Below are 113451 nucleotides of genomic sequence, written 5' to 3'. Positions count from 1 at the left end.
GGCGCCTTCGTCTGCGGTCCGGCGCGACCCGAGCGGGCGTGCGGGGCGAGCGGCTCAGGCCCGAGCGGCGTAGTCGTCGATCTCCGCGCGCAGCTGCGCCTTGAGCACGGCCGGCGCCCACGAGATGTCGACGGCGTTCCGCGACAGCTGGGCGAGGAACGCCTCGTCGACGCCGCCCTCGTCGGCCACCCGCTGGAAGTTCTCGGCGATGTAGCCGCCGAAGTAGGCGGGGTCGTCCGAGTTCAGTGTGATCTTCACGCCCGCCTCCGCGAGCCGCTTGACCAGCTCGACCTTGGAGCCGTCGGACACCCAGGTGTTCGAGATCGGGCACGAGGTGAGGCCGATACCGCGCTCGACGATGACGCTCAGCAGCTCGGGGTTCTCGACGATGTTGGTGCCGTGATCGATCCTCGCGACGCCGATCTCCTCGATCACCTGGCGGATGTGCTCGATGGAGCCGGGGATGTCGACGTCGCAGTGCATCGTCAGCAGGTAGCCCTCGGCCTTCGCGCGGGCGAACACCTCGGCGAACTTCGCCGGCGGGTTGCCGTTCTCGTCGGAGTCGAGGCCGACGCCGAGGATCCACTCGCGGTAGCGGAGCGACTCCAGCAGCGTCGCCATCGCGTACTCCGCCTGGAAGTCCCGGAGGAAGCACATGATGAGCGCGGAGGTGATGCCGAACTGACGCTCCGCCTCGATCTGCGCGCGGCGCAGGCCGGTGATCACGGCGTCGAAGGAGACGCCGCGCGAGGTGTGCGCCTGCGGGTCGAAGAACATCTCGACGTGGCGCACGTTCTGCTCGGCGACCCTGCGGAAGTAGGCCATCGCGAGGTCGGTGAAGTCCTCGGAGGTCTGCAGCACGTTCATGCCGTCGTAGTAGGCCGTGAGGAAGGAGGGCAGGTCGTCGAAGGCGTACGAGGCCTGCACCTCCTCCGCCGTCGAGTGGGCGAGCTCGATCCCGTTCCGTCTGGCGAGCTCGAACTTGAGCTCGGGCTCGAGCGTGCCCTCGATGTGCAGGTGCAGCTCGACCTTGGGGAGGCCCGCGACGAACGGGGAGATCTGGATATCGGTCATGGTTCGGATCCTTCCTGCGTGCGGGGGCTACCGCGTGGAGAGCACGGGGTCGACGACCGTGAAATCGATGCAGTCGATCAGGCCGAGGTCGGTCATCGCCCAGTCGGGGATCGCCGTGATCGAGAGGAACAGGAGCTGGCCGAAGGGGGAGGGGAGCTCGGAGCCCAGCTGCTCGCGGGCGGCGCCGTCGAGTTCCTCCTCCTTCGCGGCCATCTGCTCGGCCGTGAGATCGGCGACCACGCCGCCGATGGGGAGCGGCAGCGCGGCGAGCACCTCGCCGTCGGCCACGGCGACCTGGCCGCCGCCCATGCGCACGACCTCGTTGATCGCGAAGGCCATGTCCTCGCTCGTCACCCCCGCGACGACGATGTTGTTGTCGTCGGGGGAGGCGGAGGTCGCGATGGCGCCCTTGCGCAGGCCGAAGCCCTGCACGAAGGCGACCGGCAGGTTGTCGGTCTTGCCGAAGCGCTCCGCGACGGCCAGCAGGATCGTGTCCTGCTCGGGATCCGGTTCCACCACGCCGTCGGCGACGGCGAGCTCGACCCGATTGCCGGCGCGCTTGAACGCCACGTCCTTGGACAGCACGATGGTCTGCACCTCGGCGGCGCTCGCGCCCTCGGGCACGCGGACCTTCAGGCGATCCGCGGCGACCTCGCCCAGCTTGAAGGTGCTCAGCAGCGCCTCCGAGCGCTCCGGGGCGACCGGATCCGCCACCGGCCTGCCGTCGCGGGCGACGACGCGGCCGTCGGTGATGACCGTCTGCGGGCGGAAGTCGTCGAGCGAGTCGACGAACAGGATGTCGGCGAAGCGCCCCGGGGCGATCGCTCCGATCTTGTCGTCGAGACGGTACATGCGAGCCGTGTTCACGGTCGCCATCTGGATCGCCTGCATCGGCGTGACGCCGCACTCGACGGCGAGGCGCACCACGTAGTCGAGGTGGCCGCGGCCCAGGATGTCGGTGGCGGTCACGTCGTCGGTGCAGAAGCCGACGCGATCCGACGGCACGCCCATCTCGGTGATCAGCTTGATGTTCTCGCGCAGCATCGGAGCCGCCACCGACTCGCGGATCACGATGTCGATGCCGTTGCGGATCTTCTCGAGCTCCTCCTCGGGCGAGTAGGACTCGTGGCAGAGGGCGACGCCGGAGGCGGCGTAGCCCGCGACGCGGCGGGCGTCGACGAGCGGGGCGCAACCGAAGGCGCGCAGGCGGTTGCGCTCCGCCATGTCCATCGCGGTGAGCACCTCCTCGTCGCCGTACTCGACCATCTCCTGCACGGTCTCCCAGAGCCCCACGCACTCGGGCATGTGCTGCACCTGCTCGTGGTCCTCGACCGCGAACCGGTAGCCGACGTTCGACTCCGGCACCGTGTACGGCGCCTTGGCGGGGGCGCCCCACCAGACGCGCATCGAGCCGCCCTCGGTCTCCGCGAGGAACTCCTTGACGCCCTCGATCCCGTTGGTGACGAGGATCTGGTCGAGGCCGGAGATGGCGGAGGTCGTGCCGTATCGCGAGACGAGGTCGGAGAACATCGTCACCGAGAGCTTCGAGCACTCGATGTGCAGGTGCGCGTCGATCAGCCCGGGGGTGAGGTAGCGGCCCTCCGCGTCGATGATCTCGGTGTCGGGCCCGCGCTGCGCGGAGACGTCGCCGACCGCCGCGATCCTGCCGTCGGCGATCGCCACGGAGGCGGGGTAGATCTCGCCGGTGATGACGTTGACCAGCTGGCCGTTGTCGATGATCGTGTCCGCGTGCGCGCGGCCGTAGGCCACATCCAGAAGGCGGCGGTTAGGCATGGGTGAACTCCTCGTCGTGTGCGGTGCCGGGGTGGGCGTGCTCGGGAGAGGCCTGCAGGGTGGGATCCGTACGGTTCAGGATCGCGTAGAGCAGGCCCGAGACGACCATCCCGACGATGATACTCAGGTCGGGCGCGTAGGCCGGGGCGTCGGGGGAGAAGAGCTGCGTCACGGGGCCGACGAAGGTGCCGGTGTTGGCGCAGAGCGCCGCGGCGACCATGCCGACGACGAGCGAGATGAAGCCGGGCCAGCGCACGCCGCCGGTGCCCCAGTAGACGCCGCCGCGCTCGTTCGCGAGACCCGAGAGGCGGTAACGGCCCCGGCGCATGATCCAGTCGATCAGGTAGATGGTCACCCACGGCGCGAGCCAGATGCTCAGCGACGCGACGAAGGCGTTGAGCAGTTCGTAGAAGGATGACTGCGAGACGGCGATGACGGCGATGACCACGCACGCGACGGTGTCGGTGATGACGATGAGCCAGCGCGGGGCGTGGATCCCCGCGGTCTGCAGATTCAGGCCGGAGGAGTAGATGTTCGTGCTGTTCTGCACCATCAGGCCGACGACGACGAGCAGCAGGAACGGCACGGCGAAGGCCGTCGGCAGCATCGCGGGGATCGCGAGCGGGTTGGTGAGGTCGATCGTGTCGTCGACCGCGACGGTCGCCATGCCGGCGCCCAGCGTCTGCAGCAGCACGTAGGGGAGGAAGCCGCCGAGGCCCGCCCACAGGGCGATGCTCCTCGGGTTCGACTCCGCGGGGAGGTAGCGCGAGAAGTTCGCTCCGGAGGGCGCCCAGGAGAGTCCGCCGGAGACGACGACGAGCGCGATCGCCGAGATCATGCCCATCATGCTGAACGGCACGTCGGCGCTGTCCGGGCGGATCTGCGGGACGATGAGCACCGCGAGCACGACGAAGGCGACGGCGAACACCACGGTCGCGTACTTCTGCGCGGCCATGAGCAGTCGGTGCCCGAAGAGCGGGAGCAGCATCTGGATGACGCCCAGCAGGGCGATCAGCGCGATCTGCAGTGCGCCGTCGACCGCGAGACCCGCGAAGCCGAGCAGGGCGTCGACGGCGTAGTAGACGAGGATGAGGCCGCCGGCCTGGAAGCCGATGAGCATGAGCCAGGAGAAGACGCCGTTGACGCGCGCCGCGTTCGGCCCGAGCGAGGCGCGGGAGATCGTCATCGTGGTGGTGCCCGTCGTGGGGCCCTGCAGCGAGGTGAGGCCGAGCAGCGGGTAGGCGAGGATGTTGCCCGCGACGATCGCGATGACCGCCTGGGGGAATGACAGCCCGAAGACCAGTACGAGCAGCGCGCCGTAGGTGACGGTGTAGATGTTGGTCGTGGTTCCGGCCCAGAGGAAGAAGAGGTCGCGCGGCTTGCCGTAGCGATTCTGGAGTGGGACGAGATCGATTCCGCGTTGCTCGACGGGACCTGACATGGATGTCTCCTGCGTTGTGAGAGGTGCCCAGCCGAACTGGGTTGGGGTCCGCGCACGGCGCACGGTCGCGAAGGACTCGTCGGGCGCCTGGCCAACTCAGTTTAGGGAACGACGGGGGAAAGTCCAAAGACGGCGGGCCCGCCGTCAGCCGCCCACCTCGATGACCGCCGACACGGTGGCCTGTCCCTCCGGACGGACCCCCGCCAGTTGATCATCCAACCCGATGCGGACCAGCACGATCTCGCCCGCGAGTTCGGGGCCGCGGGCAGCGGCGAGCCCGTGCTTCACGGCGCCGAACGTGACCGTGAGCGCCGCGGGGAGGACGACATCGTCCGCCGCGCCGGTATCGGGGTGCAGACCGCTGGGGAGATCCACCGCGATCACCCGCGTCCCCTCGTCGCGCAGGCGGGGGAGCAGCGCCTCGACGGCCGCTCTGGCCCGCCCTCTGAGCGCCGGGTCCGCGGAAGCGCCGAGTCCGATGATCCCGTCGATGACGATCCCGGGAGCGGAGGCTCGCGCCTCCGCGAGGTCGACGACGCGGGCGCCCGCGGACTCGGCCGCGCTGAACGCTTCGGGATGCACGCGGTCGGAGACGCGCAGCACGCTCACCTCCGCCCGCTCCGCGAGGAGCGCCGCCGCGAAGAGGGCGTCGCCCCCGTTGTCGCCGCTGCCCGCGATCACGAGGATGCGCTCGCCATCGCCGAGCCGCTCTCCGACGATCCGCGCCAGCGCGCTCGCGGCGCGGCGCATGAGGGGCGCGCCCGCGTTCAGCAGCGGGGCCTCCGCCGCGCGCACCTGCTCGGCGCGGTAGGTCGGCACGGTCCTGCTCCGGTCCGGGTTCGCGCTCACGGGGCCTCCTGCACGTCGTCGCGGTCCTGAGTCCAGTCTCGCATCGGCCGGGTTGCGCTACAGGTCGGCGTACCTCGCGCGGAACCCGCAGAACACCCCGTAGGCGAGGAAACCCGCCCCGACGGCGGTGACGAGGACGGGCCCGAACGGAAGCTCGCGAATGGACTCGATGGCCGCGTCGAGGCCGCCGGCCGAATTCGGATCGGCGCGGAGCGCCGCGATCACGAAGAGCGCCCCCACGACGAGGAGCGCCGCCCCCTTGGCCACGAAGCCGACGGCGCCGAGCGCCGAGATCGCGTGCCCGCTCGTGCCCGCAGGCAAGGTGACCCTCGCGTGGAAGCTGCGGCGAAATCCCATGACGACCCAGACGACGCCGCCGATGCCGATCGCGATGCCGATCGCCGCCAGCAGCAGAGGTCCGGCCGGAACCGTCAGCAGGCTCCGACTCGCCTCCTGGGCGCTCTGGTCGGGGTCCGGGCGCGCGCCGAGCGCGACCGCGGCCGCGATGACTCCCATCGCGAGGAAGAGGACGGCCTGCCCCCACTCGGCGACCCTGCGTCCCCAGCGCCGCATCCGCCCGTCTATGCGCAGGGCGACTCCGTGGATCCCGTGGTAGACGCCGAGCGCCCAGAGCAGGAGCGCGAGCGCCCAGAGCGCGGCGAAGCCGAGCGGCGCCGAGGCGATCGCGGTGAGCGCGCCGGCCTGGTCGCTCTCGCCGTGCCCGCTCCACGCCACGGCGATCGCGAGCACCCCGACGATGATGTGGATGAGGCCGCTCGCGACGTAGCCCCCGCGGGCGAGGACGCGCAGCGCGGAGGAGCCTTCCGCCGAGCGGGCGGCGGACTTGACGGAGCGGTGCACGGTACGAGCGTACCGGGCTCGCTCCTCATCGGCTCCGAAGACCGGCCGCCCGCAGCGGAAAGGCCTCCTGCCGCTCGGCAGGAGGCCTTTCCGTGTGGTGGGCGATACCAGACTCGAACTGATGACCTCTTCCGTGTGAAGGAAGCGCGCTACCAACTGCGCCAATCGCCCGTGGATCCGCGATCCCTCGCGCACCAACCTGATCGATCATACACGGATCCCGACCCCCGAGTGACACCGCCGGGGTTCTCCGCGTGATCCTGCGGGCCGGCGCCGCTCTACCCCGGGCGTGTCGAGGGTGGGGCCAGGTCGCTGTTCAGGTGCTGATCCAGCTCGTTGCTGGTCTGGTTCAGCTGCTGGAGCTCGGTTCGCAGCGTCTCGTAGCGCGCGATGTCGGCCTGCAGCCCCGCGAGCGTCGCCTCCAGCTGGGCCCGGCGCTGATCGAGGTCGGCGTAGATCCGGTCGAACTCCTCCGGCTCGTCGGAGAACTCGAGCGCCTCATTGCGCCGCTGGAACTCCGCCGCGTCCGCGTTGAACCGCTCGACGGCCGCGTCGTACTCGGCGCTGCGCCGCTCGACATCCTCCCTCAGGGCCGTGAGCTCGGCCTGCAGGGATTCGGCTCGGGTCTGCAGCTCCGAGAACACGCCGTGGTACGCGTCGAAGAAGTCGACGATCAGCTCGCGCGAGCCGAACCACTGCCGGTAGTGCTCCTCGAGTCGAGGCGGCAGCTTCCGCACCTCCGTGCCGAGCACGGAGTGCAGCTCGTTCGCGAACGCCGCGTCGGACAGGTGCTCGTAGACCTCCATCCTCCGGGCCAGCTCCGGGTCCTCCTCCGCCAGCGACTCGTAGGCGTCCAGCAGCTGCCGGGAGAGCGCGTCGCGCTCGCCCGCCCCCAGGCGCTCGTACGCGGCGTGGAGCAGCTCGTGCGCGGCCGTCACCTCCACGATCCCGTCCAGCCGCTCGTCGGTCACCGCGAAGAGGTGGATGGCGGAACCCGAATAGCAGCCCAGCACGTGGCCCTGCTCCGAGTGGTCGACCTTGGCGCACTGCTCGTTGAACCCCTGGCTCGCGTCGAGCGTGGGGTGCGAGGCGAGGAATATCCGTCGACCGGCGTCGGTCAGATCCAGCCGATCGACGAGCGAGGACACCTCCTCCGAGGCTTCGAAGCCCTGCGCCTTGAAGTGGTCGGAGATCGCCTGCCGGTGGGTGAAGGCGAGCCCGCCCACGACGAGGAGCGCGAGGAGCACGGCGCACCCGAGAATTCGATTCGCGACCCTGCGCGCCTTGCCCCCCATGCAGACAAGTATGGTCGGACGGGCTCCCCGAACGCCATCCATACGGCGGAAAAACGGCGCGGATATGCCGAAGGAACGGTCGCCACGCCCGGGGATCCGACCCCAATTTGCGCCGGGGGCCGAACCTCGCCTAAAGTAATACAGGTCGCCAGGGCGCAGCGGAAACGCGGAGCCGGGGTGATCGTGCGGATGTAGCGCAGTTGGTAGCGCATCACCTTGCCAAGGTGAGGGTCGCGAGTTCGAGTCTCGTCATCCGCTCCAGTGGCCGAGTTCTTCTCGGCCGCTTGTGGTGTCAACCACTCCGGTGGCGTGGCCGAGAGGCGAGGCAGCGGCCTGCAAAGCCGTATACACGGGTTCGAATCCCGTCGCCACCTCGTCGCACAACTGAATAGCCTGAACAGGCGCGATTGGCGCAGCGGTAGCGCGCTTCCCTGACACGGAAGAGGTCACTGGTTCGATCCCAGTATCGCGCACAGAGAGAAACCCCCGGTCATGCCGGGGGTTTTTGTTTTCCGCCCGTCTCCACGCGGCGCGGTGCCGCTGAAGATACCCCGAAATCTCCTGCGCGGGCCATGGCGCAGGCCGCCGGGCGTCCGCTCACCCGTCCAGCAGGTGTCTGAGGTACCGCTCCGGCGCCTCGAGGTAGCGACGGTGGTGCTGCACCAGTTCGAGATCCTCCCACGAGGCCTCCCGGATGCCCCACTCGCCGAGTTCGAGGATCGTGGCGCCCGGCAGCGAGGTGAGCACGGGGGAGTGCGTCGCGCAGACGACCTGCGTGCCCCGCTCGCGCATGCGGTCCAGCGCCGTCAGCCGGTTCAGCAGGGACGAGAAGGACAGCCCGGCCTCCGGCTCGTCGAGCAGCGCGAGGCCGGTCACGAACTGCTCGGGGTCGAGCTTCTCCGCGAGGATCTCGTTGAAGGATTCGCCGTGGCTCATCCGGTGGAGCGCCGGCCCAGGACCTCCGAGGTCCTCGAGGTACGAGTAGTACCCGTGCATCGTCTCGGCCCGGAGGAAGAACCCCCACTTCGTGCCCTGCAGCCCCCGCTCGATCCGCAACCACTCGCCGAGCGGCGACTCCGTCCGCCAGGTCGACCGGCCCCCGTTCGTGCTGCCGCCCTCGGGCGGCAGGCCGGCCGCCTCGGCGATGCCCTCGAGGAGGGTGCTCTTGCCGGAGCCGTTCTCTCCGACGAGGAAGGTCACCCCGGGCGAGAACTCCCAGCCATCGCGCTCCGCGATGCCGTCCAGGAACGCGCGCACGGCGGGCACGGTCGCGGGCCAGGCCCGCTCGTCGATGCGGGCGTCCGCGAAGACGTGCACGCGCCTGATCGAGCGGGAATCCGTCTGCCACTCGGCGGCGTCGCGATCCTCGGCGGCGCCCCGATTCGCTCTCCGATCCATGGCCTCAGGCTAGCCCGAGCCGCCGACAGCGGAACGGGAGCGGCATGCCGACTAGACTCGTGGAGTCAGTCATTCCATCCCGAAGGAGTCCACCTGTGGCCGATGGCTTCTCCCTGTTCACCGATCGCTCGATCGTCGCGATGCGCGTCAACGGCGAGCTCACGGATCTCGCGGCGACGGTGACCGACGCCGACACGGTGGAGCCCGTCGCGATCGACTCGGAGGACGGGCTGAACATCCTCCGCCACTCCGCGGCGCACGTGCTCGCGCAGGCGGTGCAGCGCATCAATCCCGAGACCAAGCTCGGGATCGGCCCGCCCATCACCGACGGGTTCTACTACGATTTCGACCCCGCCGAGGCGTTCACCCCCGACGATCTCAAGGCGATCTCCTCCGAGATGCAGAAGATCGTGAAGCAGGGCCAGCGCTTCGTGCGCCGCGTGGTCACCGAGGACGAGGCCCGCGCGGAGCTCTCGGGCGAGCCCTACAAGCTCGAGCTCATCGGGCTCAAGGGCGGCAGTACGGGCGACGACAACGAGAACGTGGAGGTCGGCGGCGCCGAGCTGACGATCTACGACAACGTGGATCCGAAGACCGGCGAGGTCTGCTGGAAGGATCTCTGCCGCGGCCCGCATCTGCCGAGCACGCGCATGATCGGCAACGGGTGGGCGCTCATGCGGAGCGCCGGCGCCTACTGGCGCGGCAGCGAGGCGAACCCCATGCTGCAGCGCATCTACGGCACCGCGTGGCCCGCCAAGGACGAGCTGCGGGCCTACCAGACCCGCATCGAGGAGGCGCTGAAGCGCGACCACCGCAAGCTCGGCGTCGAGCTCGACCTGTTCAGCTTCCCCGACGAGATCGGCTCGGGCCTCGCGGTCTTCCACCCGCGGGGCGGCATCATCCGGCACGAGATCGAGTCGTTCATGCGCGATCAGCTGCTGCAGAACGGCTACGAGCTCGTCAACAGCCCGCACATCACCAAAGGCACGCTCTTCGAGACGAGCCAGCACCTCAACTGGTACCGGGAGGGGATGTTCCCGGCCATGCACCTCGACGAGGTGCGGGATCCCGAGACCGGGCACGTGACGAAGCAGGGCCAGGACTACTACCTGAAGCCCATGAACTGCCCCTTCCACAACCTGATCTTCCGCGCCCGCGCCCGCAGCTACCGCGAGCTGCCGCTGCGCCTCGCCGAGTTCGGCACCGTCTACCGCTACGAGAAGAGCGGCACGCTCTCGGGCCTCACCCGCGTGCGCGGCCTCACCCAGGACGACGCGCACATCTACGTGACCGACGAACAGGTCAAGGATGAGATCAAGCGCCAGCTCGAGTTCGTCTTCGAGACGCTGCGCGGCTACGGTCTCGACGACTTCTACCTCGAGCTCTCCACGCGGGATCCCGAGAAGTCGGTCGGCACGGACGAGCAGTGGGAGGAGGCGACCGAGACGCTCCGCCAGGTGGGCGAGGAGTCCGGGCTCGAGCTGGTCGCGGATCCCGGCGGAGCCGCCTTCTACGGCCCCAAGATCTCGGTGCAGGCCCGCGACGCGATCGGCCGCACCTGGCAGCTCAGCACGGTGCAGCTCGACTTCAACCAGCCCGAGCTGTTCGAGCTCGAGTACGCCGCCGCCGACGGCACGCGCAAGCAGCCGGTGATGATCCACCGCGCCCTGCTCGGCTCGGTCGAGCGCTTCTTCGCGATCCTGCTCGAGCACTACGCCGGCGCGTTCCCCGTCTGGCTGTCGCCCACGCAGGTGGTCGGCATCCCGGTCGCCGAGGAGTACGCTCCGTACCTCGACGACGTCGTCGCGAAGCTTCGCTCCCGCGGCGTGCGCGCCGAGGTCGACCACTCCGACGACCGCATGCCGAAGAAGATCCGCACCCACACGAAGGCCAAGGTGCCGTTCCAGCTCATCGCGGGCGAGGAGGATCGCTCCGCCGGAGCCGTCAGCTTCCGCTTCCGCGACGGGTCGCAGCTCAACGGCGTGCCGGTCGACGAGGCGATCGAGCGGATCGTCCGGTCGATCGAGAACCACGAGCAGGTGTCGACGGCGTGGGCGGAGTAGTCGACGGGGAGGGTGCCGAGGCGGAGCGCATCCCGGAGAGCGGGGCGGTGGGCACCCCGGACGACATGCAGCGGCTGTGGGTTCCGCACCGCATGGTCTACGTCGCCGACGCGCACCAGCCCGACGAGCACGACTGCCCGTTCTGCGCCGCGCCGGGCCGCAGCGACGAGGACGCGCTGATCGTCGCACGCGGCCGGCACGCGTACGTGCTGCTGAACCTGTTCCCGTACAACAACGGGCACATGCTCGTGTGCCCGTACCGGCACTTCTCGAGCTACGACGACGCCACGCCGGAGGAGACCGTCGAGATCGGCGAGCTCACGCAGACCGCCATGCGCGTCGCGCGGCAGGTGATGAACTGCCACGGATTCAACATCGGCATGAACCAGGGGCAGATCGCGGGCGCCGGCGTGGCGGCCCACCTCCACCAGCACGTCGTCCCGCGCTGGGCCTCGGACGCGAACTTCTTCCCGATCATCGCGAAGACGAAGGCGCTGCCGCAGCTGCTGGGCGACGTGCGAGAGGCGATCGCGGCGGCCTGGCCCGTCGACCCCGGACCCGCCTGAGCGGCCGCGATCTACACTTACTCACCGATGCAACGTTAGGAAAAGAGGAGCAACCGTGTCCGGACACTCCAAGTGGGCGACGACCAAGCACAAGAAGGCCGTCATCGACGCGAAGCGCGCCAAGGCCTTCGCCAAGTACATCAAGAACATCGAGGTCGCGGCCCGCATCGGCGGAGCCGACCTGGCCGGCAACCCGACCCTGGCCGACGCCGTGCACAAGGCGAAGAAGAACTCGGTCCCCGGCGACAACATCGATCGCGCGATCAAGCGCGGCGCCGGACTCGACGGCGACGCCGTCGAGTACATGACCATCGTGTACGAGGGCTACGGCCCGAACGGCGTCGCGCTCATGATCGAGTGCCTCACCGACAACAAGAACCGCGCGGCGGCCGAGGTGCGCACCGCGCTCAGCCGCAACGGCGGCACCCTCGCCGACCCCGGCAGCGTCGCCTACAACTTCGCGCGCAAGGGCGTCATCACCGTGCCAGCCGAGGGCACGACCGAGGACGACGTGCTGCTGGCCGTGCTCGAGGCCGGCGCCGAGGAGGTCACCCCGACCCCCAACGGCGAGGCGTTCGAGGTGCTGACCGAGGCCTCCGAGCTGGTCGCCGCCCGCACCGCCCTGGTGGACGCGGGGATCGACTACGACTCGGCCGACGCCGAGTTCGTGCCGAACCTCAAGGTCGAGATCGATGCCGACACCGCCCGCAAGGTGTTCCGCCTGATCGACGCCCTCGAGGACAGCGACGACGTGCAGAACGTCTTCTCGAACTTCGACCTGACGCCCGAGGTGCAGGCCGAGCTCGAGAACGACGAGTAGGCCCGGCCGACGGGAGGCCCGCGTGCGCATCATCGGCATCGACCCCGGCCTGACGAGGTGCGGGATCGGCGTCGTGACCGCGGGCGCGGGCCGCCGCGTCACCTTCGAGCACGTCGAGGTGATGACGAGCGCGGCCGGCGCGAGCCTGCCCGAGCGGCTGCACCGGATCGGCTCCGGGATCGAGCGGCTGCTCGACGGCGAGAAGCCCGATGCGATCGCGCTGGAGCGGGTGTTCGCGCAGGACAACCTGCCGAGCGTCATGGGCGTGGCCCAGATCAGCGGCGTCGTGATGTACCTGGCCGAGCACCGGGGGATCCCGGTCGCCCTCTACACCCCGAACGAGGTGAAAGCGCAGGTCACCGGCTACGGCAGCGCCGACAAGGCGCAGGTGACGACGATGGTGACGCGGCTGCTGCGTCTCGCCGCGCCGCCGAAGCCCGCCGACGCGGCCGACGCGCTCGCCCTCGCGATCACCCACGCCTGGCACCTCGGCCGAGGCGGCACGGCGGACCGCCTCGGCCCGGGTGCCGCGCCGTCCGCGGAGACGCCGGCCCAGCGGGCGTGGCGCGAGGCCGAGCGGAGATCCGGGCTGCGCCGCGGGGCCCGCGGTTAGCTCCGCCCGCGTCCGGGCCTCCCGCCGTCGGGGCCGTCGGGGTCTTCGGGTCCGTCGCGGCCCTCGGGATCATCCGGGAGATCGACCGGCAGCGTGATGGCGCCCGTGTGGAGCGCCTCCTCGATCGCCTCCTCGACCTGGCGCTGCCTGCGCAGGCGGATCCTGCTCAGCGCCCGCTGCTCGGGGAGGCTCCACCCGAAGCGGACCGCGAGCAGCCGCACCACGGCCGTGACGACGACGCAGACGAGACCGGCGACCACGACGGGCGCCCCGAACGCGACCAGCACCGAGAGCACGGCCACGCCCGCGAGGCTCGCGAAGGCGTAGAGCGATCCGACGTGCATGACGGCGATCGGGATGTTCAGCATGACGTCGCGCAGCACGCCGCCGCCGACCGCCGACACCATGCCGATGAACAGCGCGGGGACGACGGGGAGTCCGAAGGCGAGCGCCTTGGTCGTGCCGATCGCGCCGAACATGCCGATGCTGATCGCGTCGAGGAGGGTGACGACGGGGTCGACCCGCTGCAGCAGGCGGGGGAGCAGCATGCCGATGAACGCGGCCCCGGTCGCGACGAGCAGGTACAGGTCGTTCGAGAACGCGGCCGGCGTGACCCCGAGCAGGATGTCGCGGAGGAATCCGCCCCCGACGCCCGACGCGATGCCGATGAAGGCGACGCCCAGCAGATCGAGGCGCTTGAAGCCCGCCGCGAACAGCGCGCCCTGGAGGCTGCCGACGGCTACCGCGGTGAGATCCGCGGCGAGCGGGATGGTGAAGGTCTCGTCGAGCAGCACCCGTCCATTCTCGCGCACGCGAGCTCCCGGTGCGCGATACTTGAGGGGTGCCCCTGTACCGCGAAGAGGGTGTCGTGCTGCGCACCCACAAGCTCGGCGAAGCCGACCGGATCGTCACGATGCTGACCCAGGGGAGGGGGCTGCTGCGCGCCGTCGCCAAGGGCGTGCGGCGCACCTCCTCGAAGTTCGGCGCCCGCCTCGAGCCCTTCATGGTCGCGGACATCCAGTGCTACGAGGGGCGCACCCTCGACTCCATCACCCAGGCCGAGACCCTCGGCGCCTACGGACCCCGCATCAGCGCCGACTACGACCGCTACCGCGCGGGCAGCGTCATGGTCGAGACCGCCGAGCGGCTGAGCGAGGGCGGGCCGACTCCGCATCAGTACCACCTGCTGGTGGGGGCGCTGCGCACGCTCGCCGCGGCGCAGATCCCGGCCGGCCTCGTGCGCGACGGCTACCTGCTGCGCGCGATGGGGCTCGCGGGCTGGACCCCGGGGTTCGAGGAGTGCGTGCGCTGCGGTGCACCCGGGCCGCACACGCTGGTCGTGGTGCAGCTCGGCGGCGTCGTGTGCGAGACCTGCCGAGTTCCCGGCGCCCCTCGGCTCGACACGGGCGCCGTCGCCCTGCTCTCGGCGCTGCTGGCCGGCGACTGGGACGCCGCGCTGGGCGCCGGCGCGCGCGAGCAGGGCCAGGCCGCCGGCATCGTGTCGGCCTACACGCAGTGGCACCTCGAACGCGGCCTGCGCTCCCTGGGGCCGTCGCGACGATAGGCTGATCGCTATGCACCGCGCGCCCGACGAACTGGTGCCCGTCGACTGGACGGGCGAGACGCCCCCCGAATTCGCAGGCCCCGCGCCGAAGCACGTCGCCATCGTGATGGACGGCAACGGCCGGTGGGCGAACCGGCGCGGCCTGCCGCGCGTCGAGGGGCACCGCATGGGCGAGCAGGCGCTGCTCGACGTGGTCGCCGGCGCCATCCAGGCCGGAGTGCAGCACCTCAGCGTCTACGCCTTCTCGACCGAGAACTGGCGCAGGTCCCCCGACGAGGTGCGCTTCCTGATGGGCTTCAACCGCGACGTGCTGCGCCGGCGCCGCGAGCAGCTCCACGCCTGGAACGTGCGGATGCGCTGGGCCGGCAGGCGCCCGAAGCTCTGGGGCTCGGTGATCTCGGAGCTGAAGACCGCCGAGCGCGTCACCGCGCACAACACGGGCCTCACGCTCACGATGTGCGTGAACTACGGCGGCCGCACGGAGATCAGGGACGCGATGCGCAGGATCGCCGAGGAGGTCGAGGTCGGGCGGCTCTCGCCCGGCGGCATCACGGAGCGCACGATCCAGAAGCACCTGTACGTGCCGGAGCTGCCCGACGTCGACCTGTTCCTGCGCAGCTCGGGCGAACAGCGCATCAGCAACTTCATGCTGTGGCAGTCGGCCTACGCCGAGATGGTGTTCCTCGACACGCTGTGGCCCGATTTCGGGCGCCGGGAGCTGTGGCGCGCCATCCGGGTCTACCAGTCGAGGGATCGCCGCTACGGCGGCGCCGTCGACACGCCCTCGGAGGGCTGATCCCGCCGTGAGAGAATGGGAAGGATGACTTCCCAGACCCTCACACGCCCCGACCGGCCGTCCGCCGCGGCCTCGGCGCCGTCCCGCCTGCGGATCGGGCCGATCGAGCTCGACGTGCCCGTCGTCCTCGCGCCCATGGCGGGCATCACGAACACCGCGTTCCGCCGGCTCTGCCGCGAGTACGGCGCGGGCCTGTACGTCAGCGAGATGATCACGAGCCGGGCGCTCGTGGAGCGCACGCCGGCATCGATGCGCCTCATCAAGCACCACGAGAGCGAGACCCCGCGGTCGATCCAGCTCTACGGCGTGGACCCGAGGACCGTCGCGGACGCCGTGCGCTTCATCGTCGACGAGGATCGCGCCGACCACATCGACCTCAACTTCGGGTGCCCCGTGCCGAAGGTGACGCGCCGGGGAGGGGGATCGGCGCTGCCCTGGAAGCGCGACCTCTTCCGCTCGATCGTGGAGCAGGCCGTGCGGGCCGCCGGCGACATCCCGCTGACGGTGAAGATGCGCAAGGGCATCGACGCCGATCACCTCACCTACCTCGACGCGGCGAAGGCCGCCGAGGACGCGGGCGTCGCGGCGATCGCGCTGCACGGCCGCACGGCGAACGAGTTCTACTCCGGGCATGCCGACTGGTCGGCGATCGCCACGCTCAAGGAGGCGATCACGAGCGTGCCGATCCTCGGCAACGGCGACATCTGGTCGGCAGACGACGCGCTCCGCATGGTGCGGGAGACGGGCTGCGACGGCGTCGTGGTCGGACGCGGCTGCCTCGGCCGCCCCTGGCTCTTCGGCGACCTCGCGGCCGCGTTCCGCGCAGAGGCGGGGGAGATCGGCTGGGACGAGGCGCGCGCCGCCACCGCGAGGCCTGCGCTGGGCGCGGTGATGACGGCCCTCCGTCGGCACGCCGAGCTGCTCGTCGACTTCTTCGACGGCGAGGAGGACCGCGCCTGCCGCGACATCCGCAAGCACGTCGCCTGGTACTTCAAGGGCTACGGGGTCGGCGGCGACACCCGTCGCGCCCTGGCGATGGTCGAGTCCCTCGAGCAGATGGACGAGATCTTCGAGACGATGGATCCGGCGATGCCGTATCCGGGCGAGGGCGCCGAGGGCCCGAGGGGTCGCGCGGGCAGCCCGAAGCGGCCGATCCTGCCCATGGGCTGGCTCGACAGCCGCGAGAGCGACAGCGCCGATCGCGCGGCCGTCGCGGAGGGCGAGCGCGTCGACGGGGGCTCCGACGGTGGCTGAGGCTCCGGCGGCGGCGCTGCCCCCCGGGTACTCCGACCGCGACGCCGAGCGCTTCGTGCCCGAGCATCACCGCAGCCGGCGCAGCGACTTCGCCCGGGATCGCGCCCGCGTGCTGCACTCGAGCGGCTGGCGGCGGCTCGCCGCGAAGACGCAGGTGCTCAGCCCGACCGCCGGCATCGACTTCGCCCGCAACCGGCTGACGCACTCGCTCGAGGTCGCCCAGATCGGCCGCGAGCTCGCCGTGGCCCTGGGCCTCGCGCAGGACGTCGTCGACACCGCCTGCCTCGCGCACGATCTCGGCCACCCGCCGTTCGGCCACAACGGCGAGCGCGCGCTGAACGACTGGGCGGCCGACGCCGGCGGGTTCGAGGGCAACGCGCAGACGCTGCGGGTGCTCACCCGGCTGGAGCCGAAGCGCTTCGCGCCCGACGGCGGGAGCGTCGGCCTCAACCTGACCCGGGCCACGCTCGACGCGAGCTGCAAGTACCCCTGGGCGCTCGACGCGGCCGAGCGCGACCCCGGGGAGGGGCGCGCCAAGTTCGGCTACTTCGCCGACGACGCGCCCGTGTTCGAGTGGCTCCGCGCCGGCGCGCCCGATCGCCGGAAGTGCGCCGAGGCGCAGGTGATGGATCTCTCCGACGACGTCGCCTACTCGGTGCACGACTTCGAGGACGCCGTGGTGAGCGAGCACATCGACCCCGAGATCCTCACCTCGCGCTCAGGCCACGACTCGCTGATCCGCGCCGTGTCGGAGTGGGCGGGGGGCTCCTTCTCGGGCGACGAGCTCGGGGCGGCGTTCGACCGCATCGCCGGCGCCTCGACCTGGCTGACGCGGTGGGAGGGCTCGCGGCGCGACCAGGCGCAGCTGAAGAACTTCACGAGCGAGATGATCGGGCGCTTCGCCGGCGCCGCGATCGACGCGACGCTCGCCGAGGCGGACGGGCGCCCGCTCGCGCGCTACGGGGCCGACGTCATCGTGCCGCGGGACGTGCGCGCCGAGATCGCCGTGCTGAAGGGCATCGTCGCCGCCTTCGTGATGGCGAGCGGACGCCGGCAGCCGACCTACCAGCGTCAGCGCGACCTGCTGACGGAGCTGCTCGACACGCTGTGGGAGGCGGGGGAGAGCGAGCTCGAGCCGCCCTTCGCCGCGGACCTGCGGGCGGCCTCGTCGGATGCCGACGCCAAGCGGGCCGTGGTCGATCAGGTCGCCTCGCTGACGGACCAGTCGGCGATCGCCTGGTACCGGCGGCTCTGCGACGTGCCGCTGGTCTAAACTTCCTAGCTATGGCAGGGCGGATCCGGCAGGGCGACATCGAAGAGGTGAAGCGCCGTGTCAATCTCGCCGATCTGGTCGGCGACTACGTCGCGCTGAAGAACGCGGGCATCGACTCGATGAAGGGGCTCTGCCCGTTCCACGACGAGCGCAGCCCCAGCTTCCACGTGCGCCCGGCCCTCGGCTACTACCACTGCTTCGGCTGCGGCGAGTCGGGCGACGCCTTCACCTTCCTGCAGCGCATGGACCACCTCAGCTTCACCGAGTCGGTCGAGCGCCTGGCGGCCCGCATCAACTACGTGCTCACCTACGAGGAGGGCGGCGTCCGCCGCGACGACGGCCCGAACCGGGCCCGGCTGCTCGCCGCGAACCAGGAGGCCGCGGCCTTCTACCGGGAGCAGCTGGCGGGGGACGAGGGATCCTTCGCCCGCGACTTCCTCGCCCGCCGGGGCTTCGACGGCGAGGCGTGCGACCGATTCGGGGTGGGGTACGCCCCGCGCGGCTGGGACTCCCTCACGAAGCACCTGCGGGGTCGGGGCTTCACACCGGTCGAGCTCACCCAGGCGGGGCTCGTGTCCGAGGGGCAGCGGGGGGTGTACGACCGCTTCCGGGGGCGCGTCGTCTGGCCGATCCGGGACACGAGCGGCCAGACGCTCGGCTTCGGCGCCCGCAAGCTCTACGACGACGACCAGGGGCCGAAGTACCTCAACACGCCGGAGACGCCGGTCTACCACAAATCGCAGGTGCTCTACGGCCTCGACCTCGCCAAGCGCGCGGTCTCCCGCGGGCACCGCGCGATCGTCGTCGAGGGGTACACCGACGTGATGGCGTGCCACCTGGCCGGAGTGGAGACCGCGGTCGCGACCTGCGGCACGGCGTTCGGCAAGGACCACATCTCGGTGCTGCGCAGGATCATGGGCGACGACGCCGCCGCCGAGGTGGTGTTCACGTTCGACCCCGACGAGGCCGGCCAGAAGGCCGCGCTGCGCGCGTTCAGCGAGGAGCGCCGCTTCACCGCGCAGACCTACGTCGCGGTGGCCCCCGACGGGCTCGATCCGAGCGACCTGCGGCTGCACCGGGGCGACGAGGCGGTCCGGGAGCTCTTCGACCGCAAGGTGCCGCTCTTCGAGTTCGCGCTGCGCCAGGCGATCTCCCGGTTCGACCTGAACACCGTCGAGGGCCGGGTCGCGGCGCTGCGGCGGGCGGCGCCCATCATCGCCGAGATCAAGGATCCCGCTCTGCGCCCCGGGTACTCGCGGGAGCTGGCCCGGATGCTCGGCAGCGACCTCGGCGAGGTGCAGCGCGCCGTGCGCGCTGCGGAGGCCGGCGCCGTACGGGGGCGGCAGCCGGATCCGCGGTCGCCGCAGGGCGCCGGCGGCGACCGCGGGGCCGGGGTCGACGGGGGCGGCCGGGAACCGGCGCCGGCGCCGCGGATCGGCCTCGCGACGCTCGCCCACGCGCCGAGCACGTGGCTCGAGCGGGACGCGCTGATGGCGATGCTGCAGCAGGGGGAGTCGGTGGGCGCCGACCTGCTCGCCCAGGCCGTGACCGCGCAGGTCTCGGAGCCGAGCCTGCGCGCCGTGCGCGACGCCGTCGGCGCCGCGCTGCCCGCCCTGGGCACGCCCGGATGGCTCGACCGCGTGCTCGCCGAGGCGCCGGAGGCGATCCGCGGGCTCGTCCGAGAGCTCGCGATGGCCCCGATGCCGCAGCGCAACGCGAGCCAGCTCGCCGCGTACTCGCGCGACGTGGTGATCTCGCTGCTCGACCGCGATCTGCTCTCGCTGAAGGGGGAGCTGGTGGCGAGGATGCAGCGCATCGGCGATCCCGCGGACCCGGGATCGAGGCGGATCCAGGAGCAGCTCGTCGCGCTCGAAGCGGCTCGCCGGGGACTGCGCGAAGAGTAGGCGGAGCCGCATGCCCTAGGCTTTTCCCGAGTCCGACGCCGCTCGCGCACCTGTCCCGATGCGAGCGGCACACCGTTCGAAAGGGGACGACGAGTTGGCCGATCCGATACTGACGAGCGACCCCGCGATCCGCGTCTCCGATCTCTCGCTGGCCTACCCCGCCCACGCGGGCGGGCGCGCCTTCCACGCGGTCGAGGGCGTGGGCTTCGAGATCGCACGCGGCGAGGTGCTCGCGCTGCTCGGCGAGAGCGGATCCGGCAAGTCCACCCTCACCCGCTTCCTCGCGGGGCGCGCGAGGGACGCCGGCGAGAAGTCGGCGAGGATCAAGGCGACGGGCGGCGACGCCTCGGTGCTCGGGGTCTCCCTGCGGCGCCTCGGCCGGCGCTCCTACACGAAGCTCACGGCGTACGTGGGGTTCCTCGCGCAGGATTCGGGGGCGACGCTGCCCCCCGAGAAGAACGTCGGGGACATCCTGCTCGAGCCGATCGTCGAGCGCAGCAGGAACTTCGACCGGGAGCAGCTGGGCGAGCGGATCGCCGAGATGATGGACATCGTGGCGCTGCCGCTGAGCAAGCTGCAGAGCTATCCGTACGAGCTCTCCAAGGGGCAGCGCCAGCGGGTGGCCGTCATGCGCTCCCTCATCCTCGATCCGCCCGTGCTGCTCGCCGACGAGCCGACCCTGGGCGTCGACGCCAACAACCGACCCCGCATCGTCGAGCTGCTCCGCTGGTACCGCGAACGCAGCGCCGCGACGATGGTGCTCATCAGTCACGACATCGGCATGCTCGAGGCCCTGGTCCAGGAGGTGCTGGTGCTCCAGGAGGGGCGCCTGATCGGTCAGGGCGACATCAACGAGATCTTCCGCCAGGCCGATCACGGCTACGTGCAGCGCCTCGCCCAGGCGCTGCGGGCGACCGCCTACGACGAGATCGCCGACGAGTGAGCCGGAGACGCGACGGTCGGGCCGGGTCGGCGTGTCTCGATTTGCATCGGCTTTTCGCGGCTTGCTACTATGAATGAGTTGCGCAAGCGATGATCCTCGATAGCTCAATTGGCAGAGCAGCCGGCTGTTAACCGGCAGGTTCTTGGTTCGAGTCCAAGTCGGGGAGCGATCCCGAAGCCCTCGTCGTCTCGACGGGGGCTTCGCCGTATCCCGAGCGATGCCGCTCGCGGACGGGCAGGCGAAGGTGCCGCGGCAGGGCGAAGGAGTCTCGAACATGGGTGGAACGGTCATCGCACTCGACCGGGAGCGCAGTCCCCGCGTCCCGGAGTCCGCCTGGGTGGCGCCGGGAGCCGTGGTCGTCGGGGCGGTGGCGCTGGGGGACGGATGCAGCGTCTGGTACCACGCCGTGCTGCGCGGCGACTCCGACTCGATCAGCGTCGGCGCGCGCAGCAACCTGCAGGACGGCGTCGTGCTGCACGCGGATCGTGGCGCCCCCGCCGTGGTCGGCGACGACGTCTCCGTCGGGCACGGCGCCGTGGTGCACGGGGCGACGGTCGGGAACGGGTGCCTGATCGGGATGAACGCCACCGTCCTGAGCGGCGCGGTGATCGGCGAGGGCACGCTCGTCGCCGCGGGCGCCGTCGTGCCGCAGGGGGCGTCGATCCCGCCGGGATCGCTCGTCGCGGGCGTGCCCGGTCGCGTGGTGCGCGCCCTGAGCGACGAGGAGCGCGCGGGGCTGCTCCGCAACGCGGAGCGCTACCTGGGCTACACCGGCTCCCACCGCGCCGCGACGGAGGAGCGGAGACGCGAAGAGGCCCCGCTCCTCGAAGCGGGGCCTCTCGACACGGAGGGGATGACGGGAATCGAACCCGCGTAATCAGTTTGGAAGACTGAGGCTCTACCATTGAGCTACATCCCCGTGCGAACGCACCTCCCCAAGCATAGTGCATCGAGAGTGCCCTCGGCGCCCGCACGCTGCGCAGGCGTGTCGCCGGCGCACCGCCGCCCTGCGCGACATGGATCGCCGCGCGAACCCGGTGGCGGGGCCGATTCGGCTAGACTTGCTAAGGTTGTCCACGTCTTGGGTGGTTTCGCGTACGCGGAACGCGCACGAGGTGACCGAACCGACAGTGGTTTCGGGGCGTAGCTCAGCTTGGCTAGAGCGCCCGCTTTGGGAGCGGGAGGTCGCAGGTTCGAATCCTGTCGCCCCGACTCGGATCAGTCGTCTGGTCCGTCTCACGCTGCACACCCCGCACGAATCCGAAATCTGAGAGGCCAAATTGCCGAAGACGAACGCTGAGAAGCTCACTCCGACCCGCGTCAAGCTGAACGTGGCTATCACTCTTGACGAGCTGGAGCCGCACCTCAAGCAGGCGTACCAGACGATCTCGGAGCAGGTCTCCGTCCCCGGGTTCCGCAAGGGCAAGGTTCCCGCCCCCATCATCGACCAGCGCATCGGCCGCGAGGCCGTGATCCAGGAGGCCGTGAACTCCTCGCTCGACGAGTTCTACCAGGCCGCCCTCGCCGAGTCCGGGGAGCGCCCGATGGGCCGCCCGACCGCCGACGTCGCCAAGTGGATCGATCCCAAGGACGAGCAGAGCGAGCTCGAGCTGGTCTTCGAGGTCGAGGTCCGCCCCGAGTTCACCCTGCCCGACTACGCGGGCCTCGAGCTGAAGGTCGACAACGCCGTGCTCGGCGACGACGCCGTCGACGCCGAGCTCGACAAGCTCCGCGAGCGCTTCGGCACCCTCGTGACCGTCGACCGCCCCGCCGCGAAGGGCGACTTCGTCGAGCTCGATCTGGTCGCCCGGATCGACGGCAACGAGGTCGACCAGGCCTCGGGCGTCTCCTACGAGGTCGGCGCGGGCAACCTGCTCGAGGGCACCGACGAGGCCGTCGAGACGCTCACCGCCGGCGAGACGACGACCTTCACCTCGCAGCTGCTCGGCGGCGAGTACGAGGGTCAGGACGCCGAGGTCGAGCTCACCGTCACGGCCGTGAAGGAGCGCGAGCTGCCCGAGGCCGACGACGAGTTCGCGCAGCTCGCGAGCGAGTTCGACACGATCGAGGAGCTGCGCGACAGCCTGAAGGATCAGGCCGTCCGCGCCGCGGTCTTCGCGCAGGGCCAGCAGGCGCGCGACCTCTTCACCGAGACCCTGATCGAGCAGGCCGGCATCCCCGTCTCCGAGGAGCTCGTCGAGGAGGAGGTGCACCGCCACCTGGAGGGCGAGGGCCGCCTCGAGGACGACGAGCACCGCGCGGAGGTCCGCGTCTCCTCCGAGAAGCAGCTGCAGCTGCAGCTCCTGCTCGACGCGATCGTCGAGGCCGAGGGCGTCACCCCGACCCAGGCCGAGCTGTCCCAGTACATCTTCCAGTCGGCTCAGCAGTACGGCATGGAGCCCGCGCAGTTCCTGCAGGCGATCAGCCAGGGCGGGCAGATGAACCTGATCCTCGGCGAGGTCACCCGCAACAAGGCCCTCGCCGTGGCGCTCGCGAAGGCCAAGGTCGTGGATCAGGACGGCAACGCCGTCGATCTGAGCGAGTTCACCGCCGTCGACGACAGCGAGGAGGAGGGCGACGAGGAGGGCTCCGAGGCGCCCGCCGAGAGCGCGGAGCCGGCTCCCGCCGAGGAGGCCGCCGCGGAGACCCCCGCGGCGCCGGCGAAGAAGGCCAAGAAGGCCGCGAAGACGGAGGAGGCCGACGAGGACGCGGAGGCTGCGAAGAAGGCCGCCCGCTCCGCGGCTGCGAAGAAGGCCGCCGCCACCCGCGCCGCCAAGAAGGCGGCCGCCGAGGCCGAGAAGACCGCGGAGTAACCCGCCGATTCTCCCGACGATCCCCCGCCCCGCTTCTCCGGGGCGGGGGATCGTCCCGTTTCGGGCCGGCCGGGCGGCCGCCTCGCGCGGATCCCGACGACGGCGCACGGCCCGGGGCACCGGATCGCTCTCCGCATGCGCCCACGGCGAACACGGGCGTACGCAGGGCCGCGAGTGGGTAGCCTCGTAGTAACCGAATCGAATGGAGCGCCGAATGGCAGAACAGGCAGGACAGTCGCCGCAGAACAGCGTGTTCGAGCGGCTGCTGAAAGATCGCATCATCTGGCTGGGGTCCGAGGTTCGCGACGACAACGCGAATGAGATCTGCGCCAAGATCCTCTTGCTGGCGGCCGAGGATCCCGAGGCCGACATCTATCTCTACATCAACTCGCCCGGCGGCTCCATCACCGCGGGCATGGCCATCTACGACACGATGTCGTTCGTTCCCAACGACATCGTCACCGTCGGCATCGGCATGGCGGCCTCGATGGGGCAGTTCCTGCTGACGGCGGGCACCAGGGGCAAGCGCTACATCACCCCGAACGCGCGCGTGCTGCTGCACCAGCCGCACGGCGGCTTCGGCGGCACCGCGAGCGATATCCAGACCCAGGCCGAGCTGATCATCTCGATGAAGAACCGTCTCGCGGAGATCACCGCCGCCCAGACCGGCAAGTCGGTCGAGCAGATCAACGAGGACGGAGACCGCGACCGCTGGTTCACCGCCGATGAAGCGCTCGAGTACGGGTTCGTCGACTTCATCCGCGATTCCGCGAGCGACGTCGTCGGCGGCGGCGGCACGGGCAAGTAGGTCGAGAGAAAGTGAATCATCCACACATGAATGCAGAGATGCCGCAGTCGGGCGGATCCGGCGTGGCGATGCCGCAGTCCCGCTACGTCCTGCCGTCCTTCGAGGAGCGCACCGCGTACGGGTTCAAGCGTCAGGACCCCTACGCGAAGCTCTTCGAGGATCGCATCATCTTCCTCGGGGTGCAGGTGGACGACGCCTCCGCCGACGACGTCATGGCGCAGCTGCTCGTCCTGGAGAGCCAGGATCCCGAGCGCGACATCACCATGTACATCAACTCGCCCGGCGGCTCCTTCACCGCGATGACGGCGATCTACGACACGATGCAGTACATCCGACCGCACGTGCAGACGGTGTGCCTCGGGCAGGCGGCCTCGGCCGCGGCCGTGCTCCTCGCCGGCGGCACGCCGGGCAAGCGCCTGGCGCTCCCGAACGCCCGCGTGCTGATCCATCAGCCCTCGACCGGGCAGGCCGGCCACGGGCAGGCGTCCGACATCGAGATCCAGGCGCGCGAGATCCTGCGCATGCGCGAGTGGCTCGAGGAGACGCTGTCGAAGCACTCGAAGCGCACGCCCGAGCAGGTGAACCGCGACATCGATCGCGACAAGATCCTCGGAGCCCAGGAGGCGCTCGAGTACGGACTCGTCGATCAGGTGCTGACGAGCCGCAAGAACCCGCAGCCGGTGCTGCCTCAGGAGTAGCCGAGGCGGGCCCCGGGGAGCGCCTCGGGGCCCGCGGCGTGCCGTCGTCGAATGTCGGTGGCTGCGGATAGGCTCGTGTGCAGCGAACACGTGATGATGCTGGGAGGAATCGCGGATGGCGAAGATCGAGAGCAGTGATCTGCTGAAGTGCTCCTTCTGCGGGAAGTCGCAGAAGCAGGTGCAGCAGCTGATCGCCGGCCCGCAGATCTACATCTGCGACGAGTGCGTCGCCCTCTGCAACGAGATCATCGAAGAGCGCATGGCCGAGCACGCCGAGCCCGAGTCGACGGAGTTCTCGCTGCACAAGCCGCGCGAGATCGCCGAGTTCCTCGATCAGTACGTGATCGGCCAGGATCGCGCGAAGCGCTCCCTCGCGGTCGCGGTCTACAACCACTACAAGCGCGTGCGCGCCATGCAGAAGCTCACCAGCGCGGAGGCGGCGGCAGAGCAGGTCGAGATCGCGAAGTCGAACATCCTCATGCTCGGGCCGACGGGCTGCGGCAAGACCTATCTGGCGCAGTCGCTCGCCCGCCAGCTCAACGTGCCCTTCGCGGTCGCCGACGCGACGGCCCTCACCGAGGCCGGCTACGTCGGCGAGGACGTCGAGAACATCCTGCTGAAGCTGCTGCAGGCGGCCGACTTCGACGTGCAGCGCGCCGAGACGGGCATCATCTACATCGACGAGATCGACAAGATCACCCGCAAGGCCGAGAATCCGTCGATCACCCGCGACGTCTCGGGGGAGGGCGTGCAGCAGGCGCTGCTCAAGATCCTCGAGGGGACGGTGGCCTCCATCCCGCCGCAGGGCGGGCGCAAGCACCCCAACCAGGAGTTCATCCAGCTCGACACGACGAACGTGCTCTTCATCGTCGCGGGCGCCTTCGCCGGGCTCGAGGAGATCATCGCCGGGCGGCTCGGCAAGGGCGGCATCGGCTTCGGGGCCCCCATGGCGAGCAAGCGCGACGACGCCGACCTCTTCGCCGAGGTGCAGCCCGAAGACCTGCACAAGTTCGGGCTGATCCCCGAGTTCATCGGCCGGCTCCCCGTGGTGGCGACCGTCGACCCCCTCGACGTCGACGCGCTCACCCGCATCCTCGTGGAGCCGCGGAACGCGCTCGTCAAGCAGTATCAGCGCATGTTCGAGCTCGACGGCGTCGGGCTGGAGTTCGAGGACGGCGCGCTCGAGGCGATCGCCGAGATGGCCGTCGCGCGCAAGACCGGCGCCCGCGGCCTGAGGGCGATCCTCGAGAACATCCTCGCGCCGGTCATGTTCGACGTCCCCTCCAACGACGAGGTCGCCAGGGTGATCGTGACCCGCGAGTCGGTGCTCGGCGAGGCGCACCCCCGGGTGCTCCGCGCCCGCGCGGAACGCTCCGCCTGACGGCGGAGGATCCGCCCGCTCCGGCGGAGCCTCGGCCGCTGCGAGCCCGGCTCAGCCGGTTCGAGTCATCCGATGCGGCTCAGGTCGAAGCTCAGCAGCATCGAGTCGTCGCTCTGCGGGATCGTGATGGCCTGCACCGAGAGCGTCGCGCTCTCGAGCGTCGCGATTCGGCCGCCCTCGACGGTCTCCTGCTCGTCGCCCACGGAGAAGCCGCCTGCGGCGACGATCTCGGACCAGAGCGCGTCGGCATCGGCGGGATCCGCCGCTCTGAGCACGACGAACCACTGATCCGCGCTCCGCTCGCCGGTGTCGTCGACGACCGCCCCTTCGGGGATCGGGAAGGCGTCCCGCGGGAAGCTCTGCGGGATCTCCGTCTGCTTCGGCGCGAGGTCCTCCGATCCGGTCTCGCCCCAGCTGCTCTCGCCGTTCGGGGTCTCGCTGCCCTTGTCGGGGGCGCCGGCGACATCGCCCGGCTCGGGTGCGCAGGCGGCGAGGCAGAGTGCCAGGGCGACGCCCGTCGCGGCGGCCGCCAGGCGCGCTCCGCGCCTGCCCGGGGCGGCTGCTCCGCCCCCGCTCGTGCGGTGCATCAGGTCAGCCAATCGTCGTCGGAATCGTCGTCTTCCCACTCCGCGGCGCCCGGTCCGCCGGCGGTCGGTCCCGTCGCGCCCGGTTCGCCCGCGCGCGGCGGGGCGCTCACGACGACCCGGCCGGCCGGGTCGAGCGACACGAGCACCTCGCCGTCGAGCTCGCAGCGCGGCCGACCCTCGAGCCAGGTGAGCGTCCAGGACGCGGCCTCGGGGAACCGGGCCTCCTGCGTCGCGATGGCCTCGTGCAGGGCGGAGGGCACGCTGGGGTGCGGGGGAGTCCCCGCACCCCAGCGCGTACCGAGTCGCACGGCTACGCCTCCTGCGCCTCGAGCCGGATGTCGGCGACGGTCACCTCGGCGACCTCCGCCGGCTCGATGCGCAGCTCGGCGATCCGCCCGACCGCGGCGAGGTCGGTCGAGGCGAGCGCCAGTCGATCCCGATCCGCGGCCGGCGCCTGCACGACCGCGAGGGTCACGGGCGTCTTCTGCGAGGCCTTCGCCGCGGTCTTGGCGCCGCGGATGCCGATGAGCGCGCCGCCGACGAGCGAGAGCAGCGCGGGGTCGGCGTCGTCGCCGGCGAGCCCCGTCAGCTCGGCCGCCTCCGGCCACCGCGCGCGGTGCACGGAGCCCTCGTTGAACCACGACCAGGTCTCCTCGGTCGCGTAGGGGATGAAGGGCGCGAGCAGCCGGATGAACACCGAGAGCGCGGCGCGCAGCGCGGTGACGGCCGAGGCCTGGGTCTGTCCGCTGCCCGCGTGCGCGCGCTCCTTGACGAGCTCCAGATAGTCGTCGCAGAACGTCCAGAAGAACGACTCGGTGAGCTCGAGCGCGCGGGCGTGGTCGTAGGCCTCGAACGCCCGCGTGGCGTCCTCGACCACCTGCGCGAGGCCGGAGAGCATCGAGCGGTCGAGCGCCTCGGTGACGGCGCCGGCCGCGCTCGCGTCGAACGAGAGCGTGAACTTCGCCGCGTTGAGCAGCTTGATCGCGAGACGGCGCCCGATCTTGATCTGCGTCGGGTTCTGCGGGTCGAACGCCGCGTCGGTGCCGAGCCTCGCCGACGCCGCCCAGTAGCGGACCGCATCCGAGCCGTGCTGCTGCAGCAGACCCGCCGGAGTCACGACGTTGCCCTTCGACTTCGACATCTTCTTCCGGTCGGGGTCGAGGATCCAGCCCGAGATGCCCGCGTGCTCCCACGGCAGCCGCCCGGACTCGAGCTCGGCGCGCAGCACGGTGGAGAAGAGCCAGGTGCGGATGATGTCCTGACCCTGGGGGCGGAGGCTGTAGGGGAAGACGAGGTCGAAGAGCTCGGGATCGCGCTCCCAGCCGCCTGCGAGCTGCGGGGTGAGGGAGGAGGTCGCCCAGGTGTCCATGACGTCGACCTCGCCCTGGAAACCGCCGGGCTCGCCGCGCTGATCGGCGGTGTAGCCCGCGGGAACGTCGCTGGAGGGATCGACGGGCAGCTCGTCCTCGGCGGGCAGGATGGGCTCGTCGAAGACCGGGTTGCCCTCGGCGTCGAGCGGGTACCAGACGGGGATCGGCACGCCGAAGAAGCGCTGGCGCGAGATGAGCCAGTCGCCCGAGAGGCCCTCGACCCAGTTCTCGTAGCGGACCCGCATGAACTCGGGGTGCCACTCGAGCTCGCGACCGTGCGCGAGCAGGCGCTCGCGCAGCTCCTCGTCGCGGGCGCCGTTCTTGATGTACCACTGGCGCGTCGAGACGATCTCGAGCGGCTTGTCGCCCTTCTCGAAGAACTTCACGGGGTGGGTGATGGCGCGGATCTCGCCGACCAGCTCCCCGGATGCCTGCAGCAGCTCGACGACGGCCTTCTTCGCGCTGAACACGGTCTTGCCGGCGATCTGCGCGTAGGCGTCGCGGCCGGCCTCGCTCGTGATCGCCTCGGGCGCCTCCGCGAGGACGCGGCCGTCGAAGCCGAGGATCGCGCGGTTGGGCAGATCGAGCTCGCGCCACCACACGACGTCCGTGACGTCGCCGAAGGTGCAGATCATGGCGATGCCGGTGCCCTTGTCCTGCTGCGCGAGGTGGTGGGCCACGATCGGCACCTCCACGTCGAAGAGCGGGGTGCGCACGGTCTGCCCGAAGAGCGGCCGATAGCGCTCGTCGTCGGGATGGGCCACGAGCGCCACGCATGCCGCGAGCAGTTCGGGGCGCGTGGTGTCGACGAGGAGGTCGCCGGAGCCGTCGGTCTTGTGGAAGGCGAGCGTGTGGTAGGCGCTCGGCTGATCCCGATCTTCGAGCTCGGCCTGCGCGACCGCCGTGCGGAACGTCACGTCCCACAGCGTGGGCGCCTGCGACTGGTACGCCTCGCCGCGCTCGACGTTGCGCACGAACGCGAGCTGCGACGCCCGGATCGAGTCGTCGCCGATCGTGCGGTAGCTCTGCGTCCAGTCGACCGAGAGGCCGAGCGTGCGCCAGAGATCCTCGAACTGCTTCTCGTCCTCGACCGTCAGCCGCTCGCAGAGCTCGATGAAGTTGCGACGCGAGACGGGCTGCTGGTCTGCGGCTTTCACGCTCTTGCCCTCGCCGCCGTCGTGCGGCGGCACGAAGCCCTCGACGTAGGGCAGCGAGGGGTCGCACCGCACGCCGTAGTAGTTCTGCACGCGGCGCTCGGTCGGCAGCCCGTTGTCGTCCCAGCCCATCGGGTAGAAGACCCGCTTGCCGCGCATGCGCCGGTAGCGGGCGACGGAGTCGGTGTGCGTGTACGAGAACACGTGGCCGACGTGCAGCGATCCCGACGCCGTCGGCGGGGGAGTGTCGATGCTGAAGACGTCGTCGCGGTCCGCGCCCTCGCGCGGGAAGGCGTAGGTGCCCTCGCGCTCCCAGGTCTCACCCCACTTCGCCTCGAGGCCTTCGAGTTTGGGCTTGTCAGGGATCGCGCTCATGCCGTGGCTCCGGGGGTCGATGTGGGCGGCACCGCGTCGTCGGGCGCGGTGCGGTACCGGGCGCCCTGGTGCCTGATGGTTGACCGCAACAGTCTATCGGGTGCGGGGGTGTCGCGCGGGGAGGGGCGCCATCTGCCGCACGCTCGGCTGCCAGCCCGGCGACATCCTCAGCCGGGGTCCCCGACGAGTCTCCATGACCGGCGAGCAGCCGCCGATCCGGCGCACGCGAGGATCGAGGCCGGCCGCGCCTCCGCCTAGTCCGCGATGGGCACGCCGAGCAGCGTCTCGTTCAGCGCCGGATCGCCGCCGGGCTCCGGTTCCGTGAGGTACTGCTCCCACGAGATGCCCGCCGGGACGAGGCCCTGCTCGGAGATCCATCCGAACAGGCGCTCGTAACCGGCCGAGATCAGCGAGTAGTCTCCCCGCACGAGCATGGTGGCGACGCGGCCGCCGGGGAGGGTCTCCGCCGTCACCTCTCCACCGTCCTCCGCGGCCGTGAACGGCTCGGCGACGGGCACCGCGACCGAGAGGTCGAGCGTCTCGCCCGGCTCGCCGTGCACGACCCCCATGGGGGCGGCGGCGGGTTCGACGCCCGCGCGGCGGAGCGCGTCGAAGACGAGCGGATAGGCCCGATCGTAGAGGCCCGCGATGCCGGAGAACGGGACCTTCTCGCGCACGACGGCGAGATGCCGCTCCTCGTGCTGCTCGATCCGGGGGACTGGGAACTGGTGCTCGGTCATCGTCGACTCCTCCGTACGGGATGCCGCCGAGTCTACCCGCCAGGGCCCGGCCGCGAACGCCCGCTCGACATGCGCGCTCAGGCGGCCGCGGGCCGGCCCGGCCTCCGCCCACGTCCGAGCGGCGGCGACGAGCGTCCCCAGCGCCGCGTAGGACAGCGCGCGCGACGGGAGATCCCGCGCTGCGGCTCCCGAGCGCTCGGCGAGGAACTGCGTGAGCTCCTCCGCCGCCCGGCCCAGTCGAGCGAGCGCCGAGACGCCGACCTCGGCCGGGCTCCCCATCGCCTCGTACTGGGTGAGGATCCAGGGCACCCGGTCCGGCCCGAAGACCGCGGCGAGCCTCACGAGCCCGCTGCTGAGCGCCTCCGCCGGGGGCACCCCCCGCTCGCACTCCCGCAGCGCGCCGGGCAGCTGGGCGAGCGCCTCGTCGATGTCGGCCCAGAACACGTCGGCCTTCGAGGCGAAGTAGTTGAAGAAGGTGCCGCGGCTCACGCCGGCTCGGCGCGCGATCTCGGCCACGGTCGTGCCCTCGAAGCCCTGCTCGAGGAACAGCTCGTAGGCGGCCTCCTCCAGCACCTCGCGGCTCGAGGCGCGGGGTCGCCCCCGGCCGCCCGGAGCAGCGGATCCCGCGGAGGCTCGTGTCGTCACAGCCCCATGCTAGTGAACGTCCCGGCCGCGGTCCGCGCCTCGACGCTCCGTCCGAGGTCGGACGTGTAGAATTTCCGGCAGCGACGTCGATCCACTATCACTGGGGAGTCCCCGGAAGAACGGCGCCGAACGTCTCGCGACGGGCGGCGCTCAGTAGAACCGGGCGGGTACGGCCCGTCACAGCCGAACGGAGAGGCCCGGATCCGGAGCCGCGGAAGCGGCGAGGGGAACGGGCAAGCGGGGTGGTACCGCGGGAGCCGCGTGCAGATGCACGCCGGCGCTCGTCCCGGCGTGACGAAGCCGTTCGCACCAGCGGATCCCGAACCGGGAGGCCTGCGGCGGAGCGGCCGAGAGATTCGGAAGCCGGAGCAGAAGAGGAACCCATGCCGTACCCCCAGCAGTCGACGGGCGCAGACGCAGCCGAGGCGAACGGCGGCGACACCGCGAGCCAGCCCGCGGGCGCCGCCTTCGGCGTCACCCCCTCGCCGAAGTTCCCCGAGATCGAGCGGCGGGTGCTCGACTTCTGGCGCCGGGACGACACGTTCCGGGAGTCGATCCGCCGTCGCGAGGGACACGACGAGTGGGTGTTCAACGACGGACCGCCCTTCGCGAACGGCCTGCCGCACTACGGCCACCTGCTCACGGGCTACGCGAAAGACGTGTTCCCCCGCTTCCAGACGATGCGCGGCAAGAAGGTCGAGCGCCGCTTCGGCTGGGACACCCACGGCCTGCCCGCGGAGCTCGAGGCGATGAAGCAGCTCGGCATCACCGAGAAGAGCGAGATCGAGGAGATGGGCGTCGCGGCCTTCAACGAGAAGGCGCGGGAGTCGGTGCTGCAGTACACGCGCGAGTGGGAGGAGTACGTCACCCGCCAGGCGCGCTGGGTCGACTTCGAGAACGACTACAAGACGCTGAACCTCGACTACATGGAGAGCGTCATTTGGGCGTTCAAGCAGCTGCACGAGAAGGGGCTCGCCTACGAGGGCCACCGCGTGCTGCCGTACTGCTGGCGCGACGAGACGCCGCTCTCGAACCACGAGCTGCGCATGGACGACGACGTCTACCAGATGCGCCAGGATCCCTCGGTCACCGTGACCTTCCCGCTCCTCGGCGAGCGCGCGGCCGAGCTCGGCCTCGAGGGGGTGCGGGCGCTCGCCTGGACGACGACGCCCTGGACCCTGCCGACCAATGCCGCACTCGCGGTCGGGCCCGAGATCGCCTACGCGGTCGTGCCCGAGGGGCCGCTCGGAGCCTCGGCGGGCCCGCGCGACGGCGCGACGGGACCGGACGGCGGCGACCGGTACCTCCTGGCGCTCGACCTCGCCGGCGGCTACGCGAAGGATCTCGGCTACGAGTCCGCCGAGGCGCTGCGCGAGGCCGTGGTCGCCACCCTGCCGGGCGCGGAGCTCGCCGACGTGCGCTACGAGCCGGTCTTCGACTACTTCGCCGACGCGGGCGTGTGGGGCACCGAGAACTGCTGGCGCGTGCTGGTCGACGACTACGTCACCACGACCGACGGCACCGGCATCGTGCACCAGTCGCCCGCGTACGGCGAGGACGACATGCGCATCACGAGCGCCGCGGGCATGCCCACGATCCTGAGCCTCGACGACAGCGGACGCTTCATCGACGCCGTCTCCGACGTCGCCGGAGAGCTCTGGATGGACGCGAACCGCCCGCTCATCCGCCTGCTCAGGCAGCGCGGGCGCCTGCTGCGCGAGCAGAGCTACGAGCACTCGTACCCGCACTGCTGGCGCTGCCGGAACCCGCTCATCTACCGGGCGGTGTCGAGCTGGTTCGTGCGCATCGCGCCGATCAAGGAGCGCATGCTCGAGACGAACGAGCAGATCACCTGGGTGCCCGAGAACGTCAAGCACGGCCAGTTCGGCAGGTGGCTCGAGGGGGCCCGCGACTGGTCGGTGAGCCGCAACCGGTACTGGGGCAGCCCGATCCCGGTCTGGAAGAGCGACGACCCGGAGCACCCCCGCATCGACGTCTACGGGTCGCTCGCCGAGCTCGAGCGCGACTTCGGGGATCTGCCGAGGAACGAGGCCGGCGAGGTCGACCTGCACCGCCCCTACATCGACACGCTCACCCGCCCGAACCCCGACGACCCCTCGGGGCGGTCGACGATGCGCCGCATCGAGGACGTCTTCGACGTCTGGTTCGACTCGGGGTCGATGCCCTTCGCGCAGGTGCACTACCCGTTCGAGAACCAGGAGTGGTTCGACACGCACCAGCCCGCCGACTTCATCGTCGAGTACATCGGGCAGACGCGCGGCTGGTTCTACGTGCAGCACGTGCTCGCGACGGCGCTCTTCGACCGCCCGGCGTTCAAGAACGTGATCAGCCACGGCATCGTGCTCGGCTCCGACGGCAACAAGATGTCGAAGTCGCTGCGCAACTACCCCGACGTCAACGAGGTCTTCGACCGCGACGGGTCGGACGCGATGCGCTGGTTCCTCATGGCCTCTCCCGTGGTGCGCGGGGGCAACCTCATCGTCACCGAGGAGGGCATCCGCGAGGGCGTCCGGCAGTTCATCCTGCCGCTCTGGAGCACCTGGTACTTCTTCAGCCTCTACGCCAACGCCGACGGCGTCGAGGCGCGGTGGCGCACCGACTCCGCCGATCCGCTCGACCGCTACATCCTCGCCAAGACGGGCCGGCTCGTGCAGGACGTCGGGGCGCACCTCGAGGGTCTGGACACCACGTCCGCGGCCGAGGCGCTCCGCTCCTACGCTGAGGTGCTCACCAACTGGTACGTGCGGCGCTCGCGCGATCGGTTCTGGGAGGGCGTGCACGGGGAGAACGGCCGCGAGTCCAACCGGCAGGCCTTCGACACGCTCTACACCGTGCTCGAGACCGTCGCCCGCGTCGCCGCCCCCCTGACGCCGCTCGTCTCCGAGGAGCTGTGGCGCGGCCTGACCGGAGGGCGCTCGGTGCATCTCGAGGACTGGCCCGACGCATCGGCATTCCCCGACGCGTCGGCCTCGCCCGAGACGGCGGAGCTCGTCGCCGCGATGGACGAGGTGCGGCAGATCACCTCCCAGGCCCTGGCGCTGCGCAAGGCCCGCCGGCTCCGCGTGCGACTGCCCCTCGCCGCGCTGACCGTGGTGACCGCCAACCCCGAGGCGCTGCGGCCCTTCGCCGGCATCCTGCGCGAGGAGCTCAACGTCAAGGACGTGCGCCTCGTGCAGCAGACCGAGACGAGCGCCGCCGACCACGGCATCGTGCAGACGCTCACGGTGAACGCGCGGGCGGCCGGCCCGCGCCTCGGCAAGCAGGTGCAGCAGGCGATCGCGGCCGCGAAGTCGGGTGACTGGCGCGAGCAGGACGGCGTGATCGTGGCCGGCGGCATCGCGCTGGAGCCGCAGGAGTACGAGCTGACGCTCCGGGCGGGTTCGACGGACGAGCGAGCCTCGGGCGGCGCGGGGGACGAGGGCCCGGCGCTGACGCTCATCCCCGACGGCGGATTCGTGCTGCTCGAGACCCGCACGACTCCCGAGCTGGAGGCCGAGGGGGTCGCGCGCGACGCGATCCGGGCCGTGCAGGAGGCGCGCAAGAACGCGGGCCTCGACGTGAGCGACCGCATCGGCCTGGCGCTGAACGCCGAGCCAGCGCACGCGGCCGCGCTGGAGGCGCACGCCGGCCTGATCGCCGCGGAGACCCTGGCGGTCGCCATCGCCGTGCAGCCGACGGCCGACATCTCGACGCTCGCCGACACGGAGCCGAAGAGCATCGAGGGCGTCGTCTTCACCAGCGCGGCCGAGGCGCTCGGAACCGACAAGGCGCTGCTCGCCATCACCATCGACGTCTCCGAGACGGTGCGGAGCGCGGGAGGAGAGTCGTGAGCCCCGTCGCGCCCGAGGATCGGGGCGGGGCCGCGGCGGCCCGGCGCGTCTACGAGCAGCTGCTCGAGCGCGTGGGAGAGGCGAGTCCGCGGCCCCGCATCGAGCCGGTGCGGCGCCTGGCCGAGCTGGCCGGATCTCCGCAGCTCTCGTTCCCCGTGATCCAGGTCGCGGGCACCAACGGCAAGACCTCCACCAGCCGGGCGATCGAGTCGCTGATGCGCGCGCACGGCCTGCGCACCGGCCTGTTCACGAGCCCGCACCTCATCGACTTCACCGAGCGCTTCCAGGTCGACGGCGCCCCGATCGACGGCGCCGCCCTGGCCGAGGCCTGGGACGAGCTGCAGCTGCCGCTGCAGGTCGTCGACGGCGAGCTGGCGGCCGCCGGTCACGGCGCCATCACCTTCTTCGAGGCGCTGGCGGTGCTCGCCTTCACCGCCTTCGCCGACGCGCCCGTCGAGGTGGCCGTGATCGAGGTCGGCATGGGGGGCGAGTGGGACGCGACGAACATCGTGGACGCCCGCGTGGCCGTGTTCACGCCGATCGACCTCGACCACACCGCGGTGCTCGGCCGCGACGTCGCCACGATCGCGAGGACGAAGGCGGGGATCATCAAGGACGGCTCCACCGTCGTCACGGCCGCTCAGGTTCCGGAGGCGCTCGACGAGATCGTCGCGACCGCCGAGGAGCACGGGTCGCCGCTGTTCGTCGCCGGCCGCGACTTCAGGCTCGTGGAGGATCGGCTCGCCGTGGGCGGCAGGCAGATCGACGTGATCGGCGCCTCGGGGCAGCCCTACGACCCGGCGTTCGTGCCGCTCTTCGGGCGGCACCAGGCCGAGAACGTCGCGCTCGCGATCGCCGCCGCCGAGGCGTTCTTCGGAGCGGATCGTCCGCTGCCCGAGGAGATCCTGGACGAGGGTCTCGGGCAGCTCACCTCGCCGGGGCGACTGCAGCTCATCGGCACCGACCCGGTCGTCTACGTCGACTCGGCGCACAACCCGCACGGCGCCGCCGCCCTCGCGGAGGCGGTGACCGAGTCGTTCGGGTTCGAGGAGCTCGCGCTCGTGGTCGGCGTGCTGGAGGAGAAGGACGCCGCCGGGCTGCTGACCGCGCTCGCGCCGCTGGCCCACGCCGTCTACGTCACCCCGGTCGCCTCGCCGCGGAGCCTCGACCCCGACGACCTCCGGGCGCTCGCCGAGGAGGCGATCCCCGCGACGCCGATCGAGGTGGCGCAGAGCCTTCCCGAGGCGCTCGAGGTGGCCAGGGGATGGGCCGCGCGCTCCGACGATCGGGCGGTGCTGGTCGTCGGCTCGGTGCTGCTCGCCGGCGAGGCGATCGCCCACTCGCGCGAAGAGGGATGGGGGATCGCATGACCGATCGCGACCGGAACGGCGCCGAGGCGCCGGATCCCGACGAGCTGCAGCTCTCGCCCTCCGAGACGATGGCGCACAACTCGGCGATGCGCGTCTCGGGCGCGGGCCGGGGGGAGCGGTCGACGCAGAAGGCGCTCGCCTCGATCGTGCTCGGCTTCGAGCTCGTCATCGTCGTGCTCATCGGCCTCACCCTGTTCGGGCTCGGCGCGCTCGAACCGCGCGAACTCGGCCTCTACCTCGGGGGCGGCCTCGCACTGGTCATCGTCGTCGGTCTCGGGGTCATGCGCTTCGGAAGGGCCGGCATCGTCATCGGCTGGGCGGTGCACGTCCTCATGCTGCTGACCGGCTTCCTGCTGCCGATGGCGTGGATCGTCGGCCTGCTCTTCACCGCCCTCTGGATCTACTGCATGGTCAAGGGCGCGCAGATCGATCGCGACCGCCGCGCCTGGATGGCCGCGCAGGGCGGCTAAGCTGGTGGACCGGGGGCCCGGCGCCCCCACCCGACTTTCCGTGTGACGAAGGAGCGTGCATGTCTGCAGAAGAGACCCTCATCCTGGTGAAGCCCGACGGTGTTGCCCGTGGACTGACCGGCGAGATCCTGCGCCGCATCGAGGCGAAGGGCTACACGCTGGTCGACCTGCGCCTGGTCGACGCGGATCGCGAGCTGCTCGCGGCGCACTACGCCGAGCACGAGGGCAAGCCCTTCTACGAGCCGCTCATCGAGTTCATGTCGTCGGGCCCGACCGTCGCCATCCGAGCCGCCGGGGAGCGGGTCATCGAGGGCTTCCGCTCGCTCGCGGGCACGACCGATCCGACGACGGCGGCGCCGGGCACCATCCGCGGCGACCTCGGGCGCGACTGGGGGCTCAAGGTGCAGCAGAACCTCGTGCACGGGTCCGACTCGCCCGAGTCGGCGGAGCGCGAGCTCGCCCTCTGGTTCGCCTGACAGCGCTCTCGCGGTCCTCGCCTGGGGCGATGCGTCTCTGCGGGAGGCTCCCGACGCGCTCCTCACCGAACGCTCTACCCTCCACGGTTGCCCTTCCCGTGCCTGAGTGAGATCGCCCGTTGGCGAGATCACCGCAGCTGAGGCAGCACCCGATCGCCGAACGCCTCGATGAATCGCACCTGTTCCTTCCCCACGTGGTGGAGAAACACCGAATCTACGCCAAGCTCGAGAAATTCGCTGATCCAATCCGCGTGACGGTTCAGATCAGCGGAGATATTGACGGCCTCGGCGAGGCGCGCGTGAGCATCGTGCCGGTCGGCTCTCGCTTCGAAGTCGGCGACCGAGGGCAGATCTGCCATCACGGGAGGATCGAAGACGTTGGTGCGCCACTGATCGAACGCGATTGCCTCGGCTTCCCCCTGCGTTTCCGCCCAACTCAGATGCACCTGAAGCATGATGGGTCCCCGGCCGCCGTGCTCCCGGTAGGCAGTGCATATCTCTCGCAGCCCGTCGAGTGGCTGATTCACCGTGATCAATCCATCGGCCGTTCTTGCACATCGTCGGGCGGTCTCCGGCGTGAGTGCGGGGAGAATCAGGGGCGGCTTCACTTCCGGCACCTCCCACACGCGCGCCTCATCCACCACGACAGGACCGAAGCTATCGCTGACGGTTTCGCCGGCATGGAGCCGGCGAAGCAGGTGGAAGCCGCGCTCGAGATGCTGCTGCCGCACTTCCTTCGCCGGCCAGCCGTGCCCCACCACGTGCTCGTTCAGATTCTCTCCGCTTCCCAGGGCCACCCAGAAGCGAGCCGGAAACATCGAGGCAAGCGTAGCCGAGGCCTGAGCCAGCACAGCCGGATGGTAACGGTGCCCCATCGAGGTGACGACGCCGAAGGACAGGTCAGTGGTCGCCAACGCAGCACCGAGCCACGACCAGGCAAACCCCGAATGGCCCTGCCGCACTGACCATGGCGCGATGTGGTCCGAACACATCGCCGCCGCGAACCCGGCCTGTTCGGCGTACTGCACATCGCGCAAGAGCCGGGCCGGAGCAACTTGCTCGTGAGATGCGTGGAATCCAATCGTCGCCATACGGTGTCCTCAGTATTCCTCGACAAGAGTGAGGGCGGCGGCCATGAGCGCCAGATGACTGAGGCCCTGGGGAAGGTTTCCGAGGAACGAGTGGTCTCGACTCGCGATCATCTCCGAGTACAAGCCCACATCGTTTGCGAGTGGCACGAGCCGACCCATCAGCTCTTCAGCTTCTCGCCTGCGCCCGACTTCCACGAGTGCCGCAACCGCCCAGAACGCGCAGGCGACGAACGTGCCCTCCTCCTCGTCCGCACCGCTGTAGCGGTAGATCAGGGGACCGTCGCCGAGCTCTCGGGTCACCGCGTCGATCGTGGAGGACATTCGCGGCCCGCGATCGAATCCGCTCGCCGCATGCAGCAGCACGGACGCGTCGAGCTGGTCGGTTCCCGAATACCAGGTGTAGCTCTGGAGCGTTTCCGACCAGCAGTGCTCGTCGATCCAATCTCGAATGCGATCGCGCTCGTAACGCCATCTCTCGACCGATCCCTCGATATGGCCCTCCTCCGCCAGGGCGACCGCGCACTCCAGAGCATGCCAGCATCCCATTTTGGAACTCGTGTAGTGACGATCGGTTTGCAGTTCCCAGATTCCCGCGTCGGCTCGCTGCCATACATCGCAGGTGCGATCCGCCATCTCCGAGAGCAGTCGCGTGGTGTCCGTGTCGAGCAGGTGCCCGCCCTCGACGTAGAGCCGAACCATCTCGAACAGGTCCCCGTAGATGCCGAGCTGAAGCTGGCCTTTCGCCCGATTGCCGGTGACGACGGGGCCGATCCGCCGCCAGCCCGGAACATCGACTGCGCGTTCCGCATCGGGCTCGCCCCCGTCGAGACGGGTGAAGACGGCGAGATCCGCCCCGCGGTCTCGTGCGACGCGGAGCAGCCAGGAGAGAGCCGCGTGCACTTCCTCTCGCTCGCCAAATCGAATCAGCGTGTGCAGAGTGTAGGCGGCATCACGAACCCAGGCGAAACGGTAGTCCCAGTTCTTGCCGCCGTCGAGGCTCTCAGGCAGAGAGGTGGTCGCCGCGGCAGCGATCGCACCTGACGGACTGTGCAACAGTTTCAAGGCGAGGGCGCTTCGCAGGACCTCGTCCGACCAGGGGCCCTCGTACCGCAGCTCGGCAGACCAGCTCTCCCAGTAGCGTACGGTTCGGTCGATCCCTCGATCGATATCTTCAGGATCGGGCAACTGGAGCGGTTCAGCACTCGTCGTGAGAATCCCCAGCAGGTGGTGGGAAGAACGGCGCGCGGTGAACGTTCCTGAAATGTCTCGCCCCGTGACGACGGAGTCTCCGATTGCGGTGCCTCGCACTCCGACCGTGGTGTCTCCGATCCGCAGCACAGGACCCAGAGGGGAAGAATGGGCCCAGGGGGAAGCCGAGGCCAAGGCCGTACCGGGCGCGACTCGCCACCGCATCGCAACCTCGCCCTCAAGGCCTTCGATACGCCGCGCGAGCTCTCCCCACGGCAACCGTCCCGATAGACCGGTGTTCAGAGAATCGGTGACGCGTGCTGATCCCGTCGCCGTAGTGTAGGTGGTCTGCAGCACGTTGGTTCGGGGGATGTACGCCCGTTCGACGGTGAAGTCTCCGTCCGGCGCGAGCTCGATGCATCCGCCGTTCTCGGCGTCGAGCAGTCTCGCGAACGCGGGAGGGGAGTCGAGGAGAGGCGTTGGATACCAGTCGATCGAGCCGTCGTGAGCGATGAGGGCCACTGTCAAGCCGTCTCCGATAGCGGAGTACGAGCGCAAGTCGACGTACCCGCTGGAACGGGCCGGGATGGCGTCGAGAGGGATCGCTGATTTCTCGCCGTTGTCCACGTGCATCTCCTCGCGGTACCGGTACCCCGTACTCGTCTCGGGTGATTCCTCCGATGGTACAAGGAGCCCCGGGCGTCGCCGGAACACCGTTGCAATCATGACCGGCCGCCGTTAGCCTGAATGACCCGACCTCCTGGCCGCAGCGGCCGTATGCAGAGGAGAGGCGTCGATGGCTGATCGCTTCACGAACTGGTCCGGCAGCCTGAGATTCACCCCGTCGGAGCGGCGTGAGCCCGAAGGCGAGGAAGAGGTGGTGCGGATCGTCCGTGAAGCGCGCGACCGGGGTCGGACCGTCCGTCCCGTCGGGTCGGGGCATTCCTCGACGCCGTTGATGACGACCGAAGACGTGCTGGTGTCTCTGAAGAGAATGGTCGACGTGCGGTCCGCCGATCCTCGCCGGATGCGAGCGGCCGTCTCGCCGGGAATCGAGCTCGCCCGCCTGGGCGCGGAACTCGCAGACGCGGGACTGGGAATGGAGAACCTCGGTGATGTCGATTATCAGTCCCTTGCGGGAGCCATCGCCACAGGCACCCACGGGTCCGGGGTGCGGTTGGGAAACCTGTCGTCGACACTGATCGGCGGTACGCTCGTCACCGGCACCGGCGACACCCTGCCCTTCGGAGTCGATGCGGGCGAGGACGAACATCACGATCTCCTTCGGGCGGCGCAGGTGTCGCTCGGCGCACTCGGAGTTCTCACCTCTCTCACACTGCGGCTCGAGCCCGCGTACGAGCTTCGCCGCACGAACTGGATAACGCACATCGATTGGGTCTTGGAGAACTTCGACGAGTTGGTCGAGACCAATCGCAGCATGGATTTCTACTGGTATCCGAGAAGCGATCTGGCGCAGATCCGCCTGCTGAACGTGCCCGGTGAGGAGCCCGAACTGACACCCCCGGGACGCCTCAAGACCGATGAAACCGGACCCTCCTACGAGATCATCCCCAGCGCACGGGATCTCCGTTTCGATGAGATGGAGTACATGCTCCCGTTCGACAACGGATTAGAGGCATTCGGCGAAGCGCGAACGCGGATCAAGGAGAAACACCGAGCACGGGTGGCGTGGCGTGTTCTGGTTCGCACCATAGCGCCCGATCGGGGCATGATCAGCACCGCCCAGGGCCGATCCACCGTGACCGTCGCGCTGCTCCAGAACGCTTCGCTTCCGCACGAGGAGTATTTCGCCGATATGGAGCCGCTGCTTCGAAGTTTCGGAGGCCGCCCGCACTGGGGCAAGAAGCACAGTCTGTCCGCCGGCGAGCTGCGGGAGCTGTACCCGGAGTGGGACGAGTTTCAGCGGATCAGACGCGCCCTCGACCCGGACGGGGTCTTCCAGAATGACTACCTGCGACAACTCCTGGACGAGGCGTAAGAGGAGGGGGAACGATGGAGCACTCCGTGCTGGGGCACACCCGATGGACGTTTTCGGCGGGCTGGATTCCCGCCCAGAGCACCGGTCGCGAACCGGAATACACGAGTCGCAACGTCTTGTGCGTGCTGAACACGTCGTCAGGAGACGCATGCGTCCGCGTGACGGTGTATCACGAGGATCGGGATCCGATCTCGCCGTATGAGATTCTCGTTCCCGCTTCCCGGGTTCGTCACGTCAGGATCAACGACTTGATCGATCCCGAGGCCGTACCACTCGGCCGGCCCTACGGCCTCGTCCTGATCAGCGATGCACCGATCGTCGCACAGCTCGTGTACGTGGACACTCGCAAGAACAATCTGGCCGTCGCGATGATCTCCGGGGTCCCGGATGTCGGGCGCAGGAGCTCCTGACAGGATCATGACGCTCCTGCATCGGGTACGCCGCCTGGGCGCCCAGATGGGCGGGGGAGTGCGACAGCACGCGTCCGTCCTCCTGCTCGCTGCGCTCGCGGCCGGGATCTCCTATCTGCTGGCGGGTGCGCTCTTCGGCACTCAGCAGGCGGTATTCGCGCCGATCGCCGCCGTGGTCGCTACCGGGCTTTCAGCGGGACAGCGCCGCGGACGCGCCGTCGAGATCTCGGCCGGCGTGGTTCTCGGCATCGCCTCGGCGGACCTCCTTTCGCGCTGGCTCGGCATCGGCGCTTGGCAGCTGGCCCTTGCGGTTCTGGTGGCGATGACGACGGCGGTCGCGTTCCGGCCCAGCAGCCTCATGGCCAATCAAGCCGCGGTGGCCGCCGTGGTCGTGATGACCCTGGCGCAGCATCTCGGTTCAGACCCCTGGGTTCGCTTAGGCGATGCAGTGGTCGGAGCGGCTGTCGCGCTCCTGCTGACCTCCCTGGTCGGCGCCGATCCGTTTCGGGCGGCGGTGGCGGAGGCGGAGGCGATCCTGTCCCGGTACTCCCATATCTTGGAGCGACTCGGCCAGGAGATCGCCGGCCGGTCCCTTCCCGGCGCCGAGGAAGCCCTGGAGGATATGGCGTCCCTGGTGAGCGCTCGTCAAGATATCGCCGATGCGGTCGCGGCCGCTCGAGAACGCATCTCTCTCGCGCGATCGCGGACACGCGCGGTGCAGAGGCGTCGACTTCACGCCGTGGAGCAGCTCGGCGCGCGTATGGACCTCCTGCTGTCGTCGGGGCGCGCGATGTGTCGGGCGGGCGCGAACCTGGTGCGGCATCCGCGCCAGGTCGCCCCCGCCTTGCCACACGCGGTCGACCAGCTCGCCCGAGCCGTGGACGAACTCAGGTCTTGGATCGGCTCCCGGACGAACGCCTCCCAGGTTCGGCAGAAGGCCTTGACCGCAGCTGTGACTGCCTCGGCGGTGTATTCCGATCCGTACTCGCCTACGACGAGTGTGCTGGTCGGACAGATCCGTTCCACGGTGGTCGACCTTCTGCGGATCACCGGACTCAGCCAAGACGAAGCCGTGGCAGCACTTGAAGACGCTGCGGGCCGAGCAGACCGGTCTGGCCCTGGAGGCTCGCAATGAGCACCGGCTAGCGAGGGTCGCGCGCGGCCTCGAGTTCGTCGCGCACGGCTCGGAGCAGCGCCTCGGGGTCGTCGCCCCAGAACCGCAGCCGATCAACCACCTGCGATCCGCCCTTCGGCGCGAGCCCGGGCAGCACCACCTCGGTGGGCCCCTCGAACTCGATCTCGAGGTTCGTCTCGCTGCCGACCCAGATCGCGCAGATCCGCTCGCCCTCGTGGTCGAACACGCGGCCGGGCTTCTCGGTGCTCGTCGGATCGATGCTCTCCGCGCTGACGGTGCGCACCCGCACCGACGCGACGTCGCCCCACTCGGCGAGCACGTCGATCTCGAGCCCCTCGCGCACCCGGATCCCCTCGGGCCCGACGGTGTGCGGGCGGGTGAAGTACGCGCAGAGCAGGCCGATCATCCAGGTGAGCCCCCAGATGCCGAGGATCAGGAAGCCGATCCGCACCGGCGTCCAGCGGTGCACGATGAGGTCGATGATCGGGATCTCCACGGCCGAGAGCACGATGAAGATGATGAGGACCGTCAGCACGGGGCCGTGGTAGCGGAATCCGTGCGCACCGGCGTCGATCTTGGGGCGACGCGACACCGCGCGCCAGAGGCTCTCGTAGACGAGCAGCTCCATGCGGACCGCGCGAGCCGCGAGATCCTTCGTCCGGGCGGCGGGGCCCGGCCGGGCGGGCACCCCGCGGTCCGCCGTCTGCTCCGGCGGCGTCATGGCCGCTCCTCCTCGAGACCGTAGGAGACCGACTCGCTCGCGACGAGCTCGCGCAGCCGACCGAGCACCGCGTCCAGGCCGCGCTCGAACGCATCGCGGTCCTCCGCCGCAACGGCCTCCAGGAGGCGCGTCGCGAGGCTCGTGTGATCCCGCTGCATCCGCGCCATCATGCTCGCCGCTCCCGGCGTGAGCGCGACGAGCACCGCGCGTCGATCCTCGGGGTGCGGGGACCGCGTCACGTACCCGGCGGCCTCGAGCGCGTCCACGAGCGCCGACACGCTGCGGGGCGTGACCCGGAGCGCCTGCGACATGGCCTGCTGCGTGGACGGGCCGAGGTGGTGCAGCACCCACAGGGCGTGCACGCGGCTCTCGGTGAGGTCGGCGGCGAAGGAGTCGCCCATGTCGCGCTGCAGCAGGTCGCTGAGGGCGAGCAGGCGGTCGAGTACGGTCGCTTCCATATTCATTACCTTAACACTTAATTACATTGAGTAACTAAATCCCCTCACCACGGACGCGATACCGGCGCGGAGGCCGCGCCGGGCCGCCCGCGATCCGACTTTCCCGGCTATGGTGGCCGCAAGGGCATCGGTCGCTGGCGAGGAAGCGGGGAATCGGGTGTGGCTGGCACGCGGATACTGGAGCGGGCGAGAGTCGTCGCGATCGCGGTGGGCGCCACCGCCGTCGCCGCCGTCATCCTGTGGTTGGACGTCACCTCGCAGGTCTGGCAGGAGCTCGTCGTGCTCTCGGGGCTCGCCGCGGGGTTCGTGACGTTCCTGCTCACCGTCTTCGTGCTCGACCGGGTGCTGGCGCGCTCGGCCGCGCGCCGGTGGGCGCCGGTGAATCGGCTGGCCTACACCGAGTTCCTCCACGCCCTCGCCGACGAGGAGCGCAGCGAGCTCTCCCGCGGGCACGTGGTGCTGAGGGCGCTGCCGCGGCCGGCCCACACCGGATCCGACGCCGAGTACGAGGGCGAGCTGCAGCGGCTCCGGGAGCTCGTCGTCGCCGAGCACCGCGTGCTGGCCGATCTGCTCAGCCGCTGGGCGCAGTTCCTCGCGTCGAGCGGGGAGAACGAAAGGATCCTCCTGCACGTCGCCGATATCGCGCTGGGGCTCGATCGGATCCGGGACGCCGCCCTGGACGCCGAGGCGGCGCGCGAGGAGACGGCGCGCCGCGCGCTCGACGACGAGATCGGCGCGTGCAACGGCCGGGTGCGCGCCCTCGCCGACGAACTGCGGGCGGGCCTGGGCGCGGAGCGGGTCCCCGCCGGCCGGAGCGGATAGGGTCGAGGCATGCAGAGCGAGAACGAGGGGCGCGCCGCCTACTCCCATCTCTGGGATCGGCTGCGGGCGGAGGACCCCGAGCACTCGGCGCGGTACGCGCAGCGCTGGCGGGATCTCGCGGCCGAGGGGCGCGACCTCGACGGGGAGGCCCGCCTCGTCGCCGCCCTGGCGGCCCCCGGCTCCGCGGTGCTCGATGCCGGGTGCGGGCAGGGGAGGCTCGGCGGCTACCTCTCCGAGCGCGGCTACCGCGTCGCCGGCGTGGACCTCGACGAGCACCTCATCGCCGAGGCCCGACGGGCCTTCCCCCGCGCCGAATGGCGGGTCGGGGACCTCGCGGAGTTCACCTACCCGAGCCTCGACGCCGCGGGCGCCGGATCCCGGGAAGCCCGGGGCTTCGACGCGATCGTCTCGGCGGGCAACGTGCTGACCTTCCTGGACCCCGCTGCCCGGCGCCCCGCTCTGCAGGGGCTCCGCGGCGCGCTCGCCCCGCGCGGTCGCCTCGTGACCGGCTTCGGAGCGGGACGCGGCTACGGCTTCGACGAGTACGCGGAGGATCTCGCCGCCGCCGGGCTCGCGGTGCAGCACCGCTTCTCGACGTGGGACCTGCGCCCCTTCGAGGCGGACTCGGACTTCCTCGTCTGCATCTCGGCCGTTGTGCCGCCCGCGGACGATGCGCGACCATGAGTGCATGGTCAACGCATCGAACACCTCGGCGATCTCCACCGGAACCGGTCGGGCCTGGGAGGAGTGGGTGGAGCTCCTGGAGCGGTCCGGAGCGCGCGATCTGACCCACACCGACATCGCGCGCCTCGCCCTCGAGCTCATGCCGGAGTCGGTCGAGCGACGCGAGTGGTGGGCTCAGGGCACCGCCGTCGCATTCGAGCAGCACGCGGGCCTGCGCGTCCCGGGTCAGACCTGCGACGGCGACTTCCAGCTCTCGACGACGCGTACGGTGCGGCGCGACAAGGACGAGGCCCTGCGCGCGTGGCTGGAGCTCGTGGAGGGTCGCGACGAGTTCGGGGGAGTGCCGCTCGACGGCGGCGCCTCGACCTCGGGCACGGAGAAGTGGCGGTACTGGCGCGCCCCGCTCTCGGACGGCACCCGCGTCTCCGTGAACATCACCGACAAGACCGAGGGCAAGGCGTCCGTCGGCCTCGTCCACTCGAGGCTCGACTCCGCGAGCGCCATCGAGTACTGGCGCCCCGTGTGGAAGGGCCTGCTCGCGCAGATCTGAGCCGCCGCGGGACGGCCCGAGAAGGTCGCGGGCCGCGGCGTCGACCGGGGTCTTGCCAGCCTCGATGTCAGAGGTCCGGAGTACCCTCGAACACATGGAAACCACGCGCAGCGTTCGCCCCTTCGAGGTGGTCAGCGAGTACGAGCCGAGCGGCGACCAGCCGGTCGCCATCGAGGAGCTCGCCCAGCGGATCAACGCCGGCGAGACCGACATCGTGCTGCTCGGCGCGACGGGCACGGGCAAGTCGGCCACGACGGCCTGGCTGATCGAGCAGGTGCAGCGGCCGACGCTCATCCTCGCCCACAACAAGACCCTCGCCGCTCAGCTCGCGAGCGAGTTCCGGCAGCTGCTGCCGAACAACGCGGTCGAGTACTTCGTCAGCTACTACGACTACTACCAGCCCGAGGCCTACGTGCCCCAGACGGACACCTTCATCGAGAAGGACTCGTCGGTCAACGCCGAGGTCGAGCGCCTGCGGCACTCGACGACGAACGCGCTCCTGAGCCGCCGTGACGTGGTCGTCGTCTCGACGGTCTCCTGCATCTACGGTCTCGGCAAGCCCGAGGAGTACTACGAGGCGATGGTGCCCCTCGCCGTGGGCGATCGGCTGGATCGCGACGTGCTGCTGCGCCGCTTCGTCGACATGCAGTACCAGCGCAACGACATCGAGTTCGTGCGCGGCAACTTCCGCGTGCGCGGCGACACAGTCGAGATCATCCCGATGTACGAGGAGCTGGCGATCCGCATCGAGTTCTTCGGGGACGAGATCGAGGCGCTCTACTACCTGCATCCCCTCACGGGCGACGTGATCAAGCGCGTCGAGACGGTCTCGGTGTTCCCCGGCTCGCACTACGTGGCGAGCCGAAACGTCATGAACCGCGCGATGGGCACCATCGCGGAGGAGCTCGACTGGCGCACGAAGGAGCTGAAGCAGCAGAACAAGCTGGTCGAGGAGCAGCGCCTGCGCATGCGCACCACCTTCGACCTCGAGATGATGGAGCAGATCGGGTTCTGCTCGGGCATCGAGAACTACTCCCGCCACATCGACGGCCGCCGACCGGGGGAGGCGCCGCACTGCCTGCTCGACTACTTCCCCGACGACTTCCTCGTGGTCATCGACGAGTCGCACGTGACCGTGCCGCAGATCGGGGCGATGTACGAGGGCGATGCCTCCCGCAAGCGGACGCTGGTCGATCACGGCTTCCGCCTGCCGAGCGCTCTCGACAACCGGCCGCTCAAGTTCCAGGAGTTCACGGAACGGGTGGGGCAGACCGTCTACCTCTCGGCGACGCCCGGCAAGTACGAGATGGATCTCGCGGACGGGGTGGTCGAGCAGATCATCCGCCCCACGGGCCTCATCGACCCCGAGATCGTGGTGAAGCCGTCGGAGGGGCAGATCGACGACCTCCTCGAGGAGGTGCGCGTGCGCGCGGAGCGCGACGAGCGCGTCCTCGTCACCACCCTCACGAAGAAGATGGCGGAGCAGCTCACCACGTTCATGGAGGAGGCCGGCATCCGGGTCCGCTACCTCCACTCCGACGTCGACACGCTCAAGCGGGTCGAGCTGCTCACCGAGCTGCGCTCGGGCGTGTTCGACGTGCTCGTGGGCATCAACCTGCTCCGAGAGGGCCTCGACCTTCCCGAGGTCTCGCTGGTGTCGATCCTCGACGCCGACAAGGAGGGCTTCCTGCGCTCCTCGACCTCGCTGATCCAGACCATCGGCCGCGCCGCGCGCAACGTCTCCGGCCAGGTGCACATGTACGCCGACACCGTCACACGATCGATGCGGGAGGCGATCGACGAGACCAATCGGCGACGCGAGATCCAGATCGCCTACAACACCGAGCACGGCATCGACCCGCAGCCGCTCCGCAAGAAGATCGGCGACATCACCGAGATGCTGGCGCGCGAAGCCGCCGACACCCAGGATGTCCTCGGTTCGCGCGGCGGCAAGCAGGGGTCGCCGCAGCGCGCCAGGGGAAAGGCCGCGGCGCGGGCGGGCGCGATCGCCGGCGAGGGCGCGGCGAAGCTCGAGGAGCTCATCACGGACCTCAACGACCAGATGCTGGCCGCCGCGGAGGAGCTGAAGTTCGAGCTCGCGGCGCGGCTGCGCGACGAGGTCGCCGAGTTGAAACGGGAGCTTCGCAGCATGGACTCGGCGGGGCATCTCTAGAGGGCGACGGGCGGAGACCGCCGTGTACCGCGAGAGTGGGATCCCAGGGCTCGGCACCGTCTGGGCAGTGGCACCCGAACCCGAGAGCCGCGCGAGCGTGATCCGGGCGGACGGCTGCGCCGACATCGTCCTGCGCGACGACGAGCTCCTCATCGCCGGTCCCTCCACCCGCTGGCTGCTGGCCCGGGGCGGTGACGGCACCGACACGGTCGGGCTGCGCTTCCCTCCCGGGCGCGCCGGGGCGGCGCTCGGGGTCGATCCGCAGCAGCTCCGGGATCGACTCGTGCCGGCCCGCGAGTTTCTTCCGCGACCGCTGCGGAACCGCGGCGAAGCCGCTCTGCGAGGGCTCCTGACAGCCTCCGCCGACAGCACGGTCGAGCGGGCGGCCCGCCTCTCGGGAGACGCCGATCCGGCGAGGCGGCGAGAGCGGTTCCGCGCCGCGGCGCTCGAGGTGCCGCGCACGCTCGACCTGGCTCTCGACCTCGCCGACCTGGACTGGACGCGGGAGGCCAGGGCGGCCGCCGCGCGCGGGGAGCCGGCTGACCGGCTCGCCAGGCGACTGGGCTACTCCGAACGGCAGCTGCGCCGGCGCATGCTGCAGGCGTTCGGCTACGGCTACGCAGCCCTGCGGCGGGTGCTGCGGGCCGAGCGCGCCCGCAGACTGATCCTGGCGGGCTCGTCTCCCGCCACCGCGGCCCAGCTCGCCGGGTACGCCGACCAGCCGCACCTCACGCGGGAGTTCCGACGGATGATCGGCGCCAGCCCCGCTCAGCTCGCTGCCGGCGGCTCACCGCTCGAAGGCGCCGGCAGCGGCGCATAGAGGTCGATCGAGTTCCCGTCGGGGTCGAGCACCGTCGCGTAGCGCTGGCCCCAGGGGGCGTCCCAGGGCTTCGTCTGCCCGGCCCGCTCATCCGCGGCGACGATCCGGGCGTAGACGCGGTCCACCTCTTCCGGGCTCTCCGCTCGGAACGCGAAGCCGATGCGATTCTCACCCGCCGGCAGCTCGTACCCGGGGATGAACCCCCGGACGGTCTCGACGGGATCCCAGGCCAGCGTCATGCCGCCGGGGAGTCGCGCCTCCACGTGCGGCGCCCCCTCCTGGCCGTCGGGGACGTCCACTCCGAGGGAGCGGTAGAAGGCCAGCGAGGCGGGAAGGTCGCCGGTGACGATGCCGATGAAGTCGAATGCGAGAGTCATGGACGTCAGCGTACGCCGCGATCGGCGCTCCCGATTGAACGAAACGGACATCGTCGACGAACGCGGTGCGGCTCGCGGCCCCGCGTCACAGCAGCGTGTACCGGTACCGCTCGGCCACGGCGTCGATGACCGGGGTGAGCTCCTCCCGGTCGAGTCGGAGCAGGGAGAGCGGGTGCTCGGGCAGCGCGTCGACGGCCCCGTTCCAGAGCGCGGCGACCCGGGCGGTCGGCACCAGTGAGGACGCGGCGAGCACCCCGTCCAGCTCGGGGTGGGCGCGGGCGATCGCCCGGGCCCACTCCCGGGAACGGGAGCGCTCGCCCGACGCGATGGCGGCGTTGCCGCCCGCGACGGCGATCCAGTCGCTGTCGCTCAGATCGAGCAGCCGGATCGGTCGGGCGAGTTCTAAGGTCACCAGCGTCGGCGCCCCCGCGCTGCGGCGCACGATCCGGAACTGCTGGAACACCTCGAGCACGCACGCGGCGAAGGCGGAATCGTGCGGCACCTCGGCGCCCCCGGAGGGATCGGCCTCGCCCTCCAGCACCGCGTACATGACCCCGCAGCCGGGGTGCTCGCCGATCGGTTCGGGGTGCGGATCGAATCGCGCGTCGAGCGGGCCGAACTCGCGGAACTCGAACCACTCCGCGGGGTGCTCGCCTCCCGCGCGGAAGATGCGGGCGAGCGCGGTGCCCGCGGGCACCTCCCGCACCCAGCTGGGATCGCGGTCGAGTGGCGGGAACCTCCCCGGATCGGGGGCCGGGAGGAACTCGCTCACGGCAGGCGGTTCAGGGCGTCGTCGACGGCGGCCGCCGCGAGCGAGGGGTCGCCGCCCTGGGCGAGCCACTCGAGCGGCGCCAGTTCCTCCTCATCCGTCGCCAGTCGCGGCGACGGGGAGGTGAGGACGCGCTCGACGAGCAGCAGGGGAGTGCCCTGGGGGATCGAGCGCGCGACGCTCGCCCAGCCCCGCACCTCGCGCCCCTCGGGGAACTGGAACAGCGGCAGGTGCCAGCCGTCGGAGCGCCGCTGCGCGAGGAGCGTGCCCTCGGCGCAGCGCTGGCGCACGCGCGCCGGCGTGACTCCGAGCCGCTCGGAGGCCTCGGAGACCGTGATGCTGTCCTCGGCGAACTGCCGCTCCCAGAGACGGCTGCGCACCGTGGCGGGAAGCGCCGTCGACTCGCTCAGATCGGCCTCGTGGACCCCGAGGCGTCGGAGCGCCGAGAGATCGGAGGTCGTGAGGCTCCGGGTGCCCCTGCGCTGCTGCGCCACGATCTCCGCGAGCAGGTCGGCGGCGACGTCCAGCCGGTCGTCCTCGATCTGGGTGACCAGCGCGACCAACCGATCCCGCTCGGAGCGACGTGCACCGACCCGTCGATCCCGACCCGCGGGCCGGGGGAGCTGCGCTATGGACATTCGCCCTATCCTTTCGTTCCCTTGCATCGATAATACCCGCAAATCGGGTCGACGGCCACCCGCGGCGCTTCCGCACGGTCTCGCACATATGTTCGAATTCTCAGACGCGAAGCCGTAGGATGGGGGAGTGACTTCGCAGAGCACCCCTTCCCCCATCCGCTCCTCGGCCGCTCACGCCCGGATCAGCGTGCAGGGAGCCCGAGTACACAATCTGCAGGACGTCGACCTGGCGATCCCGCGGGACTCCATGGTGGTGTTCACCGGGCTCTCCGGAAGCGGCAAGTCGAGCCTGGCGTTCGACACGATCTTCGCCGAGGGCCAGCGTCGATACGTCGAGAGCCTCAGCGCCTACGCGCGCCAGTTCCTCGGCCAGGTGGACCGCCCCGACGTCGACTTCATCGAGGGCCTGAGTCCGGCGGTGAGCATCGATCAGAAGTCGACGAACCGCAATCCGCGCTCCACGGTCGGCACCATCACCGAGATCTACGACTACATGCGTCTGCTCTGGGCGCGCGTCGGCGTGCCCCACTGCCCGGTCTGCGGCGAGCGGATCGCGTCCCAGACCGTGCAGCAGATCGCGGATCAGCTGATGGAACTGCCCGAGCGCACCCGGTACCAGGTGCTCGCCCCCGTCGTCAGCAAGAAGAAGGGGGAGTTCGTCGATCTCCTCCAGGATCTCGCGGCGAGCGGCTACTCCCGCGCCGTGGTCGACGGCGAGATGATCCAGCTCTCGGATCCGCCGAAGCTGAAGAAGCAGGTCAAGCACGACATCTCCGTCGTCGTCGACCGGCTGGTCGCCGACCCCGAGGGCCTCGGCCGACTCACCGATTCGCTCGAGACGGCGCTCAAGCTCGCCGGCGGGCTCGTGGTCATCGATTTCGTCGATCGCGATGCGAAGGCGGGGGATCGCACGCAGGTGTTCTCCGAGCACCTCTCGTGCCCCAACCAGCACCCCGTGCAGCTGACGGAGATCGAGCCGCGCACCTTCTCCTTCAACGCCCCCTTCGGCGCCTGCCCGACCTGCTCGGGCCTCGGCACCAGCATGTCGGTCGACGAGGACCTGGTGCTCGGAGATCCCGAGCTGTCCATCGCCGAGGGCGTCATCATCCCGTGGACCAGCCAGGGCAAGAGCCTCTACCAGTACTACGAGAAGCTGCTCTTCGGCCTGGCCCGGGATCTCGACTTCTCGCTCGACACGCCGTGGGCCGATCTCGACGACGCGGTCAAGGAGGCCGTGCTCTACGGCAACGACTTCAAGGTCAACGTGCGCTGGAAGAACCGATTCGGCCGTGAGGTCAAGTACACCTCCGGGTTCGAGGGGGTCATCCCGTTCATCGAGCGCCAGTACGCCGAGGCCGAGTCCGACAACAAGCGGGATCGCTGGGCCGAGTTCCTGCGCGAGGTGCCCTGCCACGCCTGCCACGGCCAGCGGCTCAAGCCCGAGGTGCTCGCGGTCACCGTGAACGGCGAGTCCATCGCCGGCGTCACCGAGTTCAGCCTCACCGACGCCCAGCGATTCTTCGCGGAGGTCACCCTGACCGAGCGCGAGGCGAGGATCGCCGCCCAGGTGCTGCGCGAGATCCGCCTCCGGTTCGACTTCCTCATCGAGGTCGGCCTCGGCTACCTCACGCTCGCGCGAGCGGCAGGCACGCTCTCCGGCGGGGAGGCGCAGCGCATCAGGCTCGCGACGCAGATCGGCTCGGGGCTGACGGGCGTGCTCTACGTGCTCGACGAGCCCAGCATCGGCCTGCATCAGCGCGACAACCGCCGCCTCATCGAGACGCTGCTCAAGCTGCGGGATCTCGGCAACACCCTCATCGTCGTCGAGCACGACGAGGAGACGATCGAGGCCGCCGACTGGATCGTCGACATCGGCCCCGGCGCGGGCGTAGAGGGCGGCACGGTCGTGCACTCGGGCGACTACGCCGACCTGCTCGGCAACCGCGCGTCGATCACCGGCGAATACCTCGCCGGGCGGCGCAGCATCGAGACCCCCAAGCGCCGCCGCAAGCGCGACAAGAACCGTCAGCTGAAGGTGATCGGGGCGCGCTCGAACAACCTCAAGAACGTCGACGCCGTGTTCCCGCTCGGCGTCATGACGGCGGTCACCGGGGTCTCCGGATCCGGCAAGTCCACGCTGGTCAACGACATCCTGTACAAGGTGCTCGCCAACCAGCTGAACGGCGCGCGTCAGGTACCGGGCAAGCACACCCGCGTCACGGGGCTCGAGCATCTCGACAAGGTCGTGCACGTCGATCAGGCGCCCATCGGCCGGACGCCGCGCTCGAACCCGGCCACCTACACGGGCGTGTTCGACAAGATCCGCACCCTCTTCGCGGACACTCCCGAGGCGAAGACCCGCGGCTACCTCGCCGGCCGTTTCAGCTTCAACGTGAAGGGCGGCCGCTGCGAGGCCTGCTCGGGCGACGGCACCCTGAAGATCGAGATGAACTTCCTCCCCGACGTCTACGTCGCGTGCGAGGCCTGCCACGGCAAGCGCTACAACCGCGAGACGCTGCAGGTGCGGTACAAGGGCAAGAACATCTCCGAGGTGCTCGAGATGCCCATCGCGGAGGCCGAGGAGTTCTTCCGGCCGATCACGAGCATCCACCGCTACATGAAGACGCTCGTCGACGTGGGCCTCGGCTACGTGCGCCTGGGCCAGAGCGCCACGACGCTCTCGGGCGGCGAGGCCCAGCGCGTGAAGCTCGCCACCGAGCTGCAGAAGCGCTCCAACGGGCGCAGCATCTACGTGCTCGACGAGCCCACCACGGGCCTGCACTTCGAGGATGTGCGCAAGCTCCTCCTCGTGCTGAACGGCCTCGTCGACAAGGGCAACACCGTCATCACGATCGAGCACAATCTCGACGTGATCCGCAGCGCCGACTGGGTGATCGATCTCGGCCCCGAGGGCGGATCCGGCGGAGGCACCATCGTCGCGGAGGGCACCCCCGAGCAGGTGGCGAAGCACCCCGAGAGCCACACGGGCCGCTTCCTCGCCGAGGTGCTGAGCGGGTGGGCCGCCAAGTCGGCGCGCGCGGCCGCCGAGAAGTCCGGCCGGGCCGACCGGAAGGGATCCAGCCGGGCCGACGGGAAGGAATCCGGCGGGGCCGACGGGGCCGGTCGTGGCGGGCGCGAACTCCGGAACGAGCAGGGCGACGAGCGGACCGAGCGGGCGGTGAAGGTCTCGGCGTGACCGACCACCGATCCTCGTTCCGCCCGGCCGCGGGGGAGATCCCGACCAGCCCGGGCGTCTACCGGTTCTCGGACAAGTACGGCCGGGTGCTGTACATCGGCAAGGCGAAGAACCTGCGCGCGCGCCTCGCCAACTACTTCCAGCCGATGCACTCGCTCATGCCGCGCACCCGGCACATGCTCTCGCTCGCGGCGAAGCTCGACTGGACCGTGGTCGCGACCGACACCGAATCGCTGATCCTCGAGCACACCTGGATCACGGAGTACAAGCCGCCCTTCAACGTCCAGTTCAAGGACGACAAGACCTATCCCTACCTGGCGGTGACGCTGAGGGAGGAGGCCCCGCGCCTCATCATCACCCGCAACGAGCGGATCCGCGGCGCCAAGTACTTCGGCCCGTACCCGAAGGTGTGGGCGCTGCGCGAGACGGCGGGCCTGCTCCAGCAGGCGTTCCCGATCCGCACCTGCAACGACGGCGACTACCGGCGCGCGATGGAGTCGGGTCGCCCCTGCCTCGCGGGGCAGATCGGGCGCTGCCACGGCCCCTGCTCGCAGCTGATCACGATCGATGAGCACCGCGAGCGGGTGAACCAGCTCGTGTCCTTCCTCGGCGGCAACGACACCTCGCACCTGCGGGCCCTGCAGCGGAGCATGCGCGAGGCGGCCGAGCAGCAGCGCTACGAGGACGCCGCGCGGCTGCGCGACCAGATACAGGCCGTCGAGCACGTGATGGAGAAGAACGCGATCGTGCTCGGCCTCGACGTCAACCTCGACGTGTTCGGCCTGCGGGCCGACGAGCTCTCGGCCGCGGCGCACCAGTTCATCGTGCGCGGCGGCAGGATCCGGGGCGAGCGCAGCTGGGTCGTCGACGTCGAGCTCGACGATTCCCCGGAGACGCTGCTCGAGCAGGTCATCCAGTCGGCCTACGAGCAGAGCGAGCCGCCGCCCCAGGTGCTCGTTCCCGAGCTGCCGGGCGACGCGGAGGCGCTCGAGGAGGCGCTCGGGCGCAAGCGGCCGCGCCGGGGGCGCGTACGCGTGCGCGTGCCGGAGCGCGGGGACAAGGCGCGGCTCATGGAGCGGGCGGTGCTCAACGCGGGGGAGCACCTGATCCGGCACAAGCTCAAGCGCGCGGCGGATCTCACGGCTCGGACCGACGCGCTCGCGGAGCTGCAGAACGCGCTCGGCATGGACGAGCCGCCGCTGCGGATCGAGTGCATCGACGTCTCGCACCTGCAGGGCACGGGCGTCGTCGCCTCCCTCGTCGTGTTCGAGGACGGGCTGCCCGCGAAGGGGGCGTACCGCAAGTACCGGATCGAGCAGACGCGCGACGACACCGACTCCATCCACCAGGTCGTCTCCCGCCGCGCCGCGCAGCTCGACCACGCCCGGAGGGCGGGCGAGCAGCCGAGCGGCGTGTACCGGGACCGGCCGCAGCTGATCATCGTGGACGGCGGCGAGCCGCAGGTGAAGGCCGCGGCCCGCGCGCTGGCGGAGGCCGGCATCGACGACATCGCGCTCTGCGGCGTGGCCAAGCGCCTCGAGGAGATCTGGCTGCCGGCCGATCCGTTCCCCGTGATCCTGCCCCGCACGAGCGACGCGCTCTTCCTCGTCCAGCGCATCCGCGACGAGGCGCACCGCTTCGCCATCACCTTCCAGAGGCAGCGCCGCAGCACGGCGATCGCGAGCCAGCTCGCCGACGTCCCGGGCCTCGGGCCGAAGCGCGTGCAGGGCCTGCTCAAGCACTTCGGCTCGGTGACCCGCCTGCGCGCGGCCACGGCCGAGGAGATCGCCTCGGCCCCCGGCGTGGGCCCCCGCCTCGCGGAGCAGATCCTGCAGCACCTGGCCCGGTCCGGTGCGGCTCGGGAGCCCGCCGGAAGCGCTAAGATTGAAGTTCGGAACGAAGACGCGGCAGTGGACGACGCAGGAGGAGGCGGGGAGTGAACGAGAACGCATCCGAGCAAGAGATCCTCATCGTCACCGGCATGTCGGGAGCGGGCCGCAGCACCGTGGCGAACGTGCTCGAGGATCTGGGCTGGTACGTGGTCGACAACCTGCCGCTGCCCATGCTGAAGACGCTCGCGGACATGGCCGACCGATCCGGCGGCGCGCTGCCCCGCATCGCGGCGGTGGTCGACGTCCGCGGCCGCGACCTCTTCGCCGACATCCAGGAGACGGTCCGGGATCTGCGCGGCTCGGCCACGGTGCGCGTCATCTTCCTCGACGCCACCGATGAGATCCTCGTGCGCCGCTACGAGTCGGTGCGCCGCCCGCATCCACTGCAGGGCGAGGGCAGCCTGCTCGAGGGGATCCGGCTGGAGCGGGAGCGCCTCCAGGAGCTGCGCGCCTCCAGCGACGTCGTCATCGACACCTCGCGATACAACGTGCACGACCTCTCGACGGCCACCCGGGAGCTCTTCTCGGACGACGACACCCCCGGGCTGCAGCTCTCGGTGCAGAGCTTCGGCTTCAAGTACGGCTCCCCGACCGATGTCGATCTGATGGCCGACATGCGGTTCCTCCCGAACCCCTTCTGGGAGCCCGAACTCCGACCCCTCACCGGCGTCGACGCCGAAGTGAAGGACTATGTGATGAGCCGCGAGGGCGCGGCGGAGTTCCTCGACAGCTACGTCGCCGCGCTGGCCCCCGTGCTGGCGGGGTTCCAGCGCGAGAACAAGCGGCACGCCTCCCTTGCGGTAGGCTGCACCGGCGGCAAGCACCGCTCGGTGGCCATGGCCCGCGAGCTGGCCGATCGGCTCGCCGGTCTCCCGGGCGTGAGCGTCAGCCTGCGCCACCGCGACCTCGGTCGCGAGTAGCGCCGCGCGGGGCCGCCCGCGCCACCCCAGTCTTCATCTAGTGAGAGGATCACCCGTGCCTTCGACCCCCGACGTCAAGAGCGAACTCGTTCGAGTACCGGCGCAGCGGACCGGCGAGCGAGTCGCGGAAGTCGCGACGATTCTCAGGCTGTCGGGCGGTCTGCACACCATCTCGGGCCGCATCGCCCTCGAGGCCGAGCTGCACACCCCCCAGATCGTGCAGCGGGTGCGGAAGGACCTCGCGGAGCTCTACGGCGTGCGCTCCGAGGCGAAGCAGCTTCCCCCCACCAGCACCCGGCCGGGAGCGCCGCAGTTCCTCGTGCGCGTGCTCGACGGCGAGACCCTCGCCCGTCAGCTCGGCCTGCTCGACCCGCGCCGCAGGCAGATCCGCGGGCTTCCGAACCGGCTCACGACCGGCGCCCCCGGCGAGCTCACCGCCATCTGGCGCGGCGCCTTCCTGGCGCGCGGTTCGATCACCCCGCCCGGCCGCTCGGCGAGCCTCGAGATCGTGTGCCCCACCAGCGAGGTCGCCATGGCGCTCGTCGGCGCCGCCAGCAGGTTCGGGGTGCAGACGAAGAGCCGCGAGATCAGGGGCCAGCACAAGGTGATCATCCGCGACAGCGAGGCGATCGGCGAGATGCTGGGGGCCATGGGCGCCGAACAGGCGCGCAACGCCTGGGACGAGCTGCGTCGCGCGCGCGAGACGCGAGCGACGGCGAACCGGCTCGTCAACTTCGACGACGCGAACCTCCGCCGCTCGGCGCAGGCCTCCGTCGCGGCGTGCGCGCGCGTCGAGCGGGCGCTCGAGATCCTCGGCGAGGAGGTCCCGGAGCACCTCCGCTATGCGGGGCAGCTGCGGCTCACCCACCGCGAGGCGAGCCTCGACGACCTCGGCGCACGCGCGGAGCCGCCGCTCACGAAGGACGCGATCGCCGGCCGCATCCGCCGGCTGCTCGCGATGGCCGACAAGGAGGCCGAGTCGCGCGGCATCCCGGGCACCGAGGCGAGCCTGCCCGAGGAGCTCGACGCGCTGTGACGCCTGCGCGAATCCCGCGAAGAACGGCCGCCGCCCTCTCCCTCCCGATCCGCGAGGCATAGACTGGGTGTGAACCCGAAGAAGATACAGAAGAAGGAGCACCACATGGCTGCGTACACACTTCCCGAGCTTCCTTACGACTACGCCGCACTCGAGCCGCACATCAGCGGCAAGATCATGCAGCTGCACCACGACAAGCACCACCAGGCCTACGTCACCGGCGCGAACACCGCGCTGGAGCAGCTGGCCGAGGCGCGCGACTCCGAGAACCTCGCCGCCGTGAACAAGCTTGAGAAGGATCTCGCCTTCAACCTGGGCGGTCACGTCAACCACACGATCTTCTGGAACAACCTGTCGCCCGAGGGCGGCGAGCGTCCCGAGGGCGAGCTGGCGTCGGCGATCGACGAGTTCTTCGGCTCCTTCGAGAAGTTCCAGGCGCACTTCACCGCGACGGCGCTCGGCGTGCAGGGCTCCGGTTGGGCCGTGCTCGCGTGGGACGCGCTGGGACAGCGCCCGAACATCGTGCAGCTCTTCGACCAGCAGGGCAACCTCCCCGCCGGCACGATCCCGCTGCTGATGCTCGACGTCTGGGAGCACGCGTACTACCTCGACTACCTCAACGTCCGCGCCGACTACGTCAAGGCGTTCTGGAACATCGCCAACTGGCAGGACGTCGCGAAGCGCTTCGAGGCGGCTCGCACGCAGTCGGCCGGCCTGATCCAGCTCGGCGCGTAATCGTGCGGGCGGGTCGGCCTCACGGCCGGCCCGCCCGTCGTCGTCCGGCTCATCCGCCGGATCGCACGGCGACGCCGTGCAGCGGTGCGGGAACATCCGCACCGGTCATCTCAACAGTTGGAAGGCACGTGAATGGGCACACGTATCGCAATCAACGGTTTCGGTCGCATCGGCCGTAACTACCTCCGCGCAGCGCTGAGCAAGGGCGCGGATCTCGATCTCGTAGCGGTCAACGATCTGACCGACACCGCGACTCTCGCGCACCTCATCAAGTACGACTCGGTCGGAGGCGTCCTCGACGCCGAGGTGTCGCACGACGAGAACTCGATCACCGTGAACGGCGACACCTTCCAGGTGCTCTCCGAGCGCGACCCCGCTGCGCTGCCGTGGGGCGACCTCGGGGTGGACATCGTCATCGAGTCGACCGGCCGCTTCACCTCGGTCCCGGCCGCCGAGGCCCACATCAAGGCCGGCGCCAAGAAGGTCATCGTCTCGGCGCCCGCGGGCAAGGCCCCGACCTTCGTCATGGGTGTGAACCACGAGAGCTACGATCCCGCGAACGATCACGTGATCTCCAACGCGTCGTGCACCACCAACTGCCTCGCCCCGGTCGCGGGCACCTTCAACGAGGCCTTCGGCATCGAGCGCGGCTTCATGATGACCGCCCACGCCTACACCGCCGACCAGGTGCTGCAGGACAGCCCCCACAGCGATCTGCGCCGCGCGCGCGCCGCGGCGATCAACATCGTCCCGAGCTCGACCGGCGCCGCGAAGGCGATCGGCCTCGTGCTGCCCGAGCTCGAGGGCAAGCTCGACGGCTCCTCGTACCGCGTCCCGGTTCCCACCGGCTCGATCGTCGACCTCACCGTCGTCACCCGCGAGGGCCTGACCGTCGACGAGGTCAACGCCGCCTTCCGCGCCGCGGCCGAGGGGCCGCTCGCGGGCTACCTCCAGTACTCGGAGGATCCGCTGGTCTCCACCGACATCGTGCAGAACCCGCACTCGGCCGTCTTCGACTCCGGCCTCACGAACGTGTCGGGCAACCTCGTGAAGGTGTCGGCCTGGTACGACAACGAGTGGGGCTACTCGAACCGCCTCGTCGACCTCACCGCCTACGTCGCGTCGAAGCTCTGAGCTGCGACGTCACCTCCGCCCCCGCGGCCCATCCGAGTAAAGGAGCTCTCACGGCAATGCGCACCATCGACACCCTGGGTCCGTTGCGTTCGAAGACGGTGATCGTCCGCTGCGACCTCAACGTCCCGATCGCCGACGGCGCGATCACCGACGACGGGCGCATTCGCGCTTCGCTGACGACGATCCGCGAGCTCCGCGATGCCGATGCGCGCGTCGTGCTGATCAGCCACCTGGGTCGGCCGAAGGGCGCCCCAGAGGAGCGCTACTCGCTGCGTCCGGTCGCCCGGCGCATGGAGGAGCTGCTCGGGGCGCCGGTCGGCTTCGTCGCCGAGACCGTGGGGGCGGAGGCCTCGGCCGCCGTCGCCGCGCTCGGCGACGGCGACGTCGTGCTGCTCGAGAACCTCCGCTTCAACCCGGGGGAGACGAGCAAGGACGACGCCGAGCGCCGCGCCTTCGCGGAGGAGCTCGCGACGCTCGGCGACGCCTTCGTCTCCGACGGATTCGGGGTCGTGCACCGGCGCCAGGCGAGCGTCACCGACCTCGCCGAGCTGCTGCCGAGCGCGGCCGGGCGCCTCGTCGCCGCAGAGCTCGAGGTGCTGCGCCGGCTGACCGAGGATCCCGAGCGTCCCTACACCGTGGTGCTCGGGGGTTCGAAGGTCTCGGACAAGCTCGGGGTGATCTCGCACCTGCTCGAGCGCGTCGACACCCTGCTGATCGGCGGAGGCATGCTGTTCACGTTCCTCGCCGCGCAGGGGCACGGCGTGGCCTCGAGCCTGCTCGAGGAGGACCAGCTCGACACCGTTCGCGGCTACCTCGCGGAGGCCGAGCAGCGGGGCGTCCGCATCGTGCTGCCGAGCGACGTCGTGGTGGCCGAGGCGTTCGCCGCCGACGCCGCCCACGAGGTCGTCGCGGCCGACGCGATCGAGGAGTCCTCGTTCGGCGGTTCCGCCATCGGCCTCGACATCGGCCCCGAGTCCGCCGCCGCCTTCGCCCGCGTGATCGCGGAGTCCGCGACCGTCTTCTGGAACGGCCCCATGGGCGTGTTCGAGATGGAGGCGTTCGCCGAGGGCACCCGCACCGTGGCGCGGGCGCTCACCCAGACCGAGGGATTCACCGTGGTCGGCGGCGGGGACTCCGCCGCCGCCGTGCGCGCCCTCGGCTTCGCCGACGACGAGTTCGGGCACATCTCGACCGGCGGCGGTGCGAGTCTTGAGTTCTTGGAGGGGAAGACGCTCCCCGGTTTGGAGGTACTGGCATGACCGAGGCAACCGAGGGCCGCAGGCCGCTCATCGCCGGCAACTGGAAGATGAACCTGGATCACCTCCAGGCCATCGCCTTCGTGCAGAAGCTCTCGTGGGGGCTGAAGGACGTCGGCCACGACTACGACGACGTCGAGATCGCGGTCTTCCCGCCGTTCACCGATCTCCGCTCGGTGCAGACCCTGCTCTCCGCCGACAAGCTCTCGCTGAAACTCGGGGCGCAGGACGTGTCTCCGCACGAATCGGGCGCCTACACGGGCGACATCTCGGCGCAGTTCCTCGCGAAGCTCGACGTCGAGTACGTCATCGTCGGCCACTCCGAGCGGCGCGGCGGCCACGGGGAGAGCGACGAGACGGTCGGTGCCAAGGCCCGGGCCGCGCAGGCGGCGGGGCTCGTCCCCGTCATCTGCGTCGGGGAGACCGCCGAGGATCTCGAGGAGCACGGCGCGGCGGCGATCCCGGTCGCCCAGCTCGAGCGCGCGGTGGCCGAGCTGCCGGCGGACGCCGAGTACGTCGTCGCGTACGAGCCGGTCTGGGCGATCGGCAGCGGCCAGGCCGCGACCGCCGAGCAGGCCGAGGAGGTCTGCCGTGCGCTGCGCGAGCAGCTGCGCGAGCAGCGCGGGGAGACCGAGGCGGCCGCGACGCGCATCCTCTACGGCGGCTCCGTCACCAGCCAGAACATCGCATCCTTCCTCCGCCAGCCCGATGTGGACGGCGCCCTGGTCGGCGGAGCGAGCCTGAAGGTGGACGAGTTCACCCGCATCGTGCAGTTCAAGAAGCACGTCACGGGCGCATAGCCCCTCGCCGCCGGTGCGGCGCAGGCGGCTCCCATGAGGGGCACGGTATACTGAAAGCTGGTGTACCGCGTCCCAACCCCGAAAGGTGACCTGCGTGCTTGTTCTTCGGATCGCCCTGATCTCGCTCCTCGTCCTGACGAGCCTGCTGCTCACGCTGTTCATCCTGCTCCACAAGGGTCGCGGCGGCGGCCTCTCCGACATGTTCGGCGGCGGCGTGACCTCGAGCCTCGGCTCGTCGGGCGTCGCTGAGCGCAACCTGAACCGGCTGACCGTGATCGTGTCGCTGATCTGGTTCGCCTCGATCGTCGGGCTGGGCCTCGTGGCGCGGTTCTCGGTCGTCTGAGCTTCACCTCTACAGAAAGGTAAACCTTGGCTGGCAGCAACGCCATTCGCGGTGCCCGCGTCGGATCCGGCCCCATGGGGGAGATGGATCACGGTGCACGCGCCGAGCGCACCCGGGTGTCCTACTGGGACGAACTGGGCAACGAGACCGTCCGCTACTTCGCGGCCGATGTTCCGGAGGAGGAGATCCCCGAGCAGATCGACTCGCCGACGAGCGGGCTCCCCGCCGGACGCGACCGCAGCAACCCTCCCGTGCTCGCGAAGAACGAGCCCTACAAGACGCACCTCGCCTATGTGAAGGAGCGCCGCACCCCCGAGGAGGCCGAAGAGCTGCTCGAGCAGGCCCTGCAGAAGCTGCGCCAGCGCCGCGGTACGGCGCGCAAGGCCTCGTAGCCTCCGCCGGCGGAAACGCAGAACGCCCCCGACATCGCGTCGGGGGCGTTCTGCGTTTCGGCAGCCGCGGGATCAGGCCGGGGCGAGCCCGGCGGCGGCGTCGACCCAGAGCACCGTCTCGTCGCGCCCGTGAACGCGCGCGGCGGGCAGCGGATCGTCGGCGTCCGGACGCACGATGCGCGCGACGGCCTCGGCCTTCTCGGCTCCGGCCGCGAGCAGCCACACCCGATCGGCCCGGCGCACGGCCGGGAGCGTCAGCGTCACGCGCTCGGGCGGGGGCTTGGGCGAGTCCCGCACGACCATCGCCGCGGGAGCGTCGGGACCGTCGACGAGCAGGTCCGCTCGGCCGGGGAACAGCGAGCACAGGTGGCCGTCGGGGCCCACGCCGTTGAGGGCGACGTCGATCCGACCGGCCCGGTCGACGGCGACGGCGTACTGCGCCGCCGCCTCGTCGAGGGTCAGGCCGGAATCCGAGCCCGGCACGCGGTGGATGAACGCGGGATCGACCTCGACGTGGGGGAAGAGCAGCTCGTCGGCGAGCCGGTCGTTGCGCTCCTCATGGCCCGCGGGCACCCAGCGCTCGTCGCCCCACAGCACGCGCACCCGACTCCAGTCCACCGAGTCGCGCTCGGCGTGGGCGGCGATCCCGAGCAGCGAGGCCCGGCCCATGCTGCCCCCCGTGAGCACCACGCAGGGGACCGCTCCGGCCTCCTGGCGGGCGCGGCAGACCGCGATGACGCGCGCCGCGACCCGCTCGGCGAGGGCGTCGACCGTGGCCGCGCGCTCCAGGCGGAGGGCGGCGCCCCCCGGCGCGTCGGACGCGGCGCTCATCGCTGCGCCTCCCGCTCCGCGAGCAGCAGCGGCACGCCCTCGGTGATCACCCTGCCGTAGAGCTCGTCCGGGTTCAGCAGCCGCAGATCCTCGACCAGGCAGTCGGGAAGCGACCGACGGGGGAGCGGCACCTCGAGGCGCGGATGCCCGGGCTGCGTGATCGCCGCGAACGCCCCGTGGGAGCGCTCGATCGCCGTGTCCCCCTCGGCCGAGTGCAGGGCCACCGAGTGGATCCCCCACGCCACGCTGGTGTCGCGCGGGAGGTCGATCTGCGTCACGGGCACGCCGAGCTGCAGGCGCAGCCAGGCGGCCAGCAGCATCGTCGACGAGGAGTCCGGTGTGCCGTTCACGGTGACGCCGGTGATCTCGCGGCCGCTCGCATTGTCGAGCGCGGCCGCCAGCTGGGCACGCCAGAGTGTGAGCCTCGACCAGGCGAGGTCGGTGTCGCCGGGCGTGTACGCGGCCGAGAGGTCGCCGAGGTGACCCGCCGGATCGTCGAAGCCGCCGCTGTCGGTGATGCGCCGCTGCGCGAGCCGCCCGATGGGGGAGCCGTCCGCCCGGCGGGGCCAGAGCCCCGACCACCAGGCCACGACGGGGGCGTCCGCGAGCAGCAGGCCGCTGACGAGGCGGTCCGGCTCGGCGGCGACTCCTCCGCGGGGGCGCAGCACGATGACCTCTCCGGCTCCGGCGTCGCGGCCCACGCGGATCTCGGCGTCGAGGCCGTCCGCCACGGAGGTCTCCTCGGCAGCGTAGACCCGCTGCACCGCTTCGTCGGGCATCGCGAGCACGATGATGCGCATCGGGTGCTCGCGCGAGGCGAAGTTGGCGGCCGAGATGGCCTCCTCCGCGCCGGCGGTCGTGGTGACGACGATCAGCGTGAGCACCCGGCCGAGCGTGGTCGCTCCGCCCTCGGCGCGCAGGCTCACCATGCGCTTGCTGATGCCCTGCACCGTCGTGTCGGGGAGCTGTTCGATCACGGCTGCCTCCAGGTGCGTCCGCTGCGGCTGAGCATGGTCTCGGAACTGGGCGGGCCCCAGCGCCCCGGTGGATACGACTCGGGGGCGCCCTCGGCGCGCCAGGCCTCCTCGATCGGATCGAGGATGCGCCAGGACAGCTCGACCTCGCGCTGGCCGGGGAAGAGGGGCGGCTCTCCGAGCAGCACGTCGAGGATCAGCCGCTCGTAGGCCTCGGGGCTCGCCTCGGTGAAGGCGTGGCTGTAGCCGAAGTCCATGGTGACCTCGCGCAGCTGCTCGCCCGGGCCGGGCACCTTCGAGTTGAAGCGCGTCGTGACGCCCTCGTCGGGCTGCACGCGGATCACGAGCGCGTTCTGGCCGACCTCCTGGCCGGGGGTGATCGTCTGCGGCGGCCGCTTGAAGACCACCGCGATCTCCGTGACGCGGCGCGCGAGGCGCTTGCCCGTGCGCAGATAGAAGGGGACGCCGCGCCAGCGGTCGCTGTCGATCCCGAGCGTGATCGCCGCGAACGTCTCGGTCGTCGAATCCTCGGCCATGCCGTCCTCGTCGAGGAAGCCGCGCACGTGCTCGCCGCCCTGCCAGCCGCCGAGGTATTGGCCGCGGGCCGTAGTGCCGAGGAGGTCGTCGGGCAGGGTGACGGCCTCGAGCACGCGCTCCTTGGCCGATCGGAGATCGTCGGCGGAGAGCGAGTCCGGGCGGTCCATCGCCGTGAGCGCGAGCAGCTGCAGCAGGTGGTTCTGGATCACGTCGCGCGCCGCGCCGATGCCGTCGTAGTACCCGGCCCGGCCCTCGACGCCGATGTCCTCCGCCATCGTGATCTGCACGTGGTCCACGTACTCGGCGTTCCAGATCGGTTCGTAGAGCACGTTGGAGAAGCGCAGCGCGAGCAGGTTCTGCACCGTCTCCTTGCCGAGGTAGTGGTCGATGCGGAAGACGTGCTCGGGCGGGAAGACCGCGTCGATCGCGCGACCCAGCTCCTGCGAGCTCTCGAGGTCGTGCCCGAACGGCTTCTCGATCACGACCCGACGCCAGGACTCGCCGTCGGTGCTCGCCAGACCGGCGTCGCGCAGCTGCGTGCTCACCGTCTGGAACGCGCGCGGCGGGATCGAGAGATAGAACGCCGCGTTGCCGCCCGTTCCGCGATCCTGCTCGAGCTCGCCCAGCACATCGCGGAGCCGCGTGTACGCCTCGGTGTCGTCGAAGGCGCCCGAGACGAAGCGGATCCCCGTGCTGAACTGCTCCCAGACGTCGGCGTCGAACGGCGTGCGGGCGTGCTGCTCGACCGAGCCGCGCACGACCTCGACGAACTCTTCGTCGCTCCACTCGCGACGGCCGAAGCCCACGAGCGCGAAGCCGGGGGGCAGGAGGCCGCGGTTCGCGAGGTCGTACATGGCGGGCAGCAGCTTCTTCCTGGCCAGATCGCCCGTGACGCCGAAGAGCACGACCGCGCAGGGCCCCGCGACTCTGTTCAGCCTGACATCGCCCGCCGAGCGGAGCGGGTTCGGGCGGTGGGACTGCGATTCGGTCATGCCTCGGAGGCTCCCGTCTGGTTCTCGGCCGACACGGCGCCGGCCAGCGCGTCCGCGAGCGCGGCGGCATCGGCGCTGCGCAGCGCGAGCACCGGTCGTCCGTGCTCCGCGAGCACTCCGCGGTCGCCCTCGGCCTGCGCCGAGATGAGCGTGCCGAAGCCGCTGTCGGAATCGGGGATGCCGACATCGGGCTCGGCATCGTCGATCAGCTGGACGAACACCCCCGTCGCGGGGCCCCCCTTGTGCAGCTGGCCCGTCGAATGGAGGAAGCGGGGCCCCCAGCCGAGCGTGACGGGCACGCCGAGCAGTGCGGCGAGCCCGTCGCGCAGTGCGCGGAGCGGGCGCACCGCGGCCCCCTCGCGGTCCAGATAGGCCTGGATCGCGACGTAGCCGTCGGGAGACACCGAGTCGCGCAGCCGCGATACCAGGTCGGCGGCGGACTCCGCCGGCCGGCCCTCCGGCGCGGCGAGCACCTCGGCTCCCGCCGGGTCCTCGAGCACGCCGAGCGCCTCGGGGCGGGTCGCGCCCGAGCTCAGCACCTCGCGGGCCGCGACCTTCGCCGACTCGACGTCGGGCTGGTCGAAGGGATCGATGCCCATGAGCCGTCCGAGGACGGCCGTCGCGGCCTCCCACAGCAGCAGCTGCGCGCCGAGGGGGCCCACGACGCCGATGCCGCCCGCGCCCTCGGAGTCGAACGTCGCGGCCTCCGAGACCGGCTCGTGCGGATCGGCGTCCGCCGCCACGGTCATCAGCAGCGCGGAGTCGGGGAGCGCGCCGCTCAGCTCCGGCGCGCTCGAGGGCAGCACCACCGGCAGCACCCCGCGGCCATCCTTGCCGGTCGACTCGGCGACGAGCTGCTCGATCCAGTCGCCGAGACCCCATCGGGCGTCGGGGGAGGACGCGATGGCGAGTGCGTAGCGGCGGGGCAGGCCGGCGGCGAGGGTCGCCGCCAGCTGCAGTGCCGGGTTGCCCTCGTCGTCGGCGGAGAGCAGCTCCCGCACCGATTCGGCCTCCGAGACCAGGGTGCGCAGGTCGGCTCCCGCGAGGCCCGCCGGCACCAGTCCGAACGCGGTGAGCGCCGAGTACCGGCCCCCCACGTTCGGGTCGGCGCGGAAGACCCGCTGACCGGCCGCCGTCGCCGACTCTTCGAGCGGCGATCCCGGATCGGTGACGATCACGACGCGGGACGCCGGGTCGATGCCGGCGCTCCGGAAGGCCGCCTCGAAGGCGGCGCGGTGACTGCGCGTCTCGATCGTCGACCCCGACTTCGAGCTCACGACCACGACGGTGCGCGAGAGATCGCCCTCGAGGGCGCGGCGCACCTGCTCGGGATGGGTCGAGTCGAGTACGACGAGCGGCACGCTCGCCCACGAGGCGATCACCTCGGGGGCGAGACTCGAACCGCCCATGCCGCACAGCACCACGCGGTCGACGCCGTCGCCGCGGAGCTTCGCCCGCAGATCGTCGATCGCGGGGATCAGCTCGGCTGCGCGGCCCCAGACCTCGGTCCAGCCGAGGCGGATCGACGCCTCGGCCTCGGCATCGGGGCCCCAGAGCGTCGCGTCCTGCGCGAAGAGTCGGCTCGCCACCCGGTCGGCGACGAGAGCGGAGACGATGGAGCTGACCTCGGTGGGGCTCTGGCCCAGCCTCACCTCGACGCTCATCGAGCCGCCTGCAGCGCCTGCTCGACCGACTCGACGAGTTCGCCCCAGGAGGCGTCGAACTTCTGCAGGCCCTCGGCCTCCAGCAGCTCCGTCACCTCGACGTAGTCGATGCCCAGCGCGTCGATCGCGTTCAGCACCTGGTCGGCCTCGCGGTAGGTGCCGGAGACCTCGTCGCCCGTGACCACCCCGTGGTCGGCGAGCGCCTCGAGAGTGGCCTCGGGCATCGTGTTCACCGTGCCCGGCGCCGCGAGCTCCGTCACGTAGAGCGTGTCGGGGAGCGCCGGATCCTTCACGCCGGTCGACGCCCAGAGCGGGCGCTGCGCGTTCGCCCCGGCCTCGAGCAGCAGCTTCGCGCGCTCGGAGGCGAAGGACTGCTCGAACACCTCGTAGGCGAGGCGGGCGTTCGCGATGCCCGCCTTGCCCTTGAGCTCGCGGGCCTCGTCCGTGCCGAGGGCGTCGAGGCGCTTGTCGATCTCGCTGTCCACGCGGGAGACGAAGAACGAGGCGACCGAGTGGATCGTCGACAGGTCGATGCCGGCCTCGCGGGCCCGCTCCAGACCGTCGAGGTAGGCGTTGATGACCTCGCGGTAGCGCTGCAGGCTGAAGATCAGCGTGACGTTCACGCTGATGCCCTCGGCGATCGTGTCGGAGATGGCGACCAGCCCCTCCCGGGTGGCGGGGATCTTGATCATCGCGTTCTTCTTGCCGACGCGCTCCCAGAGCTGCTTCGCCTCGGCGAGGGTGCGGTCGGCGTCGCGGGCCGCGCTGGGCTCGACCTCGATCGACACGCGGCCGTCGCGGCCGCCGGTCGCCTCGAAGACGCCCGAGAGGATGTCGCAGGCGTCGGCGACGTCGCTCGTCGTGAGCTCGAAGATCGCCTCGGTCGCGTTCAGACCGCGACCGGCGCACGCGGAGATGCGATCGGCGTAGCCCTCGCCCTTGGAGAGCGCGTTCGCGAAGATCGTGGGATTGGTGGTGACGCCCACGACGTTGCGGGTCTCGATGAGCTCCGCGAGGTTGCCGCTCTCGATGCGGCCGCGCGAGAGATCGTCGAGCCAGATGCTGACGCCGACCTCGCTGAGGTCGGAGGTGGGGGAGTGTGACATGGCGTTCCTTCCTTTCAGGAAGCGGTGGTCGGTGAGGAGTCTAGGCGGCCAGGGTGGCCTTCGCCGCGGAGACCACGGCGTCGGTCGTGATCCCGAACTCGCGGAACAGGGTCTCGTAGTCCGCGGAGGCGCCGAAGTGCTCGATCGAGACCGAGCGGCCGCGGTCGCCGACGTAGCGCTCCCAGCCGAGCGCCAGACCGGCCTCGACGCTGACGCGCGCCGTGACCGCCGCGGGCAGCACGCTCTCGCGGTACTCGGGCGTCTGCTCGGCGAACCACTCGAGGCAGGGAGCGGAGACGACCCGTGCGCCGACGCCCTCCTCGGCGAGGCGCTCGCGGGCCTCGACGGCGAGCTGCACCTCGGAGCCCGTGGCGATGAGGATCACGTCGGTCGACTCGGTGGGCGACTCGGCCAGCACGTAGGCGCCGCGGCGCAGGCCCTCGGCGCTCGCGAAGGCGTCGCCCGTGGCCTCGCCCTCGCCGCGGGCGAAGACGGGCACGTTCTGGCGGGTCAGCGCCAGGCCCGTGGGGCCCGCGTGGCGCGTCAGGATCTCGTGCCAGGCGACCGACACCTCGTTCGCGTCGGCGGGCCGCACGACCGCGAGATTCGGGATCGCGCGCAGCGAGGCGAGCTGCTCGATCGGCTGGTGCGTGGGGCCGTCCTCGCCGAGGGCGATCGAGTCGTGGGTCCACACGAAGATGCTCGGCACGTTCATCAGCGCCGCCAGGCGCACCGCCGGGCGCATGTAGTCGCTGAAGATGAGGAAGGTGCCGCCGTAGCTGCGGGTCTTCCCGTGCAGCTGGATCCCGTTGAGGATCGCGCCCATCGCGTGCTCGCGGATGCCGAAGTGCAGCACGCGGCCGTAGGGATCGCCCTGCCAGCTCTTCGTCGAACGGCGCGCGGGCACGAAGGACGGCACGCCGGGGATCGTCGTGTTGTTGGAGCCCGCGAGGTCGGCGGAGCCGCCCCACAGTTCGGGCATGACGGGCCCGAGCGCGGCGAGCACCTTGCCGCTCGCCGCGCGGGTCGCGACGCTCGTGCCGGCCTCGAACTCGGGCAGCGCGGCGCGCGCCTCGTCGGGCAGCGCCTGCGCCTCGAGACGGTCGAGCAGCGCCTTGCGCTCGGGGTTCGCGGCGGCCCAGGCGTCGAAGCCCCGCTGCCACTCCGCGCGCTTCGCCTTGCCGCGCTCCACGGCCTCGCGGGTGCGGGCGAGCACGTCGTCGGCGACGACGAAGTGCTGCTCGGGGTCGAAGCCGAGCGCCCGCTTGAGGCCCGCCAGCTCTTCGGCGCCGAGCTTGGAGCCGTGGATCCCGCCCGTGTTCTGCTTGCCGGGGGAGGGCCAGCCGATGATCGTCTTCAGGATGATCATCGAGGGCTTGCTCGTCTCGGCCTGCGCCGCCTCGATCGCCCGGTTCAGCTCGGCGACGTCCTCGACGTACTCGCCGGTCTTCTTCCAGTCGACCTCGATGACCTGCCAGCCGTACGACTCGTACCGCTTCGCTACGTCCTCCGAGAAGGAGATGTCGGTGTCGTCCTCGATCGAGATCTGGTTGGAGTCGTAGATCGCGATGAGGTTGCCGAGCTCCTGGTGCCCCGCGAGCGAGGAGGCCTCGCTCGTCACGCCCTCCTGCAGGTCGCCGTCGCCCGCGACGACGTAGATGAAGTGGTCGAAGGGGCTCGTGCCCGGCGCCGCCTCGGGGTCGAAGAGGCCGCGCTCGTAGCGCGCGGCGAAGGCGAAGCCGACGGCGGACGCGAGGCCCTGCCCCAGCGGGCCGGTGGTGATCTCGACGCCGGGGGTGTGCCCGTACTCGGGGTGCCCGGGGGTCTTCGAACCCCAGGTGCGGAGCGACTCGATGTCCTCGAGCTCGAGGCCGTAGCCCCCCAGGTAGAGCTGCACGTACTGCGTCAGCGAGGAGTGGCCGACGGAGAGGATGAAGCGGTCGCGGCCGATCCACTCGTGATCCGAGGGATCGTGCCGCATCACCTTCTGGTGGAGCAGGTAGGACACTGGGGCCAGGCTGATCGCCGTTCCGGGGTGCCCGTTCCCGACCTTCTCGACGGCGTCGGCCGCGAGCACCCTCGCGGTGTCGACGGCACGATCGTCGAGTTCATCCCACTGCAGTTCGTTTCCCAATTGCCCAGCCTCTCTGAATGGGAGCGCCTCTACTCTGCGCACACTGCTGTCAAGCCTACAGGCGCTCGGGGTACGATAGGTGGTGATGTCCTCCGAGATCCAGACCCCAGCAGCGCCCTCCTCGCTCCCGGCCGCACCGAAGGCGAAGAGCCTCGGGCGCACGGTGAAGGCGTACGTCGCCCTCACGAAGCCTCGTGTCATGGAGCTGCTGCTCGTCGTCACGGTCCCCGCCATGATCCTCGCGCAGCAGGGTTTGCCGAACCTCTGGCTCGTGCTCGCCACGCTGCTCGGCGGAGCGATGAGCGCCGGCTCGGCCGGGGCGTTCAACTGCTACATCGACCGCGACATGGATCGCAAGATGAAGCGCACGAAGAACCGCCCGCTCGTCACGGGAGAGCTCTCCGACCGCAGCGCGCTCGTCTTCTCGTGGGTGCTCGGCGTGCTCTCCGTCGTCTGGCTGTGGGCCACGACCAACTGGCTGGCCGCCGCGCTCTCCGCCGCGGCGATCTTCTTCTACGTCGTGGTCTACACGCTCGTGCTGAAGCGCCACAGCGAGCAGAACATCATCTGGGGCGGCATCGCGGGCTGCTTCCCCGTGCTCATCGGCTGGGCGGCGGTCACGGGCGACCTCGGCTGGCCCGCCTGGGTGTTCTTCCTCGTCATCTTCCTCTGGACCCCGGCCCACTACTGGCCGCTCTCGATGCGGTACCGCGACGATTACGCCGCCGCCGGCGTGCCGATGCTCGGCGTGGTGCGCGGGCGCGCGACGGTCGGCCTGCAGATCATCCTCTACGCGTGGGCGACGGTCGCGTCGAGCCTGCTGCTCCTGCCCGCCCCCGGCATCGGGTGGCTGTACACCTCGGTGGCGCTGCTCTCGGGCGGCTACTTCATCGTGCAGGCGCACCGGCTCTACGGCAGCGCGATCCGCGGTCGCGAGGGCAAGCCGATGCAGGTCTTCCACGGCTCCATCAGCTACCTCTCGATCCTGTCGCTCGCGATCGCCGTCGACCCGCTGCTGCCCTTCTAGCCGGCTCCGGATCGGCGCCTCCGGCGCGGCCGCGGCGCGCGTCCGCGCTCTCGGCGGCGCGCTAGGCTGCACCCATGGCAGACGCGTACACCCACGGACACCACGCGAGCGTGCTGCGCTCGCACACCTGGCGAACGGCCGAGAACTCCGCGGCCTACCTCATCCCGCGGCTCCGCCCCGGGATGCGCGTGCTCGACGTGGGGTCCGGCCCCGGCACCATCACGGCCGATCTCGCCGAGCTCGTCGCCCCGGGCCGGGTCGTGGGGGTCGACGCGTCCGAGGAGGTCGTCGGCACCGCACGTCGGGACGGGGTGGAGCGGGACCTCGCGAACCTCGAGTTCACGACCGGCGACGCCTACGCGCTCGAGTTCGCCGACGCCTCCTTCGACGTCGTGCACGCCCACCAGGTGCTGCAGCACGTCGGCGACCCGGTCGCGATGCTGCGCGAGATGCGCCGGGTGACGGCCGCGGGCGGCGTGGTCGCCGCCCGCGACGTCGACTACGAGGGCGTCATCTGGTCGCCCGGTTCCCCGGAGCTCTCCGAGTGGCTCGACCTCTACCTCCGGGTGCACCGCGGCGTCAGCGGGGAGCCGGCGGCGGGGCGGCATCTCAAGGCGTGGGCGCGGCGGGCGGGCTTCGGCGAGGTGGCCTGCTCGGCCTCGCTCTGGCTGTTCGAGGCCGACGAGGACCGCGCCTGGTGGGGCGGCATGTGGGCCGAGCGCGCCGTCGCCTCGGCGTTCGCCGACAACGCGATCCGGCTCGGCCTCGCCGACCGGGCGAAGCTGGAGCGCATCTCGGCCGGCTGGCAGCGCTGGGCCGAGGATCCGGACGGCTGGCTGCTCATGCCGCACGCGGAGGTCCTCGCGACCGCGGAGTAGGACGGCGGCCGTCGACGGAGGAGTGCGATGATCGATCCGCGCTGGGTCTTCCTGAGCATGGTGTTCAGCCTGATCGGCGCACTGAGGTACGCGTACCTGACGCTGCGCGGCCGCGTGCGCCCCAACCTCGTCTCCTGGTCGCTGTGGGCCGCGGCCCCGCTGATCGGCTTCCTCGCCCAGCTCGACGCCGGGGTCGGGATGCCGGCACTGCAGACGCTCGCGTCGGGCCTCGCACCCCTGCTCGTGCTCGTGTCCGGTCTCGTGTCGCGGCACGGCAGGGTGCGCCTGTCGGCGTTCGACCTCTCCTGCGGCGGCGTCGCCCTGGTCGCGATCGTCGTCTGGCTCGCCCTCGGGAACGCGCCGCTCGCGGTGCTCTTCGCGATCGCCGCCGACGCGATCGCCGCGATCCCGACGCTCATCAAGGCGTGGCGCGATCCGCGCTCGGAGAACGCCTCGTTCTACGCGCTGATCGGGGCCGGATCCATCGTCACGCTGTGCACGGTCGCCTCCTGGCGCCCCGAGGTCTGGGGCTTCTCGGCGTACATCCTCGTGCTCTGCACCACGCTCATCTGCGTGATCCTGGGACGCCGGGCCGCGGCGGTACGCTGAGGGCATGACCGGCCACGCAGACGAGTTCCATCCCAGCACCGCGGTCGTCGCCCTCGGGCGGCCCGATCCCGAGCCCGACGGCGCCCTCAATCCGCCCATCGTGCTGAGCTCGACGTTCCGCGGTTCCGGCGCGCCGGAACCGGGGGAGCGGGTCTACGCGCGCTACGCGAACCCGACGTGGGAGCCGCTCGAGAGCGCGATCGCGGCGCTCGAGGGCACCGAGGTGCCGGGGCTCGCCTTCGCCTCGGGGATGGCGGCCGTCTCGGCGGCGCTGTCGCTGACGCCGATCGGCGGCGTCGCGGTCGTTCCGAGCGCGTCCTACAACGGCACGATCGGACTGGCCCGCGAGCTGGCCGCCGAGGGGGCGCTCGAGCTGCGCGAGGTCGATCCGCTCGACGTCGACGCCACGGCGCGGGCACTCGACGGCGCCGACCTGATCTGGCTCGAGTCGCCGACCAATCCGATGCTCGACGTGGTCGACCTGCCCGCGCTGACCGCCCTCGCACGCGAGCGCGGCGCGACGGTCGTCGTCGACAACACCTTCAGCACGCCGCTCAGGCAGCGGCCCCTCGGGGCGGGCGCCGACGTGGTGGTGCACTCCGCCACCAAGTTCATCGCGGGCCACTCGGACGTGCTGCTGGGGCTGGCGGTGACGAGGGATCAGGATCTCCGCGCACGGCTCGCGAAGCGCCGCACCCTGCAGGGCGGGATCCCGGGCCCCTTCGAGGCCTGGCTCGCGCTGCGCGGCCTGCGCACCATGGCGCTGCGGCTCGACCGCGCGGAGGAGACGACGGGCGAGCTCGCGAGGCGACTCGCCGAGCACCCGGCGATCTCGCGGGTGCGCTATCCCGGGCTCCCGTCGGATCCCGGCCACGATCGAGCGCGCGCTCAGCTCGACGGCTTCGGCGCCGTCGTCTCGGTGGAGCTCGGGGGCGGGGCCGAAGCCGCCGACGCCTTCGTGGGAGCACTGCGCCTGTTCACGCCCGCGACGAGCCTGGGCGGCGTGGAGTCGCTCGTGGAACGCCGTCGCCGACACTCGGCCGAGCCCGTCGAGGTGCCCGAGTCGCTCGTGCGGCTGAGCATCGGCATCGAGCACGTCGAGGATCTCTGGGCCGACCTCGAACGCGCCCTCGCGGCCGTCTCGGAGATCCGCCCCGGGACGGGACACGCCGTCGAGTGAGGACCGCCCCGGTGACCGCTCCGGCGAGAGGCGGAATCTCGCTCTGAGATCCCGAGTTCCCCGGCGTTTTCCGCCTCTCGCCGGACTCCTGAGCATGATTCGCGAGCATGCGCCAGGGAGCGGGCCGGTCGAGCTGCTGCTCGCGACCGAATGTCCTTCGCTCACAGCGCGCGATCCTGCCGGTTTCGCCCACATCCCTGTGGATGCCCCGGGCCGGTGCCCCTCATGAGGCACCCTTGCAGGATGAGCACGCGGTCCCGAACGACGGACGACGACTTCGCCGACCGGCCGTTCCTGGTCCGGGAGGCGGTGGGATTCGGCTACGGTCCGGGAACCTTCGTCCACCCGCGCTGGCACCGACCCTTCCACGGCGTCCGTTCGAAGTCCCCCGTAGCCGAAACCCTGTACGGGCGGGCCCTGCAGTACCTCCCGCGTCTCCGCCCCGGCGAGCGTTTCAGCCACCTGACCGCGCTCGCCCTGCTCGGCTGTCCGATCCGCGTGCCGAAGCAGGCACCGGTCGACATCTCCTCGCCCGAGCGCATGGGACGCGTCACGTGCAGGGGTGCGACGGGGCACCGGCACCGGTCCGACGCCCCGGAGTTCTCATGCGCGATCCCTGAGCACGACTACTGGATCCCGGTCTCGCCACCGCTCATCGCGGTGCTGCAGTCCGCCGCGGCTCTCCCGTTCCGTGAGCTCGTGGTCGCGCTCGACCACCTGCTGCGCCGGGACCCCGCTCGCTACGATCAGCAGGTCCATGTGCTCCCGGAAGAACTCGGACGGTTCGCAGGCTCGGCGATGGGGCGTGGTGTCGTCCGCTTCCGGGAGGCGGCCGCCCTCGCCCGCGTCGGCGCAGAGTCGCGCATGGAGACGCTGATGCGGCTCGCCGGGGTGCGCGTCGGGATGCCCGAACTGCAGGTGCAGTTCGAGGTCTTCGACGAGAACGGCACTTGGATCGGCCGCTTCGACGCGGCCGACGTCGCGACCCGAAGCCTCTTCGAGTACGACGGCGAGCAGCACTTCTCCTCACCACGGCAGAGAAGACGGGATGCGTGCAAGCACCAGGCTGCCCGTGACGCGGGATGGCGGCTGCTGGTCTTCTTCCCCGAGGAGCTGGTGGGTCGGCTGCCGCCCTCGGGACGCAGAATGCTCGAGTTCAGCGGACGCACGCAGGGGCGGATCCGACCCGCGCTCGCCCGCCTGCTCGACGAGGTCTCAGGCGACGACACCGAGTCCGCTCTGCCGCTTCCGTCTCGCGCAGCCCCGTTCTCACCGCCTCGGTGAGTCCGTTCATACCCGCGGCGAAAGCGACAGCGCCGAGAGGCGGATCTTCGATGCGAACGAGAGGATCTGCGGCGATAATCCGCCTCTCGACGGCGTTCAGCCCGGGTTCGGAGCTGCGAGGATTCAGCCCGGGGCTCGGCTCCGGCGACTACGACGGCGCGCCGGGCGCCCGCCGCCGGGCCCTGAGGAGCGCGCGCCCCGCCGTTGCGGCCAGGATCCCGAGCAGCAGGATCCCCGCGATCGCGCTCGAGAGATGGAAAAGCCGCTCGATGGCCCGGGCCGAGTCGGGACGCCAGTCGACGAAGGTGTCGCCGACCGACATCATGTTCGAGAAGCCGGCCGCGAAGAACGCCGGCGAGCCGAGCATCAGGAGCGCGCACCACCCCGCGGAACAGCCCCACCCCGGGATCGCACGGACTGCCCCGGTGACCGCCGCCCACGCGGCGCCCAGGAGAACCCCCGCGACCGCGAACGCGACGCCCGGCGCCGCGCTGTAGGGCTGGCCCTCCGCGGTCATCGCCGCGCGAGCTCTTTCGAGGGGGACGCCGCTCGCGGCGACCACAGCCCAGTCGTTGATCGTGAACGCTCCGAGCACCGCGTAGACGCATACCAGTGCCAGTCCGAGCGAGGCTCCGAGGAACCGCACGGCGGCGACCCCTACTCGGCGCCGCTCCCGGCCACCGGCCGCTTCAGCCGCAGCACCGTGACCGTCATGCTCGCCGCGGTGAGCGAGGCGAGCACCATGTGCACGCCGACAGCGAGCGGCGGCAGACCGCTGCGCGCCTGGTAGATACCGACCCCGATCTGCACGAGCAGCAGCGCGAGCAGGGCGATGGTCCAGCGCAGCGGGCGGAGGCGACGCGCGGCCGCCCAGCCGAGCAGCGCGATCACGAGCACGAGCGTCGCGTAGCCGGGCCAGGCGTGGAGATGGCTGAGCAACGTCGCGTCGAAACCGTCGCGGACGACATCCTCATCGCCCGAGTGCGGCCCCGAGGCGGTGGTCAGCACGCCCATGAGGACGATGATCGCTATGCCGAGGGTCGTGACGTGGGTCAGGATCGCGAAGCCGCGGGGCACCGCCAGCCCGCGCGGCCCCTCCGGTTCGTACATACGCACGAGGAACGCCGCGGTCACGCAGACGAGCACCAGCGATGCGACGTAGTGGAATCCCACGATGAAGGCGTTGAGCTCGGTGAGCACCGTGATGCCCCCGACGAACGCCTGGGCGACGACCCCGACGAGCACGAGCCACGCGAGGGTGACGAGGTCGCGCCGATGGGACGTGATGTTCAGCGATCGCGCGGCGGCGAGGACGACGACGAGCAGCAGCACGGCCGAGAAGCACACGAACGTCGGCAGTCCGACGGCATAGGCGATCACCCCCGCGACGACGCCGGCGACGATTCCGCCTGCCGCGAACCGCAGTGCGCTGCCGAGCGAGCGCCGTCCGCCGGCGCCGTGCAGCAGGATGAGCAGCACGGCGAGGGCGACCGCCAGCAGCACGCCGGTGATCGTACGGTTGCCGAACTCGATGATGCCGTGGATGCCCATCTCGGGAGTGGGGGTGAGGGACTCGGGCGTGCAGAGCGGCCACTCGCTGCAGCCGAGGCCCGATCCCGTCAGGCGCACCGCACCGCCCGTGGCGATGATGACGACGTTGAGCACGAACGAGGCCCAGGCAGCGAGGGGGAGGAGCCGGGGGAGGGACCGTCCGCCGAGCTCTGCGCCGCCGGCGGGGGAGGGAGGAGCTGGTGCGGCTGATGACGTGCTCGCGGGTGACAACGAGGCTCCTCTCGACGGCCAGCTCCGCATCGTCAGATGATTTGCGTGGGCTCTCCCGTTTTGAGCGGGACACCTGTAGAATGGGAAGCTGTGGTTGCGTACGACGACCCGGGCGCGCGGTGCATCAGCATCGAATCGCCCGGATGGTCCGAAGGCCAGAATACTGCACCGCTGCAGGGAGCCAGTTGGGTGCCTCGGAGGCGCCCCGGATCCGGATCCCTCCGGCTTCGCTCTGGTTCCGGCGGCGGAGACGAACGAGGGATGTGAACGATGCCAGAGGTGCTGATTGATCGGCCCGAGCTCGAGGGTTTGGGCCAGTACGAGTTCGGCTGGCACGACGCCGACGAGGCGGGCGCGACAGCCAAGCGCGGCCTCAACGAGCAGGTCGTGCGCGAGATCTCCGAGCTCAAGAACGAACCCGAGTGGATGCTGCAGCGCCGCCTGAAGGCCCTGCAGATCTTCGGCCGCAAGCCGATGCCGTCGTGGGGCGCGGATCTCTCCGAGATCGACTTCGACAACATCAAGTACTTCGTGCGCTCGACGGAGAAGCAGGCGACCTCCTGGGACGACCTTCCCGAGGAGATCAAGGAGACCTACGAGCGGCTCGGCATCCCCGAGGCCGAGCGCCAGCGCCTCGTCGCGGGCGTCGCCGCGCAGTACGAGTCCGAGGTCGTCTACCACCAGATCCGCGAGGACCTCGAGGCCCAGGGCGTGCTCTTCCTCGACACCGACACGGCGCTGCGCGAGCACCCCGAGATCTTCGAGCAGTACTTCGGCACGGTCATCCCCTCGGGCGACAACAAGTTCGCGGCGCTCAACACGGCCGTGTGGTCGGGCGGCTCCTTCGTGTACGTCCCGAAGGGCGTGCACGTCGAGATCCCGCTGCAGGCCTACTTCCGCATCAACACGGAGAACATGGGCCAGTTCGAGCGCACGCTCATCATCGCCGACGAGGACAGCTACGTCCACTACATCGAGGGCTGCACGGCGCCGATCTACAAGTCTGACTCCCTGCACTCGGCCGTCGTCGAGATCATCGTGAAGAAGAACGCCCGCGTGCGCTACACGACGATCCAGAACTGGTCGAACAACGTCTACAACCTGGTGACCAAGCGCGCGGTCGCCGAGGAGGGCGCGACCATGGAGTGGGTCGACGGCAACATCGGCTCCAAGGTGACCATGAAGTACCCGTCGATCTACCTGACCGGCGAGCACGCCAAGGGCGAGACCCTCTCCGTCGCGTTCGCGGGCCCCGGTCAGCACCAGGACGCGGGCGCGAAGATGATCCACCTCGCGCCGCACACCAAGTCGTCGATCCTCTCGAAGTCGATCGCGCGCGGCGGCGGCCGCACCGGCTACCGGGGCGAGGTGCGCGTGGAGGCGAACGCCCACCACGCCGCCAACTCGGTGGTCTGCGACGCGCTGCTGGTCGACACGATCTCGCGCAGCGACACGTACCCGGCGATCGACATCCGCACCGACGACGCCGAGCTCGGCCACGAGGCCACGGTCTCGCGCGTCAGCGAGGACCAGCTCTTCTACCTCATGAGCCGCGGGCTCGCCGAGGAGGAGGCGATGGCCATGATCGTGCGCGGCTTCATCGAGCCCATCGCCCGCGAGCTGCCCATGGAGTACGCCCTCGAACTGAACAAGCTCATCGAGATGGGCATGGAAGGATCCGTCGGATAATGACCGAAGCTGTTGCAACTCAGACGGCACCCGCACCGCAGAACGGCGCTCAGCACGGCCTGCAGGCGCACTCCGACGGGGGTTGGGACTCGAAGATCCCGGTGCAGACCCGGTCGGAGCGGCCCAAGTCGGCCGACGTCGCCGACTTCCCAGAGGTCACGGGACGCGAGGCCGTGTGGAAGTTCACGCCCGTCGCGAAGCTCGACGACCTGCTGAACGGCGAGCTCGACGGCTCGCGTCTCCCGGTCGCCGTGACCGAGGCGACGGGCATCGGCTCCGAGTGGATCGCCCGCGACGACGCCCGCATCGGCCGCGCAGGCCTCCCCGAGGATCGCGCGGCTGCGGCGGCCTGGACCGCCTTCGGCGAGGCCCACCTCGTCACCGTGTCGGGCGACGAGCGGGTCACCGCCGTCGTCACCCGCGACGCCCTCGGCTCGAACCCCCGCGCGGCGCACACCGTCATCGAGGCGGCGCCCCACGCCCACGGCCTCGTGATCCTCGAGAACTCGGGCGACGCCCGGATCACCGAGAACGTCGAGATCGTCGTCGGCGACGGCGCGAAGCTGACCGTGGTCTCGGTGCAGCAGTGGGACGACGCGGCCGTCCACCTCGCGAGCCACTACGCCACCGTGGGGCGCGACGCGTCGCTCACCCACATCGTCGTCTCGCTCGGCGGCGGCATCGTGCGCCTGAACCCCGCCATCCACCTCGACCACGAGGGCGCGAACGGCGAGGCGCTCGGAGCGTACTTCGCCGACGCCGGCCAGCACCTCGAGCACCAGGTCTACATGGATCACGACGCCCCCCACACCCGTAGCCGCGTCACCTACAAGGGCGCGCTGCAGGGCGAGGGCGCGCACACCGTGTGGATCGGCGACGTGCTGATCCGGAACAGCGCCACCGGCACCGACAGCTACGAGCAGAACCGCAACCTCGTGCTCACCGAGGGCACTCGCGCAGACTCGATCCCGAACCTCGAGATCGAGACCGGCGACATCGAGGGCGCGGGCCACGCCTCGGCCACCGGCCGCTTCGACGACGAGCACCTGTTCTACCTGCAGTCCCGCGGCATCTCCGAAGAGGAGGCGCGCAAGCTCGTCGTGCGCGGCTTCCTGCTCGAGGTCATCCAGCAGATCGGCGACGCCGAGACCGAGGAGCGCCTGCAGGCCGCCGTCGAGGCCGAGCTGTCTGAGAGCGTCGTGGCCAAGTGACCCGCCACAAAGCCCTCGCACTCAGCGATCTGGTGCAGGATCAGGCGACGCGGGTCGTCCTCGACGACGTGCCGATCGCCGTGGTGCTCGACAGCTCGGGCCAGGTGCACGCCATCGGCGACACCTGCAGCCACGGGCAGATCAGCCTCTCGGAGGGATTCGTCGAGGGCGACACGCTCGAGTGCTGGGCCCACGGCTCGGCCTTCTCGCTGTGCACCGGCATCCCGCAGAATCTTCCGGCCTACGAGCCGGTCCCCGTCTACGTCGTCGAGATCGAAGACGGCGACGTGTACATCGACCCCAACGTTACGAAAGAGATATGAACCATGAGCTCCGTTCTTGAAATCAAGGACCTGCACGTCAGTGTCGAGACCGAGCAGGGCACCAAGCAGATCCTCAAGGGGGTCGACCTGACGATCCGCCAGGGCGAGACCCACGCGATCATGGGCCCCAACGGCTCGGGCAAGTCGACCCTCGCCTACGCGATCGCCGGCCACCCCCGCTACACCGTCGACAGCGGATCCATCCTGCTCGACGGCGAAGAGGTGCTCGACATGGAGATCGACGAGCGCGCCAAGGCGGGCCTGTTCCTCGCCATGCAGTACCCGGTCGAGATCCCCGGTGTGACCAACGCCAACTTCCTCCGCACCGCGAAGACCGCGATCGACGGCGAGGCGCCCGCGATCCGCACCTGGATGAAGGACGTCAAGGGTGCGATGGCCAACCTCCGCATGGACTCCTCCTTCGCCGAGCGCAACGTCAACGAGGGCTTCTCCGGCGGCGAGAAGAAGCGCAACGAGATCCTGCAGCTCGAGCTGCTGAAGCCGCGCTTCGCGGTGCTCGACGAGACCGACTCCGGCCTCGACGTCGACGCGCTCAAGGTCGTCTCCGAGGGGGTCAACCGCGCCAAGGCCGAGTCCGGCCTCGGCGTGCTGCTCATCACCCACTACACGCGGATCCTGCGCTACATCAAGCCCGATTTCGTGCACGTGTTCGTGAACGGCCGCGTGGCCGAAGAGGGCGGCCCGGAGCTCGCCGACCGTCTCGAGGAGGAGGGCTACGACCGTTTCCTCGAGGCCGCGAAGGCGTAGGCTGATCGCATGAGCGATTCCGCCGGCACCCCGACGCCCCCCGCGTCGATCGACCCCGATTTCCGAGAGCAGGCCCTCGAGGCCCTGAAGGACGTCTCGGACCCCGAGCTCGGCGTCAACATCGTCGACCTCGGGCTGATCTACGACCTCGCCTTCGACGAGGAGCACGACGCCCTCGTCGTGAGCATGACGCTCACGAGCGCGGGCTGCCCGCTCACCGACGTCATCGAGAACGACATCGCCGAGGCGCTGGACGGGCTCGTCACGGCCTTCCGCATCAACTGGGTGTGGATGCCGCCGTGGACGCCCGAGCGGATCACCGACGATGGACGGGACATGATGCGGGCTCTGGGCTTCGCCATTTAGTGCTTCCCACGGCTCGGAGGATGATTCTCCGCCGGCGCGCTCTTCCAGCGCGCTGAGCGCGCTCGCCAAACCCAACCAAGCGCGCCTTCTCCGGAGAATCATCCTCCGAGCATTTCGAGTGCCGGTGGTGAAGCCCTCGGTGCATACATGTATGAGGTGCTGGGCTTTCGCCCGGCGCTGAGAGTTGTGAGGACACCGCCATGATCATCGTCGAGGACCTCGCGATCGACGTCGGCGCCCGCCGGCTGATGTCGGAGGTCGCCTTCCGGGTCAACCCGGGCGACAAGATCGGTCTCGTCGGCCGCAACGGCGCCGGCAAGACGACGCTGACGCGCACCCTCTCGGGGGAGCTGCAGCCGGCCGAGGGCAAGGTCACCGTGTCGGGGGAGCTCGGCTTCCTCCCGCAGGATCCCCGCTCCGGCGATCCCGAGCAGCTGGCGAGGCACCGCATCCTCGACGCCCGCGGCCTCGGAACGCTGACGAAGAACTTGGCGAGGGCCTCGGAGGACATGGCCTCCGACGATCCCGCCGTCGCGGAGAAGGCGATGAAGCGCTTCGGCAACCTCACCGACCGGTTCCAGGCGCTCGGCGGATACGCCGCCGAGGCCGAGGCGGCCTCGATCTCGCACAATCTCGGGCTGCCCGACCGCATCCTGGATCAGCCGCTGAAGACCCTTTCGGGCGGTCAGCGCCGCCGCATCGAGCTCGCCCGCATCCTCTTCAGCGATGCCGACACGATGATCCTCGACGAGCCGACCAACCACCTCGACGCCGACTCCATCGTGTGGCTGCGCGAGTTCCTGAAGGGGTACAAGGGCGGCGTCATCGTCATCTCCCACGACATCGACCTCGTCGGCGAGACCGTGAACCGGGTCTTCTACCTCGACGCCAACCGCCAGGTCATCGACGTCTACAACATGGGGTGGAAGCTGTACCAGCGCCAGCGGGCCGCCGACGAGGAGCGCCGCCGCAAGGAGCGCGCCAACGTCGAGAAGAAGGCCTCGGTGCTCAAGGATCAGGCCGCCCGCTTCGGCGCGAAGGCGTCGAAGGCCGCGGCCGCGCACCAGATGGTCGCGCGCGCGGAGAAGATGCTCTCGGGCCTCGAGGAGGTGCGCCAGGTCGACCGCGTGGCGAAGCTCCGCTTCCCCGACCCGGCCCCCTGCGGCAAGACCCCGCTCATGGCGCAGGGGCTCTCGAAGTCCTACGGCTCGCTCGAGATCTTCGCCGGGGTGGACCTCGCGATCGACAAGGGATCGCGCGTCGTGGTGCTGGGGCTGAACGGCGCGGGCAAGACCACGCTGCTGCGCCTGCTCGCCGAGGTCGACGAGCCCGACACGGGCGAGATCATCGAGGGCCACGGGCTCAAGGTCGGGTACTACGCGCAGGAGCACGAGACGCTCGACGTCGCCGCGAGCGTGCTGCAGAACATGGTCTCCGTGTCGCAGCATCTCACGGAGACCGAGGCGCGCAAGGTGCTCGGCTCGTTCCTGTTCACGGGAGACGACGTGCACAAGCCCGCCGGCGTGCTCTCGGGCGGGGAGAAGACGCGCCTCGCCCTGGCGATGCTCGTCGTATCGAGCGCGAACGTGCTGCTGCTCGACGAGCCGACGAACAACCTCGACCCCGCGAGCCGCGAGGAGATCCTCGACGCCCTCGCCCACTTCACGGGCGCCGTCGTGCTCGTCTCGCACGATCAGGGGGCGGTCGAGGCGCTGAACCCCGAGCGCGTGCTGATCATGCCCGAGGCGACCGAGGATCACTGGTCGAAGGAGTACCTGGAGCTCATCGAGCTGGCGTAGCTGGAGCTCATCGAGCCGGCGTAGGTAGACTGCTTGACTTGTGGCGGCCTTCGAACAGCGATTCCTTCCCCCGCGCGACGGCATCTCCGCCGCGCGGCTGCGGGCGCCCGGAGGACGCCGCACGCACGCCGGCGCGCACCTGCCCGTGCCCGCCACCGTCGGCGCCTGGCTCGCCGAGACGGTGATTCCGAGCACCCTCGGCCGCGAGCAGGCCTTCGGCGCGATGAGGCTGACCCCCGAGTACTTCGTCACCGACGGAGCGCTCACGACCGAGGGCGGGGAGCGGGCGGCCCTCGCCGATCCCGTCGAGCCCGGCGGCATCTACTCGTTCCACAAGCCCGTCCCGCACGAGCCCCGCATCCCCTTCGAGGTCGCGATCGTGTACGAGGACGAGGACCTGCTCGTCGTCGACAAGCCCGCCTTCCTCGCGAGCACCCCGAACGGGAAGTTCGTGCGCGAGTGCGTCGTCACCCGACTGCGCGCTGCCAGGGGCGAGGACTCGCTCGTGGCGATCCACCGCCTCGACCGGGTGACGAGCGGCCTGCTGATCCTCTCCCGCCGCGGGGCGACGCGCGGCGCCTACCAGTCGATGTTCCAGCGGCGCGAGGTGCGCAAGACCTACCGCGCGCTCGCCTGGCTGCCGCCCGCGTGGCGACCGGGGGATCCCCTGCCGCTGGGACTGGCGCCCGGAGCCGGTGCGCGGTACAGGATCAGCCGTCTCGAGAAGGAGGGCGGCACCCGCGCCGTGCTCGAGACCCTCGGCGAGCCGAACGCCCGCACCTCGATCGAGCTGCTGCGCGTGCTGCGTCACGCCGGGCGCTGGGCCGGCGAGTTCCTGCTGCGCCCGCACACCGGCAAGACCCACCAGCTGCGCGTGCACATGAACGCGCTCGGCATGCCGCTGCTCGGCGACCCCGTGTACCCGGTCGACCTCGCCCCCGACCCCTACGACTTCTCGAGCACCCTGCAGCTGCTCGCGGAGCGTCTCGCCTTCGCGGACCCGCTGACGGGGGAGGAGCGGGCGTTCGAGAGCGGCCTCCGGCTCGACCCGCGCAGCGCATAACTGGTTCGGGATCCGGGCCGCAGCCGGACACCGCCGAACCCCCTGTCTCAGCCGTCGAGGAGCGCGTCCTCCTCGTCGGCGTCCGACGGCCCGCGTCGCCGCCTGCGCTCGGCGCTGCGACGATCCTGCCGGCGCACGGTGTCGTTGCCGGCGTTCAGGCTGCGGTACTCCTGCCGCGCGGCGTAGGCGACCCCGATGCCCGCGATCAGGATGAAGACGTACCACTGCAGCGCGTACGAGAGGTGCGGCCCCTCGTCCCGCTCCGGCTTCGACGGGAGCTGCCCGTGCTCGAAGGCCTGCTCGGCCGCGGGGGTCTCCGAGATGAGCATCCCGTACGCCCCGGTGTAGGTGGACGAGGGGTCGCCGGCGAGTCTCGCGAGCTCCGGCAGGTCGATGCTCGCCACCGTGCTGCCCGAGGTCGAGCGCCCGCTGATCTCGGGTTCGCCCGCGCGCAGCCGGGCCTCCACCGTCACCTCGCCCATGGGGGCGGGCGGCAGCCCGGCGAACACCTCGTCCGGGTGCTCCAGCGCCGAGCTCTCGACCGGCACCCAGCCCCGATCCACGAAGAAGATGCTGCCCTCGGCGGTGCGCAGCGCCTGGATCATGTCGGCGCCCACGCCTCCGGGGCCCGGGCGGTTCCGCGCGAGGAAGGGATCGCCGACGTACTCGCCGGTCGCCACCACCGGGCGCCACTTCTGCGCGTCCTCGTCGAAGCCGCCGAGGTCGGGGAGCTCCTCGGGGAGGGGCGCGGGCGCGGCCTCGTAGTTCGCGTCGATCCGCTCGATCTCGGCGCGCGCCTCGGCCCGCCGGTCGAACTGCCAGTTGCCGAGGAACACGCAGGCGATGGAGAAGATCACGAACAGCGTGAAGTAGCCGAACCATCGCTTGCTCCGCAGGAAGCTCCAGCCCGGCTGCTCGACCGGCTGCGGCAGATCGCCCGCATCGGCTCGGGCGGGAGCCATCGTCTCCGTCATGCCTCGTCGGCCTTCGTCTCGAGATCCGACACCGGCCGCACCTCGAGCGGGAAGTCCCGCGCCGCGAGGAACTCCCGCAGCGTCTCGAGGTGCTCACCGCACGCCAGCCAGGTCTTCCGCCGCTCGGGGTCGTGGATCTTCGGGTTGCGCCACAGGATGGCCGAGTCCGCGGCCTCTCTGCACCCGGCGCGGGAGCACTCGAACCGCTGAGCGGGAGAGCCTCCGAGCGAGGCCGAGAGCACGCCGCTCATGCCGGCTCCTCCCCGGGATCGGCCGACGCAGGCTCGGCTCGGGCTTCGCCGGGGGAGGCGCCGTCCCGGGATTCGGCTGCGGGCTCCGGCTCCGCCGCGTCCGGGGGCGAGGCCCGGCGGTCGGCGGGAGCATCGACGACGATGAGGGAGCCCTCGCGTCCGGTCTCCTCCGGCTCGGCGCCGGCGCCGGTGAGCTGCAGCGGTTCGGGAGCCTCGGGGTGCTCACCCCCCGTGTGCGCGACGGCGTTCGCGATCATCACCGCGAAGTAGGGGAGCAGCACGGCCCCGGCGCCCGCGAGGAGCACCCACCACCCGCGCACGAAGAACAGGGAGGCGACGCACACGACGCGCAGGCTCATCGTGATGAAGTACACGCGCATACGGTGCGCCCGATCCTCGGCCGGATTCACCCCGGCCGAGGTCACGCTGTAACTCTTCGCCATGCGCTCCTTCTTCGATCCCTCCCAGCCTACGCTCCGCCGCTGGATACACGCCGCAAGATGGAGCGGTCGCCACGTCCGATTCCCCTAGTCTTGAGGCAGCCCCAACGGAAGGATCCTCCATGAGCACCCCCCGCACCGTACTCGTGACCGGCGGCAACCGCGGCATCGGATACGCCATCGCACAGCGCATGATGGCCGACGGGCACCGCGTCGCCGTGACCGCCCGATCCGGGGAGGGCCCCGAGGGATCGCTCACGGTGCGCGCCGAGATGACCGACGCCGCGTCGATCAACGCGGCCTTCACCGAGATCGAGGCGCAGCTCGGCCCCGTCGAGGTGGTCGTCGCGAACGCCGGGATCACCCGCGACACCCTGCTGCTGCGCATGAGCGAGCAGGAGTTCAGCGAGGTCGTCGACACCAACCTCACCGGCACCTTCCGGGTCGTCAAGCGCGCCGCGAAGGGCCTGCTCAAGGGGCGCTTCGGCCGAGTGATCCTGCTCTCGAGCGTCGTCGCCCTCTACGGCTCGCCGGGGCAGATCAACTACTCCTCGTCGAAGGCGGCGCTCGTCGGCTTCGCCCGCTCCCTGACCCGCGAGCTGGGCGGGCGCGGGATCACCGCGAACGTCATCGCCCCCGGGTTCATCGAGACCGACATGACGGCCGCGCTGCCCGAGGAGCAGCAGAAGAAGTACCTCGACTCGATCCCCGCCGGCCGCTTCGGCCAGGTCGAGGAGATCGCCGGCGTCGCCTCCTGGCTCGCGGGGGACGACGCGGGATACGTCTCGGGCGCGGTCATCCCGGTCGACGGCGGCCTGGGGATGGGGCACTAGGCCGGAGCGTCAGCGCGCCCGGGTCGAGCCCGGCCCGGCGAGCCGGAGCGCGAGCGCGGTGCGGTCGTGCACTCCGAACTTGCGCAGCAGCGCCGACACGGTGTTCTTCACCGTGCCGTGGGCGAGGTGCAGGCGCTCGGCGATCATCCGGTTGCTGCACCCCTGCGCGACGAGCGCCGCCACCGCCCGCTCCGTATCGTTCAGCGCGGGCCGCGCTCCGCCGTCGGGATCCGGCTCCGCGCCCCGCACCACCTGTTTCGTCCGTTCTGCCCGTTCCGTCCGTTCCACCTGTTCTGCCCGTTCCGTTCTGCCCGTCCCGTCCGTCGATCCGCCAATGTCAGTGGTCCGTGGTTGCATGGATTCATGACCAGCAGCCGCAACACCGATACCCGCTCCGCGGCTCCCGGAGCGGGCGGCGACGGCGCCGGCTCGGATGCGCATCCGCTCGAAGAGGTGATCGGGTGGCTCGAACGAGCGGAGGCGCAGCGGCGGGCCTCCGATGCCGCGCGGGTCGCCCTCATCGCGGCGGCGATGGATCAGACGGTCGGCGATCCCTCGGGCGCCGCTGCTCGAGCCTCGGGGCCGGGCCCCGCCACGGAACTCGCGTACCGCTCGCTGCGCGCCGAGCTCGCCACCGCGTTCCGCATCAGCGAGTACGAGGCGGAGCGGCAGATGGATCTCGCCCACCGCCTCTCGCATCAGTACGTCGAGACGCTGAGCGCCCTCGACCGCGCGGAGATCTCGTACGCGCACGCCCGCATAGTAGCGTCTGCCGGCATGGTGATCGGTGCGGCGGACACGCCGGAGTTGCGCCGCAGGCGCGCCGGCTACGAACAGGAGGTGCTGGAGATCGCAGTCCGGGAGACCCCCGGTCGGCTGCGCCCGATCGCACGACGGCTCGCCGAGCGATGGGCCGAGCGCACGCTCGATGAACGACACCGCGAGGCGGTCGCCGAACGCCGGGTGTGCATCATCGACGGCGAAGACGGGATGGCCGAGCTGTTCGCGCGGCTGCCGGCGCTCGAGGCACACGCCATCTACGACCGCCTCACTCGGATCGCGCGTGCCGCCGAGCACGGCGAACGGAGGGTTCCCGCGCGGGGCGAGACCCCCGAGGACGAGGTCCGCGCTGCACTGAAGCAGGAGACCTCGGCCGAAGCCCCTGCCGCTCGCACGCGTGATCAGCTGCGCGCTGACGCCCTCGCCGATCTCCTGCTCTCGTCCGACGAGTTCTCACTGTTCGCGGGCAGCACGGGGGAGTCCGTGCGCGCGAGCGTGCAGGTGATCGTGTCAGGGGGGCCGGGGCAGGCAGGGCGGCCGGGGCAGGCGGGGCAGAGGCCTGAGGGCGAGGCTCCCCGTGCCGACGGCGAAGGCACCGATAGCGCTGAAGGTACCGGAAACGCTGAACATGCCGACAGCACTGACTTCGGCGGCGACATCGACCTCGCACGCGATGCCGAGCTCGTGGGGTTCGGCCCGATCGACGGGGCGACCGCCGGCCGCATCGCGTCCGAGACCGGACGGTGGAGCACCGTCGTTCTCGAATCGGCGACCGGACGGGTGCTGTCAGTGGATCGGTACCGCCCGAGCGAGCAGATGCGCCGCATGCTCGGTGCCCGCGATCGGCACTGCCGCTTCCCGGGGTGCCGGGTTCCTGTATCGCGCTGCGATCTCGATCATACGGTCGACGCCGCACTCGGCGGGCCGACTGCCACCGATAATCTTGCCCACCTCTGCCGTGGGCATCACGTGCTGAAGCACCACACCCAGTGGCGAGTGTCACAGGATTCGGGCGGGGCGCTCCGATGGCGCAGTCCGACCGGACGCGAGTACGTCGATCGTCCACCGGGCGCAGTACTCGCCGGTGCACGGAGAACGGTGAGGTTCGTCGGCTCCTCGGAACCGGGGTTCTAGGGTAGCGTCACCCCAGCCGGTCGAGCAGCGGGATCGCGAGGGCGAGGTCGTCCTCGATGGAGACGTCGGCGCGCTCGCGCACGATCGGCTTCGCGTTGAAACCGACGCCGATCGCCGCGATCCCCATCATCTCCAGGTCGTTCGCCCCGTCCCCGATGGCGACCGCGGCGGAGAGCGGGATGCCGGCCTCCTCGGCCCACTCGCGCAGCGCGGCGGCCTTGGCCGCCCCGTCCACGATCGGGCCGAGCACGCGTCCCGTGAGTTCCCCGCCCTCGACCTCGAGCCGGTTGGCCCGCCACCGGTCGAGCCGCAGATCCTCGGCGAGCGGGTCGAGCACCTCGTGGAAGCCGCCCGAGACCACGCCCACCACACCGCCGCGCGCGTGCACCTCGGCCACCAGCTCGTGGATGCCGCGCGTCGGCCGGACCCGCTCGTAGACGCGTCGGAACACCGATGCGGGCGTGCCCGCGAGCGTCGCCACCCGCTCGCGCAGGCTCTCCGCGAAGTCGAGTTCGCCCCGCATGGCCCGCTCGGTCACCTCGGCGACGAGCGCCCTGGTGCCGGCCTCGTCGGCGATGAGCTCGATCACCTCGTCCCGGATGGTGGTGGAGTCGCAGTCGAGCACGACGAGGGGACGCGCGGGGGAGGTCTCGGTCATAGCGACCAGCCTACTGTCCGGCGCGTCCGCGGTCGTCCGCGTGGCGCGGGCGAGCGGGTCGGCCCGCTGCGGTTAGGCTTGAGCGCATGGTCAATGTGCTGCGCTTCACCGATGTGTCCTACGTTCGAGACCGCCGCCCGATCCTCGACGGCGTGAACTGGGCGGTGGACAGCTCGGAGCGCTGGGTGATCCTCGGCCCCAACGGTGCCGGGAAGACCACGCTGTTGAAGCTCGCCACCGCCAACGACTACCCGACCACGGGCGAGGTGCAGATCCTCGACGCGACCCTCGGCCGCGTGGACGTCTTCGAGCTGCGCAATCGGCTCGGCTTCGCCTCCTCGGCGAGTGCGCGACGCATTCCGGCGGGGGAGCGGGTGCGCGACGTCGTGCTCACCGCCGCGTACTCGGTCGAGGGGCGGTGGAACGAGCAGTACGACGACATCGACCTGCGGCAGGCCGACCGCATCCTCGCCGAGTGGGATCTGACGGAGTTCGCCGACCACCGCTTCGGCACGCTCAGCGACGGGGAGCGGAAGCGGGCGATGATCGCCAGGGCCGTGATGACGGATCCCGAGCTGCTGCTGCTCGACGAGCCGAGCGCGAGCCTCGACCTCGGCGCGCGTGAGCGACTGCTGCAGATGCTCTCGGGCTTCGCGCAGTCGCCGGGCTCGCCCGCCATGGTGATGGTCACCCACCACGTCGAGGAGATCCCTCCCGGCTTCACGCACGTGCTCATGATCCGCGACGGCCGCGTGCAGGCATCCGGCGAGATCGCGCAGACGCTGAGCGCCGAGAACCTCGAGGCGACCTTCGGCATGCCCTTCGATCTCAGCGTCTCCGAGGGCCGCTACTCGGCGGTCGCGCGGCCGTAGGCGACGCTCCACGACCCAGGGCCCCGACACGCCCCGGCTCCGCCGCGGGCGATGTCCGGACGAGCGAGGCTGTTTCTGCTAAAATAGAACGCTGTGCGGTCATCCGCCGATCCCAAGACCTCGGAGCGTGCTGTTACACGCTCCATGCAAGGCGACAATCCTAAGGACTACTCATGAAGACCGAAATCCACCCCGAGTACAACGCGATCGTGTTCCGCGACCTGGCGTCGGGCGAGACCTTCCTCACCCGTTCCACGCTGACGAGCGACAAGACCATCGAGCTCGACGGTGCGACCTACCCGGTCATCGACGTCGAGATCTCGAGCGCCTCGCACCCGTTCTACACGGGCAAGCAGCGCATCATGGACTCGGCAGGCCGCGTCGAGAAGTTCAACCAGCGCTTCAAGGGCTTCGGCGCCTGATCGCAGCCCTGGAATACGGAAGAACCCCCGGAGAGATCCGGGGGTTCTTCCGTATTCCGGAACCTACCGCAGCGGCCAGGAGCCGTCTGCGATGAAGGAGGCGTCGCGCACGCGCCGCATGTACTCCTGGAAGCTCGCGGCCTGCGCCGCCGCCCACTCGATCTGCGCCCGGTGCAGGTCGTCGAGCTCGCCGGGGATCACCTCGGCGTACTTGCGCGCCAGCGCCTGCAGCACCCGGCCCGCGGCGATCGCGTCGTCGCCCGCGTCGTGAGCGTTGCCGATCTCGACCCCGTAGTGCTGCGCGACGAGCTCGAGCGTGCGCTTCCCCTTGCGGAACCGGTCGAACTGCTTATCGAGGATCAGCGGATCGATCACGGGGGAGAGGGGCTCCGGCCAGCCCACCGAGTGGCGCGCGGCCTCGGCGCGCAGCAGCGTCAGATCGAAGGGCGCGTTGTAGGCGACGATGGGGAAGCCCCGGTCGATCATCGACGCGAGCATGGAGACGATCTGCTCGATGCCGACCTCTGCGCGCATACCGCTCGACCGCGCGACCTCCGTGCTGATGCCGTGCACGCGCACCGCCGCGGCGGGGATCTCGACCCCGGGATCGAGCAACCAGTCGTAGCGCTCGACCACCTCGCCGCCTCCGCCGAGCAGCGCCACCGCGGCGCTCACGATACGCGCGCCCGAGGTGTCGATGCCGGTCGTCTCGGTGTCGAACACGGCGAGGTTCTCAGCCCAGAGGGGGAGTCGGTCGGTCACATCTGTCCCTTCGTCACCCTCGATGCTATCGACGACCTCGGACATCGGGCGCACCGGTCCTATCAGGGCACGCGGATGGTCCGCGGATACACTCGCTACGTGAGTGACGCATCGCCCGACCTGCTCGTCCCGACGCTCGGGATCCGCACCCGCGCCTGGCAGTACGGGGATCCGGCCGGCGAGCCGCTGATCCTGGTCCACGGCTTCCGCGGCGACCACCACGGGCTCGAGGGCCTCGCCGGACTGCTCGCCGAGACGGCCCCCGAGCTGCGGGTCGTCGTCCCGGATCTGCCCGGATTCGGGCGCACGCCGGCGATCCCGGGTCGCGAGCACGATCTTCGGCTGTACGGCGAGTGGCTGCGGGCCTTCGTCGCCGAGATCGCGCCAGGGGGCTTCGGCATCCTCGGGCACTCCTTCGGCTCGCTGGTCGTCGCGAGGGCGATCGCGGACGGGCTCGACCCGAGCCGGATCATGCTGATCAACCCGATCTCCTCGCCGGCGCTGGAGGGCCCGAACGGCGCCATGACCCGTCTCGCCATCGCCTATTACCGGGCCGCCGCCGTGCTGCCCGAGTCGCGGGCCCGGCGGCTGCTGGGCGACCCGCTCATCGTGCGGGTCATGAGCGAGGTGATGGCGAAGACGCGCGATCCCGAGCTGCGCTCCTGGATCCACCGGCAGCACGCCGAGCACTTCAGCGACTTCTCGGACTCTGCGACGCTGCTCCAGGCCTTCCGGGCCTCGGTGTCCCACACGGTGGGAGAGTTCGCTGCGGCGTTCGCCGCCCCGACGCTGCTGATCGTCGGAGATCGGGACGACATCACGCCGCTGCCCGAGCAGCTCCGGCTGCAGCGCGCCATCCGCGGATCCCGGCTGAGGATCGTACCCGGCGTGGGCCATCTCGTGCACTACGAGGCGGTCGAGGACGCGACGGTGTTCGTCGCCGGCTTCCTGCGCGAGACCGCGGCGGAGCGCGCGGAGCCGGACGCGCGGCGCGGCGCAGCCGTCGACGCGGGGGAGTCCGGACGGTGAGGATCCATCGCATCGCAGACCTCCAGGCGCCCGAGCTCGCCGACTACACGCAGCTCACCGACGTCGCGCTGCGGCGGGTGCGGGAGCCGGCCGAGGGCCTGTACCTCGCAGAATCTCCCAAGGTGATCGAGCGCGCGCTGCGGGCCGGACACCGACCGCGCTCGGCGCTGATCCTGGAGGAGTGGCTGCCGAAGGTGGAGCCGCTGCTCGCCGCCCACCCCGAGGTGCCCGTGTACGTGGGGGAGCCAGACCAGCTCGCGCGGCTCACGGGCTTCCACATGCACCGGGGCGCCCTCGCGTCGATGCACCGCCCGACGGAGCGGGATCCGGTCGAGCTGCTGGCGGCCTCCCGGCGCGTCGTCGTGCTCGAGGACCTCGCCGATCACACGAACGTGGGCGCGATCTTCCGCTCGGCGGCCGCGCTCGGCGCCGACGCGGTCCTGCTGAGCCCCGCCTGCGCCGATCCGCTCTACCGGCGCGCGGTGCGCGTGAGCATGGGAGCGACGCTCCAGGTGCCCTGGGCGCGTCTGCCAGACTGGCGCGAAGCCGGACCGATGTTCCGGGAATCCGGATACGAGCTGACCGCGTTCGCGCTGCAGGACGACGCCGAGGACCTCGCCGACTTCGTCGAGCACGTTCCCGAACGGGTTGCCCTGATGTTCGGCACGGAGGGAGCGGGTCTGACGCGACGGGCGCTCGCCTCGTCGGCCCGCTCGGTCGTCGTCCCCATGGATCACGGGGTCGATTCGCTGAACGTCTCGACGGCTGCCGCGCTCGCGCTGTGGGCGGTGCGCACGGCGGACGCGAAGCGTTCGTCGCGCACCGCCGTGCCGCCACTGCGGCAGCCTACGGAGCGCAGCGAGGGGTAGCGGTGCGCACGGCGGACGCGAAGCGCCACTCACCATCACCCCGCGCACAGCCGGCGGACGGGCGGCATCCAGGAGACCGCTAGCTCGCCCGGTTACTCTGGGCCTATCGTTCGAGCGCTCCCTGCACGGAGAGCGGCTCGCCCGGGGCGCGGAGCGCGCGCGTCGGGCCGGCCGAACCGGCGCGCAGAGCCACCGTTTCCACCAGTACCGTCATCTCCGCAGGACACCAGGGGAGCACCACCATGCTTGCAGGCGCCAGGGGCCGGATCAGGGCCCTCGCGTTCGCGGTCGTCGCCGCGGCCGTGGGGGCGCTCTCGTACGTGCTCGGCGTGCAGAGCGCCCTCGGTCAGCAGGCCGAGGCCAGCGTGCTCGACGCGGCGTCGTTCACCACGACGCCGCCGGCCCCGCTGAACCTCGTGTCGGTGCCCTCGGTGATCCTGGCCCTCGTGCTGCTCGGCTCGTTCGCGCTCGCGGTGCACGGGTTCCGCCGAGCGCTGGGCGTGACCGGAGTCTCCGCGCTCGCGATCGTCGCGTCGCAGCTGCTCAAGCAGCAGTTCCTCCAGCGCCCCGGCCTCTTCGAGCTCGACGCGCCGAACACCTTTCCAAGCGGCCACATGACGGTGTTCGCGGTGCTGACGATGGCCCTCATCTGGGCGGTTCCGGATCGCTCGCGGGCCGTCTTCGCGCTGCTCGGCGCCGCGCTGCTCGGCGTCGTCGCCTGGCAGCTGCTGGCGTACGGCTGGCACCGTCCGAGCGATGTGCTCGGCGCGCTCGCGCTCAGCGTGCTCGCGTTCGCCATCGCCCGGATCTTCGTGCCGGGAGCGAGAGCGGCGCGGCCGGCGCTCGGCGGGTTCGCGCGAGTCGCGCTCACGTTGGGCGGCGGGCTCCTCATCGCCGGCGCGCTCGGCCTAGCCGGCCTGAGCCTCGTCTCCGAGCCCGGCGGCGCGCTCGGACTCGGGAGAAGCGATCTGCTGCTCCTGGCGGGCGAGCTCGGAACCGTCGGGGCGTCCGCGCTGAGCGTCCGGGCCGCGCTGTCGCTGAGCTCCTGATTGCGAGCCCTCAGGTGCGGCGCTCTCGGCGTCACGTTCTTGGCGTCGAGCGCTTGGCGTCGAGCGCTTGGCGTCGAGCGCTTGGCGTCGAGCGCTTGGCGTCGCCCTCGCATGTGCTTATGTCAGCTGCGGTGAGCGCCGCTTCGCGGAGCCCGATCGATCGTCGCATCCCTCCGTCGACGTATTCACACTGCGCGGGTTTCGATGCGACGGCGGAGATCGGATGTCGGGACGGAGCTCCGGGACGGAGCTCTGGGACGGAGCTCTGGGACGGAGCTCTGGGACGGAGCTTCGAAGCGGTACGGCGACAACGATTCGTCGCGGTACGGCTGCCGCTTTCGTCTGTTCGTCGATAATCTATATTATGTCAGATTAGCTCGAGGGCGGTCTCCCTCACCACCCCAATAACCCCCTTCGATCACCGATCGCGGCGGCGAGAGAACATCATGTGAACGACCCCGCTCGGCGAGACGACGGCCTCGATGCGGAAACGCCGTTCCAGGCCCTCCAGCCCGTCCCAGAGCCGCTCGCCTCAACCGAGGACGATCGGCACGACGGCGACGTGCATCTCGTCGACCAGGTCAGCGCGCAGGAACTCGCGGATGATCGTGGCGCCGCCGCCGATCCGGACATCGAGTTCCCCGGCGAGCTCGCGAGCTCGGGTCAGCGCCTCGGCGGGATCGGCGTCGACGAAGTAGAAGGTGGTCCCGCCGTCGAGCTCGAGCGGCGGTCGCGGGTGATGGGTGAGCACGACGACCGGGGTGCGAAAGGGCGGGTCCTCGCCCCACCATCCCCTCCACTCCTCATCCGGCCACCGCCCCGACTCGGGCGCGAACTTGTTGCGCCCCATGATCTCGGCACCGATACCGGTGTTCCAGCGACTCGCGAAGGCCTCGTCGATGCCGACGGTCCCCTCCTGCTCGCCATGGAAGCCCATCTCCGTGAACGTGCGGGTCGGAATGGCCCACTCGAGCAGCCGGGTTCCGGCATGGCCGAACGGCTCCTCCAGGCGCTGCCCCTCGCCGACGCCGAAGCCGTCGAGCGAGACGGAGAAATTGTGAACGCGGACGAGTGAGATGATGACTCCTTGCTCTGCTACCGGCCGGTATCCGAGATCTCGGCGACGTAGGCCGCGAGGCTGCTCAGCGTCTGCCGGCCGCCCTCGATCGCCCGATACCGCTCCACCGCTTCGTCCCGGAGCTCCTTCGTGGGGAACACCGTGCGCATCACGATCCGGGTCCCCTCTCCCAGCCGATGGAAGCTCAGGAACGAGTCGAAGGCGTTCGGGTCGTCGCGGAACTCCCCGTGCAGCATCGCGATCCGCTCGGGCGGGACGATCTCGCGCCAGAGGATCCACTCCGGGTAGTGGGTGCCGTCGGGGCCGTGCATCATGAAGCTCCACTCCCTCCGACCCTGAACTCGAATGATCGGGTCGTCGTGGTGAACCCCTCGGGCCCCCACCATCGCGAGAGGTGCCGAACGTCGGTGAAGGCCTCGAAGACGAGCTCTCGCGGGGCATCGATGACGCGTGAGACCACGATCTCGCGGTCGGCCGTTCCATGCATGGACTACTCCCCCCGCCGAGGTCGATCCAGGCCCTGGACGTACTCGCTCAAGCGGTCGAAGCTCTCGTTCCAGAACCGTTCGAAGCCGCCAAGCCACTCCCGCACCGGCAGGAGCCCGCCGGCATCCAGCTCGTACAGGCGCTGCTTGCCCGCGCCACGCACCTGCACCAGCCCGACCTCGCGAAGAACGCGGAGGTGTTTGGACGCCTGGGGCTGGGTCATCCCGAGCTCCAGGGCCAACTCCCCCACCGCCCGCTCGCCCCCCTGCAATCGGACGAGGATCTCGCGCCGTTGCGGCTCGGCGATCGCGTTGAACGCATCCGACGTCGTAGCTGCTCGTGCCATGACACCGATCATATGCCCATATGGGCAAATGTCAAGGGCGGCGGGTGGCCGGTATACGGCCGAGGCTTGAGCGGAGTGCGCCCGAGGCGCGACCGTGCCCGGGTGCGTGGGATCGACGAGAGTGCGGAGCCGGTACACCTTCGCTAGCGTGGAAGCGCTCCGTCTTCAGCACCGCATCCGCGCACCGACCCGAGGGAGATCGATGCCCGCCTCGACACCCGACGCTCCGACGCCCGTTCCCACATCCGCAACTCCGGCGTCCACCGCCCCGACACCCTCCGCCCCGACATCCACCACTCCGGGAGCTGCCGCCCCGCGGGCCCTCGCGCCCGACCTCGCGCGCGGGCTCATGCTGCTGCTCATCGCCGTGGCCAATGTCTCCGTGTACCTCTGGGGGCACGACACCCCGCTGTACACCAACCACCCCGTCGACGGCGATGGGATCGATCTGGTGCTCTCCGTGATCGGGATCCTCTTCGTCGACGCGCGCATCTATCCCCTGTTCGCCTTCCTCTTCGGCTACGGCATGGTGCAGTTCGCCATGTCTCGGCACGTCCGGGGCGTGCGGCCCGAGGCCGTGCGGAGCATGCTCTGGCGCCGTCACTGGTGGCTGCTCGCCTTCGGCTTCGCGCACGCGGCCCTGCTGTTCGCGGGCGACATCCTCGGAGCGTACGGGCTCGCGGGCCTCGTGCTGACGGCGGCGCTGTTCTGGCGATCCGACCGGGCGGTGAGGATCACGGCCTGGATACTGCTCGGCCTGTTCTCGGTGGCGGTGCTGCTCTCGCTCGCGGCAGCGGCGGCGGTCGGCCTGCTCCTCCCGCCCGAGGCGCAGGCCCTGATCGCTGGCGCGGGCACGGGCGACGGGGCCGGCGGCTTCGGCGACCTGAGCAACGCCGATCTCCTCAACGGCATCCCCGGGTACGGCTGGGCGCTGCTCGTCCGCATCGGCCTGTGGCTCGTCGCGACTCCCGCGACGGTCCTCGCCCTGCTCGTACCGGCCTGCATCCTGCTCGGCTGGCTCGCCGCTCGGCACCGGTGGCTCGAGGTCCCGGGATCACGCATCCGCCTCGGAGCCGTCGCCGCATGGGGTCTCGCCATCGGCACGCTGGGCGCCGCTCCCCCGGCGCTGATCCACCTCGGCGTGCTGCCCGCCCTCGAACCGGTGGCGTGGGGCCTCATGCCGCTCGACCAGCTCGCCGGGGTGGCCGGAGGGGTGGGGTACGCCGCGCTCTTCGGGGCGCTCGGGGTCCGCCTGCGCGGCCGCTCCCCCGCGGGCGTGCGGGCGATCGCCGCCGTCGGGAGGCGATCGCTGAGCTGCTACCTGCTGCAGTCGGTCGTCTTCGCACCCCTGCTCGCCGCCTGGGGCTTCGGCCTCGGATCCCGGATCGGCACGGCCGCCGCCTTCGCGATCGCCCTCGCCGTCTGGCTCCTCTCCGTGGCGCTCGCCGTCATGCTCGAGCGGCGCGGCGCGCGCGGGCCCGCGGAAGCGCTGCTGCGCCGGCTCACCTACTCCCGCTTCGACCGAGCGGCCGGCGAGCCTCCGATCTCGGGGTGAGCGCCTCGGCCGCGTACCGCCGCGGCCGGCGGAACGCATAGGATGAGGGGGTCGCTCTGCGGAACCGCCCGCAGCTGCGGCTGGTGTGCCGGGAAGTCTGGTCGGCGAGACGACGACGCTATCCCCGACCCTGGAGGCCCCGACCCCGTGAACTCACCCCGCACCTTCCCCGCCTACGGCTCCTTCGCCGAGGCTCGACGCATCGGAGAGATCCTCCGCAAGGAGACCGTGGGCGGCCTCCTCCTCGTCGCTGCCGCGCTGGTCGCCCTCGTCTGGGCGAACTCGCCGCTCGCCGACTCCTACTTCGCGCTCCGCGACTTCGAGGTCGGCTACGAGCCCTGGCATCTGCGGCTCAGCCTCGGGGCGTGGGCCGCCGACGGCCTGCTCGCGATCTTCTTCTTCCTCGTCGGCCTGGAGCTCAAGCGCGAGTTCGTCGCGGGCGACCTGAGGAAGTTCAGCACGGCGATCATGCCGATCGCCGCGGCGGCGGGCGGGGTGCTCGTGCCCGCGCTCATCTACACCGGCATCGCCTGGCAGCAGCCCGAGCTGCGCCAGGGGTGGGCGATCCCGACGGCCACCGACATCGCGTTCGCCGTCGCCGTGCTCGCGATCATCGGCTCGCACCTGCCGAGCGCGCTGCGCATCTTCCTCCTCACGCTGGCGGTCGTCGACGACCTGCTCGCGATCAGCATCATCGCGCTCTTCTACACCGACAGCATCGCGGTGGTCCCGCTGCTGCTCTCCTTCGCGACGATCGCGCTCTACGGCCTCATCGCGCAGCGATACCGGGACTTCTTCGGGCTCCGCCCTTTCGCCGCCTGGGCGATTCTGCTGCCGATCGGCGGAGTCGCCTGGGCGCTCATGCACGCCTCCGGCATCCACGCGACGATCGCGGGCGTGCTCCTCGGCTTCACCGTCCCGGTGCTGCACCGCCGGGCCGTGCGCGAAGAGGCACGGCATCGCCCGGGGCTCGCCGAGGAGTTCGAGCACCGCTTCCGGCCGCTCTCCGCGGGTTTCGCGGTGCCGGTCTTCGCCTTCTTCGCGGCGGGCGTCTCGGTCGGCGGCTGGGACGGGATCCGCACGGCGGCCACCCACCCGCTCACCTTCGCCATCGTGGCCGCGCTCGTGCTCGGCAAGCCGATCGGCATCGTCCTCACCACCTGGCTGATGACGAAGCTCACGCGCAGCCGCCTCGACCCCGAGCTGCGCTGGGTCGACATGATCGGGGTCGGCCTGCTCGCCGGCATCGGCTTCACGGTGTCACTGCTCGTGGCCGAGCTGAGCTTCGCCGCGGGATCACCGGAGCACGCCTACGCGAAGGTCGCCGTCCTCACGGCCTCGGTTCTCGCGGCGCTCGGCGCGGCCCTCCTGCTGGGCGCCCGCAATCGCCGGTATCGGCGGATCCGCGAGCGCGACGCCGTCGATGCGGACGGCGACGGGATCCCCGACGTGTTCCAGGGAGACCGCTAGCGCCGGATCGTGCGGAGCGGCCGGCCGGCGTCAGATCCATCCGGGGACGAGCAGGCCGGCGGCCGCTCCGCACGCGGCGCCGGCCGCGACGGCGATCCAGGCGGGGAGCCGCCACACGACGAGCAGCGCGAGGCAACCCGAGGCGATGAGGAGGGAGGCCGGGCCGGTGATCCCCGAGGTGATGACCGGCGTCCACAGCGCCGCCCCGAGTATCCCGACCACCGCGGCGTTCGCGCCGGCCATCGCCGACCGCACGGCGGCGCTCGCGCGCAGGCGGTTCCAGAACGGCAGCGCCCCGAGCAGCAGCAGGATCCCGGGCAGGAACACCGCGACGAGGGACAGGAGGGCGGTCATCGGCGCGGCCCCGCCGGGACCCATCTCGAAGCCCAGGTAGGCGGCGAAGGTGAACAGCGGCCCGGGGACCGCCTGCGCCGCCCCGTATCCCGCGAGGAACTGCTCGCGCCCCACCGCGTCGGCGATCATCGGCTCGGCCTGCAGCAGCGGGAGCACGACGTGACCGCCGCCGAAGACGAGTGCACCGGCCCGGAAGAAGGCGTCGGCGATACCTGCCCAGATCTCGTGCCCGGCACGGGCGAGGATCGGCAGCGCCCCGAGCAGCAGTCCGAACAGGGCCAGCGCCGCGAGCGCGACCCGGCGGGAGACGCGCACGTCCAGCGGTTCCGCGACCTCGGGAACGGCGCGCCGGCACAGGAGGGCGCCGGCCGCGAGGCCCAGGAGGATCGCCGCGATCTGCCCGAGGTTGCCCGGCAGCAGCAGTGCGAGCGCCGCGGCGACCGCCGCGATGACGAGGCGGCGGAGGTCGGGAGTCAGTGTGCGGGCCATCCCCCAGACCGCGTGCGCGACGACCGCCACCGCGACGCACTTGAGCCCCGCGAGCACGCCCTGGCCGACGGGGCCGTCGAGGGAGACCGCGCCGATCGCGAACAGCACCATCAGCAGCGCCGACGGCAGCGTGAACGCGGCCCACGCCGCGAGGGCGCCGAGGCCTCCGGCGCGGATGAGGCCGAGGGCGAAACCCACCTGGCTCGAGGCGGGACCGGGAAGGAACTGGCAGAGCGCCACGAGCTCGGCGTACTGCGGTTCGCTCACCCATCGGCGTCGCGCCACGAGCTCCTCGCGGAAGTAGCCGAGGTGCGCGACGGGCCCTCCGAAGGACGTGACGCCCAGTGCGAGGAAGACGCGGAGGACCTCGAGCGCGCTGCCGCGCGGCGGGGCCGAGGCCGGCCTCATCGGGGCAGCAGCTCGGCGACGAGGGCCTCGACGCGCTTCCGGATCTCGTCCCGGATCGGCCGTATGGCGGCGATGCCCAGCCCCGCCGGATCCTCGAGCGCCCAGTCCTCGTACCGCGTGCCCGGGAAGAACGGACAGGCATCGCCGCACCCCATCGTGACCACGACGTCGGAGGCCTCGACGGCCGCGTCGGTGAGCACCCGGGGCTGCTCGGCCGCGATGTCGATGCCCTCCTCCCGCATCGCCTCGATCGCCACGGGGTTGATCCGGTCTGCGGGGAGCGACCCGGCGGAGCGCACCTCGATGCGGTCTCCCGCGAGACGGCGGAGGTAGCCCGCCGCCATCTGGGAGCGCCCGGCGTTGTGGACGCAGACGAACAGCACGGAGGGCTTCGGCTCGGTCATGGTGCGTTCGCTTCTCTCGGTCGGTCGGCAGCGCTGGCGCAGCCGACCGATTCGGCATGCTTCCAGTCTGGGCATGGTCGCCGCTCGGTGCAAGCGGGAGGGACGGCGTTCACCGGTCGTTCACCCTCGCCGCGTCGGCGACCGCACGTCAGTCCCCGCGACCCTCCCCGAGCGCCCGGAGGATCCCGATCGCCTCCGCGTCCTCGGTCTGGGTGAAGTCCGCGTAGTGCATGCCGACGGACATGAAGCTCCGCGGCGCCGCGAGGCACACCGTCTCGTCGGCCTCGCCCGCCTCCCGCACCGCCGCCAGAGCATCGGGAGCCGCGACCGGGACGGCCAGCACGACGCGCCGGGCCCCCCGAGCGCGGGCGATCCGGCAGGCCGCTCGCGCGGTCGCTCCGGTCGCGACGCCGTCGTCGACGACGATCGCCGCGCGCCCGGTCAGGGGCACCGCGGAGCGCCCCTCGCGGAAGCGGCCGACGCGCTCCCTCACCTCCGCGCGCTCCCGCTCCGCGACGCGCCGGCGCTCCTCATCGGGTACGCCCATCACGGCGATCACGTCGGGGTTCAGCACGGTGGCTTCCTCCTCCCCCACGGCCCCCATCGCGACCTCCTCGCGCCCGGGCACCCCGAGCTTGCGTACGACGAGCACATCGAGCGGCGCTCCCAGCGTCCGCGCCACCTCGTCGGCCACGGGCACGCCGCCGCGGGGCAACCCCAGCACGACCGGGCTCGGGGGCGGATTCTGCGCGAGGCGCTCTCCGAGCATCCGACCCGCCTCCCGCCGGTCCCGAAATCTCTCCACGGTGCCGCTCCTCTCTGCTGTCGCCGGCCGCGTTCGCGACAGGTGCCTCGGATGGTACGGCGGGTACCTTGGAGAGCGCACAGCCGCGGAACGTGAACGCCGCGGCCGCGAGGTGGCCGGCGCGCCCGCTGCCGTCAGCGGTCGTCGCGCGTCCGATCCGGATCGTGCGGCGACCGCTCGCCGGGCTCACCCGTGCCGCCCGCGGCGCCCGGCTTCGGCGACTCGCCCCGACCACTCGGTTCCCGCGGTTCGACGTCGGTGACGATCAGCACCTCGCCCGGCCTGATGCGCCCGGATCCGCCGCCGGGGGTCGGCCCCGCCTCGGCGCCGGGACCCTGCCACGGCCTCGGGAACCCCGCGGCGGCGCCCATGTCGCGGAGCTCGCTCCGCAGCTGGCGGATCGAGAGCCAGAAGAGGCCGAGCGCGGCGAGGATCGCACCGCTCAGCGCGAACGGGAACCAGCGCTCGGAGAAGATTCCGACGAACACCACGAGCACGTGCCACACCGAGAAACCGGCGACGTCGAGCCAGGACACGGCGGCACTCGCGCGCACCGACGGGCGGGCCCTGACGAGGAGGGCGAGCAGGAGCTGTCCGACGAACACCGACGGGATCGCGATGAACAGCACCCACAGGAAGGCCCACCCGCCGGCGCGGAACAGGCCCCATCCCGTCAGCAGCCACAGCGGCAGCACGATCGCGGCCGGGAAGAGCCAACGGTAGAACGCGCGTCGCAACCACATGCCTCGAGCATAGATCGCGCGCATGAGTGCTCGCCGGGAGGGCGGCGCGCTGCTGCACCGCGACCGGAGGGCCGCTCAGCGATCCCCGCTCTCCGTTCCCCTCGCCGCTCCCCGCTACAGCGTGCGGAAGGTGCGATCCTGGTACACGAGCACGGCGCCGGGCTCGCCCGGGATCACTTCGAGCACCTCGGCGAGCACGAGCGATGAGGAGCCGACGGGGATCGCCTGCATCGTGCGGCACCGCAGCGCCACCCTCGCCGCCGGCAGGAAGGGCTCGCCCGTCGGCAGGCGCTCCCACCCCTGGTCGTCGGTGAAGCGCTCGGTGCCGGATCGCGCGAAGGTCTCGGCGATCCCGATGTTGTTCGCCGAGAGCAGGTGCACGACGTAGCCGGGGGCGCTCAGGATGCCACCGGCGCTGCCCGTGGCCCGCGTCACCGAGAACGCGAGGGCGAGCGGGTCGAGCCCCACCGACGCGACGCTCGACGCCGTCAGCCCCACGGGCCCGTCTGCCGTCTCCGCCGTGATGAGCGCGATGCCGGCCGGGTGCTCCCGGAACGCGTCCTTGAACGCCTCCTGCGTGGCGAGATGTCGTTCCGGGAGGTGCTGTGCGTCGCTCATACCTCGACCTTAGAACCCGGCACCCTCCCGGGGTCAAGTCGACGCGGCTTCCGCCGATCTCGATAATAGGTAGACTGATCTACCTAGTATGAATGGAACGGCGCTCCCGAACCGGCGAACCGGTGGGGCGTCGGGAGAGGCGGGAGAACCCGTATGCCGCGCACCAGCGCCCGCGAACGACTGCTCGACGCCGCAGCCAAGCGCTTCTACTCCGACGGGGTCGCGGCGACCGGTATCGACGGGATCATCGCCGACGCCGGGGTCGCCAAGATGAGCCTCTACAACAACTTCTCCTCGAAGGCCGAGCTGGTACTCGCCTACCTCGAGGAGCGGCATCGCGAATGGCTGTACCTCTACCGCGCCCGCGCCGATGCCGCGGCGGGTCCGCGGGACCGCGCCCTCGCGGTGTTCGAGGCGTACATCGATCACGCCTCGGATCCGTACGCAGGCGGTTTCCGCGGCTGCGGCCTGTTGAACGCCGCTGCGGAGTTCCCCGCCGGGGATCCCGCCCGCCTCGCGGTCCGCACTCACAAGGAGGAGGTCGAGGCGATCCTGCGCGAGCACCTCGCCCGCCTCGCGGACGACCGACGCGCCGAGGAGCTCGCCGAGCTGTTCTGCTTCCTGCTCGAGGGGGCGATGGTGCGCGCCGGACTCGAGGGCACGACGGACCGCCTGCTGCGCGCGAGGCAGATCGCGATGAACATGCTGGACCACCTGTGACGGCCGCCGCGGGAGCCGCAGGCGCAGTGGACGGCGGGCCCGCGGCAGCGGGAGCGCCGCGAGCGGCGAGCGCCGGCAGGATCGGCGGCATCGCAGCGGTCCTCGTCGCCGCGATCCTCTGGGGCACCACCGGCACGGCGGCCACCTTCGCTCCGGGCGCGGGGCCGCTCGCGATCGGCGCGGCCGCGCTCGGCATCGGCGGCCTGCTGCAGGGAGCGGTCGCGCTCCCCGCGCTGCGGCGCCAGCGGGTCGCGCTGCGCCGACGTCCGGGCATCGTCCTCGCCGGTGCGCTCGCGGTCGCCGTCTACCCGCTGGCCTTCTACAGCTCCATGCACCTGGCCGGCGTCGCGATCGGCACGGTCGTCTCGCTCGGCTCCGCACCGATCGCGTCGGGTCTGCTGGAGCGCCTGCTCGAGGGCCGGCGGCTCGGAGCCTGGTGGACCTCCGCCGCCGCGCTCGGGATCGCAGGCAGCGCGATCCTCTGCGTGTCGAAGATGAACGATCCGGCGGCTCCCCCGGGCGAGACCGTGCTCGGGATCGGCCTCGGCCTCGTCGCCGGCGCCGCCTACGCGCTCTACTCCTGGTGCGCCTACCGGCTGATCCTCGGAGGCGTCGGCCGTGCCGCCGCGATGGGGTCGGTCTTCGGTCTCGGCGGCGCGCTCCTGATCCCGGTGCTGCTCATCACCGGTGCTCCACTCCTCGAGTCGCCCGGCAACTTCGCCGTCGCCGCGTACATGGCGCTCGTTCCGATGTTCCTCGGCTACCTCCTCTTCGGCTTCGGACTCACGAGGATCGCCCCCAGCGCCGCCACGACGCTCACGCTCTGCGAGCCTGCGGTCGCCGCGGTGCTCGCGGTGGTGATCGTCGGCGAGCGGTTGAACCCCGCGGCCTGGGCGGGCCTCGCGATGATCGCCCTGACGCTCGCGATCCTCGCCCTCGCACCGCACGGGCCGGAGTCGGAGCGGAGGCCGGGCGCCGGCGGAGGGCACGGTCGCGAGCGCCGCGTCCGCGCAGGCGGGGACTAGGCGGGGAGGCGCTCGGCGAGCCTCCGCACCACCTCGGACGCGGGGCGCTCCTCGGCAGCGCGGAACCCGGTTCCCGCCCAGAGGTGCAGACGGTCCGGATCCTGCGCCGTCGCCGCCGCCCGCCGCAGCGGCCGGGTGAGATGGTGCAGCTCGGGGTAGCCCTCCGGTGCAGCGGGGTGGCGCCCGACGAAGCCGTTCCGCAGAGCCCGGGCGTACCGGCCGGTGAAGGCCCGCGTGACGACGGTGTCCGTGAACCGGGGATCCGCGAGCGCCTCGCGGTGCGTCCGGCCCGTGCCCGCCTCCGGCGTGCGCAGCAGCAGCGTGCCGACGGCCACGGCCTCGGCGCCGGCGTCGAGCAGCTCGGCGACGGCCTCCGGCCCGTCCACTCCCCCGGCGGCGATGACCGGCAGGCGCGTGATCGGCGCCACCCGGCGCACGAGTTCCACTGCCGGGGCGTCGGAGGGAGCCGCGCCCGGATCGTGAGTGCCGCGGTGCCCGCCCGCACCCGAGCCCTGAGCCACCAGCCCGTCGGCGCCGGCCTCCTGCGCCCGCAGCGCCTCGGCGCGGCTCGTCACGGTGACGAGCACGCGGGTGCCGGCGCGCTGCAGCGCCGCGATCTCCCCCGGAGCCGGGATGCCGAAGGTGAAAGACACGACCGGAACCGGATCTGCGATCAGCAGCTCCAGCTTCTCGTCCCAGCGGTCGTCGTCGTGCACGGGCCGGTCGGGAAGCTCCACCCCGAGAGCCGAGGCCTCCTCCCGCAGCTCGTCCGCGTATCGCCTGAAGACCTCCGGTTCGATCTCGCGAGCGCTCGGGACGAACAGGTTGACGCCGAAGCCCGGCCCGTCCGACTCGCCTCCGGACGCCCCGCCGCGCCGGGCCTCTCCGAGTCGGCTCCGCAGTTCCCGGATCTCGTCGGCGAGCCCCGCCGACTCCCGGTAGCCTGCGGCGAGGAAGGGGAACCCGCCCGCCTCCGCGACGGCGCCGGCCAGCCGCACGGTGCCGGGCCCGCCGGCCATCGGGGCTCCGACGATGGGAAGGTCGCTCTCGAGTAGTCCGCCCATGGCGACCAGGCTAGTACGGATGGGAGGACGGGAGGTGCGCGGGACCGGGCGGTCGGGGCGAGGGTGGCGCGCTCCGGACGCAACCTGTAACCTGTTCGTTATCTTGCCCGAGGCCGTCGCGCCGCGGCGATAGCACTCACCTCCGGAAGGACCGCATGCGGGATAGCTCTGTGCCTGAGGCGCCTCGGCTCCCCTCGAGGAGGAGCCTCCGCGAGGGGACGACGCGCGACGCCGCACGGGCGGCCGAGCCGGGCACGGCCGATCCGTTCCAGCTCTCGGCGGATGCCGGCGCCTACCTGCGCCTCCCTCTGCGCACCTTCACGCCCGACGCGGACGACGCCGACGCCGAGCCCGCCGTCTCCGCGCCCGCGCCGCGCCGTCGGGCCGGGAGGGCGCGGAGGGCTGCGACCGCCTCGGCCGCGCTCGCGAGCGCGGGCGGCCTGGTCCTGACCCTCGCGCTCCCGGTGACGGCGGGCTTCGAGCTCGAGAGCGCGCCCGCCGCCCTGCACCAGCAGAATCTCGCGCTCGAGGCCGTCGAGGGCTCATCGTTCGAGGCGTTGAACGCGGTCGAGGTCGCGGACAGCGTCACTCCGGGCACCTTCAGCAACATCGCCGGCGCGGAGGTGCAGTATCCCTTCGCGCAGCCCGTGCAGCTCACCGACCCCTTCGGGTACCGCACCGCGCCCGTCGAGGGCTTCCACGACGCCCAGGACTTCGCTGCGGCCGCCGGCACCCCCATCCAGGCCATCGCCGATGGCGTGGTCCTCGAAGCCGGCTACTCCAGCGACGGCTGCGGCTTCGGGCTGAAGCTGCAGCACGAGATCGACGGGATGGACGTCCAGAGCCGCTACTGCCACATGCAGGACGCCTCGAACACGCTGCAGGAGGGGGACGCCGTCGAGGTGGCCGAGACGGTCGGCCGCGTGGGCAATACCGGCATGTCCTTCGGGGCGCACCTGCACCTCGTCATCAAGATCGACGGCGAGGCGGTCGATCCGATGCCGTTCCTGCAGAAGTACAACCGGATCACCCGCTAGCGCCGGGCTCGGGATCCTCCGGGCTCAGCTCCCGCCGGCGCCGAGCTCGGTCGTCGCCCGGGCCCACTCCTCGAGCTTCGCCGCGGCGCGGCCCGAATCCACGGCCTCCTCCGCGGAGCGGAGCCGGGCCGCCAGACGCTCGAGGATCGGCTGCTCGGCCGACTCCGGGTTCTTCACCAGGTCGAACGCGACGAGGCCCGCCGCTGCGTTCAGCAGGGCGATGTCGCGCACCGGGCCGGTCTCCCCCGCGAACACGCGGTGCACGACCGAGGCGTTCTCCTCCGGGGTGCCGCCGATGAGATCCTCGATGCGCGCGCGGGGGATCCCGATGTCCCGGGGATCCAGATCGTGCTCGGTCAGCGCCCCGCGGCTGACCTCCCAGATGCGCGAGTGCCCGGTGGTCGTGAGCTCGTCGAGGCCGTCGTCGCCGCGGAACACGAGGGCCGCCGCGCCCCTGATGCGGAACACGCCCGCGATGAGCGGAGCCCGGTCGGCGTCGGCCACGCCGACCGCAGACGCCTCCGGCCGGACGGGGTTGCAGAGCGGGCCGAGGAAGTTGAACACGGTCGGGATGCCGAGATCCGCCCGCACCGGCCCCACGTGGCGGAAGCCGGGCAGGAACCTCGCGGCGTGCACGAAGGCGATGCCCGTCCGCTCGAAGGCCTCGACCAGCCGATCCGGCTCGAGCGCCAGGTCGACGCCGAGGGCCGACAGCACATCGGACGATCCCGACTTGCTGCTCGCCGCGCGGTTGCCGTGCTTCACGATGGGCGCGCCCGCCGCCGCCGCGATGACCGACGCCATGGTGGAGACGTTGACCGTGCCGTAGCGGTCGCCCCCGGTGCCGACGATGTCGAGGGACATCGCGGGCAGCTCGATCGGACGAGCCTCGGCGAGAATCGCGTCGCGGAACCCGACGATCTCGTCGACCGTCACGCCCTTGGCGCGGAGGGCCACGAGGAACCCGCCCATCTGGGCGCCGCTCGCCGAGCCGGTCATGAACTCCGACATCGCCCACTCGGCCTGCGACACGCTGAGATCTTCGCCCGCGAGGAGCGAGGTGAGCACGGTCGGCCAGGTGCGTTCATCGATCATGCGGACAATCCTATCGACGCGGGAAGCGGGCGTCGGTGCACGCGCCCGGGCCGACAGACGATAGGCTTGCGGGGAAGTTCACAGAAAGTTCGGCGCGCCGCGTCCGGGTGGAATATGCACACCAAACTTTCAGCCATAATGGAGGGGTGACAACGACCACTATGAATACCAAGTCAGCCGTGCCCGCGGTGAAGCGACCCAACTACGTCGCAGTGGGCACGATCGTGTGGCTCGGCAGCGAGGTCATGTTCTTCGCCGGCCTCTTCGCGATCTACTTCACGCTGCGGGCCATGAACCCCGAGCTGTGGGCCGAGAAGACCGAGCTCCACAACTTCCCCTTCGCGCTCGTCAACACCCTGATCCTGGTCGCCTCCTCCTTCACCTGCCAGGCGGGTGTCTTCGCAGCGGAGCGGATGCAGCCCCGGGCCACGGGCGCGAGCCCCGCCAAGTGGGGAGCCGTCGAGTGGTTCTTCCTCACCTACTTCATGGGTGCGATCTTCGTCGCGGGCCAGGTGTGGGAGTACGCGACGTTCGTCTCCGAGGGCATCACCCTGGCCTCCGATCCGTACGGCTCCGCCTTCTACATGACGACCGGCTTCCACGGCATCCACGTCGCGCTCGGCCTCGTCGCGTTCCTCCTCGTGATCGGCCGCGTCTACGCGGTGAAGAACTTCACCCACAAGGAGGAGACCACCGCGGTCGTCGTGTCCTACTACTGGCACTTCGTCGACATCGTGTGGATCATCCTGTTCATCGTCATCTACGTCGTCAAGTAGGGTCTGGAGAAATCGACATCATGGCTCGCGCCAAGAAGAACGTCCGGAAGTCGGGTCGTCGTCACCCCCTCGCCACCGTCGCCCTGGTCGCCGTGGGCCTGCTCGTGACCGGCGCCGCGTACGCGGGATTCAGCCAGACCTCCGCCACCGCCGAGGTCGACCTCAGCTCGCAGAGCGCCATCGACGAGGGGCAGAAGCTGTTCGGCGCGAACTGCGCCACCTGCCACGGCACCGAGGCGCAGGGCACCGACGACGGCCCCTCGCTGATCGGCGCGGGCGCGGCCTCCGTCCACTTCCAGGTCGGCACCGGTCGCATGCCCCTGGCCTTCCAGGGCCCCCAGGGCATGGTCAAGCCCCAGCAGTTCACCGAGGAGCAGACCCTGCAGCTCGCCGCCTACGTGGCGTCGCTCGCCCCCGGGCCCGCGCTCCCCGAGACCCAGTACCTCCAGGGGGACGGCGACGTCGCCAACGGCGCCACGCTCTTCCGCATCAACTGCGCGATGTGCCACAACGTCGCCGCCGCGGGCGGCGCGCTGACCGAGGGCAAGTTCGCACCGAAGCTGACCGGTGTGGCCCCGACCCACGTCTACGAGGCCATGGTCACCGGCCCCCAGAACATGCCCGTCTTCAGCGACGCCAACATCACCCCGCAGGAGAAGGCCGACATCATCTCGTACCTCAAGTACATCGATGAGAAGCCGGCGGTCGGCGGCATCACGCTCGGGGCGATCGGCCCGGTCGCCGAGGGCCTGTTCATCTGGATCATCGGACTGGGCATCATCGTCGCCCTCACCGTCTGGGTCACCGCCAAGTCGAACTAGCGTCGGCAGCGCGCAGAGAATTCATCAGTCAGGAGTCAAGGAGCAACATGGCAGAGGAAGCGAAGAGCAACGGCAGCGATGGCGCCGTTGTCGCCGCCCAGGGCCACGGCATGAGCGAGGTGGCCGCGGGAACCGCGGTGATCTCCTCCGACGCCGTGCAGAACCCGGGCCTTCCCCCGCACCGTAAGCGTGTCACGGATATCGATCCGAAGCGGGAGAAGCGGGCCGAGCGCACCGTCTACACCCTCTTCTACATCTCAATCGCAGGCAGCCTCGGTGCGGTGCTCGCCTACATGTTCTTCCCGATGGAGAGCGGCGAACTGCTGGAGATCCGCCTCCACACCATGTTCGTCGGCCTCGGCATGGCGCTGGCCCTGCTCGCGATCGGCATCGGCGCGGTCCACTGGGGCAAGGCCATCATGGCCGACCACGAGTCCATCGACGTGCGCCACCCCGTCGCCAGCGATGCGGAGACCCGCGAGTCGGCTGCCGAGGTCTTCCGCCTCGCCGACGAGGAGTCGGGCTTCTCGCGCCGCTCGCTCGTCCGCAACAGCCTCATCGGCGCCCTCATCGCCTTCCCCATCCCCGGCATCACCCTCCTCCGCGGCCTGGCCCCCCAGGATCAGGATCCGGTGGAGCTGCTGAGGCACACCATGTGGGACAAGGGCGTGCGCCTCGCTCGGGACCACGGCGGCAGCGCCGTCGGTCCCGCCATCAAGGCCAGCGAGGTCACCATCGGCTCCGCCTTCCACGTGGTCCCCGAGAACCTCGGCGAGGCCGGTCACGTGCTCGACGAGAAGGCCAAGGCGATCGTGCTCCTCATGCGTCTCGACCAGTCGGAGCTCAAGGAGCTGCCCGAGCGCAAGGACTGGTCCTACGACGGCATCGTCGCGTACTCGAAGGTCTGCACGCACGTCGGCTGCCCCGTGGCACTGTACGAGCAGCACACCCACCACCTCCTCTGCCCCTGCCACCAGTCGCAGTTCGACGTGTCGGAGCATGCGAAGGTCATCTTCGGGCCCGCGAAGCGCCCGCTGCCGCAGCTGCCCATCACGGTGGACGACGAGGGCTACCTCGTCGCGCAGAGCGATTTCCATGAACCTGTCGGCCCGAGCTACTGGGAGCGCCTCAAGTGAGCAGCACCGTCACCACCCCCGCGCAGAGCGGTTCCAGCCGCTTCACCGCGGCCGCAGCGAACTACATCGATGAGCGCACCAAGATCGGCGCAGCCGTCAAGGAGTTCGGCCGCAAGGTCTTCCCCGACCACTGGTCGTTCCTGCTCGGCGAGGTCGCCCTCTACAGCTTCGTCGTCATCCTGCTGTCCGGCACGTTCCTGACCCTGTTCTTCCAGGCGTCCATGGCCGAGGTCCACTACAACGGGCCCTACGTCCCCATGAAGGGCGTCGAGATGTCGGTCGCGATGTCGTCGACCCTCGACATCTCGTTCTCGGTGCGCGGCGGCCTGCTCATGCGCCACGTGCACCACTGGGCGGCGCTGCTCTTCGTCGCCTCCATCGGCCTGCACATGCTGCGCATCTTCTTCACCGGAGCCTTCCGCAAGCCCCGCGAGCTCAACTGGGTCATCGGCTTCGTGCTGTTCGTCCTGGCCATGGCCGAGGGCTTCACCGGTTACTCGCTCCCCGACGACGTGCTCTCGGGCAACGGCCTCCGCATCATCGACGGCATCATCAAGGCGATCCCGGTCATCGGAACCTACCTGTCGTACTTCTTCTTCGGCGGCGAGTTCCCGGGCACCGACATCGTCGGCCGCCTCTACATGCTGCACATCATGGTGCTCCCCGCACTCGTGATCCTGTTCGTGGCGCTGCACCTCGCCTTCGTGGTCATCCACAAGCACACGCAGTACCCCGGCCCGGGCAAGACCCAGCAGAACGTCGTGGGATACCCCGTGCTGCCCGTGTACGCGGCCAAGGCCGGCGGCTTCTTCTTCATCGTCTTCGGCGTCATCGTGCTGATCGCCTCCTTCGTGGGGATCAACCCGATCTGGAACTACGGCCCCTACGATCCCTCCCCCGTGTCGGCGGGTACGCAGCCCGACTGGTACATCGGCTTCGCGGACGGCATGCTCCGTCTGATCCCGCCGGGGCTCGAGACCGAGTGGTTCGGCTACACCTGGTCGTGGAACATGCTGATCCCGCTGGCGCTCATCGGAGTGTTCCTGGTGCTGGTCGCGGCATACCCCTTCATCGAGGCCTGGGTGACCGGCGACAAGCGCGAGCACCACATCCTCGACCGTCCCCGCAACGCCCCGACGCGCACCGCGATCGGCGCCGCCGGCGTCATGTTCTACGCGGTGATGTGGGCGGGCGCGAGCTCCGACCTCATGGCCACCCACTTCCAGCTGTCCATGGAGGGCGTGATCCACGCCCTGCAGGCGCTGCTGATCCTGGGGCCGATCTTCGCCTACATCATCACGAAGCGCATCTGCCTGGCTCTGCAGAAGAAGGATCGGACGATCGCACTGCACGGTTACGAGTCCGGTCGGATCGTGCGGATGCCCGGCGGCGAGTACATCGAGGTCCACAAGCCGCTCAGCGAGTACGAGCGCTGGGAGCTCGTGAGCTACCACGACTACGCTCCGCTCATGCTGCGTCCGAACGACGACGGTCGCATCCCCTTCTCGAAGCGTCTGCGCGCCGGCTTCAGCCGCTGGTTCTTCGAGGACCGGATCGTGCCCCCCACGCAGGGCGAGATCGAACAGGGCGGTCACCACTAGGGTTCGCACTGACAAGGATGGCCCCGGGAACTTCGGTTCCCGGGGCCACTTCTGTGTGCGGTCGCCGGGGGTCTACTCCAGGCTCGACAGTACCTGCTCAGAATCGGGGGGCGGTTTCAGGGGGTCAGTGCAACACCGGTGAGTAGAGCTCCTAGCTTCTCACGCGGCGTTGCCCAGTCCAGAGTCTTGCGCGGGCGATCGTTCAGCAGGTCTTGCAACAGTACGATCTCTTCACCAGTCACCTGGTTGAAGTTCGTGCCCTTGGGATAGAAATCCCGGATCAGGCCGTTGAGGTTCTCGTTCGATCCACGTTGCCAGGGCGAGTGCGGATCACAGAAATACATC

The 113451-nt window shown here is 70.7% G+C and carries 107 protein-coding genes, 7 tRNA genes and 2 pseudogenes; 70 read left to right on the top strand and 46 right to left on the bottom strand.

Going from position 1 to position 113451, the window contains the following annotated elements; genetic code table 11:
* Window positions 1-54: 54 nt before the first annotated feature.
* The 7 genes from add to JD276_RS03250 form a co-directional block, all read right to left on the bottom strand.
* Window positions 55-1074, bottom strand: coding sequence for an adenosine deaminase (gene add, locus JD276_RS03280; protein ID WP_200113874.1), 1020 nt, complete (start codon window positions 1072-1074; stop codon window positions 55-57).
* Window positions 1075-1101: 27 nt separating this feature from the next.
* On the bottom strand, window positions 1102-2868 hold the full coding sequence (locus tag JD276_RS03275; protein ID WP_200113873.1) for an adenine deaminase C-terminal domain-containing protein: 1767 nt from the start codon (window positions 2866-2868) through the stop codon (window positions 1102-1104).
* Window positions 2861-4309: a purine-cytosine permease family protein gene (locus JD276_RS03270; RefSeq protein ID WP_200113871.1), complete on the bottom strand. Its 1449-nt coding sequence runs from the start codon at window positions 4307-4309 to the stop codon at window positions 2861-2863. Before JD276_RS03270 ends, JD276_RS03275 begins: the two co-directional genes overlap by 8 nt.
* A gap of 144 nt (window positions 4310-4453) precedes the next feature.
* Window positions 4454-5158, bottom strand: coding sequence for an NAD(P)H-hydrate epimerase (locus tag JD276_RS03265; protein ID WP_307866420.1), 705 nt, complete (start codon window positions 5156-5158; stop codon window positions 4454-4456).
* A gap of 57 nt (window positions 5159-5215) precedes the next feature.
* Window positions 5216-6019, bottom strand: coding sequence for a DUF1206 domain-containing protein (locus JD276_RS03260; RefSeq protein ID WP_200113867.1), 804 nt, complete (start codon window positions 6017-6019; stop codon window positions 5216-5218).
* A gap of 95 nt (window positions 6020-6114) precedes the next feature.
* Window positions 6115-6190: transfer RNA gene (locus tag JD276_RS03255), tRNA-Val, on the bottom strand.
* 107 nt (window positions 6191-6297) lie between these two features.
* Entirely contained in the window at window positions 6298-7314 is a 1017-nt protein-coding gene (locus tag JD276_RS03250) for a hypothetical protein (RefSeq protein ID WP_200113866.1), read from the bottom strand.
* A 185-nt stretch (window positions 7315-7499) separates the two neighbouring features.
* Between JD276_RS03250 and JD276_RS03245 the strand changes: the two genes are divergently transcribed.
* The 3 genes from JD276_RS03245 to JD276_RS03235 all read left to right on the top strand — a co-directional run bounded on the left by JD276_RS03245 (window position 7500) and on the right by JD276_RS03235 (window position 7787).
* A tRNA-Gly gene (locus tag JD276_RS03245) sits at window positions 7500-7575 on the top strand.
* A gap of 42 nt (window positions 7576-7617) precedes the next feature.
* Window positions 7618-7688: transfer RNA gene (locus JD276_RS03240), tRNA-Cys, on the top strand.
* A 27-nt stretch (window positions 7689-7715) separates the two neighbouring features.
* Window positions 7716-7787: transfer RNA gene (locus JD276_RS03235), tRNA-Val, on the top strand.
* Between the two features lie 124 nt (window positions 7788-7911).
* Here the strand turns inward: JD276_RS03235 and JD276_RS03230 are convergent.
* Window positions 7912-8712 (bottom strand): AAA family ATPase, encoded by an 801-nt coding sequence (locus JD276_RS03230; RefSeq protein ID WP_200113862.1) that lies wholly within the window; start codon window positions 8710-8712, stop codon window positions 7912-7914.
* 44 nt (window positions 8713-8756) lie between these two features.
* Between JD276_RS03230 and thrS the strand changes: the two genes are divergently transcribed.
* The 4 genes from thrS to ruvC all read left to right on the top strand — a co-directional run bounded on the left by thrS (window position 8757) and on the right by ruvC (window position 12774).
* The gene (gene thrS / locus JD276_RS03225) at window positions 8757-10775 is read left to right on the top strand and encodes a threonine--tRNA ligase (protein WP_233615264.1); all 2019 of its coding nucleotides are present in this window, start codon (window positions 8757-8759) and stop codon (window positions 10773-10775) included.
* A 65-nt stretch (window positions 10776-10840) separates the two neighbouring features.
* On the top strand, window positions 10841-11341 hold the full coding sequence (locus JD276_RS03220; RefSeq protein WP_200114015.1) for an HIT family protein: 501 nt from the start codon (window positions 10841-10843) through the stop codon (window positions 11339-11341).
* 55 nt (window positions 11342-11396) lie between these two features.
* On the top strand, window positions 11397-12161 hold the full coding sequence (locus tag JD276_RS03215) for a YebC/PmpR family DNA-binding transcriptional regulator (protein WP_200113860.1): 765 nt from the start codon (window positions 11397-11399) through the stop codon (window positions 12159-12161).
* A gap of 22 nt (window positions 12162-12183) precedes the next feature.
* Complete coding sequence (gene ruvC, locus JD276_RS03210) at window positions 12184-12774, top strand: crossover junction endodeoxyribonuclease RuvC (protein WP_200113859.1); 591 nt, start codon at window positions 12184-12186, stop codon at window positions 12772-12774.
* Here ruvC and JD276_RS03205 read toward each other — a convergent pair.
* Window positions 12771-13586: a trimeric intracellular cation channel family protein gene (locus tag JD276_RS03205; RefSeq protein ID WP_372432809.1), complete on the bottom strand. Its 816-nt coding sequence runs from the start codon at window positions 13584-13586 to the stop codon at window positions 12771-12773. The two genes, ruvC and JD276_RS03205, sit on opposite strands and share 4 nt — an antisense overlap.
* A gap of 29 nt (window positions 13587-13615) precedes the next feature.
* Between JD276_RS03205 and recO the strand changes: the two genes are divergently transcribed.
* The 8 genes from recO (at window position 13616) to JD276_RS03165 (ending at window position 21385) form a co-directional block, all read left to right on the top strand.
* Entirely contained in the window at window positions 13616-14338 is a 723-nt protein-coding gene (recO, locus tag JD276_RS03200) for a DNA repair protein RecO (RefSeq protein WP_200113857.1), read from the top strand.
* A 10-nt stretch (window positions 14339-14348) separates the two neighbouring features.
* The gene (locus JD276_RS03195; protein WP_200113855.1) at window positions 14349-15134 is read left to right on the top strand and encodes an isoprenyl transferase; all 786 of its coding nucleotides are present in this window, start codon (window positions 14349-14351) and stop codon (window positions 15132-15134) included.
* 24 nt (window positions 15135-15158) lie between these two features.
* Window positions 15159-16388: a tRNA dihydrouridine synthase DusB gene (gene dusB, locus JD276_RS03190; RefSeq protein WP_200113851.1), complete on the top strand. Its 1230-nt coding sequence runs from the start codon at window positions 15159-15161 to the stop codon at window positions 16386-16388.
* The gene (locus JD276_RS03185; RefSeq protein WP_200113844.1) at window positions 16381-17661 is read left to right on the top strand and encodes a deoxyguanosinetriphosphate triphosphohydrolase; all 1281 of its coding nucleotides are present in this window, start codon (window positions 16381-16383) and stop codon (window positions 17659-17661) included. Before dusB ends, JD276_RS03185 begins: the two co-directional genes overlap by 8 nt.
* 11 nt (window positions 17662-17672) lie before the next feature.
* A complete protein-coding gene (dnaG, locus tag JD276_RS03180) occupies window positions 17673-19565 on the top strand; it encodes a DNA primase (protein ID WP_200113843.1) in 1893 nt (630 codons plus the stop codon).
* Window positions 19566-19659: 94 nt separating this feature from the next.
* A complete protein-coding gene (locus JD276_RS03175) occupies window positions 19660-20508 on the top strand; it encodes an ABC transporter ATP-binding protein (RefSeq protein ID WP_200113842.1) in 849 nt (282 codons plus the stop codon).
* 93 nt (window positions 20509-20601) lie between these two features.
* A tRNA-Asn gene (locus tag JD276_RS03170) sits at window positions 20602-20674 on the top strand.
* 108 nt (window positions 20675-20782) lie between these two features.
* A complete protein-coding gene (locus JD276_RS03165; RefSeq protein WP_200113840.1) occupies window positions 20783-21385 on the top strand; it encodes a gamma carbonic anhydrase family protein in 603 nt (200 codons plus the stop codon).
* On the opposite strand, the gene JD276_RS03160 is transcribed toward JD276_RS03165, so the two are convergent.
* Window positions 21357-21427: transfer RNA gene (locus JD276_RS03160), tRNA-Gly, on the bottom strand. The genes JD276_RS03165 and JD276_RS03160 overlap by 29 nt on opposite strands.
* Before the next feature lie 218 nt (window positions 21428-21645).
* On the opposite strand from JD276_RS03160, the gene JD276_RS03155 reads away from it, so the two are divergent.
* The 5 genes from JD276_RS03155 to clpX all read left to right on the top strand — a co-directional run bounded on the left by JD276_RS03155 (window position 21646) and on the right by clpX (window position 26208).
* Window positions 21646-21720, top strand: a tRNA-Pro gene (locus JD276_RS03155).
* Window positions 21721-21788: 68 nt separating this feature from the next.
* Window positions 21789-23321 carry a trigger factor gene (tig, locus tag JD276_RS03150; protein WP_200113839.1) on the top strand — a complete coding sequence of 511 codons (1533 nt, stop codon included), beginning with the start codon at window positions 21789-21791 and terminating at the stop codon, window positions 23319-23321.
* A gap of 214 nt (window positions 23322-23535) precedes the next feature.
* Complete coding sequence (locus tag JD276_RS03145) at window positions 23536-24129, top strand: ATP-dependent Clp protease proteolytic subunit (protein ID WP_233615263.1); 594 nt, start codon at window positions 23536-23538, stop codon at window positions 24127-24129.
* A 26-nt stretch (window positions 24130-24155) separates the two neighbouring features.
* Complete coding sequence (locus JD276_RS03140; RefSeq protein ID WP_200113837.1) at window positions 24156-24827, top strand: ATP-dependent Clp protease proteolytic subunit; 672 nt, start codon at window positions 24156-24158, stop codon at window positions 24825-24827.
* Between the two features lie 115 nt (window positions 24828-24942).
* Window positions 24943-26208 (top strand): ATP-dependent Clp protease ATP-binding subunit ClpX, encoded by a 1266-nt coding sequence (clpX, locus tag JD276_RS03135; protein ID WP_200113835.1) that lies wholly within the window; start codon window positions 24943-24945, stop codon window positions 26206-26208.
* Window positions 26209-26273: 65 nt separating this feature from the next.
* Here the strand turns inward: clpX and JD276_RS03130 are convergent, their stop codons facing one another.
* The 4 genes from JD276_RS03130 to JD276_RS03115 form a co-directional block, all read right to left on the bottom strand.
* Window positions 26274-26795 (bottom strand): hypothetical protein, encoded by a 522-nt coding sequence (locus JD276_RS03130; RefSeq protein ID WP_200113833.1) that lies wholly within the window; start codon window positions 26793-26795, stop codon window positions 26274-26276.
* Window positions 26795-27103, bottom strand: coding sequence for a Fe-S oxidoreductase (locus JD276_RS03125; protein WP_200113831.1), 309 nt, complete (start codon window positions 27101-27103; stop codon window positions 26795-26797). Before JD276_RS03125 ends, JD276_RS03130 begins: the two co-directional genes overlap by 1 nt.
* 2 nt (window positions 27104-27105) lie before the next feature.
* Window positions 27106-29694, bottom strand: coding sequence for a valine--tRNA ligase (valS, locus tag JD276_RS03120; protein WP_200113829.1), 2589 nt, complete (start codon window positions 29692-29694; stop codon window positions 27106-27108).
* Window positions 29695-29948: 254 nt separating this feature from the next.
* On the bottom strand, window positions 29949-31079 hold the full coding sequence (locus JD276_RS03115; RefSeq protein ID WP_200113828.1) for a TetR family transcriptional regulator: 1131 nt from the start codon (window positions 31077-31079) through the stop codon (window positions 29949-29951).
* A gap of 383 nt (window positions 31080-31462) precedes the next feature.
* On the opposite strand from JD276_RS03115, the gene ileS reads away from it, so the two are divergent.
* From ileS to ndk, 4 genes are read left to right on the top strand one after another with little or no spacing between them, the layout of a single operon-like run.
* Complete coding sequence (gene ileS, locus JD276_RS03110; protein ID WP_200113827.1) at window positions 31463-34930, top strand: isoleucine--tRNA ligase; 3468 nt, start codon at window positions 31463-31465, stop codon at window positions 34928-34930.
* On the top strand, window positions 34927-36300 hold the full coding sequence (locus JD276_RS03105; RefSeq protein ID WP_200113823.1) for a bifunctional folylpolyglutamate synthase/dihydrofolate synthase: 1374 nt from the start codon (window positions 34927-34929) through the stop codon (window positions 36298-36300). The genes ileS and JD276_RS03105 overlap by 4 nt, the downstream gene beginning before the upstream one ends.
* The gene (locus tag JD276_RS03100) at window positions 36297-36770 is read left to right on the top strand and encodes a DUF4233 domain-containing protein (protein ID WP_200113822.1); all 474 of its coding nucleotides are present in this window, start codon (window positions 36297-36299) and stop codon (window positions 36768-36770) included. The genes JD276_RS03105 and JD276_RS03100 overlap by 4 nt, the downstream gene beginning before the upstream one ends.
* 59 nt (window positions 36771-36829) lie before the next feature.
* Window positions 36830-37246 carry a nucleoside-diphosphate kinase gene (gene ndk / locus JD276_RS03095; RefSeq protein ID WP_200113820.1) on the top strand — a complete coding sequence of 139 codons (417 nt, stop codon included), beginning with the start codon at window positions 36830-36832 and terminating at the stop codon, window positions 37244-37246.
* 128 nt (window positions 37247-37374) lie between these two features.
* On the opposite strand, the gene JD276_RS03090 is transcribed toward ndk, so the two are convergent.
* Window positions 37375-38337 (bottom strand): TIGR03885 family FMN-dependent LLM class oxidoreductase, encoded by a 963-nt coding sequence (locus tag JD276_RS03090; RefSeq protein ID WP_200113818.1) that lies wholly within the window; start codon window positions 38335-38337, stop codon window positions 37375-37377.
* A gap of 9 nt (window positions 38338-38346) precedes the next feature.
* Window positions 38347-40152: a glycoside hydrolase family 15 protein gene (locus tag JD276_RS03085; RefSeq protein WP_307866419.1), complete on the bottom strand. Its 1806-nt coding sequence runs from the start codon at window positions 40150-40152 to the stop codon at window positions 38347-38349.
* 169 nt (window positions 40153-40321) lie between these two features.
* On the opposite strand from JD276_RS03085, the gene JD276_RS03080 reads away from it, so the two are divergent.
* Genes JD276_RS03080 through JD276_RS03070 form a run of 3 tightly spaced genes read left to right on the top strand, consistent with a single transcriptional unit; the run spans window position 40322 to window position 43069 of the window.
* Window positions 40322-41524, top strand: a complete 1203-nt coding sequence (locus JD276_RS03080) for a D-arabinono-1,4-lactone oxidase (RefSeq protein WP_200113813.1) — start codon at window positions 40322-40324, stop codon at window positions 41522-41524.
* 14 nt (window positions 41525-41538) lie between these two features.
* Window positions 41539-41934 carry a sensory rhodopsin transducer gene (locus JD276_RS03075; RefSeq protein WP_200113810.1) on the top strand — a complete coding sequence of 132 codons (396 nt, stop codon included), beginning with the start codon at window positions 41539-41541 and terminating at the stop codon, window positions 41932-41934.
* A 7-nt stretch (window positions 41935-41941) separates the two neighbouring features.
* Complete coding sequence (locus tag JD276_RS03070; protein WP_200113808.1) at window positions 41942-43069, top strand: FUSC family protein; 1128 nt, start codon at window positions 41942-41944, stop codon at window positions 43067-43069.
* A 7-nt stretch (window positions 43070-43076) separates the two neighbouring features.
* On the opposite strand, the gene JD276_RS03065 is transcribed toward JD276_RS03070, so the two are convergent.
* Together JD276_RS03065 and JD276_RS03060 are read right to left on the bottom strand one after the other, a co-directional pair.
* A complete protein-coding gene (locus tag JD276_RS03065) occupies window positions 43077-43790 on the bottom strand; it encodes a hypothetical protein (RefSeq protein WP_200113806.1) in 714 nt (237 codons plus the stop codon).
* On the bottom strand, window positions 43787-44248 hold the full coding sequence (locus tag JD276_RS03060) for a MarR family winged helix-turn-helix transcriptional regulator (RefSeq protein WP_200113804.1): 462 nt from the start codon (window positions 44246-44248) through the stop codon (window positions 43787-43789). The genes JD276_RS03065 and JD276_RS03060 overlap by 4 nt, the downstream gene beginning before the upstream one ends.
* Window positions 44249-44407: 159 nt before the next feature.
* Between JD276_RS03060 and JD276_RS03055 the strand changes: the two genes are divergently transcribed.
* The 5 genes from JD276_RS03055 to JD276_RS16285 all read left to right on the top strand — a co-directional run bounded on the left by JD276_RS03055 (window position 44408) and on the right by JD276_RS16285 (window position 49297).
* The gene (locus JD276_RS03055; protein WP_200113801.1) at window positions 44408-45070 is read left to right on the top strand and encodes a hypothetical protein; all 663 of its coding nucleotides are present in this window, start codon (window positions 44408-44410) and stop codon (window positions 45068-45070) included.
* 9 nt (window positions 45071-45079) lie between these two features.
* Window positions 45080-45754 (top strand): class I SAM-dependent DNA methyltransferase, encoded by a 675-nt coding sequence (locus JD276_RS03050; protein WP_200113799.1) that lies wholly within the window; start codon window positions 45080-45082, stop codon window positions 45752-45754.
* Window positions 45755-45758: 4 nt separating this feature from the next.
* Window positions 45759-46304 (top strand): hypothetical protein, encoded by a 546-nt coding sequence (locus JD276_RS03045; RefSeq protein ID WP_200113797.1) that lies wholly within the window; start codon window positions 45759-45761, stop codon window positions 46302-46304.
* Window positions 46305-46398: 94 nt separating this feature from the next.
* Entirely contained in the window at window positions 46399-48477 is a 2079-nt protein-coding gene (gene uvrB, locus JD276_RS03040; protein WP_200113795.1) for an excinuclease ABC subunit UvrB, read from the top strand.
* A gap of 67 nt (window positions 48478-48544) precedes the next feature.
* Window positions 48545-49297 carry a helix-turn-helix domain-containing protein gene (locus tag JD276_RS16285; protein ID WP_307866418.1) on the top strand — a complete coding sequence of 251 codons (753 nt, stop codon included), beginning with the start codon at window positions 48545-48547 and terminating at the stop codon, window positions 49295-49297.
* Here JD276_RS16285 and JD276_RS03030 read toward each other — a convergent pair.
* The 3 genes from JD276_RS03030 to JD276_RS03020 all read right to left on the bottom strand — a co-directional run bounded on the left by JD276_RS03030 (window position 49246) and on the right by JD276_RS03020 (window position 51081).
* Window positions 49246-49674 (bottom strand): VOC family protein, encoded by a 429-nt coding sequence (locus JD276_RS03030; protein ID WP_200113793.1) that lies wholly within the window; start codon window positions 49672-49674, stop codon window positions 49246-49248. The two genes, JD276_RS16285 and JD276_RS03030, sit on opposite strands and share 52 nt — an antisense overlap.
* A gap of 85 nt (window positions 49675-49759) precedes the next feature.
* Window positions 49760-50446 carry a hypothetical protein gene (locus tag JD276_RS03025; protein ID WP_200113791.1) on the bottom strand — a complete coding sequence of 229 codons (687 nt, stop codon included), beginning with the start codon at window positions 50444-50446 and terminating at the stop codon, window positions 49760-49762.
* Complete coding sequence (locus JD276_RS03020; protein WP_200113790.1) at window positions 50443-51081, bottom strand: hypothetical protein; 639 nt, start codon at window positions 51079-51081, stop codon at window positions 50443-50445. Before JD276_RS03020 ends, JD276_RS03025 begins: the two co-directional genes overlap by 4 nt.
* Before the next feature lie 127 nt (window positions 51082-51208).
* On the opposite strand from JD276_RS03020, the gene uvrA reads away from it, so the two are divergent.
* The 10 genes from uvrA to JD276_RS02970 all read left to right on the top strand — a co-directional run bounded on the left by uvrA (window position 51209) and on the right by JD276_RS02970 (window position 62785).
* Window positions 51209-54277 (top strand): excinuclease ABC subunit UvrA, encoded by a 3069-nt coding sequence (uvrA, locus tag JD276_RS03015; RefSeq protein ID WP_307866417.1) that lies wholly within the window; start codon window positions 51209-51211, stop codon window positions 54275-54277.
* Window positions 54274-56217, top strand: a complete 1944-nt coding sequence (gene uvrC, locus JD276_RS03010) for an excinuclease ABC subunit UvrC (protein ID WP_200113789.1) — start codon at window positions 54274-54276, stop codon at window positions 56215-56217. Before uvrA ends, uvrC begins: the two co-directional genes overlap by 4 nt.
* Window positions 56214-57089 carry an RNase adapter RapZ gene (gene rapZ / locus JD276_RS03005; protein ID WP_200113788.1) on the top strand — a complete coding sequence of 292 codons (876 nt, stop codon included), beginning with the start codon at window positions 56214-56216 and terminating at the stop codon, window positions 57087-57089. The genes uvrC and rapZ overlap by 4 nt, the downstream gene beginning before the upstream one ends.
* A 55-nt stretch (window positions 57090-57144) precedes the next feature.
* A complete protein-coding gene (gene whiA, locus JD276_RS03000) occupies window positions 57145-58125 on the top strand; it encodes a DNA-binding protein WhiA (protein WP_200113787.1) in 981 nt (326 codons plus the stop codon).
* Between the two features lie 105 nt (window positions 58126-58230).
* Window positions 58231-58860, top strand: coding sequence for a superoxide dismutase (locus JD276_RS02995; RefSeq protein WP_200113784.1), 630 nt, complete (start codon window positions 58231-58233; stop codon window positions 58858-58860).
* 132 nt (window positions 58861-58992) lie between these two features.
* Window positions 58993-59994, top strand: a complete 1002-nt coding sequence (gene gap, locus JD276_RS02990; RefSeq protein WP_200113783.1) for a type I glyceraldehyde-3-phosphate dehydrogenase — start codon at window positions 58993-58995, stop codon at window positions 59992-59994.
* A 56-nt stretch (window positions 59995-60050) separates the two neighbouring features.
* Window positions 60051-61253 (top strand): phosphoglycerate kinase, encoded by a 1203-nt coding sequence (locus JD276_RS02985; RefSeq protein ID WP_200113778.1) that lies wholly within the window; start codon window positions 60051-60053, stop codon window positions 61251-61253.
* Entirely contained in the window at window positions 61250-62050 is an 801-nt protein-coding gene (tpiA, locus tag JD276_RS02980) for a triose-phosphate isomerase (RefSeq protein ID WP_200113777.1), read from the top strand. Before JD276_RS02985 ends, tpiA begins: the two co-directional genes overlap by 4 nt.
* Window positions 62051-62144: 94 nt before the next feature.
* A complete protein-coding gene (gene secG, locus JD276_RS02975) occupies window positions 62145-62393 on the top strand; it encodes a preprotein translocase subunit SecG (protein WP_200113776.1) in 249 nt (82 codons plus the stop codon).
* Window positions 62394-62419: 26 nt separating this feature from the next.
* Entirely contained in the window at window positions 62420-62785 is a 366-nt protein-coding gene (locus JD276_RS02970; protein ID WP_200113775.1) for an RNA polymerase-binding protein RbpA, read from the top strand.
* Between the two features lie 72 nt (window positions 62786-62857).
* On the opposite strand, the gene pgl is transcribed toward JD276_RS02970, so the two are convergent.
* From pgl to tkt, 6 genes are read right to left on the bottom strand one after another with little or no spacing between them, the layout of a single operon-like run.
* Window positions 62858-63616 carry a 6-phosphogluconolactonase gene (gene pgl, locus JD276_RS02965; protein ID WP_200113772.1) on the bottom strand — a complete coding sequence of 253 codons (759 nt, stop codon included), beginning with the start codon at window positions 63614-63616 and terminating at the stop codon, window positions 62858-62860.
* Entirely contained in the window at window positions 63613-64593 is a 981-nt protein-coding gene (locus JD276_RS02960) for a glucose-6-phosphate dehydrogenase assembly protein OpcA (RefSeq protein ID WP_200113770.1), read from the bottom strand. The genes pgl and JD276_RS02960 overlap by 4 nt, the downstream gene beginning before the upstream one ends.
* Entirely contained in the window at window positions 64590-66119 is a 1530-nt protein-coding gene (gene zwf, locus JD276_RS02955; protein WP_200113769.1) for a glucose-6-phosphate dehydrogenase, read from the bottom strand. Before zwf ends, JD276_RS02960 begins: the two co-directional genes overlap by 4 nt.
* A complete protein-coding gene (locus tag JD276_RS02950; protein WP_200113768.1) occupies window positions 66116-67783 on the bottom strand; it encodes a phosphoglucose isomerase-related protein in 1668 nt (555 codons plus the stop codon). Before JD276_RS02950 ends, zwf begins: the two co-directional genes overlap by 4 nt.
* Window positions 67780-68889, bottom strand: coding sequence for a transaldolase (gene tal, locus JD276_RS02945; RefSeq protein ID WP_200113767.1), 1110 nt, complete (start codon window positions 68887-68889; stop codon window positions 67780-67782). The genes JD276_RS02950 and tal overlap by 4 nt, the downstream gene beginning before the upstream one ends.
* Window positions 68890-68929: 40 nt before the next feature.
* Window positions 68930-71023, bottom strand: a complete 2094-nt coding sequence (tkt, locus tag JD276_RS02940; RefSeq protein ID WP_200113765.1) for a transketolase — start codon at window positions 71021-71023, stop codon at window positions 68930-68932.
* An 85-nt stretch (window positions 71024-71108) separates the two neighbouring features.
* On the opposite strand from tkt, the gene JD276_RS02935 reads away from it, so the two are divergent.
* The 5 genes from JD276_RS02935 to JD276_RS02915 all read left to right on the top strand — a co-directional run bounded on the left by JD276_RS02935 (window position 71109) and on the right by JD276_RS02915 (window position 76001).
* Entirely contained in the window at window positions 71109-72050 is a 942-nt protein-coding gene (locus JD276_RS02935) for a heme o synthase (protein WP_200113763.1), read from the top strand.
* 74 nt (window positions 72051-72124) lie between these two features.
* Entirely contained in the window at window positions 72125-72928 is an 804-nt protein-coding gene (locus JD276_RS02930; protein WP_200113761.1) for a methyltransferase domain-containing protein, read from the top strand.
* 27 nt (window positions 72929-72955) lie between these two features.
* A complete protein-coding gene (locus tag JD276_RS02925; RefSeq protein ID WP_200113760.1) occupies window positions 72956-73537 on the top strand; it encodes a hypothetical protein in 582 nt (193 codons plus the stop codon).
* A 4-nt stretch (window positions 73538-73541) separates the two neighbouring features.
* Window positions 73542-74717, top strand: a complete 1176-nt coding sequence (locus tag JD276_RS02920; protein ID WP_200113759.1) for a trans-sulfuration enzyme family protein — start codon at window positions 73542-73544, stop codon at window positions 74715-74717.
* A gap of 243 nt (window positions 74718-74960) precedes the next feature.
* Window positions 74961-76001: a hypothetical protein gene (locus tag JD276_RS02915; RefSeq protein ID WP_200113758.1), complete on the top strand. Its 1041-nt coding sequence runs from the start codon at window positions 74961-74963 to the stop codon at window positions 75999-76001.
* Between the two features lie 148 nt (window positions 76002-76149).
* Here the strand turns inward: JD276_RS02915 and JD276_RS02910 are convergent, their stop codons facing one another.
* Both JD276_RS02910 and JD276_RS02905 read right to left on the bottom strand, forming a co-directional pair.
* Window positions 76150-76647, bottom strand: a complete 498-nt coding sequence (locus JD276_RS02910; protein WP_200113757.1) for a hypothetical protein — start codon at window positions 76645-76647, stop codon at window positions 76150-76152.
* Between the two features lie 11 nt (window positions 76648-76658).
* Complete coding sequence (locus JD276_RS02905) at window positions 76659-77666, bottom strand: COX15/CtaA family protein (RefSeq protein WP_443673894.1); 1008 nt, start codon at window positions 77664-77666, stop codon at window positions 76659-76661.
* 387 nt (window positions 77667-78053) lie between these two features.
* Between JD276_RS02905 and sufB the strand changes: the two genes are divergently transcribed.
* From sufB to JD276_RS02870, 7 genes are all read left to right on the top strand, one after another.
* Entirely contained in the window at window positions 78054-79472 is a 1419-nt protein-coding gene (gene sufB, locus JD276_RS02900) for a Fe-S cluster assembly protein SufB (protein ID WP_200113746.1), read from the top strand.
* Window positions 79472-80683, top strand: a complete 1212-nt coding sequence (gene sufD / locus JD276_RS02895; RefSeq protein ID WP_200113745.1) for a Fe-S cluster assembly protein SufD — start codon at window positions 79472-79474, stop codon at window positions 80681-80683. The genes sufB and sufD overlap by 1 nt, the downstream gene beginning before the upstream one ends.
* Window positions 80680-81006, top strand: coding sequence for a non-heme iron oxygenase ferredoxin subunit (locus JD276_RS02890; RefSeq protein WP_200113744.1), 327 nt, complete (start codon window positions 80680-80682; stop codon window positions 81004-81006). Before sufD ends, JD276_RS02890 begins: the two co-directional genes overlap by 4 nt.
* A 3-nt stretch (window positions 81007-81009) precedes the next feature.
* Window positions 81010-81774: a Fe-S cluster assembly ATPase SufC gene (gene sufC, locus JD276_RS02885; RefSeq protein ID WP_200113743.1), complete on the top strand. Its 765-nt coding sequence runs from the start codon at window positions 81010-81012 to the stop codon at window positions 81772-81774.
* Window positions 81775-81783: 9 nt separating this feature from the next.
* Complete coding sequence (locus JD276_RS02880) at window positions 81784-82140, top strand: metal-sulfur cluster assembly factor (protein ID WP_200113741.1); 357 nt, start codon at window positions 81784-81786, stop codon at window positions 82138-82140.
* Window positions 82141-82340: 200 nt separating this feature from the next.
* Window positions 82341-83939, top strand: a complete 1599-nt coding sequence (locus JD276_RS02875) for an ABC-F family ATP-binding cassette domain-containing protein (RefSeq protein WP_200113739.1) — start codon at window positions 82341-82343, stop codon at window positions 83937-83939.
* 40 nt (window positions 83940-83979) lie between these two features.
* Window positions 83980-85002, top strand: a complete 1023-nt coding sequence (locus JD276_RS02870) for a pseudouridine synthase (protein WP_200113737.1) — start codon at window positions 83980-83982, stop codon at window positions 85000-85002.
* Between the two features lie 47 nt (window positions 85003-85049).
* Here the strand turns inward: JD276_RS02870 and JD276_RS02865 are convergent, their stop codons facing one another.
* The 3 genes from JD276_RS02865 to JD276_RS02855 are packed head-to-tail and all read right to left on the bottom strand — an operon-like array spanning window position 85050 to window position 86670.
* Window positions 85050-85976, bottom strand: coding sequence for an SURF1 family cytochrome oxidase biogenesis protein (locus tag JD276_RS02865; RefSeq protein WP_200113735.1), 927 nt, complete (start codon window positions 85974-85976; stop codon window positions 85050-85052).
* Entirely contained in the window at window positions 85973-86227 is a 255-nt protein-coding gene (locus JD276_RS02860; RefSeq protein ID WP_200113734.1) for a hypothetical protein, read from the bottom strand. Before JD276_RS02860 ends, JD276_RS02865 begins: the two co-directional genes overlap by 4 nt.
* Window positions 86224-86670, bottom strand: coding sequence for a DUF3099 domain-containing protein (locus JD276_RS02855; protein WP_200113733.1), 447 nt, complete (start codon window positions 86668-86670; stop codon window positions 86224-86226). Before JD276_RS02855 ends, JD276_RS02860 begins: the two co-directional genes overlap by 4 nt.
* 119 nt (window positions 86671-86789) lie before the next feature.
* Here JD276_RS02855 and fabG point away from each other — a divergent pair, with 119 nt between their 5' ends.
* Entirely contained in the window at window positions 86790-87500 is a 711-nt protein-coding gene (gene fabG / locus JD276_RS02850) for a 3-oxoacyl-ACP reductase FabG (RefSeq protein WP_200113732.1), read from the top strand.
* 9 nt (window positions 87501-87509) lie between these two features.
* On the opposite strand, the gene JD276_RS16100 is transcribed toward fabG, so the two are convergent.
* Window positions 87510-87752, bottom strand: a complete 243-nt coding sequence (locus JD276_RS16100) for a response regulator transcription factor (protein ID WP_307866416.1) — start codon at window positions 87750-87752, stop codon at window positions 87510-87512.
* Window positions 87753-87863: 111 nt separating this feature from the next.
* On the opposite strand from JD276_RS16100, the gene JD276_RS02840 reads away from it, so the two are divergent.
* Entirely contained in the window at window positions 87864-89414 is a 1551-nt protein-coding gene (locus tag JD276_RS02840; RefSeq protein WP_233615261.1) for an HNH endonuclease signature motif containing protein, read from the top strand.
* 7 nt (window positions 89415-89421) lie between these two features.
* Here the strand turns inward: JD276_RS02840 and serB are convergent, their stop codons facing one another.
* Window positions 89422-90072, bottom strand: coding sequence for a phosphoserine phosphatase SerB (gene serB, locus JD276_RS02835; RefSeq protein WP_200113729.1), 651 nt, complete (start codon window positions 90070-90072; stop codon window positions 89422-89424).
* Window positions 90073-90158: 86 nt separating this feature from the next.
* Between serB and JD276_RS02830 the strand changes: the two genes are divergently transcribed.
* Window positions 90159-90944 carry an ABC transporter ATP-binding protein gene (locus JD276_RS02830; protein ID WP_200113727.1) on the top strand — a complete coding sequence of 262 codons (786 nt, stop codon included), beginning with the start codon at window positions 90159-90161 and terminating at the stop codon, window positions 90942-90944.
* Window positions 90945-91117: 173 nt separating this feature from the next.
* Window positions 91118-91366 carry a type B 50S ribosomal protein L31 gene (locus tag JD276_RS02825; protein WP_200113725.1) on the top strand — a complete coding sequence of 83 codons (249 nt, stop codon included), beginning with the start codon at window positions 91118-91120 and terminating at the stop codon, window positions 91364-91366.
* Between the two features lie 63 nt (window positions 91367-91429).
* Here the strand turns inward: JD276_RS02825 and JD276_RS02820 are convergent, their stop codons facing one another.
* A complete protein-coding gene (locus JD276_RS02820) occupies window positions 91430-92128 on the bottom strand; it encodes an exonuclease domain-containing protein (RefSeq protein ID WP_200113718.1) in 699 nt (232 codons plus the stop codon).
* A gap of 99 nt (window positions 92129-92227) precedes the next feature.
* Between JD276_RS02820 and JD276_RS02815 the strand changes: the two genes are divergently transcribed.
* The 3 genes from JD276_RS02815 (at window position 92228) to JD276_RS02805 (ending at window position 95075) form a co-directional block, all read left to right on the top strand.
* Complete coding sequence (locus JD276_RS02815; RefSeq protein ID WP_307866415.1) at window positions 92228-93157, top strand: alpha/beta fold hydrolase; 930 nt, start codon at window positions 92228-92230, stop codon at window positions 93155-93157.
* A complete protein-coding gene (locus tag JD276_RS02810; protein WP_200113714.1) occupies window positions 93154-94026 on the top strand; it encodes a TrmH family RNA methyltransferase in 873 nt (290 codons plus the stop codon). The genes JD276_RS02815 and JD276_RS02810 overlap by 4 nt, the downstream gene beginning before the upstream one ends.
* A 242-nt stretch (window positions 94027-94268) precedes the next feature.
* Window positions 94269-95075 (top strand): phosphatase PAP2 family protein, encoded by an 807-nt coding sequence (locus JD276_RS02805; protein WP_200113712.1) that lies wholly within the window; start codon window positions 94269-94271, stop codon window positions 95073-95075.
* Between the two features lie 418 nt (window positions 95076-95493).
* On the opposite strand, the pseudogene JD276_RS02800 reads toward JD276_RS02805, so the two are convergent.
* The 3 genes and pseudogenes from JD276_RS02800 to JD276_RS02785 form a co-directional block, all read right to left on the bottom strand.
* Window positions 95494-96153 (bottom strand): annotated as a pseudogene (locus JD276_RS02800) (dihydrofolate reductase family protein).
* A gap of 17 nt (window positions 96154-96170) precedes the next feature.
* Window positions 96171-96640: pseudogene (locus JD276_RS15820) on the bottom strand (SRPBCC family protein).
* Between the two features lie 3 nt (window positions 96641-96643).
* The gene (locus JD276_RS02785; protein WP_200113702.1) at window positions 96644-96985 is read right to left on the bottom strand and encodes an ArsR/SmtB family transcription factor; all 342 of its coding nucleotides are present in this window, start codon (window positions 96983-96985) and stop codon (window positions 96644-96646) included.
* Between the two features lie 202 nt (window positions 96986-97187).
* Here JD276_RS02785 and JD276_RS02780 point away from each other — a divergent pair, with 202 nt between their 5' ends.
* The gene (locus tag JD276_RS02780) at window positions 97188-98540 is read left to right on the top strand and encodes a DUF418 domain-containing protein (protein ID WP_200113700.1); all 1353 of its coding nucleotides are present in this window, start codon (window positions 97188-97190) and stop codon (window positions 98538-98540) included.
* Between the two features lie 147 nt (window positions 98541-98687).
* A complete protein-coding gene (gene nhaA / locus JD276_RS02775; protein WP_307866414.1) occupies window positions 98688-100010 on the top strand; it encodes a Na+/H+ antiporter NhaA in 1323 nt (440 codons plus the stop codon).
* Window positions 100011-100040: 30 nt separating this feature from the next.
* On the opposite strand, the gene chrA is transcribed toward nhaA, so the two are convergent.
* From chrA to JD276_RS02750, 5 genes are all read right to left on the bottom strand, one after another.
* Window positions 100041-101261 (bottom strand): chromate efflux transporter, encoded by a 1221-nt coding sequence (gene chrA, locus JD276_RS02770; protein WP_200113695.1) that lies wholly within the window; start codon window positions 101259-101261, stop codon window positions 100041-100043.
* On the bottom strand, window positions 101258-101665 hold the full coding sequence (locus JD276_RS02765; RefSeq protein WP_200113693.1) for an arsenate reductase ArsC: 408 nt from the start codon (window positions 101663-101665) through the stop codon (window positions 101258-101260). The genes chrA and JD276_RS02765 overlap by 4 nt, the downstream gene beginning before the upstream one ends.
* A gap of 148 nt (window positions 101666-101813) precedes the next feature.
* Window positions 101814-102470, bottom strand: a complete 657-nt coding sequence (locus JD276_RS02760; RefSeq protein ID WP_200113691.1) for a phosphoribosyltransferase — start codon at window positions 102468-102470, stop codon at window positions 101814-101816.
* A gap of 134 nt (window positions 102471-102604) precedes the next feature.
* Window positions 102605-103213 carry an MFS transporter permease gene (locus tag JD276_RS02755; RefSeq protein ID WP_200113690.1) on the bottom strand — a complete coding sequence of 203 codons (609 nt, stop codon included), beginning with the start codon at window positions 103211-103213 and terminating at the stop codon, window positions 102605-102607.
* Between the two features lie 114 nt (window positions 103214-103327).
* Complete coding sequence (locus tag JD276_RS02750; protein WP_200113686.1) at window positions 103328-103831, bottom strand: flavin reductase family protein; 504 nt, start codon at window positions 103829-103831, stop codon at window positions 103328-103330.
* Between the two features lie 153 nt (window positions 103832-103984).
* Here JD276_RS02750 and JD276_RS02745 point away from each other — a divergent pair, with 153 nt between their 5' ends.
* Both JD276_RS02745 and JD276_RS02740 read left to right on the top strand, forming a co-directional pair.
* Window positions 103985-104551, top strand: a complete 567-nt coding sequence (locus tag JD276_RS02745; RefSeq protein WP_200113684.1) for a TetR/AcrR family transcriptional regulator — start codon at window positions 103985-103987, stop codon at window positions 104549-104551.
* Between the two features lie 26 nt (window positions 104552-104577).
* The gene (locus tag JD276_RS02740) at window positions 104578-105576 is read left to right on the top strand and encodes a DMT family transporter (RefSeq protein WP_200114012.1); all 999 of its coding nucleotides are present in this window, start codon (window positions 104578-104580) and stop codon (window positions 105574-105576) included.
* Here the strand turns inward: JD276_RS02740 and JD276_RS02735 are convergent.
* Window positions 105573-106640 carry an NAD(P)H-dependent flavin oxidoreductase gene (locus JD276_RS02735; protein WP_200113682.1) on the bottom strand — a complete coding sequence of 356 codons (1068 nt, stop codon included), beginning with the start codon at window positions 106638-106640 and terminating at the stop codon, window positions 105573-105575. The genes JD276_RS02740 and JD276_RS02735 overlap by 4 nt on opposite strands.
* 170 nt (window positions 106641-106810) lie before the next feature.
* Between JD276_RS02735 and JD276_RS02730 the strand changes: the two genes are divergently transcribed.
* Complete coding sequence (locus tag JD276_RS02730) at window positions 106811-107677, top strand: M23 family metallopeptidase (protein WP_307866413.1); 867 nt, start codon at window positions 106811-106813, stop codon at window positions 107675-107677.
* A gap of 24 nt (window positions 107678-107701) precedes the next feature.
* Here JD276_RS02730 and trpD read toward each other — a convergent pair whose 3' ends face one another.
* The gene (gene trpD / locus JD276_RS02725) at window positions 107702-108772 is read right to left on the bottom strand and encodes an anthranilate phosphoribosyltransferase (RefSeq protein WP_200113673.1); all 1071 of its coding nucleotides are present in this window, start codon (window positions 108770-108772) and stop codon (window positions 107702-107704) included.
* A 161-nt stretch (window positions 108773-108933) separates the two neighbouring features.
* Here trpD and ctaE point away from each other — a divergent pair, with 161 nt between their 5' ends.
* From ctaE to qcrB, 4 genes are read left to right on the top strand one after another with little or no spacing between them, the layout of a single operon-like run.
* Window positions 108934-109548: an aa3-type cytochrome oxidase subunit III gene (gene ctaE / locus JD276_RS02720; RefSeq protein ID WP_200113671.1), complete on the top strand. Its 615-nt coding sequence runs from the start codon at window positions 108934-108936 to the stop codon at window positions 109546-109548.
* 20 nt (window positions 109549-109568) lie between these two features.
* Entirely contained in the window at window positions 109569-110369 is an 801-nt protein-coding gene (gene qcrC, locus JD276_RS02715; RefSeq protein WP_200113670.1) for a cytochrome bc1 complex diheme cytochrome c subunit, read from the top strand.
* A gap of 47 nt (window positions 110370-110416) precedes the next feature.
* Window positions 110417-111505: a cytochrome bc1 complex Rieske iron-sulfur subunit gene (gene qcrA / locus JD276_RS02710; RefSeq protein WP_200113669.1), complete on the top strand. Its 1089-nt coding sequence runs from the start codon at window positions 110417-110419 to the stop codon at window positions 111503-111505.
* The gene (gene qcrB / locus JD276_RS02705; RefSeq protein ID WP_200113668.1) at window positions 111502-113106 is read left to right on the top strand and encodes a cytochrome bc1 complex cytochrome b subunit; all 1605 of its coding nucleotides are present in this window, start codon (window positions 111502-111504) and stop codon (window positions 113104-113106) included. Before qcrA ends, qcrB begins: the two co-directional genes overlap by 4 nt.
* A 116-nt stretch (window positions 113107-113222) precedes the next feature.
* On the opposite strand, the gene JD276_RS02700 is transcribed toward qcrB, so the two are convergent.
* On the bottom strand, window positions 113223-113451 hold a 229-nt coding region (locus JD276_RS02700; RefSeq protein ID WP_233615259.1), incomplete at its 5' end, for an IS30 family transposase.

It is taken from the genome of Leucobacter chromiisoli, assembly GCF_016522505.1.
Taxonomy (GTDB): Bacteria; Actinomycetota; Actinomycetes; order Actinomycetales; family Microbacteriaceae; genus Leucobacter; species Leucobacter chromiisoli.
This window is presented reverse-complemented; position numbering and strand designations above follow the sequence as displayed.

What these genes read in the sequence shown, in the direction of transcription:
- JD276_RS02750 (WP_200113686.1), bottom strand. Translation starts at nt 103,831, where the DNA reads ATGAGCGACGCACAGCACCTCCCGGAACGACATCTCGCCACGCAGGAG.
- JD276_RS02875 (WP_200113739.1), top strand. Translation starts at nt 82,341, where the DNA reads ATGATCATCGTCGAGGACCTCGCGATCGACGTCGGCGCCCGCCGGCTG.
- JD276_RS02855 (WP_200113733.1), bottom strand. Translation starts at nt 86,670, where the DNA reads ATGGCGAAGAGTTACAGCGTGACCTCGGCCGGGGTGAATCCGGCCGAG.
- sufC (WP_200113743.1), top strand. Translation starts at nt 81,010, where the DNA reads ATGAGCTCCGTTCTTGAAATCAAGGACCTGCACGTCAGTGTCGAGACC.
- sufD (WP_200113745.1), top strand. Translation starts at nt 79,472, where the DNA reads ATGACCGAAGCTGTTGCAACTCAGACGGCACCCGCACCGCAGAACGGC.
- JD276_RS03250 (WP_200113866.1), bottom strand. Translation starts at nt 7,314, where the DNA reads ATGGGGGGCAAGGCGCGCAGGGTCGCGAATCGAATTCTCGGGTGCGCC.
- JD276_RS02865 (WP_200113735.1), bottom strand. Translation starts at nt 85,976, where the DNA reads ATGACGGAGACGATGGCTCCCGCCCGAGCCGATGCGGGCGATCTGCCG.
- JD276_RS02920 (WP_200113759.1), top strand. Translation starts at nt 73,542, where the DNA reads ATGACCGGCCACGCAGACGAGTTCCATCCCAGCACCGCGGTCGTCGCC.
- gap (WP_200113783.1), top strand. Translation starts at nt 58,993, where the DNA reads ATGGGCACACGTATCGCAATCAACGGTTTCGGTCGCATCGGCCGTAAC.
- chrA (WP_200113695.1), bottom strand. Translation starts at nt 101,261, where the DNA reads ATGAGGCCGGCCTCGGCCCCGCCGCGCGGCAGCGCGCTCGAGGTCCTC.
- thrS (WP_233615264.1), top strand. Translation starts at nt 8,757, where the DNA reads ATGCCGACTAGACTCGTGGAGTCAGTCATTCCATCCCGAAGGAGTCCA.
- JD276_RS02830 (WP_200113727.1), top strand. Translation starts at nt 90,159, where the DNA reads ATGGTCAATGTGCTGCGCTTCACCGATGTGTCCTACGTTCGAGACCGC.
- JD276_RS02780 (WP_200113700.1), top strand. Translation starts at nt 97,188, where the DNA reads ATGCCCGCCTCGACACCCGACGCTCCGACGCCCGTTCCCACATCCGCA.
- ndk (WP_200113820.1), top strand. Translation starts at nt 36,830, where the DNA reads ATGTCTGCAGAAGAGACCCTCATCCTGGTGAAGCCCGACGGTGTTGCC.
- JD276_RS03140 (WP_200113837.1), top strand. Translation starts at nt 24,156, where the DNA reads ATGAATGCAGAGATGCCGCAGTCGGGCGGATCCGGCGTGGCGATGCCG.
- JD276_RS03270 (WP_200113871.1), bottom strand. Translation starts at nt 4,309, where the DNA reads ATGTCAGGTCCCGTCGAGCAACGCGGAATCGATCTCGTCCCACTCCAG.
- uvrB (WP_200113795.1), top strand. Translation starts at nt 46,399, where the DNA reads ATGGAAACCACGCGCAGCGTTCGCCCCTTCGAGGTGGTCAGCGAGTAC.
- tpiA (WP_200113777.1), top strand. Translation starts at nt 61,250, where the DNA reads ATGACCGAGGCAACCGAGGGCCGCAGGCCGCTCATCGCCGGCAACTGG.
- trpD (WP_200113673.1), bottom strand. Translation starts at nt 108,772, where the DNA reads ATGATCGATGAACGCACCTGGCCGACCGTGCTCACCTCGCTCCTCGCG.
- qcrA (WP_200113669.1), top strand. Translation starts at nt 110,417, where the DNA reads ATGGCAGAGGAAGCGAAGAGCAACGGCAGCGATGGCGCCGTTGTCGCC.
- JD276_RS02765 (WP_200113693.1), bottom strand. Translation starts at nt 101,665, where the DNA reads ATGACCGAGCCGAAGCCCTCCGTGCTGTTCGTCTGCGTCCACAACGCC.
- JD276_RS03020 (WP_200113790.1), bottom strand. Translation starts at nt 51,081, where the DNA reads ATGTCCATAGCGCAGCTCCCCCGGCCCGCGGGTCGGGATCGACGGGTC.
- JD276_RS02745 (WP_200113684.1), top strand. Translation starts at nt 103,985, where the DNA reads ATGCCGCGCACCAGCGCCCGCGAACGACTGCTCGACGCCGCAGCCAAG.
- JD276_RS03080 (WP_200113813.1), top strand. Translation starts at nt 40,322, where the DNA reads ATGGCTGATCGCTTCACGAACTGGTCCGGCAGCCTGAGATTCACCCCG.
- dnaG (WP_200113843.1), top strand. Translation starts at nt 17,673, where the DNA reads ATGGCAGGGCGGATCCGGCAGGGCGACATCGAAGAGGTGAAGCGCCGT.
- JD276_RS03090 (WP_200113818.1), bottom strand. Translation starts at nt 38,337, where the DNA reads ATGGCGACGATTGGATTCCACGCATCTCACGAGCAAGTTGCTCCGGCC.
- tal (WP_200113767.1), bottom strand. Translation starts at nt 68,889, where the DNA reads ATGTCACACTCCCCCACCTCCGACCTCAGCGAGGTCGGCGTCAGCATC.
- JD276_RS02915 (WP_200113758.1), top strand. Translation starts at nt 74,961, where the DNA reads ATGAGCACGCGGTCCCGAACGACGGACGACGACTTCGCCGACCGGCCG.
- JD276_RS03060 (WP_200113804.1), bottom strand. Translation starts at nt 44,248, where the DNA reads ATGGAAGCGACCGTACTCGACCGCCTGCTCGCCCTCAGCGACCTGCTG.
- JD276_RS03045 (WP_200113797.1), top strand. Translation starts at nt 45,759, where the DNA reads ATGGTCAACGCATCGAACACCTCGGCGATCTCCACCGGAACCGGTCGG.
- JD276_RS02735 (WP_200113682.1), bottom strand. Translation starts at nt 106,640, where the DNA reads ATGGGCGGACTACTCGAGAGCGACCTTCCCATCGTCGGAGCCCCGATG.
- zwf (WP_200113769.1), bottom strand. Translation starts at nt 66,119, where the DNA reads ATGACCGAATCGCAGTCCCACCGCCCGAACCCGCTCCGCTCGGCGGGC.
- JD276_RS02995 (WP_200113784.1), top strand. Translation starts at nt 58,231, where the DNA reads ATGGCTGCGTACACACTTCCCGAGCTTCCTTACGACTACGCCGCACTC.
- JD276_RS03100 (WP_200113822.1), top strand. Translation starts at nt 36,297, where the DNA reads ATGACCGATCGCGACCGGAACGGCGCCGAGGCGCCGGATCCCGACGAG.
- JD276_RS03275 (WP_200113873.1), bottom strand. Translation starts at nt 2,868, where the DNA reads ATGCCTAACCGCCGCCTTCTGGATGTGGCCTACGGCCGCGCGCACGCG.
- JD276_RS03230 (WP_200113862.1), bottom strand. Translation starts at nt 8,712, where the DNA reads ATGGATCGGAGAGCGAATCGGGGCGCCGCCGAGGATCGCGACGCCGCC.
- JD276_RS02785 (WP_200113702.1), bottom strand. Translation starts at nt 96,985, where the DNA reads ATGGCACGAGCAGCTACGACGTCGGATGCGTTCAACGCGATCGCCGAG.
- JD276_RS02755 (WP_200113690.1), bottom strand. Translation starts at nt 103,213, where the DNA reads ATGTGGTTGCGACGCGCGTTCTACCGTTGGCTCTTCCCGGCCGCGATC.
- JD276_RS03145 (WP_233615263.1), top strand. Translation starts at nt 23,536, where the DNA reads ATGGCAGAACAGGCAGGACAGTCGCCGCAGAACAGCGTGTTCGAGCGG.
- JD276_RS02925 (WP_200113760.1), top strand. Translation starts at nt 72,956, where the DNA reads ATGATCGATCCGCGCTGGGTCTTCCTGAGCATGGTGTTCAGCCTGATC.
- JD276_RS03065 (WP_200113806.1), bottom strand. Translation starts at nt 43,790, where the DNA reads ATGACGCCGCCGGAGCAGACGGCGGACCGCGGGGTGCCCGCCCGGCCG.
- JD276_RS02805 (WP_200113712.1), top strand. Translation starts at nt 94,269, where the DNA reads ATGCTTGCAGGCGCCAGGGGCCGGATCAGGGCCCTCGCGTTCGCGGTC.
- clpX (WP_200113835.1), top strand. Translation starts at nt 24,943, where the DNA reads ATGGCGAAGATCGAGAGCAGTGATCTGCTGAAGTGCTCCTTCTGCGGG.
- JD276_RS02860 (WP_200113734.1), bottom strand. Translation starts at nt 86,227, where the DNA reads ATGAGCGGCGTGCTCTCGGCCTCGCTCGGAGGCTCTCCCGCTCAGCGG.
- serB (WP_200113729.1), bottom strand. Translation starts at nt 90,072, where the DNA reads ATGACCGAGACCTCCCCCGCGCGTCCCCTCGTCGTGCTCGACTGCGAC.
- JD276_RS02985 (WP_200113778.1), top strand. Translation starts at nt 60,051, where the DNA reads ATGCGCACCATCGACACCCTGGGTCCGTTGCGTTCGAAGACGGTGATC.
- JD276_RS03070 (WP_200113808.1), top strand. Translation starts at nt 41,942, where the DNA reads ATGACGCTCCTGCATCGGGTACGCCGCCTGGGCGCCCAGATGGGCGGG.
- fabG (WP_200113732.1), top strand. Translation starts at nt 86,790, where the DNA reads ATGAGCACCCCCCGCACCGTACTCGTGACCGGCGGCAACCGCGGCATC.
- JD276_RS03030 (WP_200113793.1), bottom strand. Translation starts at nt 49,674, where the DNA reads ATGACTCTCGCATTCGACTTCATCGGCATCGTCACCGGCGACCTTCCC.
- ileS (WP_200113827.1), top strand. Translation starts at nt 31,463, where the DNA reads ATGCCGTACCCCCAGCAGTCGACGGGCGCAGACGCAGCCGAGGCGAAC.
- JD276_RS02880 (WP_200113741.1), top strand. Translation starts at nt 81,784, where the DNA reads ATGAGCGATTCCGCCGGCACCCCGACGCCCCCCGCGTCGATCGACCCC.
- JD276_RS02825 (WP_200113725.1), top strand. Translation starts at nt 91,118, where the DNA reads ATGAAGACCGAAATCCACCCCGAGTACAACGCGATCGTGTTCCGCGAC.
- JD276_RS03165 (WP_200113840.1), top strand. Translation starts at nt 20,783, where the DNA reads ATGGGTGGAACGGTCATCGCACTCGACCGGGAGCGCAGTCCCCGCGTC.
- JD276_RS03220 (WP_200114015.1), top strand. Translation starts at nt 10,841, where the DNA reads ATGCAGCGGCTGTGGGTTCCGCACCGCATGGTCTACGTCGCCGACGCG.
- JD276_RS03075 (WP_200113810.1), top strand. Translation starts at nt 41,539, where the DNA reads ATGGAGCACTCCGTGCTGGGGCACACCCGATGGACGTTTTCGGCGGGC.
- sufB (WP_200113746.1), top strand. Translation starts at nt 78,054, where the DNA reads ATGCCAGAGGTGCTGATTGATCGGCCCGAGCTCGAGGGTTTGGGCCAG.
- JD276_RS02840 (WP_233615261.1), top strand. Translation starts at nt 87,864, where the DNA reads ATGACCAGCAGCCGCAACACCGATACCCGCTCCGCGGCTCCCGGAGCG.
- pgl (WP_200113772.1), bottom strand. Translation starts at nt 63,616, where the DNA reads ATGAGCGCCGCGTCCGACGCGCCGGGGGGCGCCGCCCTCCGCCTGGAG.
- JD276_RS03130 (WP_200113833.1), bottom strand. Translation starts at nt 26,795, where the DNA reads ATGCACCGCACGAGCGGGGGCGGAGCAGCCGCCCCGGGCAGGCGCGGA.
- ctaE (WP_200113671.1), top strand. Translation starts at nt 108,934, where the DNA reads ATGAATACCAAGTCAGCCGTGCCCGCGGTGAAGCGACCCAACTACGTC.
- JD276_RS02930 (WP_200113761.1), top strand. Translation starts at nt 72,125, where the DNA reads ATGGCAGACGCGTACACCCACGGACACCACGCGAGCGTGCTGCGCTCG.
- qcrC (WP_200113670.1), top strand. Translation starts at nt 109,569, where the DNA reads ATGGCTCGCGCCAAGAAGAACGTCCGGAAGTCGGGTCGTCGTCACCCC.
- add (WP_200113874.1), bottom strand. Translation starts at nt 1,074, where the DNA reads ATGACCGATATCCAGATCTCCCCGTTCGTCGCGGGCCTCCCCAAGGTC.
- valS (WP_200113829.1), bottom strand. Translation starts at nt 29,694, where the DNA reads ATGAGCGCGATCCCTGACAAGCCCAAACTCGAAGGCCTCGAGGCGAAG.
- dusB (WP_200113851.1), top strand. Translation starts at nt 15,159, where the DNA reads ATGACTTCCCAGACCCTCACACGCCCCGACCGGCCGTCCGCCGCGGCC.
- JD276_RS03195 (WP_200113855.1), top strand. Translation starts at nt 14,349, where the DNA reads ATGCACCGCGCGCCCGACGAACTGGTGCCCGTCGACTGGACGGGCGAG.
- JD276_RS02950 (WP_200113768.1), bottom strand. Translation starts at nt 67,783, where the DNA reads ATGAGCGTCGAGGTGAGGCTGGGCCAGAGCCCCACCGAGGTCAGCTCC.
- JD276_RS02935 (WP_200113763.1), top strand. Translation starts at nt 71,109, where the DNA reads ATGTCCTCCGAGATCCAGACCCCAGCAGCGCCCTCCTCGCTCCCGGCC.
- JD276_RS03050 (WP_200113799.1), top strand. Translation starts at nt 45,080, where the DNA reads ATGCAGAGCGAGAACGAGGGGCGCGCCGCCTACTCCCATCTCTGGGAT.